General features: G+C 60.8%; 100 protein-coding genes and 2 pseudogenes (2 of these 102 running past the window's edge). 46 read left to right on the top strand and 56 right to left on the bottom strand.

Annotated features, from left to right (window positions below; all coding sequences use genetic code 11):
* The 9 genes in view from PSEBG33_RS24615 to PSEBG33_RS24655 are tightly spaced (at most 33 nt apart) and all read left to right on the top strand, a layout consistent with a single transcriptional unit that may run on beyond the window.
* A protein-coding gene (locus tag PSEBG33_RS24615; protein ID WP_005784074.1) for an MMPL family transporter crosses the window boundary here: on the top strand, positions 1-1,177 show its 3' portion. Its footprint begins 1,154 nt before the window's first position; 1,177 of the gene's 2,331 nt are visible here — the last part of the coding sequence; its start codon lies beyond the left edge, outside the window; it ends in the stop codon at positions 1,175-1,177.
* A gap of 33 nt (positions 1,178-1,210) precedes the next feature.
* Entirely contained in the window at positions 1,211-2,458 is a 1,248-nt protein-coding gene (locus tag PSEBG33_RS24620; protein ID WP_005784072.1) for an NAD(P)/FAD-dependent oxidoreductase, read from the top strand.
* A complete protein-coding gene (locus PSEBG33_RS24625) occupies positions 2,455-3,204 on the top strand; it encodes a class I SAM-dependent methyltransferase (RefSeq protein WP_005784070.1) in 750 nt (249 codons plus the stop codon). Before PSEBG33_RS24620 ends, PSEBG33_RS24625 begins: the two co-directional genes overlap by 4 nt.
* Positions 3,201-3,683 (top strand): DUF3261 domain-containing protein, encoded by a 483-nt coding sequence (locus PSEBG33_RS24630; protein ID WP_005784068.1) that lies wholly within the window; start codon positions 3,201-3,203, stop codon positions 3,681-3,683. The genes PSEBG33_RS24625 and PSEBG33_RS24630 overlap by 4 nt, the downstream gene beginning before the upstream one ends.
* Entirely contained in the window at positions 3,680-4,846 is a 1,167-nt protein-coding gene (locus tag PSEBG33_RS24635; RefSeq protein WP_005784066.1) for a beta-ketoacyl-[acyl-carrier-protein] synthase family protein, read from the top strand. Before PSEBG33_RS24630 ends, PSEBG33_RS24635 begins: the two co-directional genes overlap by 4 nt.
* Positions 4,843-5,304 (top strand): hotdog family protein, encoded by a 462-nt coding sequence (locus tag PSEBG33_RS24640; protein WP_005784064.1) that lies wholly within the window; start codon positions 4,843-4,845, stop codon positions 5,302-5,304. The genes PSEBG33_RS24635 and PSEBG33_RS24640 overlap by 4 nt, the downstream gene beginning before the upstream one ends.
* Complete coding sequence (gene fabG, locus PSEBG33_RS24645) at positions 5,301-6,029, top strand: 3-oxoacyl-ACP reductase FabG (protein WP_005784062.1); 729 nt, start codon at positions 5,301-5,303, stop codon at positions 6,027-6,029. Before PSEBG33_RS24640 ends, fabG begins: the two co-directional genes overlap by 4 nt.
* Positions 6,029-7,255, top strand: coding sequence for a beta-ketoacyl-ACP synthase (locus PSEBG33_RS24650; protein ID WP_005784060.1), 1,227 nt, complete (start codon positions 6,029-6,031; stop codon positions 7,253-7,255). Before fabG ends, PSEBG33_RS24650 begins: the two co-directional genes overlap by 1 nt.
* A gap of 26 nt (positions 7,256-7,281) precedes the next feature.
* Positions 7,282-7,677, top strand: a complete 396-nt coding sequence (locus PSEBG33_RS24655; protein WP_005784058.1) for a hypothetical protein — start codon at positions 7,282-7,284, stop codon at positions 7,675-7,677.
* A gap of 304 nt (positions 7,678-7,981) precedes the next feature.
* Here the strand turns inward: PSEBG33_RS24655 and PSEBG33_RS24660 are convergent, their stop codons facing one another.
* Positions 7,982-8,875 (bottom strand): LysR family transcriptional regulator, encoded by an 894-nt coding sequence (locus PSEBG33_RS24660; protein WP_005784056.1) that lies wholly within the window; start codon positions 8,873-8,875, stop codon positions 7,982-7,984.
* Between the two features lie 124 nt (positions 8,876-8,999).
* On the opposite strand from PSEBG33_RS24660, the gene PSEBG33_RS24665 reads away from it, so the two are divergent.
* Entirely contained in the window at positions 9,000-10,274 is a 1,275-nt protein-coding gene (locus PSEBG33_RS24665; RefSeq protein WP_005784054.1) for an MFS transporter, read from the top strand.
* 115 nt (positions 10,275-10,389) lie between these two features.
* Here the strand turns inward: PSEBG33_RS24665 and hemE are convergent, their stop codons facing one another.
* From hemE to pilM, 10 genes and pseudogenes are all read right to left on the bottom strand, one after another.
* Positions 10,390-11,457, bottom strand: a complete 1,068-nt coding sequence (gene hemE, locus PSEBG33_RS24670) for a uroporphyrinogen decarboxylase (protein WP_005784052.1) — start codon at positions 11,455-11,457, stop codon at positions 10,390-10,392.
* 238 nt (positions 11,458-11,695) lie between these two features.
* Positions 11,696-13,114 (bottom strand): FAD-dependent oxidoreductase, encoded by a 1,419-nt coding sequence (locus PSEBG33_RS24675; RefSeq protein WP_003187920.1) that lies wholly within the window; start codon positions 13,112-13,114, stop codon positions 11,696-11,698.
* A 32-nt stretch (positions 13,115-13,146) separates the two neighbouring features.
* Entirely contained in the window at positions 13,147-17,592 is a 4,446-nt protein-coding gene (gene gltB, locus PSEBG33_RS24680; protein WP_005784049.1) for a glutamate synthase large subunit, read from the bottom strand.
* A gap of 616 nt (positions 17,593-18,208) precedes the next feature.
* On the bottom strand, positions 18,209-19,780 hold the full coding sequence (locus tag PSEBG33_RS24685) for an SPOR domain-containing protein (RefSeq protein ID WP_005784047.1): 1,572 nt from the start codon (positions 19,778-19,780) through the stop codon (positions 18,209-18,211).
* A gap of 10 nt (positions 19,781-19,790) precedes the next feature.
* On the bottom strand, positions 19,791-20,891 hold the full coding sequence (gene aroB / locus PSEBG33_RS24690) for a 3-dehydroquinate synthase (RefSeq protein ID WP_005784045.1): 1,101 nt from the start codon (positions 20,889-20,891) through the stop codon (positions 19,791-19,793).
* A gap of 125 nt (positions 20,892-21,016) precedes the next feature.
* Positions 21,017-21,535: a shikimate kinase AroK gene (aroK, locus tag PSEBG33_RS24695; protein ID WP_005784043.1), complete on the bottom strand. Its 519-nt coding sequence runs from the start codon at positions 21,533-21,535 to the stop codon at positions 21,017-21,019.
* Positions 21,536-21,539: 4 nt separating this feature from the next.
* Positions 21,540-22,796 (bottom strand): annotated as a pseudogene (locus PSEBG33_RS24700) (type IV pilus secretin PilQ); the annotation flags it as partial.
* A gap of 138 nt (positions 22,797-22,934) precedes the next feature.
* A complete protein-coding gene (locus PSEBG33_RS24705) occupies positions 22,935-23,906 on the bottom strand; it encodes a pilus assembly protein PilP (RefSeq protein ID WP_005784039.1) in 972 nt (323 codons plus the stop codon).
* Positions 23,903-24,457: a PilN domain-containing protein gene (locus tag PSEBG33_RS24710; protein ID WP_005784037.1), complete on the bottom strand. Its 555-nt coding sequence runs from the start codon at positions 24,455-24,457 to the stop codon at positions 23,903-23,905. Before PSEBG33_RS24710 ends, PSEBG33_RS24705 begins: the two co-directional genes overlap by 4 nt.
* The gene (gene pilM, locus PSEBG33_RS26815) at positions 24,454-25,110 is read right to left on the bottom strand and encodes a type IV pilus assembly protein PilM (protein WP_032803222.1); all 657 of its coding nucleotides are present in this window, start codon (positions 25,108-25,110) and stop codon (positions 24,454-24,456) included. Before pilM ends, PSEBG33_RS24710 begins: the two co-directional genes overlap by 4 nt.
* Positions 25,111-25,343: 233 nt before the next feature.
* Here pilM and PSEBG33_RS24715 point away from each other — a divergent pair, with 233 nt between their 5' ends.
* Complete coding sequence (locus PSEBG33_RS24715) at positions 25,344-27,806, top strand: penicillin-binding protein 1A (RefSeq protein ID WP_413817842.1); 2,463 nt, start codon at positions 25,344-25,346, stop codon at positions 27,804-27,806.
* A gap of 209 nt (positions 27,807-28,015) precedes the next feature.
* Here the strand turns inward: PSEBG33_RS24715 and PSEBG33_RS24720 are convergent, their stop codons facing one another.
* The 3 genes from PSEBG33_RS24720 to rpmE form a co-directional block, all read right to left on the bottom strand.
* Positions 28,016-29,284: a malic enzyme-like NAD(P)-binding protein gene (locus tag PSEBG33_RS24720; protein ID WP_005784034.1), complete on the bottom strand. Its 1,269-nt coding sequence runs from the start codon at positions 29,282-29,284 to the stop codon at positions 28,016-28,018.
* 182 nt (positions 29,285-29,466) lie between these two features.
* Positions 29,467-30,273: a thermonuclease family protein gene (locus PSEBG33_RS24725; RefSeq protein WP_005784032.1), complete on the bottom strand. Its 807-nt coding sequence runs from the start codon at positions 30,271-30,273 to the stop codon at positions 29,467-29,469.
* A gap of 14 nt (positions 30,274-30,287) precedes the next feature.
* On the bottom strand, positions 30,288-30,521 hold the full coding sequence (gene rpmE / locus PSEBG33_RS24730; protein ID WP_005784030.1) for a 50S ribosomal protein L31: 234 nt from the start codon (positions 30,519-30,521) through the stop codon (positions 30,288-30,290).
* A gap of 215 nt (positions 30,522-30,736) precedes the next feature.
* Between rpmE and PSEBG33_RS24735 the strand changes: the two genes are divergently transcribed.
* From PSEBG33_RS24735 to PSEBG33_RS24780, 10 genes are all read left to right on the top strand, one after another.
* A complete protein-coding gene (locus tag PSEBG33_RS24735) occupies positions 30,737-32,956 on the top strand; it encodes a primosomal protein N' (RefSeq protein WP_005784027.1) in 2,220 nt (739 codons plus the stop codon).
* A 187-nt stretch (positions 32,957-33,143) separates the two neighbouring features.
* Entirely contained in the window at positions 33,144-34,880 is a 1,737-nt protein-coding gene (gene argS / locus PSEBG33_RS24740) for an arginine--tRNA ligase (RefSeq protein ID WP_005784024.1), read from the top strand.
* A 1-nt stretch (position 34,881) separates the two neighbouring features.
* Complete coding sequence (locus tag PSEBG33_RS24745; RefSeq protein WP_005784023.1) at positions 34,882-35,583, top strand: SPOR domain-containing protein; 702 nt, start codon at positions 34,882-34,884, stop codon at positions 35,581-35,583.
* 258 nt (positions 35,584-35,841) lie between these two features.
* Entirely contained in the window at positions 35,842-36,372 is a 531-nt protein-coding gene (hslV, locus tag PSEBG33_RS24750; protein WP_003171209.1) for an ATP-dependent protease subunit HslV, read from the top strand.
* Between the two features lie 37 nt (positions 36,373-36,409).
* The gene (gene hslU, locus PSEBG33_RS24755; RefSeq protein WP_003171208.1) at positions 36,410-37,747 is read left to right on the top strand and encodes an ATP-dependent protease ATPase subunit HslU; all 1,338 of its coding nucleotides are present in this window, start codon (positions 36,410-36,412) and stop codon (positions 37,745-37,747) included.
* 160 nt (positions 37,748-37,907) lie between these two features.
* On the top strand, positions 37,908-38,285 hold the full coding sequence (locus PSEBG33_RS24760; protein ID WP_005784019.1) for a gamma-butyrobetaine hydroxylase-like domain-containing protein: 378 nt from the start codon (positions 37,908-37,910) through the stop codon (positions 38,283-38,285).
* A 249-nt stretch (positions 38,286-38,534) separates the two neighbouring features.
* Positions 38,535-40,214, top strand: coding sequence for a class II poly(R)-hydroxyalkanoic acid synthase (gene phaC, locus PSEBG33_RS24765; protein ID WP_005784017.1), 1,680 nt, complete (start codon positions 38,535-38,537; stop codon positions 40,212-40,214).
* Positions 40,215-40,379: 165 nt separating this feature from the next.
* A complete protein-coding gene (phaZ, locus tag PSEBG33_RS24770; RefSeq protein WP_005784015.1) occupies positions 40,380-41,225 on the top strand; it encodes a poly(3-hydroxyalkanoate) depolymerase in 846 nt (281 codons plus the stop codon).
* A 90-nt stretch (positions 41,226-41,315) separates the two neighbouring features.
* A complete protein-coding gene (phaC, locus tag PSEBG33_RS24775) occupies positions 41,316-42,998 on the top strand; it encodes a class II poly(R)-hydroxyalkanoic acid synthase (protein WP_005784013.1) in 1,683 nt (560 codons plus the stop codon).
* Between the two features lie 27 nt (positions 42,999-43,025).
* A complete protein-coding gene (locus tag PSEBG33_RS24780) occupies positions 43,026-43,646 on the top strand; it encodes a TetR/AcrR family transcriptional regulator (protein ID WP_005784011.1) in 621 nt (206 codons plus the stop codon).
* Positions 43,647-43,819: 173 nt separating this feature from the next.
* Here the strand turns inward: PSEBG33_RS24780 and PSEBG33_RS24785 are convergent, their stop codons facing one another.
* The 3 genes from PSEBG33_RS24785 to PSEBG33_RS24795 all read right to left on the bottom strand — a co-directional run bounded on the left by PSEBG33_RS24785 (position 43,820) and on the right by PSEBG33_RS24795 (position 45,559).
* Positions 43,820-44,755, bottom strand: coding sequence for a phasin family protein (locus tag PSEBG33_RS24785; protein ID WP_005784009.1), 936 nt, complete (start codon positions 44,753-44,755; stop codon positions 43,820-43,822).
* Between the two features lie 12 nt (positions 44,756-44,767).
* Positions 44,768-45,190, bottom strand: coding sequence for a phasin family protein (locus PSEBG33_RS24790; protein ID WP_005784007.1), 423 nt, complete (start codon positions 45,188-45,190; stop codon positions 44,768-44,770).
* A 93-nt stretch (positions 45,191-45,283) separates the two neighbouring features.
* Positions 45,284-45,559 (bottom strand): polyhydroxyalkanoic acid system family protein, encoded by a 276-nt coding sequence (locus PSEBG33_RS24795; RefSeq protein WP_005784005.1) that lies wholly within the window; start codon positions 45,557-45,559, stop codon positions 45,284-45,286.
* 145 nt (positions 45,560-45,704) lie between these two features.
* On the opposite strand from PSEBG33_RS24795, the gene ubiE reads away from it, so the two are divergent.
* From ubiE to PSEBG33_RS24850, 12 genes and pseudogenes are all read left to right on the top strand, one after another.
* Complete coding sequence (ubiE, locus tag PSEBG33_RS24800; protein ID WP_003171186.1) at positions 45,705-46,475, top strand: bifunctional demethylmenaquinone methyltransferase/2-methoxy-6-polyprenyl-1,4-benzoquinol methylase UbiE; 771 nt, start codon at positions 45,705-45,707, stop codon at positions 46,473-46,475.
* A complete protein-coding gene (locus PSEBG33_RS24805) occupies positions 46,475-47,098 on the top strand; it encodes a ubiquinone biosynthesis accessory factor UbiJ (protein ID WP_005784000.1) in 624 nt (207 codons plus the stop codon). The genes ubiE and PSEBG33_RS24805 overlap by 1 nt, the downstream gene beginning before the upstream one ends.
* Complete coding sequence (ubiB, locus tag PSEBG33_RS24810; RefSeq protein ID WP_005783998.1) at positions 47,095-48,699, top strand: ubiquinone biosynthesis regulatory protein kinase UbiB; 1,605 nt, start codon at positions 47,095-47,097, stop codon at positions 48,697-48,699. Before PSEBG33_RS24805 ends, ubiB begins: the two co-directional genes overlap by 4 nt.
* A 41-nt stretch (positions 48,700-48,740) precedes the next feature.
* Positions 48,741-49,133, top strand: a complete 393-nt coding sequence (hisI, locus tag PSEBG33_RS24815; RefSeq protein ID WP_005783996.1) for a phosphoribosyl-AMP cyclohydrolase — start codon at positions 48,741-48,743, stop codon at positions 49,131-49,133.
* 2 nt (positions 49,134-49,135) lie between these two features.
* Positions 49,136-49,468 (top strand): phosphoribosyl-ATP diphosphatase, encoded by a 333-nt coding sequence (locus tag PSEBG33_RS24820; RefSeq protein WP_005783994.1) that lies wholly within the window; start codon positions 49,136-49,138, stop codon positions 49,466-49,468.
* Between the two features lie 26 nt (positions 49,469-49,494).
* On the top strand, positions 49,495-49,773 hold the full coding sequence (locus tag PSEBG33_RS24825; RefSeq protein WP_005783993.1) for a twin-arginine translocase TatA/TatE family subunit: 279 nt from the start codon (positions 49,495-49,497) through the stop codon (positions 49,771-49,773).
* Between the two features lie 10 nt (positions 49,774-49,783).
* A complete protein-coding gene (tatB, locus tag PSEBG33_RS24830; RefSeq protein ID WP_005783991.1) occupies positions 49,784-50,182 on the top strand; it encodes a Sec-independent protein translocase protein TatB in 399 nt (132 codons plus the stop codon).
* A complete protein-coding gene (tatC, locus tag PSEBG33_RS24835) occupies positions 50,179-50,970 on the top strand; it encodes a twin-arginine translocase subunit TatC (protein WP_005783990.1) in 792 nt (263 codons plus the stop codon). Before tatB ends, tatC begins: the two co-directional genes overlap by 4 nt.
* Positions 50,967-51,674 carry a 16S rRNA (uracil(1498)-N(3))-methyltransferase gene (locus PSEBG33_RS24840; RefSeq protein WP_005783988.1) on the top strand — a complete coding sequence of 236 codons (708 nt, stop codon included), beginning with the start codon at positions 50,967-50,969 and terminating at the stop codon, positions 51,672-51,674. The genes tatC and PSEBG33_RS24840 overlap by 4 nt, the downstream gene beginning before the upstream one ends.
* Positions 51,675-52,399: 725 nt before the next feature.
* Positions 52,400-53,410: pseudogene (locus tag PSEBG33_RS30020) on the top strand (methyl-accepting chemotaxis protein); the annotation flags it as partial.
* 33 nt (positions 53,411-53,443) lie between these two features.
* A complete protein-coding gene (locus PSEBG33_RS30015) occupies positions 53,444-54,316 on the top strand; it encodes a methyl-accepting chemotaxis protein (protein WP_372804085.1) in 873 nt (290 codons plus the stop codon).
* 177 nt (positions 54,317-54,493) lie between these two features.
* Positions 54,494-56,401 (top strand): methyl-accepting chemotaxis protein, encoded by a 1,908-nt coding sequence (locus PSEBG33_RS24850; RefSeq protein ID WP_005783984.1) that lies wholly within the window; start codon positions 54,494-54,496, stop codon positions 56,399-56,401.
* Between the two features lie 4 nt (positions 56,402-56,405).
* On the opposite strand, the gene PSEBG33_RS24855 is transcribed toward PSEBG33_RS24850, so the two are convergent.
* From PSEBG33_RS24855 to hutC, 22 genes are all read right to left on the bottom strand, one after another.
* Positions 56,406-57,140 (bottom strand): amino acid ABC transporter ATP-binding protein, encoded by a 735-nt coding sequence (locus tag PSEBG33_RS24855; RefSeq protein ID WP_005783982.1) that lies wholly within the window; start codon positions 57,138-57,140, stop codon positions 56,406-56,408.
* The gene (locus PSEBG33_RS24860) at positions 57,133-58,092 is read right to left on the bottom strand and encodes an amino acid ABC transporter permease (protein ID WP_005783980.1); all 960 of its coding nucleotides are present in this window, start codon (positions 58,090-58,092) and stop codon (positions 57,133-57,135) included. Before PSEBG33_RS24860 ends, PSEBG33_RS24855 begins: the two co-directional genes overlap by 8 nt.
* Before the next feature lie 129 nt (positions 58,093-58,221).
* Positions 58,222-59,019, bottom strand: coding sequence for a transporter substrate-binding domain-containing protein (locus tag PSEBG33_RS24865; RefSeq protein ID WP_005783978.1), 798 nt, complete (start codon positions 59,017-59,019; stop codon positions 58,222-58,224).
* Positions 59,020-59,238: 219 nt separating this feature from the next.
* On the bottom strand, positions 59,239-60,039 hold the full coding sequence (locus tag PSEBG33_RS24870) for a transporter substrate-binding domain-containing protein (RefSeq protein WP_005783976.1): 801 nt from the start codon (positions 60,037-60,039) through the stop codon (positions 59,239-59,241).
* A 187-nt stretch (positions 60,040-60,226) separates the two neighbouring features.
* Positions 60,227-62,797, bottom strand: coding sequence for a glucans biosynthesis glucosyltransferase MdoH (mdoH, locus tag PSEBG33_RS24875; protein ID WP_005783974.1), 2,571 nt, complete (start codon positions 62,795-62,797; stop codon positions 60,227-60,229).
* The gene (locus PSEBG33_RS24880) at positions 62,790-64,526 is read right to left on the bottom strand and encodes a glucan biosynthesis protein G (protein ID WP_005783973.1); all 1,737 of its coding nucleotides are present in this window, start codon (positions 64,524-64,526) and stop codon (positions 62,790-62,792) included. The genes mdoH and PSEBG33_RS24880 overlap by 8 nt, the downstream gene beginning before the upstream one ends.
* 266 nt (positions 64,527-64,792) lie before the next feature.
* The gene (gene dtd, locus PSEBG33_RS24885) at positions 64,793-65,230 is read right to left on the bottom strand and encodes a D-aminoacyl-tRNA deacylase (protein WP_005783971.1); all 438 of its coding nucleotides are present in this window, start codon (positions 65,228-65,230) and stop codon (positions 64,793-64,795) included.
* A complete protein-coding gene (pip, locus tag PSEBG33_RS24890; protein WP_005783969.1) occupies positions 65,227-66,198 on the bottom strand; it encodes a prolyl aminopeptidase in 972 nt (323 codons plus the stop codon). Before pip ends, dtd begins: the two co-directional genes overlap by 4 nt.
* A gap of 103 nt (positions 66,199-66,301) precedes the next feature.
* Positions 66,302-67,231 carry an alpha/beta hydrolase gene (locus tag PSEBG33_RS24895; protein WP_005783968.1) on the bottom strand — a complete coding sequence of 310 codons (930 nt, stop codon included), beginning with the start codon at positions 67,229-67,231 and terminating at the stop codon, positions 66,302-66,304.
* A 35-nt stretch (positions 67,232-67,266) separates the two neighbouring features.
* A complete protein-coding gene (locus tag PSEBG33_RS24900; RefSeq protein ID WP_005783966.1) occupies positions 67,267-68,202 on the bottom strand; it encodes a choline ABC transporter substrate-binding protein in 936 nt (311 codons plus the stop codon).
* 216 nt (positions 68,203-68,418) lie between these two features.
* Positions 68,419-69,219 (bottom strand): N-formylglutamate deformylase, encoded by an 801-nt coding sequence (gene hutG / locus PSEBG33_RS24905; RefSeq protein ID WP_005783965.1) that lies wholly within the window; start codon positions 69,217-69,219, stop codon positions 68,419-68,421.
* A gap of 12 nt (positions 69,220-69,231) precedes the next feature.
* On the bottom strand, positions 69,232-70,437 hold the full coding sequence (gene hutI, locus PSEBG33_RS24910; RefSeq protein WP_005783963.1) for an imidazolonepropionase: 1,206 nt from the start codon (positions 70,435-70,437) through the stop codon (positions 69,232-69,234).
* A 15-nt stretch (positions 70,438-70,452) separates the two neighbouring features.
* A complete protein-coding gene (locus PSEBG33_RS24915) occupies positions 70,453-71,862 on the bottom strand; it encodes an amino acid permease (RefSeq protein WP_005783962.1) in 1,410 nt (469 codons plus the stop codon).
* 158 nt (positions 71,863-72,020) lie between these two features.
* Positions 72,021-73,553: a histidine ammonia-lyase gene (hutH, locus tag PSEBG33_RS24920; RefSeq protein ID WP_005783960.1), complete on the bottom strand. Its 1,533-nt coding sequence runs from the start codon at positions 73,551-73,553 to the stop codon at positions 72,021-72,023.
* A 32-nt stretch (positions 73,554-73,585) separates the two neighbouring features.
* Positions 73,586-75,094 carry a histidine ammonia-lyase gene (gene hutH, locus PSEBG33_RS24925; RefSeq protein WP_005783959.1) on the bottom strand — a complete coding sequence of 503 codons (1,509 nt, stop codon included), beginning with the start codon at positions 75,092-75,094 and terminating at the stop codon, positions 73,586-73,588.
* A 121-nt stretch (positions 75,095-75,215) separates the two neighbouring features.
* Positions 75,216-76,040: a quaternary amine ABC transporter ATP-binding protein gene (locus PSEBG33_RS24930; RefSeq protein WP_005783958.1), complete on the bottom strand. Its 825-nt coding sequence runs from the start codon at positions 76,038-76,040 to the stop codon at positions 75,216-75,218.
* The gene (locus tag PSEBG33_RS24935; protein ID WP_005783957.1) at positions 76,037-76,888 is read right to left on the bottom strand and encodes an ABC transporter permease; all 852 of its coding nucleotides are present in this window, start codon (positions 76,886-76,888) and stop codon (positions 76,037-76,039) included. The genes PSEBG33_RS24930 and PSEBG33_RS24935 overlap by 4 nt, the downstream gene beginning before the upstream one ends.
* A gap of 71 nt (positions 76,889-76,959) precedes the next feature.
* A complete protein-coding gene (locus tag PSEBG33_RS24940; RefSeq protein ID WP_005783956.1) occupies positions 76,960-77,925 on the bottom strand; it encodes an ABC transporter substrate-binding protein in 966 nt (321 codons plus the stop codon).
* A gap of 69 nt (positions 77,926-77,994) precedes the next feature.
* A complete protein-coding gene (locus PSEBG33_RS24945) occupies positions 77,995-79,440 on the bottom strand; it encodes a purine-cytosine permease family protein (protein WP_005783955.1) in 1,446 nt (481 codons plus the stop codon).
* A 78-nt stretch (positions 79,441-79,518) separates the two neighbouring features.
* Positions 79,519-81,189, bottom strand: a complete 1,671-nt coding sequence (gene hutU, locus PSEBG33_RS24950) for a urocanate hydratase (RefSeq protein ID WP_005783954.1) — start codon at positions 81,187-81,189, stop codon at positions 79,519-79,521.
* Positions 81,190-81,595: 406 nt separating this feature from the next.
* Positions 81,596-82,156, bottom strand: coding sequence for a HutD family protein (locus PSEBG33_RS24955; RefSeq protein WP_005783953.1), 561 nt, complete (start codon positions 82,154-82,156; stop codon positions 81,596-81,598).
* Complete coding sequence (hutC, locus tag PSEBG33_RS24960) at positions 82,153-82,863, bottom strand: histidine utilization repressor (protein WP_171905445.1); 711 nt, start codon at positions 82,861-82,863, stop codon at positions 82,153-82,155. Before hutC ends, PSEBG33_RS24955 begins: the two co-directional genes overlap by 4 nt.
* A 147-nt stretch (positions 82,864-83,010) precedes the next feature.
* Here hutC and PSEBG33_RS24965 point away from each other — a divergent pair, with 147 nt between their 5' ends.
* Positions 83,011-84,375 carry a formimidoylglutamate deiminase gene (locus tag PSEBG33_RS24965; RefSeq protein WP_005783951.1) on the top strand — a complete coding sequence of 455 codons (1,365 nt, stop codon included), beginning with the start codon at positions 83,011-83,013 and terminating at the stop codon, positions 84,373-84,375.
* 126 nt (positions 84,376-84,501) lie between these two features.
* On the opposite strand, the gene PSEBG33_RS24970 is transcribed toward PSEBG33_RS24965, so the two are convergent.
* The 4 genes from PSEBG33_RS24970 to PSEBG33_RS24985 form a co-directional block, all read right to left on the bottom strand.
* Complete coding sequence (locus PSEBG33_RS24970; RefSeq protein WP_005783950.1) at positions 84,502-85,071, bottom strand: lipocalin family protein; 570 nt, start codon at positions 85,069-85,071, stop codon at positions 84,502-84,504.
* 30 nt (positions 85,072-85,101) lie between these two features.
* Positions 85,102-85,356 carry a hypothetical protein gene (locus PSEBG33_RS24975; protein ID WP_005783949.1) on the bottom strand — a complete coding sequence of 85 codons (255 nt, stop codon included), beginning with the start codon at positions 85,354-85,356 and terminating at the stop codon, positions 85,102-85,104.
* A 176-nt stretch (positions 85,357-85,532) separates the two neighbouring features.
* Entirely contained in the window at positions 85,533-86,543 is a 1,011-nt protein-coding gene (locus PSEBG33_RS24980; protein ID WP_005783948.1) for a class 1 fructose-bisphosphatase, read from the bottom strand.
* 182 nt (positions 86,544-86,725) lie between these two features.
* Positions 86,726-89,176 (bottom strand): glycogen/starch/alpha-glucan phosphorylase, encoded by a 2,451-nt coding sequence (locus PSEBG33_RS24985; protein WP_005783947.1) that lies wholly within the window; start codon positions 89,174-89,176, stop codon positions 86,726-86,728.
* A gap of 237 nt (positions 89,177-89,413) precedes the next feature.
* Here PSEBG33_RS24985 and PSEBG33_RS24990 point away from each other — a divergent pair, with 237 nt between their 5' ends.
* Positions 89,414-89,848 (top strand): YkgJ family cysteine cluster protein, encoded by a 435-nt coding sequence (locus tag PSEBG33_RS24990; RefSeq protein ID WP_003187815.1) that lies wholly within the window; start codon positions 89,414-89,416, stop codon positions 89,846-89,848.
* Positions 89,849-90,041: 193 nt separating this feature from the next.
* Here the strand turns inward: PSEBG33_RS24990 and typA are convergent, their stop codons facing one another.
* On the bottom strand, positions 90,042-91,862 hold the full coding sequence (gene typA / locus PSEBG33_RS24995; RefSeq protein ID WP_005783945.1) for a translational GTPase TypA: 1,821 nt from the start codon (positions 91,860-91,862) through the stop codon (positions 90,042-90,044).
* 139 nt (positions 91,863-92,001) lie between these two features.
* Positions 92,002-93,456, bottom strand: a complete 1,455-nt coding sequence (gene thiI / locus PSEBG33_RS25000) for a tRNA uracil 4-sulfurtransferase ThiI (protein ID WP_005783943.1) — start codon at positions 93,454-93,456, stop codon at positions 92,002-92,004.
* A 334-nt stretch (positions 93,457-93,790) separates the two neighbouring features.
* Between thiI and glnA the strand changes: the two genes are divergently transcribed.
* The 4 genes from glnA to ntrC all read left to right on the top strand — a co-directional run bounded on the left by glnA (position 93,791) and on the right by ntrC (position 98,780).
* Positions 93,791-95,197, top strand: a complete 1,407-nt coding sequence (glnA, locus tag PSEBG33_RS25005) for a type I glutamate--ammonia ligase (RefSeq protein WP_005783941.1) — start codon at positions 93,791-93,793, stop codon at positions 95,195-95,197.
* A 207-nt stretch (positions 95,198-95,404) separates the two neighbouring features.
* Entirely contained in the window at positions 95,405-95,941 is a 537-nt protein-coding gene (locus PSEBG33_RS25010; protein ID WP_005783939.1) for a chorismate mutase, read from the top strand.
* Positions 95,942-96,261: 320 nt separating this feature from the next.
* Positions 96,262-97,347 (top strand): nitrogen regulation protein NR(II), encoded by a 1,086-nt coding sequence (gene glnL, locus PSEBG33_RS25015; protein ID WP_005783937.1) that lies wholly within the window; start codon positions 96,262-96,264, stop codon positions 97,345-97,347.
* Positions 97,344-98,780 carry a nitrogen regulation protein NR(I) gene (ntrC, locus tag PSEBG33_RS25020; protein ID WP_003187806.1) on the top strand — a complete coding sequence of 479 codons (1,437 nt, stop codon included), beginning with the start codon at positions 97,344-97,346 and terminating at the stop codon, positions 98,778-98,780. Before glnL ends, ntrC begins: the two co-directional genes overlap by 4 nt.
* A 448-nt stretch (positions 98,781-99,228) precedes the next feature.
* On the opposite strand, the gene PSEBG33_RS25025 is transcribed toward ntrC, so the two are convergent.
* Positions 99,229-99,669, bottom strand: coding sequence for a hypothetical protein (locus PSEBG33_RS25025; protein WP_005783934.1), 441 nt, complete (start codon positions 99,667-99,669; stop codon positions 99,229-99,231).
* Between PSEBG33_RS25025 and PSEBG33_RS25030 the strand changes: the two genes are divergently transcribed.
* Positions 99,668-100,123, top strand: a complete 456-nt coding sequence (locus PSEBG33_RS25030) for a tRNA (cytidine(34)-2'-O)-methyltransferase (RefSeq protein WP_003171120.1) — start codon at positions 99,668-99,670, stop codon at positions 100,121-100,123. The genes PSEBG33_RS25025 and PSEBG33_RS25030 overlap by 2 nt on opposite strands.
* Positions 100,124-100,243: 120 nt before the next feature.
* On the opposite strand, the gene secB is transcribed toward PSEBG33_RS25030, so the two are convergent.
* The 3 genes from secB to PSEBG33_RS25045 are packed head-to-tail and all read right to left on the bottom strand — an operon-like array spanning position 100,244 to position 101,435.
* Complete coding sequence (gene secB / locus PSEBG33_RS25035) at positions 100,244-100,723, bottom strand: protein-export chaperone SecB (RefSeq protein ID WP_005783933.1); 480 nt, start codon at positions 100,721-100,723, stop codon at positions 100,244-100,246.
* 42 nt (positions 100,724-100,765) lie between these two features.
* Complete coding sequence (gene grxC / locus PSEBG33_RS25040; protein ID WP_005783931.1) at positions 100,766-101,020, bottom strand: glutaredoxin 3; 255 nt, start codon at positions 101,018-101,020, stop codon at positions 100,766-100,768.
* 1 nt (position 101,021) lies between these two features.
* Positions 101,022-101,435: a rhodanese-like domain-containing protein gene (locus PSEBG33_RS25045; protein WP_003187796.1), complete on the bottom strand. Its 414-nt coding sequence runs from the start codon at positions 101,433-101,435 to the stop codon at positions 101,022-101,024.
* A 151-nt stretch (positions 101,436-101,586) separates the two neighbouring features.
* Between PSEBG33_RS25045 and gpmI the strand changes: the two genes are divergently transcribed.
* From gpmI to PSEBG33_RS25065, 4 genes are all read left to right on the top strand, one after another.
* Positions 101,587-103,113, top strand: coding sequence for a 2,3-bisphosphoglycerate-independent phosphoglycerate mutase (gene gpmI / locus PSEBG33_RS25050; protein WP_005783929.1), 1,527 nt, complete (start codon positions 101,587-101,589; stop codon positions 103,111-103,113).
* A 258-nt stretch (positions 103,114-103,371) separates the two neighbouring features.
* The gene (locus tag PSEBG33_RS25055) at positions 103,372-104,667 is read left to right on the top strand and encodes a murein hydrolase activator EnvC family protein (RefSeq protein ID WP_005783927.1); all 1,296 of its coding nucleotides are present in this window, start codon (positions 103,372-103,374) and stop codon (positions 104,665-104,667) included.
* 30 nt (positions 104,668-104,697) lie between these two features.
* On the top strand, positions 104,698-106,005 hold the full coding sequence (locus PSEBG33_RS25060; protein WP_005783925.1) for a S41 family peptidase: 1,308 nt from the start codon (positions 104,698-104,700) through the stop codon (positions 106,003-106,005).
* Positions 106,006-106,007: 2 nt separating this feature from the next.
* Positions 106,008-106,781 carry a divergent polysaccharide deacetylase family protein gene (locus PSEBG33_RS25065; protein WP_005783923.1) on the top strand — a complete coding sequence of 258 codons (774 nt, stop codon included), beginning with the start codon at positions 106,008-106,010 and terminating at the stop codon, positions 106,779-106,781.
* A 144-nt stretch (positions 106,782-106,925) separates the two neighbouring features.
* Here the strand turns inward: PSEBG33_RS25065 and PSEBG33_RS25070 are convergent, their stop codons facing one another.
* The 7 genes from PSEBG33_RS25070 to PSEBG33_RS25100 all read right to left on the bottom strand — a co-directional run bounded on the left by PSEBG33_RS25070 (position 106,926) and on the right by PSEBG33_RS25100 (position 112,684).
* Positions 106,926-107,681 (bottom strand): substrate-binding periplasmic protein, encoded by a 756-nt coding sequence (locus PSEBG33_RS25070; RefSeq protein WP_005783921.1) that lies wholly within the window; start codon positions 107,679-107,681, stop codon positions 106,926-106,928.
* A 66-nt stretch (positions 107,682-107,747) separates the two neighbouring features.
* On the bottom strand, positions 107,748-108,518 hold the full coding sequence (gene hisF / locus PSEBG33_RS25075; protein ID WP_003171107.1) for an imidazole glycerol phosphate synthase subunit HisF: 771 nt from the start codon (positions 108,516-108,518) through the stop codon (positions 107,748-107,750).
* Positions 108,519-108,527: 9 nt separating this feature from the next.
* Positions 108,528-109,265 carry a 1-(5-phosphoribosyl)-5-[(5-phosphoribosylamino)methylideneamino]imidazole-4-carboxamide isomerase gene (hisA, locus tag PSEBG33_RS25080; protein WP_003187784.1) on the bottom strand — a complete coding sequence of 246 codons (738 nt, stop codon included), beginning with the start codon at positions 109,263-109,265 and terminating at the stop codon, positions 108,528-108,530.
* A 39-nt stretch (positions 109,266-109,304) separates the two neighbouring features.
* Positions 109,305-109,562, bottom strand: a complete 258-nt coding sequence (locus tag PSEBG33_RS25085; RefSeq protein ID WP_005783916.1) for a DUF2164 domain-containing protein — start codon at positions 109,560-109,562, stop codon at positions 109,305-109,307.
* Positions 109,563-110,201 (bottom strand): imidazole glycerol phosphate synthase subunit HisH, encoded by a 639-nt coding sequence (gene hisH / locus PSEBG33_RS25090; protein WP_005783914.1) that lies wholly within the window; start codon positions 110,199-110,201, stop codon positions 109,563-109,565. It abuts the gene before it with no gap.
* Positions 110,201-110,797 carry an imidazoleglycerol-phosphate dehydratase HisB gene (hisB, locus tag PSEBG33_RS25095; RefSeq protein WP_003187781.1) on the bottom strand — a complete coding sequence of 199 codons (597 nt, stop codon included), beginning with the start codon at positions 110,795-110,797 and terminating at the stop codon, positions 110,201-110,203. Before hisB ends, hisH begins: the two co-directional genes overlap by 1 nt.
* Before the next feature lie 225 nt (positions 110,798-111,022).
* Positions 111,023-112,684: an OFA family MFS transporter gene (locus PSEBG33_RS25100; protein ID WP_005783912.1), complete on the bottom strand. Its 1,662-nt coding sequence runs from the start codon at positions 112,682-112,684 to the stop codon at positions 111,023-111,025.
* Positions 112,685-113,009: 325 nt separating this feature from the next.
* Here PSEBG33_RS25100 and PSEBG33_RS25105 point away from each other — a divergent pair, with 325 nt between their 5' ends.
* Together PSEBG33_RS25105 and mutY are read left to right on the top strand one after the other, a co-directional pair.
* Positions 113,010-115,226, top strand: a complete 2,217-nt coding sequence (locus PSEBG33_RS25105) for an AsmA family protein (protein WP_005783909.1) — start codon at positions 113,010-113,012, stop codon at positions 115,224-115,226.
* A protein-coding gene (gene mutY, locus PSEBG33_RS25110; RefSeq protein WP_005783907.1) for an A/G-specific adenine glycosylase crosses the window boundary here: on the top strand, positions 115,223-115,343 show its 5' end (the start). The gene runs 947 nt beyond the window's last position; only the first 121 of its 1,068 coding nucleotides appear in the window; it begins with the start codon at positions 115,223-115,225; its stop codon lies off the right edge, out of view. Before PSEBG33_RS25105 ends, mutY begins: the two co-directional genes overlap by 4 nt.

Here is a 115,343-nt window from a genome sequence, read left to right as displayed (position 1 = left end):
GGGGGCTTATTTGTGTGCGGTGTGCCTGCTGCCTGCGCTGCTCAAGGGCGTGGAGCTGCGTCCGGCGCAATGGCCGCTGCGTGTCGCCCAGGCCCTATGGCAACTGCGTACCGCCTTGATCAAACGCGTGCCCGGTTCAGTGCTGCTGGTGGCGGTGCTGGTGTTCTGCGCCGCCGGCCTGTGGCAGCTCAACAGCAAGAACGATATTCGCCAGTGGATCGGCGCGCCGCCGCAATTGCTCCAGGAAGCACAGGCCGTAGCGCGCATCACCGGGTTCCAGCCCACCAGCCAGTTTTTCCTGGTGCGCGCAGATAATCAGCAGCAGTTGCTGGAACGCCAAGCCGCCTTGGGCAAACGCCTGGATCAGTTGGTGAACATGGACAAGCTCCAGGGTTACCTGGCGCTCAGTCAACTGGTGAACCTGCCCGAGGAGCAGCAACAACTGCGCGATGCGCTGAACACTCTGGCGCAGCACTGGCAACCGCTGCTGGACCTCGGCGTACCCGTCAGTGCCCTGCAGGCTGAAGTCACGCAGTTGCAGGCGCTGCCCACTCAAGACATTGACGCAGCCCTGCAAGGCCCGCTGGCCGAACCCTGGCGCACGCTCTGGCTCGGCCCGGTCGACGGCGGCGTGGCGGCCATGGTCAGCCTGCAAGGCTTGAACAACCCGGCGTTGCTGCGGGTGCAGGCGCTGGATTTGCCCGGCGTGCAACTGGTCGATCGCCTGGGCGACCTGAACCGCGTGTTTGCCGACACGCAAATCAGCGCAGCCGAATTGAAGTTGCTGTCGTGCGTGCTGATCGTGCTGTTGCTGATTGTGCCCTTCGGTTTTGGCGGCGCCTTGCGTATCGTCGCCCTGCCCCTGCTGGCCGCGCTGTGCAGCCTGGCCAGCCTCGGCTGGCTGGGCCAGCCGCTGACCTTGTTCAGCCTGTTTGGCCTGTTGCTGGTCACGGCCATCAGCGTTGACTACGCGATCTTGATGCGCGAGCAGATCGGCGGCCCGGCCGTCAGCCTCTTGGGAACACTGCTGGCGGCGTTGACAACCTGGTTGTCGTTCGGCCTGCTGGCGGTGTCGAGTACACCGGCCGTGAGTAATTTCGGTTTATCGGTCAGCCTGGGCCTGGCATTCAGCTTTATGCTGGCGCCCTGGGCAGCCCAGCAGAAACACACCTTATGAATGCGATTATCGCCCATGCGGCAAGGAGCCCTCGTGCCCACAGTTGAAATGGAACGTCGCCAGGTGGTGGTGATCGGTGCCGGGCCATCCGGTGCCATTGCGGCCGCGCTGCTAAAGCGCAAAGGGCATGATGTATTGATCATCGAACGCGAGCATTTCCCGCGTTTTTCGATTGGCGAAAGCCTGCTGTCGCACTGCATCGACTTCATCGAAGAAGCCGGGATGCTCGACGCTGTGCAAGCGGCGGGCTTCCAGGTAAAAACCGGCGCCGCGTTCGCCTGGGGCGAGCGCTACAGTGCGTTTGACTTTGGCGACACCTTCAGCAACGGCAAGCCCACCACCTTCCAGGTGCAGCGCGGCGAGTTCGACAAGTTGCTGGCCGATCAGGCGGCGCTGCAAGGTGTGGAAATCCGCTATGGCCAAAGCATTGTCGGTGTGGATTTCTCCGGCGAGTGCCGCTACCTGCATGTGCGCCGACAGAACGGCAGCGAGTACCACATCAAAGCCAAGTTCGTGCTCGACGCCAGCGGCTATGGCCGCGTGCTGCCGCGCCTGCTGGACCTTGAGGCGCCCTCGAACTTCCCGCTGCGCCAGGCCGTGTTCACTCACATCGAAGACCGCATCGAACACCCAGGCTTTGATCGCAGCAAAATTCTGGTCACCACCCACCCGACCCAGCGCGACATCTGGTTCTGGACCATCCCGTTCAGCAACGGCCGTTGCTCGGTGGGCGTGGTCGCGGCCAAAGAACATTTCGATGGCCGCGACAGCGACCTTGACGCCTGCCTGCGCAGCTTTGTCGATGAAACGCCAAGCCTGGCCGCCGTGCTGCAAAACGCCGCCTGGGACACCCCGGCACGCAGCATCGGCGGCTATTCGGCCAACGTCAAAAGCCTGCACGGCCCAGGCTTTGCGCTACTGGGCAATGCGGCGGAATTTCTCGATCCGGTGTTCTCGTCCGGCGTGACCATCGCCATGCGGTCGGCCAGCATGGCCGCCGCTGTGCTGCACCGTCAGCTCAACGGCGAGACCGTGGACTGGCAAAGCGAATTCGCCGAACCCTTGAAGCGCGGTGTCGATACCTTCCGCTGCTACGTCGAAGGCTGGTATGCCGGTACGTTCCAGGATGTGATTTTCCATCCCGGCAGCTCGCCGGAGATTCGCCGCATGATCAGTTCGATCCTGGCCGGTTACGCCTGGGATGAGCGCAACCCGTTTGTCAGCGAGCCGAAACGGCGATTGCGGATGTTGTCGGATATTTGTGCGAGTGAAGCGGTATGAGCAGTCCTGCCGTTGAAAAAAACTACCTGAGCAAAAATTACGTCGAGGAAACCAGGTTCGGCTTCTGGTTCCTGCGCAGCCACACCTGGCAGCATCACGTATTGCGCGTGGCGATCAACGACCTGCGCAGCCTGTTCAGCGAGCCGCTGCCGGTGGCACCGGTGTTGCTGGACGCCGGTTGTGGCCAGGGTAAATCCTTCCGGTTGCTGCAGCAGGTGTTTGCGCCTTCACGTCTGATCGGCCTGGATGCCGACCCCCACAGCCTGGAGCTGAGCCGTGAAGAGGCTGCGCGCCAGGGCCTGGCTGTCGAGCTGATCGCCAGTGACTGCGCCACCCTCGATGTACCGGACGCCAGCGTCGATATCGTGTTTTGCCACCAGACCTTTCACCACTTGGTCGAGCAACATCGCGCACTCAAGGAGTTCTATCGGGTACTCAAACCGGGCGGCTATCTGCTGTTTGCCGAATCCACCGAAGCCTATATCGACACCTGGGTGATTCGCTGGTTGTTCCGCCACCCGATGCATGTGCAAAAAAGCGCTGAAGAGTATTTGGAGATGCTGCGCGAGCAAGGCTTTGAATTCGACTCGCAGAATGTCTCGTACCCCTACCTGTGGTGGAGCCGCTCCAGCGACTTCGGCCTGCTGGAGCGCTGGGGTCTGCGCAAGGCGCCGCCGGTGGGCCAGCGCGAGGAAACCCTGGTCAACTGCGTTGCGCGCAAACCTTTGGAGAACGCCGCCTCATGATGCGCCTGCTGTTAATGGGTTGCCTGTTGCTGCTCAGTGCCTGCGCCAGCCAGGCACCGCTGCCGGAAAAAATCCCGGCCCTGGCCTTGCCGATGCAACTGCATGTGCAGCGCCTGGCGGACGGGCAGCGCCAGGACTGGCTGCTGGTGATCCAGCGCGAAGGCCACGCGATTCGCTGGTCGATGATGGACCCCTTGGGCATTCCCCTGGCCCGGCAAAAACTGCTCGATGGGCAGTGGCAGGCCGACGGCTTGCTGCCCCCCAATCCCCAGGCGCGGGAGCTGTTTGCCGCGCTGCTGTTTGCCCTGACCCCGGCCGGTGATGTGCCAGCGCTGTATCCGCACGCCCAGGCCATGGACCTGACGCGCACGCTGCCGGGCCATTGGCAAATCATCTATCAGTCTTCCGAGGTGTTCAGCGTGAACATGGCCGGCCAGCCGTTGAGTTATCGCATCACCCCGCTAGGTATCAGCCGATGACCGCTTACCTCAATGCCCTCGGTGTGATCTGCGCCCTTGGCCGAGGCCAGGCCGAAGTCAGCCGCAACCTGTTTGCCGGTGACTGTTCAGGGATGCGCGCCGAAAGCGGCTGGGTGCCGGAGCGCGTAGTGCCGGTGGCTGCCGTCCAGGGCGAACTGGTGCCTCTGCCGGTGGAACTGGCTCAACAAAGCAGCCGCAATAACCAGTTGTTGCTGGAAGCGGCGTTGCAGATTGAAGATGAGATCCGTCAGGCCATTCAAACCTATGGCCCAGGGCGAGTCGGCGTGGTGCTTGGCACCAGCACCTCGGGCATCGACGAAGCCAGCCGTGGCATTGCTCATTACCTGCGCGACAAGCAGTTCCCTGCCGACTACGACTACCAGCAACAGGAACTCAGCGCCCCGGCAAACTTCCTCGCCGACTGGCTGCAATTGAGCGGCCCGGCCTATGTGATTTCCACCGCCTGCACCTCTAGCGCCCGTGCCTTGATGAGCGCCCAGCGCCTGCTGAACCTGGGGGTGTGCGATGCGGTAATCTGTGGCGGCGTGGACAGCCTGTGCAAGCTGACCCTGAACGGATTTACCTCGCTGGAAGCGGTATCCAGCGAGCGCTGCAACCCGTTCTCGGTGAACCGCAACGGCATCAATATCGGTGAGGCGGCGGTACTGTTCCTGATGAGCCGCGAGCCGGCACCGATCGCCTTGCTGGGCAGCGGTGCCAGTTGCGACGCTCACCATATCTCCGCGCCGGAACCCAGCGGCAAGGGCGCGTTGCAAGCGATGCGCAAGGCCCTGGCCAGCGCAAAGCTGGCTCCCGAGCAGATCGGCTACCTGAACCTGCACGGCACCGCCACCCAACACAACGACGCCATGGAAAGCCAGGCGGTCGCCAGCCTGTTCCCCGGCGGTGTGGCCTGTTCGTCGACCAAGCCCATGACCGGTCACACCCTCGGTGCCGCCGGAGCGCTGGAAGCGGCGTTCTGCTGGCTGAGCCTGGCTCACGGCCAGCTGCCGCCTCACGTGTGGGACGGCCAAGCCGACCCGGCGCTGCCCGCCTTGCAATGGACACGCAGCGGCGACACCTTGAAAAAAACCTGCCTGATGAGCAACTCGTTTGCCTTCGGCGGTAATAACGTCAGCCTGATAATCGCAGAGGCCCCATGATCGATTGGCCACTTGCCGAGCTGCTACCCCACGCGGGCGACATGATCCTGATCGACCAGGTGCTGTCGTTCGATGATGAGCAGATCCGCACCCGCGTCACCGTCAAGCCCGACGGCCTGTTCAACCGCCCTGACGGTAGCCTGCCGGCCTGGGTCGGCCTGGAATTGATGGCGCAAAGCGTCGCCGCCTATGCCGGTTGCCATGCACGCCAGCAAGGCCGCGCGGTGGAACTGGGCTTCCTGTTGGGTACACGCAAGTTCGAGTGCAACGTGGAGCACTTCCCGGCAGGCGCCGAGCTGAATATCCACGGCCTGCGCTCCCTGGAAGACGACAACGGCATGGGTGTGTTCGAATGCCACCTCACCGGTAATGGTATCCAGGCCAGTGCGCGCCTGAACGTATTTCGACCGCCCCAGGCGGCCAACTATTTAGATGAATCGAAGGACCCAACGTCATGACTGAATCCGTACTGGTCACCGGCTCAAGCCGTGGCATCGGCCGCGCCATTGCCCTGCGCCTGGCCCAGGCCGGCCATGACATCGTGCTGCATTGCCGCAATGGCCGCGCCGAAGCCGACACCGTGCAGGTCGAGATCGAGGCCATGGGGCGCAAGGCACGGGTGCTGCAATTCGACGTGTCCGACCGCGCCAGTTGCAAGGCCATCCTTGAAGCCGACGTGGAGCAACATGGCGCCTACTACGGCGTGGTGCTCAATGCCGGCCTGACCCGCGACGGCGCCTTCCCGGCCTTGTCGGAAGACGACTGGGACGTGGTGATGCGCACCAACCTCGATGGTTTCTACAACGTGCTGCACCCGGTGATGATGCCGATGATTCGGCGTCGCGCCGCTGGGCGTATCGTGTGCATCACCTCGGTGTCCGGGTTGATCGGCAACCGCGGCCAGGTCAATTACAGTGCGTCGAAAGCCGGCCTGATCGGCGCGGCCAAGGCGCTGGCGATCGAGCTGGGCAAACGCAAGATCACCGTCAACTGCGTCGCTCCGGGGCTGATCGACACCGCAATGCTGGATGAAAACGTGCCGGTGGAAGAGTTGATGAAGATGATCCCGGCGCAGCGCATGGGCACGCCGGAAGAGGTGGCTGGCGCGGTGAATTTCCTGATGTCGGCCGAAGCCGGCTATATCACGCGCCAGGTGCTGGCCGTGAACGGAGGCTTGTGCTGATGAAGCGCGTCGTTGTCACCGGCATGGCCGGCGTGACGTCCCTGGGCAGCGATTGGGAAACCATCGCCGCCAACTTTCGCGCCAACCGCAGCGGTATCCGGCGCATGGATGAATGGGACCGCTTTACCGAACTGAACACGCGCCTGGCCGGGCCGATTGATGATTTTGTGGTGCCCGCGCACTGGACCCGCAAGCAATTGCGCAGCATGGGCCGTGTCTCGCGCCTGGCGGTGTGGGCAGCGGAGCAGGCACTGCAGGATGCCGGCTTGCTCGGTGATCCGTCGATCAAGGACGGGCGCATGGGCGTGGCCTGTGGCTCGTCCACCGGCAGCACCGATGAGATCAAGGCGTTCGGCAATATGCTGCTCAATTCCGTGGCCGAGGGGCTAAACGCCAACTCCTATGTGCGGATGATGCCGCACACCACCGCGGCGAATATCAGCATTTTCTTTGGCCTCACCGGGCGCTTGATCCCCACGTCCAGCGCCTGCACCAGCGGTAGCCAGGGCATCGGCTATGCCTACGAGGCAATCAAGTTCGGGCGCCTGCCATTGATGCTCGCCGGCGGCGCCGAAGAACTGTGCCCCACCGAAGCCATGGTGTTCGATGCACTCTACGCCACCAGTCTGAAAAACGATGCGCCGCAAACCAGTCCGCGCCCCTACGACAGCGGCCGTGATGGCCTGGTGATTGGTGAAGGCGCCGGCATCCTGGTACTGGAAGAGTTGCAACACGCGTTGGCGCGCGGCGCGCATATTCACGCTGAGCTGGTTGGCTTTGGCAGCAATGCCGACGGCCAGCACACCACCCGCCCGGAACAGAAAACCATGCGCCGTGCCATGGAACTGGCCCTGGAAGACGCCGGGCTTGCGCCTTCTGCCATCGGCTATGTAAACGGCCACGGCACCGCCACCGACCAGGGTGACATCGCCGAAACCCTGGCCACCAGCAGCCTGTTCGGCAGCCGAATGCCGATCAGCTCGCAGAAGAGTTTCCTCGGCCACACCCTGGGTGCCTGCGGCGCGCTGGAGTCGTGGTTCAGCATCGAAATGATGAACCGCGACGAGTACGTGCACACCTTCAACCTGGATTCGGTCGACCCACAATGCGGCGAACTGGACTACCTGCAAGGTGGCTTTCGGCAGATGCACAACGACTACGTGATGAACAACAATTTTGCCTTCGGCGGCGTCAACACCTCGTTGATCTTCCGCCGCTGGGCCTGACTTTTTAATCGATTGGAGAAAACGGAATGTCTTCCCTGCTACGCGCTACCCTGATCACCCTGGCGCTGTTGACCACTGCCGGCTGCACCAGCAAACCAGTGCTCAACACCCAGCACGAACTGCCGGCCACGACCCAGGTCAGCGAAGAAAAAATGAAACAGGTGATCGTCGCCGCCCTGCAAAAACGTGAGTGGACGGTACAACGCCTGAGCCCGCAACTGGTGCAGGCCGAGATCACCGTGCGCGGCCAGTTCTATGCAGCAATCGATATCCGCTACACCCGCAACAGCTACGCCATCACTTACCGCGACAGCCGCGACCTGGGCTACAAGGACGGCAAGATCCATCGCAACTACAACCGTTGGATAAGCATGCTGGATAGGGACATCCTGGCAGGGTTGCGCTCGACCGGGATGCAGTAAGGCCAGAAACGACAAAGGGCGCCTTTCGGCGCCCTCTTCACAAACAGGTTGGCTTGTCATCACCGCTTCCTGCCTGGCTCTGCGATGGCTGGTTACCCAGGATCCTCAGAGTCTCACAAGCCCCTTTCGGGAACTCGGCCAGTATGCCTGAAGCAACCGCACTCGGAAAAGACCGCCGATCAAATGTGGGAGCTGTCGAGCTTTAGCGAGGCTGCGATGCAGGCGCTGCGGTCTTTCAGATACAACGCGGTGATCCTTTCGCAGCCTCGCTAAAGCTCGACAGCTCCCACATCACTCTGCTTCGTTACGTAGATGCCCTGTGCGTCAACAACTCCACAAACCCCTTCGCCATCGGCGTTTGCACGCCCTTGCGCTGCACCAGCCACACCGCCGTCATCGCCTCCGGGTCGAGCAGTGTGCGGTAGACCACGCCATCAATGCGGATACGCTGGTAAGACGCCGGCAACACCGACACGCCCAACCCCGCCGCCACCAGGCCAATGATGGTCATCGCCTCCCCCGCTTCCTGGGCAAAATGCGGGCTGAACCCGGCGTCGCGGGCCAGGCTGAGCAATTGGGCATACAGGCCGCTGCCGTAGGTGCGCGGAAAAAACACAAAGGGCTCCTGCGCCAACTGCGCCAGGTGCAGGCCGCGCTCGCTGCCTTCCACCAACGGATGGCCGGCGCTCAATACTGCAACCAACGGCTCGCGCATCAACTCGACCACGCTCAGCGAATCAGGCAACGGCAAAGGCCGCATCAGCCCGACCTGGATCGACTCATCCACCAATGACTCGGCCACCTGGGTGCTGCTCATCTCCTGCAGATTGAGGTGCACCGCCGGGAAAGCCTGGCGAAACGCGAAGATCGCCTGGGGAATGCTGGAATTGAACGGTGCGGAAGATGTGAAGCCGATCTTCAGTTCGCCGAGCTCTCCCAATTGCGCCCTGCGCGCCACATCCGCCGCCTTGTCGACCTGGGCCAGCACCAGCCGCGCCTCTTGCAGGAACAGGCGCCCGGCCTCGCTCAGCTCGACCCGACGATTGGTACGCTCAAATAGCCGCGCCCCCACCTCTTGCTCCAGTGCCTGGATCTGCTGGCTCAAGGGCGGTTGCGAGATGCCCAGCACCTGCGCGGCGCGGCCAAAGTGCAGTTCTTCAGCGACGGCGATGAAGTACCGCAGGTGACGTAATTCCATGCACACCTCATTAGGTCGTAGAACCTATCAAACAGGTCGAACAATATATTGGAAAGAATCATTAGCCAGCTATATTCTTTTTCGTATTGCCAGTCCTGGCAGACTTTCCTCCCCGAGGTCCCCCGTGAATCCTGCTGTTGCTCCACTTGCCCAACACACCCCGCCCTCAGCCCTCGATGAGGTGGTGGCGCAGCTTAATGACGAGTACATCGAAAAAGGCACGCCGATGTTCATGCGCACGGTGTTGGCGCTGTTCTCCGGCGGGTTTGCCACCTTCGCCCTGCTGTATTGCGTACAGCCGATGATGCCGGCGCTGTCCCACGAATTTTCCATCAATGCGGCGCAAAGCAGCCTGATTCTTTCGGTCGCGACCGCGATGCTCGCCTGCGGCCTGCTGATCACCGGGCCGATATCCGACAGGCTGGGGCGCAAGCCGGTGATGGTCGCCGCGTTGTTCTGTGCGGCGCTGGCCACCATCGCCAGCGGTCTGATGCCGACCTGGGAGGGGATTCTGCTGATGCGGGCGCTGGTGGGCCTGTCCCTGAGCGGCCTGGCTGCCGTGGCGATGACCTACCTCAGCGAAGAGATCCACCCGCAGCACATCGGCCTGGCCATGGGCCTGTACATCGGCGGCAACGCGATTGGCGGCATGAGCGGGCGCCTGATCATCGGCGTGTTGATCGATTTTGTCAGCTGGCACACCGCAATGCTGATCATCGGCGCTCTGGCGTTGATCGCCGCCACGGTGTTCTGGAAGATCCTCCCCGAATCGCGCAACTTCCGCGCCAGCAGCCTCAAACCACGCAGCCTGGTGGATGGCTTTGTCATGCATTTCAAGGATGCGGGCTTGCCGTGGCTGTTCCTGGAAGCCTTCCTGTTGATGGGCGCGTTCGTAACGATGTTCAACTACATCGGTTATCGCCTGCTCGCCTCACCCTATGAGCTGAGCCAGGCCGTGGTCGGCCTGCTGTCGCTGGTGTACCTCTCGGGCATCTACAGTTCGGCCAAGATCGGCTCTCTGGCCGACCGCCTTGGCCGCCGTCGGGTGCTGTGGGCCACCATCGTGCTGATGCTCGCCGGCATGGCCCTGACGCTGTTCACCCCGCTGTGGCTGGTGGTGCCGGGCATGTTGATCTTCACGTTCGGCTTCTTCGGCGCCCACTCGGTGGCCAGCAGCTGGATCGGGCGCCGTGCGGTGAAAGCCAAGGGGCAAGCGTCTTCGCTATACCTGTTCTGCTATTACGTGGGATCGAGTATCGCCGGGACGGCAGGCGGGTTCTTCTGGCATTTTGCCGGGTGGAACGGGATTGGCGGATTCATTATCGCGCTACTGATCGGCGCGTTGCTGGTGGCGTTGAAGCTGGCGAAGTTGCCGCCGTTGGGGCATGTGGAAACCTGAGGCTACTTGCTTTATGTGGGAGCTGGCTTGCCTGCGATGGCGGCGGTGAATTCAACACCGCTATCGCAGCGATGCGGCGACCCGACAAGCCAGCTCCCACATTTTGTTTTGCGTTTTACTCGTGGTATTGCGCCGAGAGTTCGTGGACTGCGCGTAGGAACGCACCCGCATGTTCCGGATTCACTTCCGGCGTGATGCCATGGCCGAGGTTGAACACATGGCCGGTGCCCTTGCCATAGCTAGCGAGGATGCGTCCGACTTCGGCACGGATCGCTTCCGGCTTGGCGTACAGCACAGTGGGGTCCATGTTGCCTTGCAGCGCAACCTGGTTGCCAACGCGACGGCGGGCTTCGCCGATATCGCAGGTCCAGTCCAGGCCCAATGCATCGGCGCCAGCATCGGCGATGCTTTCCAGCCACAGGCCGCCGCCCTTGGTGAACAGGATGACCGGAACCTTGCGACCTTCATGTTCGCGGATCAGCCCGCTGACGATCTTGCGCATGTAGGCCAGGGAGAATTCCTGGTACGCCGCCGCCGACAGGTTGCCGCCCCAGGTATCGAAGATCTGCACCGCTTGCGCACCGGCCATGATCTGGCCGTTGAGGTAGGAGGTCACCGACTGTGCCAGCTTGTCCAGCAACAGGTGCATGGCTTGCGGGTTGTCGTAGAGCATGGCCTTGGTCTTGCGGAAGTCTTTCGACGAACCGCCTTCGACCATATAGGTGGCCAGCGTCCACGGGCTGCCAGAGAAGCCAATCAGCGGCACGCGACCGTTGAGCTCGCGGCGGATGGTGCTGACCGCATCCATCACATAACCGAGGTCTTTGTGCGGATCAGGGATCGGCAAGGCTTCGATATCGGCCAGGGTACTGACGACTTTCCTGAAGCGCGGGCCTTCGCCGGTCTCGAAGTACAGGCCCTGGCCCATGGCGTCGGGGATGGTGAGGATATCGGAGAAGAGAATGGCCGCATCCAGTTGTGGGTAGCGGTCCAGCGGCTGCATCGTGACTTCGCAGGCGAACGCAGGATTCATGCACAGGCTCATGAAGTCACCGGCGTGGGCGCGGCTGGCGCGGTATTCCGGCAGGTAGCGACCGGCTTGACGCATCATCCACACGGGCGTGACGTCTACAGGTTGCTTGAGCAGGGCACGAAGGAAACGGTCGTTCTTGAGGGCAGTCATGTCGGCATCCGCAAAAAAAGTGCGGGCATTTTCTCAGAGCGCGACGCAAAAGGCACGGAATGCGCCTTGCCTTTTGTCTATCGGGTCAATTTGTCGCGGTGTCTTGCGGTATGACAGACACCACCAAACCCTATCTGGAATGGGGTTTGTGTGGGAGCTGGCTTGCCTGCGATGGCGGTGGTGAATTCACTATCGCTATCGCAGGCAAGCCAGCTCCCACAGTTGACCGTGTTTCAAATCAAACTTGAAGGTAATCCAGGATGCCTTCGGCGGCATTGCGGCCTTCGAAGATCGCCGTCACTACCAGGTCGGAACCGCGCACCATATCGCCACCGGCGAAGATTTTCGGGTTGCTGGTCTGATGCTTGTACTGGCCTTGCTCCGGGGCTACGACGCGGCCCTGGCTGTCGGTCTGGATTTCGAACTGCTCGAACCAGGGCGCCGGGCTTGGACGGAAACCGAAAGCGATGACCACGGCATCGGCCGGGATAATCTCTTCGGAACCCGGGATCGGCTCGGGGCTGCGACGGCCTCGGGCATCCGGTTCGCCGAGACGGGTCTCGACCACCTTCACGCCTTCGACGCGGTCTTCACCGACGATCGCAATCGGCTGGCGGTTGTAGAGGAATTTCACGCCTTCTTCCTTGGCGTTCTTCACCTCTTTGCGCGAGCCGGGCATGTTGGCTTCGTCGCGACGATACGCACAGGTGACCGACTTGGCGCCCTGGCGGATCGAGGTACGGTTGCAGTCCATCGCGGTGTCGCCACCGCCCAGCACCACGACCTTCTTGCCTTTCATGTCGACGAAATCTTCCGGCGACTTTTCAAAGCCCAGGTTGCGGTTGACGTTGGCAATCAGGAAGTCGAGCGCGTCATACACGCCCGGCAAGTCTTCACCGGCAAAGCCGCCCTTCATATAGGTGTAGGTGCCCATGCCCATGAACACCGCATCGTATTCGGCGAGCAGTTGCTCCATGGTGATGTCTTTGCCGATTTCGGTATTGAGGCGGAACTCGATACCCATGCCGGTGAACACTTCACGACGGTGACTCAGTACGGTTTTTTCCAGCTTGAACTCGGGAATACCGAAAGTCAGCAGGCCACCGATCTCCGGGTTCTTGTCGAACACCACCGGGGTCACGCCACCACGCACCAACACGTCGGCACACCCCAGGCCCGCCGGGCCCGCGCCGATAATCGCAACACGCTTGCCGGTCGGCTTGACCTTGGACATGTCCGGGCGCCAGCCCATGGCGAACGCGGTGTCGGTGATGTACTTCTCCACCGAACCGATGGTCACCGCGCCGAAGCCATCGTTGAGGGTGCAGGCACCTTCACATAGACGGTCTTGCGGGCACACCCGGCCGCAGACTTCCGGCAGGGTGTTGGTCTGGTGCGACAGCTCGGCGGCGGCGAGGATGTTGCCCTCGGCCACCAGTTTGAGCCAGTTGGGAATGAAGTTGTGCACCGGGCACTTCCATTCGCAATACGGGTTACCGCACCCCAGGCAGCGGTGGGCCTGATCGGCCGAGTGCTGGGGCTTGAAGGGCTCGTAGATTTCCACGAACTCTTTCTTGCGTTGACGCAACAGTTTCTTCTTCGGATCTTTGCGCCCGACATCGATGAACTGGAAGTCGTTATTCAGACGTTCAGCCATGTTAAAACCTCATCAAACTGTTCAGGCGCATATCACTGCGGGTTGGCACGGATGCTGGAAAGCAACGATTTTAGGTTGGCAGCCTTGGGCTTGACCAGCCAGAAACGACGCAGGTAATCATCGAGGTTTTCGGCGAGGTTGCGACCCCATTCACTGCCGGTCTCCTCGACGTACTCATCCAGCACGTGCTGCAAGTGGTTCCGGTAGGATTCCATGGCTTCACCGCTGATCCGCTGGATCTCGACCAACTCGTGGTTGACCTTGTCGACGAAGGTGTTGTCCTGGTCGAGCACGTAGGCGAAACCGCCGGTCATGCCCGAACCGAAGTTGTAACCGGTCTTGCCCAGTACCGCGACAAAGCCTCCGGTCATGTACTCGCAACAGTGATCGCCAGTGCCTTCCACCACGGTGTGGGCACCGGAGTTACGCACGGCGAAGCGCTCACCGGCAGTACCCGCGGCAAACAGCTTGCCACCGGTGGCGCCGTACAAGCAGGTGTTGCCGATGATGGCACTGTCCTGGGTCTTGTATACGCTGCCAGCCGGCGGGACGATGACCAGCTTGCCGCCGGTCATGCCTTTGCCCACGTAGTCGTTGGCATCGCCTTCCAGGTACATGTGCAGGCCACCGGCGTTCCACACACCGAAACTCTGGCCCGCAGTGCCCTTGAAGCGGAAGGTGATCGGCGCTTTCGCCATGCCCTGGTTGCCGTGCTTGCGCGCGATTTCACCGGAGATGCGAGCACCGATGGAACGGTCGCAGTTGCAGATATCCAGGGCGAATTCGCCACCGCTGGCATCGCTGATCGAGGAGCCGGCCATTTCGACCATTTTCTCGGCCAGCAGGCCCTTGTCGAACGGCGGGTTGCGGTCCACCTGGCAGAATTGTGGCTTGTCTGCCGGGATGTGATCGCTGCCCAACAGCGGTGTCAGGTCCAAATGCTGTTGCTTGGCGGTCTGGCCTTCGAGGATGTCCAACAGGTCGGTGCGACCGATCAGCTCTTCCAGCGAACGCACGCCCAGCTTGGCCAGCCACTCACGGGTTTCCTCGGCGACGTAGGTGAAGAAATTCACCACCATGTCGACGGTGCCGATGTAGTGATCCTTGCGCAGTTTTTCGTTCTGAGTCGCCACACCGGTAGCGCAGTTGTTCAGGTGGCAGATGCGCAGGTATTTGCAGCCCAGTGCGATCATGGGCGCGGTGCCGAAGCCGAAACTTTCGGCGCCGAGAATCGCAGCCTTGATCACGTCGAGGCCGGTTTTCAGGCCGCCGTCGGTCTGTACCCGCACCTTGCCGCGCAGGTCGTTGCCGCGCAGGGTCTGGTGGGTTTCGGCCAGGCCGAGCTCCCACGGCGCACCGGCGTACTTGATCGAGGTCAGCGGCGAAGCGCCGGTGCCGCCGTCGTAGCCGGAGATGGTGATCAGGTCGGCATAGGCCTTGGCCACGCCAGCGGCGATGGTGCCGACGCCGGCTTCTGCGACCAGTTTTACCGAGACCAGGGCCTGCGGGTTGACTTGTTTGAGGTCGAAAATCAGCTGCGACAAATCTTCAATCGAGTAGATGTCGTGGTGCGGCGGCGGCGAGATCAGAGTCACGCCCGGCACTGCATAACGCAGCTTGGCGATCAGGCCGTTGACCTTGCCGCCTGGCAATTGCCCGCCCTCTCCCGGTTTGGCGCCCTGGGCAACCTTGATCTGCAGCACTTCGGCGTTGACCAGGTACTCCGGGGTCACACCGAAACGGCCGGTGGCCACCTGCTTGATTTTCGAGCTTTTGAGCGTGCCATAACGCGCCGGGTCTTCGCCGCCTTCGCCGGAGTTGGAACGCGCACCCAGGCGGTTCATGGCTTCGGCCAGGGCTTCGTGAGCCTCAGGTGACAAGGCGCCCAGGGAAATGCCGGCGGAGTCGAAGCGCTTGAGGATCGATTCCAGCGGCTCGACTTCGGCGATGTCCATCGGCGTGTCCAGGGTCTTCACCTTGAACAGATCGCGGATCATCGACACCGGGCGGTTATCCACCAGGCTCGTGTATTCCTTGAACTTGGCGTAGTCGCCCTGCTGCACGGCGGCTTGCAGGGTACTGACCACGTCCGGGTTGTAGGCGTGGTATTCGCCACCGTGCACGAACTTGAGCAGGCCGCCTTGCTGGATCGGCTTGCGCGCGCTCCAGGCTTCGGCGGCCAGGGCTTTCTGCTCGGCTTCGATATCGACGAAACGCGCGCCCTTGATACGGCTCGGCACGCCACGGAAGCTCAGCTCGCAGACTTCTTCTGACAGGCCGATGGCTTCGAACAATTGCGCGCCACGGTAGGAGGTGACGGTGGAGATGCCCATCTTCGACAGGATCTTCAACAGGCCTTTGGTGATGCCCTTGCGGTAGTTCTTGAACACCTCGTAGAGGTCGCCCAACACTTCACCGGTACGGATCAGGTCACCGAGTACTTCATACGCCAGGAACGGGTAAACCGCCGAGGCGCCGAAGCCGATCAGCACCGCGAAGTGGTGCGGGTCACGGGCAGTGGCGGTTTCCACCAGAATGTTGGAGTCGCAGCGCAGGCCTTTTTCGGTCAGGCGGTGGTGCACCGCGCCAGTCGCCAGGGACGCGTGGATCGGCAACTTGCCCGGCGCGATATGGCGGTCGGTCAGTACGATCTGAGTGCGGCCGGCGCGCACAGCTTCTTCAGCCTGGTCGGCGACGTTGCGCACAGCGGCTTCAAGGCCGAGGCTCTCGTCGTAGTTCAGGTCGATGATCTGGCGGTCGAAGCCTGGACGCTCCAGGGTCATCAGCGAGCGCCACTTGGCCGGGGAAACGACCGGCGAGCTGAGGATCACACGGGAGGCGTGCTCAGGCGATTCCTGGAAGATATTGCGTTCGGCACCGAGGCACACTTCCAGCGACATCACGATGGCTTCGCGCAGCGGGTCGATCGGTGGGTTGGTCACCTGGGCGAACTGCTGGCGGAAGTAGTCGTACGGCGTGCGCACGCGCTGGGACAGCACAGCCATCGGCGTATCGTCGCCCATGGAGCCTACGGCTTCGTAGCCTTGCTCGCCGAGCGGGCGCAGCACCTGATCACGTTCTTCGAACGTGACCTGATACATCTTCATGTATTGCTTGAGCTGGTCGATGTCGTAGAAAGCCGAACCGTGGTCGTTGTCTTCCATGGTCGCCTGGATGCGCAGGGCGTTCTTGCGCAGCCATTGCTTGTACGGGTGACGCGACTTCAGACGGTTGTCGATGGCGTCGGTGTCGAGGATCTGCCCGGTTTCGGTGTCCACGGCCAGGATCTGGCCAGGGCCGACACGGCCTTTGGCGATCACGTCTTCAGGCTTGTAGTCCCACACGCCGATTTCCGACGCCAGGGTGATAAAGCCGTTGGTGGTGGTGACCCAGCGCGCCGGGCGCAAGCCGTTACGGTCGAGCAGGCACACCGCGTAGCGGCCGTCGGTCATGACCACGCCGGCCGGGCCGTCCCAGGGCTCCATGTGCATCGAGTTGTATTCGTAGAACGCCCGCAGGTCCGGGTCCATGGTCTCGACGTTCTGCCACGCAGGCGGAATGATCATGCGCACGCCACGGAACAGGTCGATGCCACCGGTGACCATCAGCTCAAGCATGTTGTCCATGCTGGAGGAGTCGGAACCCACGCGGTTGACCAGCGGGCCGAGCTCTTCGAGGTCCATCAAATCGTTGGCGAACTTGGTGCGACGGGCCACGGCCCAGTTGCGGTTGCCGGTGATGGTATTGATCTCGCCGTTGTGGGCGAGGAAACGGAATGGCTGGGCCAGCGGCCATTTCGGCAGGGTGTTGGTGGAGAAGCGCTGGTGGAACACGCAGATTGCGGTTTGCAGGCGCTCATCGCTCAGGTCTGGATAAAAGGCGGTGAGATCCGCCGGCATCATCAGGCCTTTATAAATGATGGTCTTGTGGGAAAAGCTGCAGATGTAATGGTCAGTGTCGGCGGCGTTGAGCACCGACGAACGACGACGGGACGTGAACAGCTTGATCGCCATGTCCTGGTCGCTCAGGCCGTCACCCGCGATGAACACTTGTTCGATCTGCGGCAGGCGCTCCAGGGCCAGGCGGCCGAGTACGCTGGTGTCGATTGGCACTTTGCGCCAGCCCACCAGTTGCAGGCCGGCGGCAGCGATCTCGCGGTTCATGTTCTCGCGAGCGGCTTCGGCTTTTACCGGGTCCTGGTTGAAAAACACCATGCCCACGGCGTACTGCTTGGGCAGGTCGGCCGCAAAATGCTCTTTGGCGACAGCGCGCAGGAACTGGTCGGGCTTTTGAATCAGCAAGCCGCAACCGTCACCGGTCTTGCCGTCGGCGTTGATCCCACCGCGGTGGGTCATGCAGGTCAGGGCCTCGATGGCCGTTTGCAAAAGGGTATGACTGGGCTCGCCCTGCATGTGGGCTATCAGGCCGAAACCGCAGTTATCCTTGAATTCATCGGGTTGGTACAGACCTGCTTTCATAGACACTTTCTCACCAGGCTGCCTCTTATATCGAGGCAAATTTCTTTTCAATTCAACCGGTTACCTTCCACGCCGAACGTACGCCGGCTTAGCGGGGGCAAAAGGGAGGTCATTGTACACACCGACACAGACGCTCACAAATTTAGCGACGAAATGTCGCAAATCTATGTCGCATTTATGAAAGGTTTAAAGCGATATGCTGTGCTAGTCAAAACTTTTTTAATTCTGACCGCTACGACTCAAAAGCTACTGTGGCGCAGACACCACAAAGCGCGCGGCCGGGGGGTGCGTGCTCAGTTATTTTTGCCGCCGCGTTGCGTCTTAAAGCTAGCCAGGCAAGGCGCAGGCCGCTGGGAATGGTGCTCCCTTTCCAAGGCCTGCAACGCAGCATGGCTAGCTTTAAGGCGCAACCCGAAGGGCCGGGCCTGCTGCTGCGCAGGGCTGCGTTGCTCGAAGCTTATTTGGAACGACCAAACCACGCTTCTCGCGCCTTGCCCTGCGCAGCAGCAGACCCGGCGCGGCGGTAAAAATAACTGAACACGCACCCCAGGGCAGCACGCACTTGCGGATTTTTTTGAGGTGCCGGGAGGGCGGCCTGGGTAAGGCCGCCGGATCTTCAGCGAGTTGCTGCCAGTTCTTGTTGAACGCTGGCAACAGTGCGAGGCCAAGGTTTACCAGCCTGAACCTTCGCTGGCAAGGCCTTGATGGCAGAATCGGCTGCGGCGCGGCTTGGGAAACTGCCGTAGGTGATCACGTAGAGAGGCTTGCCGTTGAGCACTTTCTTGAAATAACGGTACTGGCCGCCCTGCTCCTTGACGAACGCCTGGGCGTTGGCTTCGGAGCTGGTGCCAAGGATCTGCACTACGAAATTGCCGGTAGGCTGGCTGCTGTACCAGCTGCTGCCAGCGGCGCCGGCCTTGGCCACGGTAGCGGCAGGTTTCTCAGCAGGCTTGGCCGCGGGTGCCGGTGCCGGCTTGGCAACTGGTGCTGCGGGCTTGGCTGTCGCTACTGTCGGCGCCGGGGTCGGCTTGGCAACTGGCGCAACCGGTGCGGCAGGCGCTACTGGGGTTGCTGGCGTGCCGGCCGGTACGCCCGCTGGTGGCGCGGTGGTGGTCACGGTCGGCGGCGTGGCGCTGGAGCCTTCCACCGGCACGCCGTCGTCGCCTTCGGAGATGCCACCGGCTTCTTCAGCCAGCGGGCCGCGCATTACAGGCTGGCCGACCATCGGCAGGTTGGTCGGTTGGCCGGAGTTGGCGAATTCGACATTTGGCGTGGGCTTGCCCAGTGGCAACTGCGCCTGCTCAGTTGGCGCGCCGGTTGTTGTCGGTGCCTTGTTGCGACCCGGGATCAACCAGGCGGCGGCTACAGCGACCACGACAACGGCGGAAATAGCCAATACGTGCTTCTTAGGCATAGTGAACCCCATCTTTGGACGCTTGACCGCAGAGCGGCTGGCAATCATGGCTTCGATCATCGCATCGCGGGCAACCTGGTTGATGTTTCCAGGCCAGCCATCGGAGCTTTCGTGAATATCAGAGATCTGCGCAGCGGAGAAAAGTTCGATACCTGCCCCTGCACCTTCAAGGCGCTGAGCCAGGTATTCGCGGGTTTCTTCCTCTTCGTACGGCTGCAATTCGATGACGTGGAACAGCTCTTGCTCACCGCTGATCTGCTCCAGATCGGCGATCAACGACGATTCGCCAAACAGGAACACATGCGGGCGGCCTTCCGGCGTGCCCGCGGCCAGTGCCAACAGCGCTTCCAGCGCGGATTCGTCAAGCTGCTCGGCGTCGTCGACCAGCAGGTAGACTTCCTGGCCGGTCAGGCCCAGTTGCACCACCTGTTTGAGAATCGCGTTCGGCTCGGCGTTGGATACGTCCAGGGCCTGTGCAACCTGGCGCAGTACACCCGCTGCGTCACCGGCGCCACGTGCCGATACCACCACGCTCTGCACCGATTGCTTGTTGGTGCTGGCGACCAGCGCCTGGCGCAGCAAGGTCTTGCCACTGCCCAACGGTCCCGTGACCACCAGCAGCAACTGGCTGTAGCGCGCCAGATGATGCAGTTGCCCCAATACCGGCTTGCGCTGGGCAGGGAAGAATTTGAAACCAGGCACCCGTGGAGCAAAAGGGTCATGGCTCAAGTGATAATGGCCGAGGAACGCCTCGTCGGCATGCAAACTAGTCATCGGGATCTTATTAACCTTTAAGCTGGGCCAGGGCGCGGTAATCCGCTCCCAGCGTGGCCTGTAAAATCTCTTTCGGATAATCGTCGGTCACCACCGCCTCGCCCATGTGGCGCAGCAGTACCAGTCGCAGTCGACCGTCGATCACTTTCTTGTCTATTGCCATATGTTCGAGAAAATCTGCCTCGGTCATCTCTGTGGGAGGGATGACCGGTAAGCCGGCGCGCTGGAACAGGCGGATACCGCGATCACGCTCCTGGGCGCTGATCCAGCCCAGGCGTTGCGACATCTCCAACGCCATCACCGTGCCAGCCGCTACGGCTTCCCCATGCAGCCACACACCATAGCCCATGTGCGTTTCGATCGCATGGCCGAAGGTGTGGCCCAGGTTCAGGGTAGCGCGCACGCCGGACTCCCGTTCGTCGGCATTGACCACCAGCGCCTTGGCGGCGCAGGAGCGGGAAATCGCCTCGGTCAAGGCCACCTGGTCGAGTGCGCGCAAGGCATCTACATGTTCTTCAAGCCAGCTCAGGAAGGGCTCGTCACAGATCAGCCCGTACTTGATGACTTCCGCCAGGCCCGCCGACAACTCGCGCGGTGGCAGTGTGTTGAGGGTAGCGGTGTCGATCAGCACGGCCTGTGGCTGGTAGAACGCACCGACCATGTTCTTGCCCAGCGGGTGGTTGATACCGGTCTTGCCGCCCACCGACGAATCGACCTGGGACAGCAGAGTGGTCGGCACCTGGATAAAATCCACGCCGCGCTGGTAGCAGGCTGCAGCAAAACCGGCCATGTCGCCGATCACACCGCCGCCCAGGGCAACCACGGTGGTTCGACGGTCATGGCGCGCAGTCAGCAGGCCATCAAAGATCAGTTGCAGGGTTTCCCAGTTCTTGTGGGCTTCGCCGTCGGGCAACACCACGGAAATCACCGAATACGCCGCAAGGCTGCGGCTCAAACGCTCAAGATACAGGGGCGCAACCGTTTCGTTGGAGATGATCGCCACCTGCCGACCGGCAATATGCGGCGCAAGCAGTTCGGGCTGGTCCAACAGACCTTCGCCAATGTGGATCGGGTAGCTGCGCTCGCCTAGATCGACCTTAAGTGTCTGCATGTTTCCCCGCGTTGAAGATGTATTGACGACCGGCAATGTCGCAATCCGACATCACCTGATGGCTCTACGCCACACCTCACAAGGTTATGGCGCGCCGCCGAGAATAGCGCATTTCGGGCCAGGCTTTAACGGGGTGGCAACCGCTGCAGGCGCTCCAGAATATCGAGCACCACCATCCGAGGGGGTCGCTCATCGGTTTCCACCACCAGATCGGCGATTTCCCGATACAGCGGATCGCGCAGCGCCAGCAGGTCCCGCAGGGTTTTTTCCGGGTTGGCCGTGCGCAGCAACGGGCGATTGCGATCGCGGGCGGTGCGGCCCACCTGCTGCTCGACCGAGGCATGCAAATACACTACCCGACCACCGGCATACAGCGCTCGACGGTTTTCGTCGCGCATGACGGCGCCACCGCCGGTCGCCAATACCACGCCATCGCAGCCACACAGCTCGGCAATCATCGCCTGCTCGCGGTCGCGAAAGCCCAGCTCGCCTTCTTTATCGAAGATCCATGGGATATTGGCACCCGTGCGCAATTCAATTTCCTTGTCGGAATCTTTGAACGGCAGGCGCAGCTCTTTGGCCAGCAAACGGCCGATGGTGCTCTTTCCAGCCCCCATCGGCCCTACAAGAATCAAATTTCGCACAGAATCAACGACTCACAGCAATCGCCTGGTTATTCATGATACGCGGAGTCAGGAATACCAGCAGCTCGGATTTTTTCTCCGCCAGCACATCGCGCCGGAAAAGGCGGCCAAGATACGGCACATCGCCCAAAAATGGCACTTTATCTACCACTTTGCTTTGGGTATTGGAGAAAACCCCACCGATGACGATGGTCTCGCCATCCCTGACCAGCACCTTGGCGTTGACCTCGTTTTTCTTGATCGGCGGTACGTCATTGAGCCTGTTCAAGTAGTCGGGCTCATCCTTGGTGACCTTGACCGCCATGATCACGTGGTCGTCGGGGGTGATTTGCGGCGTGACCTCCAGCGAAAGCGAAGCCTCCTTGAACGATACCGAGGTAGCGCCCTGGGAGGTGGACTCTTGATAGGGAATTTCGGTGCCCTTGAGGATGCGTGCCGTCTCCTTGTCGGACGTGACCACCTTGGGCTGCGAGACGATTTCGCCGTTGCCGGTTTTCTCCATGGCTGTCAGCTCAAGGTCCAGCAGTAGATTGTCGGTGATGTAGGCCACGCCCAGACCCGAGGTACCGGTCAGCGAACCCAAGTCGACAAACGGGGAGCCGGGCGGGTTTTGCGGCGGTTCGGCGCCGTCTGCCACGGGCTTGGAAATACCTGCGACACTTCCCCTGCCATGACTGAGCCGCCCACCCCAGCGCACGCCCAGGCTTTTGTCGTAGTCGACATTGGCCTCGACAATTCGCGCCTCGATCATCACTTGGCGTACGGGAATATCCAGTTGCGCCACGATACGCCGCAGCTCTTCGAGCCGTTCGCCGGTCTGGTAGACGATGATGTTGTTGGTGCGATCATCCACCGCCACCGAGCCGCGCTCATCCGTGGCGCCTTCAAAACCTGTGACCGACTGAAACAGCTTGGCCAGGTCCGCCGCCTTGGCATAGTTGACCTGCAGCAGCTCCCGACGCAGCGGTGCGAGTTCCGCCATCTGCTTGCGCGACTCCAGCGCCAGCAGTTCGCGAGCGGCCAACTCATCCGCAGGTGCCACCAGCAACACACCGGCTTTCACGCGCTTATCCAGACCTTTGGTTTGCAGCACCAGATCCAGCGCCTGATCCCAAGGCACATCCTTGAGCCGCAGGGTAATTGAGCCCTGCACTTCATCACTGGTCACCAGGTTGAGCCCGGCGACATCGGCGATTTGCTGCAAGACCGCCCGCAGGTCGATGTCCTGGAAATTCAGATTCAGCCGGGTGCCTGTATAGCTGACCGACGCTGCACTGTCGGGCGGCGGCAGGTGGATCAGGTCCAGGCGATTGGGCACAGCAGCAGCCATCGGTGCCGTGAACGCTATCCATAGCGCCACACCGAAGGACGAGAAAGTCCTTTTCATTGTTTGATTCCGTTATGAGTTGACGTTCAACACAAGGGTTCGCGGGCGTTCGAGCCAGCCGCCCTGTTCATCGGGAAACCGTTCGACCAAGTGGATAGACCCCTCTTGAATGGCCGTGACCTGGCCATGATCCGGCCCCAGGTAATCACCAATCGTCAGCCGGTGCACCCTGGATCCGGCACGCAGCAGGGCAAAAGCCTGCGCCCCCAACGACAGCGTGCCGACCATTTCGAACTGATCGATGTTCATGCCTTCCAGCAGCCCCCGTGGCCGAGCGAGATCCGGCGCAAGGGCCGGTCGCCCCGGCACGCGAGTTACTTGCAAACCGGGCGGCTGAAACGGGTCGCGCACAAACGATGGGGTGTAGACCAATGGCTGAGCCGGGTCGAACGCTTCGCGGGCCTTGGCGCTTTGCGTGGTACGCCGATAGGTCTTTGCCAGCATGTTCAGACGCAGCAAGGCGCCGTCATGCCCCAGTGCAACATCCTGCACGGTGACGACGCGCGGCAACCCACCCAGGGCACCGATGAATGCCGCCAGGTCGTGATACGCCCCGGTGGCGCCGATTTGCATGGGTTGCTCGATATAGAGCTGACGAGGCTCTTCATCCAACACCGTGATGCCCTCGACCCATACTCCATTGGCAACCGCCAATCGGGCGATGTCTTCAAGCAAGGCCGGCACCTCTGACTGGCCGGGCAATTGACGTAGAAGGCCTGTGACCTTGTCCTCCATTGCCCTGAACTGATCGGTGCGCGCCTCAAGGCTGGAGGCCAGTTCAGTTTTTTCCGCCAACTGCTGCTGTAGCGTTTGCTCCCGCGCCTCAAACCCGTGCAATCGCTCACGTGACGAGCTCAGGTAGGCAACCTCTCCTATCAGCAGCACCAGACCGGCCAGCCCACAGCCAAGCAGGACCTTGCCAGACAAGGGCCATTTAGCAGCGTTGTAGAAGAGCGTGGGAAAATCGAGCCTGGGCAGGCTCATGGTTGCGCCTCGCTGGATTCTCCCTGGCGCACCATCAGCTGAAATTCACTTTCGCCGCGTGCTCCATCGGCCTGCACACGCTGCAGACGAGTCGAGCTGGAGCCTTGGGATGACTGCTTGAGCTGCTGCATCAACCGGGCGATATCCTGGTTGCTTTCAGCCGTGCCGCGAATGCTGATGGTGTCACCGTTTGCGACCACCTCATGCAGATGGACACCTTCAGGCATTGCACGAGCCAATTGCTCGAACAGTCGGGCGCCGGAAGAGCGGGCGTCGTGCAGATCCTGCACCACCTTCATGCGTTCGGCCAGTTGCTGGCTTCGCTCCTGCAGGTCGTCGATGGTCCTGATCCGCGAATCCTGGGTAGCCACCTCCTCACCCAAGCGGCTATTGCGGCTCACTTGCCGATCTATCGCCTGGTCGATCACCTGGTCAGCCAGCCACACGGCCGCCAGCGCCAGGCAGGCAAATGCCAGCAATAGCACCATGAAATACCTGCGCTTGCGCTCTGCCAGCGCCTGACGCCAAGGCAAAAGATTGATTCGTGTCATCCAGCGAAACTCCTCAGGGCCAACCCGCAAGCCACTCCCATCCCTTGGGCATCCACGGCCCATTGTGCACCATCGACTCGATGACCCGGCGTGAAGCTGGCAAAATCCTGACGGCAAGCGCGCTCCAATGCAAACCCTTCGACATCGACCACCCGCGGCACCAGCCCCGCCAGGGCTAAAACCGCCACTCGCGCCTGGACCTGCTCGCGCAGACAGGCCGCCAACATGACTTCAACCCACTGCGGCCCTTGGGCCGATGGGCCCTGGATCTGAAAGTCGATCGCAACCTCATCCAATGGATAAGGAATGAACTGGTCAGCTTCCATCTGGATCTTCCAGGCCATTTCTTCGTCGCGCAGGCCCGCATCCATCTCGATCAACCGCGTGATCACCGAAGGGCCCGCCACTGCCACAGCGGCGTGTCGAGCCGAAGTGCGCAGGCAGGATAACGCTTGTTGCAAGGCTCGCCCCACGCCCTCGACTTCCAGCAACGCGCCATCGACGACCGCATGGGCGGGCAGCGCCTGGGTGGCATAGCCCTGGACACTGAAACCACCCGATGAACGGCTCAGTTCGATCAGCTTGATACCGCTGTCATTGATGTCGACACCCAAGATGATGTCGGCTTTTCGCCTGAAAAATCCCTTTCCCATAAAACTCCCCAAAACTTTCCCTGTCATACCGGCTGTCATCTCGCTTGATTGCCGCCAGGCACCCTGCATTCGGTCGGCTTGTTCGAGGCACGCGAATGACGCCCCAAGCTGAAAAATGCTTTAATGCCCAGCGTTTTTTCCCGCTTTTTTATCTGCTGCCCGGGTCGATCCATCGTTTGCCATGCATCCCCGACGCGTAACTCATTCTTTTCTCTGGAAATCCAAAAGCCTTGATTCGTCTGCTGAAGTTTTTCGGGTACTCCATAGTCGCGATCGTCTGCGGGCTGCTGCTCGTACTCAGCGGGGCCTACCTCTACCTTAGTCCGGGTTTGCCCTCCGTAGAGGCCCTCAGAAGTATCCAGTTGCAGATTCCTTTGCGGGTCTACAGCAGCGACGAAAAACTGATCGCGGAGTTCGGCGAAATGCGCCGCACACCGATCCGTTTCGCCGACATTCCACCCAATTTCATCAGTGCATTGCTGTCGGCAGAAGATGACAATTTCGCCAACCACTACGGTGTCGACCCCAGCAGCCTGGTGCGTGCGGCCACTCAGTTGGTAAAGAGCGGACACATTCAATCCGGCGGCAGCACCATCACCATGCAGGTGGCGAAGAACTTCTTCCTCACCAGCGAGCGCAGCTTTTCGCGCAAAGCCACCGAGATCCTGCTGGCGCTACAGATTGAACGCCAACTGACCAAGGACGAAATCCTCGAGCTGTACGTCAACAAGATCTACCTGGGCAACCGCGCCTACGGCATTGAGGCCGCCTCCCAGGTCTACTATGGCAAATCGATTCGTGACGCCAGCCTGGCGCAGATGGCCATGATCGCCGGCCTGCCCAAGGCGCCGTCGCGCTTTAACCCACTGGCCAACCCGGCGCGCAGTAAAGAACGTCGCGACTGGATCCTGGGGCGCATGTACAAGCTGGGCAAGATCGACCAGGCCGCTTATGAAAGCGCCGTGGCCGAGCCCCTGAACGCCAGCTATCACGTGCCGACGCCGGAAGTGAATGCACCGTACATCGCCGAAATGGCCCGCGCCGAAATGGTTGGCCGTTATGGCAGCGATGCCTACACCGAAGGCTTTCGCGTGACCACGACGGTTCCGAGCAACTTGCAGGAAATCGCCAACAACTCCGTACACGAAGGCTTGATCACCTATGATCAGCGTCACGGCTACCGCGGCCCCGAGTCGCGCCTGCCGGGCAAGACCCTGAGTGCCTGGACCACCGAACTGGGCAAACAGCGCTCGATCAGCGGCCTGGAGCCGGCCATCGTCACCGAGGTGACCAAAGACGGCATTCAAGTGCTGACCCGCGCCGGTGAAGCCCACGTGGCGTGGGACAGCATGAAATGGGCGCGCCCGTTCCTGAACACCAACAGCATGGGGCCGATGCCCAAGCAGCCGTCCGACGTGGCCAAGGTGGGTGATTTGATCCGCGTGCAACGCCAGAAGGATGACAGCCTCAAGTTCAGCCAGGTGCCGGTCGCCCAAGGCGCCCTGGTATCCCTTGATCCGCAGAACGGCGCAATCCGCGCGCTGGTCGGCGGTTTCGCCTTTGAGCAGAGCAACTACAACCGTGCGATACAGGCCAAGCGCCAGCCGGGTTCAAGTTTCAAGCCATTCGTCTACAGCGCCGCACTGGACAACGGCTACACCGCCGCCAGCCTGGTAAACGACGCACCGATCGTGTTTGTCGATGAATACCTGGACAAGGTCTGGCGGCCGAAGAACGACACCAACACCTTCCTCGGCCCGATCCGCATTCGCGAGGCGTTGTACAAGTCTCGCAACCTGGTGTCGATCCGCCTGCTGCAGGCCATGGGCGTGGGCAAGACCATCGACTACATGACGCGCTTCGGCTTCGCCAAGTCGGACTTGCCGCCCAACCTGTCCCTGGCGCTGGGTACCGCAACCCTTACGCCGATGGAAATCGCCACCGGCTGGAGCACCTTTGCCAACGGCGGCTACAAGATCGCGCCGTACCTGATCGACAAGATCGAAAGCCGCAATGGCGACACCCTGTTCACCGCCAACCCGCCACGGGTGCCCGGTGATGTGGTCAATGGTGTGGCGGCAACCGATGGTCTCGCAGCACCGGGTAATGGCGGCATTACCATCGAGCCCACGCCAGGCACAGCGCCTGCGGCAACCGCCCCCGCGACCACCGAACCGCAAGCCCCGGCAGTTGCCGAGCGCATCGTGGATGGCCGTACCACCTATATTCTCAACAGCATCCTGCAGGACGTGATCAAGAAGGGCACCGGCCGCCGCGCACTGGCCCTGGGCCGCGCAGATATTGCCGGCAAGACCGGTACTACCAACGAATCCAAGGACGCCTGGTTCTCTGGCTATAACGGCGACTACGTGACCACTGTGTGGACCGGCTACGACCAGCCTGAAAGTCTGGGCCGCCGCGAGTTTGGCGGCACCGTCGCCCTGCCGATCTGGATGAGCTACATGGGCGCGGCCTTGAAGGACAAGCCTTTGCACACCCAACCGGAACCGGAAGGCATCCTCAGCCTGCGCATCGATCCGATCAGTGGACGTGCGGCTTCGCCGAGTACGCCGAATGCTTACTTCGAGCTGTTCAAGAGCGAGGACACGCCGCCGTCGGTCAACGAGCTGGGCAACGGGGTTGTACCAGGCAGCCCGCTGCCGGCGGACGAAGGCGCGCCGATCGATTTGTTCTGACCCGATCCAAGACGCAACATAGATCCAAATGTGGGAGGGGGCTTGCTCCCGATGGCGGTGTATCAGTCAACTATTCATTGGCTGACAGCCCGTCATCGGGAGCAAGCCCCCTCCCACATTTGGCCTTCACAAATCTTTAGATAATTGTCACGCAGCAAAAAGCCCCGACTCGCGAGAGACGGGGCTTTTTGTTGGTGCGCTATAACGGCTTAGCCGTTGAACACATCATCCACGCTTTGCAGCGGGTAGTTCTTTGGATACGGCAGGGTTGCTACACCGGTCTCGATCGCGGCCTTGGCCACGGCATCGGAGATCAGGGTGATCAGGCGCTTATCCATTGGTTTTGGAATGATGTACTCACGACCAAATTCCAGCTTGGCACCACCGTAGGCGTCGCACACATCCTGAGGCACCGGCAGCTTGGCCAGTTCACGCAGGGCGTTGGCAGCCGCTACTTTCATTTCTTCGTTGATGCGCTTGGCGCGAACGTCCAGGGCACCACGGAAGATGAACGGGAAGCCCAGTACGTTGTTGACCTGGTTCGGGTAGTCCGAACGGCCGGTAGCCATGATCACGTCGCTGCGAGTGGCGTGAGCCAGCTCAGGCGAGATTTCCGGATCCGGGTTGGAACAGGCGAACACGATCGGGTTCGGCGCCATGGATTTCAGGCCTTCGGCGCTCAGCAGGTTCGGGCCGGACAGGCCGACGAACACGTCGGCACCATCGAGGGCGTCAGCCAGGGTGCGCTTGGAGGACGGGTGGGCGAACATCGCCTTGTACTGGTTCAGGTCGGTACGCTCGGACTGGATCACGCCCTTGCTGTCGACCATGTAGATGTTTTCCAGCTTGGCGCCCATGCTGATGATCAGCTTCATGCAGGAAATGGCCGCAGCACCGGCGCCCAGGCAGACGATCTTCGCCTCACCCAGGGTTTTGCCGGCGATTTCCAGGGCGTTGATCATGCCCGCCGCAGTAACGATCGCGGTGCCGTGCTGGTCATCGTGGAATACCGGGATGTCGCACTGTTCGATCAGGGCCTTTTCGATCTCGAAGCACTCAGGTGCCTTGATGTCTTCCAGGTTGATGCCACCGAAGGTGATGGAAATGCGCTTGACCGTGTCGATGAAAGCCTGCGGGCTCTCGGAATCGACTTCGATGTCGAAAACGTCGATGCCGGCAAAGCGCTTGAACAGCACGCCTTTACCTTCCATGACTGGCTTGGAAGCCAATGGGCCGAGGTTACCCAGGCCAAGGATCGCGGTGCCATCGGAAATCACTGCAACCAGGTTGCCCTTGCCGGTGTACTTGTACGCCAGTTCTGGGTCACGGGCGATTTCACGTACGGGCTCGGCAACACCAGGGCTGTAGGCCAGCGACAGGTCGCGAGCAGTGGCAGTGGCTTTGGTGAGCTCTACACTCAGCTTTCCTGGACGAGGATGGGCATGGTATTCGAGAGCGGCAGTTTTCAAATCAGACATATCGGCATTCCGCTTTTACTGTTGGTCGACGGACCGCCGAGGATACGCGTGTCGCAAAGTCCCTACAAGACTGGGCAGTCACAGGTGTCAAGGGCCCTGGGCTACGACTTTTGGCCAAGAGCCACGGGATACAAGGGCTCAACTGTTCACAATCGAAATAAAAAATGTCTACAATTTTTTATTCAATGCGTCGATTTCAGCATGCCTGGGTCGGTTATTGGCAGAAGCCAGCGTAATTGACCTCTTTTCAAACCCCCACGGCGGGAGCGATCCTGCACCCAGCCGCGCGCTTCAATAGTGCGACCTTGCAGACCATTGAGCATGGCCGGATCGAACTGACTGATCAGTTCGGGGGCAATACGTAATACCAGTGACCCCTGGATTTCAATCCAGATGCCACCGCGATTGCGCTCGATCTTGCTGACCCGGCCAGTTACCAGCGCAAACCCGGAGCGCTTGAGTTGCGCCACCGTTTGCACCGGCGATTGGCGCCACAGCCCCAGGCGCGCCTGGCGGGCGCTGTTTTCCGCCGCCTGCTGGCAGGTGGCGAGGTCTACATTCGGCGCCACCCCCACCTGGAAGCCCAAGCCCTCGGCGAGCAATTGCGCTTCCAGGTTCTCGCCATTGGCGCCGTAGAGGTGGGCCAGGGTGCGGCCGTAATGATCCTTGCCCTCGCGGCCAGACACCAAACCGACACGCCCATCACTGGCCTGCACCAATGCTTGTAGACGCTGGCGGGCGGCGACGGCAAACGGCTCGTCAGTACGGCCCTTCTTGCCGGTTTCCGGCGCATTGAGGCCGATCATCCGCACGCTGCGGCCATCCTTGAGGCGTACGGTGTCGCCGTCCACCACGCGCTGCACTTCTACCCGCGCCACGGAAGCGGGTGCCGGGCAGAACACCGCGGCCTGGGCGGTTGCCAGCCAAATCCCGGGCACAAAAAAGGCGCCCGCAAGGGACGCCTTTTTCAACAGCTGGCAAAAGCCCATAAGGCTTTTGAGCCTTACTCTGCTGGAGTAGCAGCAGGCTTCTTGCCGAAAGCACCAAAGCGATCTGCGAAGCGCTGTACACGGCCGCCGGTGTCCAGAGTTTTCTGCTTACCGGTGTAGAACGGGTGGCACTCGTTGCATACGTCAGTACCCAGTGGCTTGCACAGGTTCGAACGAGTTTCGAACTTGTTGCCGCAGCTGCAGGTAACTTCGATGGTTTCGTACGCTGGATGGATATCGGCTTTCATGGCACTTCCTCGGGCTAGCGTGCCGCCACTCGACACTATTGTCGAATACCGCACGTAATTAGGCCGCGGATTCTACCAGACCTTTTTAAACGCGCAAGCGGCGCTACTGGCCAAAAACCTCCTTTCATCAGAAAACCGTGGCATACCCAAGCCCTCCCCGCTCTGCTAGGCTCGCGCCCCTGCCCCACTGCCTGCCTTTATATGAGATGCCCCGCGTGCCCGACGCCATTTTGCGCCTAGCCCTGCCCTCCCCCCTGCGCCGCCTGTTCGATTACCGGGCCCCGGCCGGCGTGCTGCGGGCGCAGTTGCAGCCAGGGATGCGCGTGCGTGTGCCGTTTGGGCGCAGGGAAATGATCGGCATCCTGGTGGAGGTCGCGGATCACAGCGAGGTCCCGGCGGAAAAGCTCAAGCCGGCCCTGGCCATCCTCGACGCCACACCGCCACTGCCGCCGGCACTGTTCAAGCTGTGCCTGTGGACTGCGCAGTATTACCAGCACAGCCTGGGCGATACCTTGAGCTGGGCGCTGCCGGTGCTGCTGCGCCAGGGCGAACTGGCCGAAGCGCGCCAGGAACGTTTCTGGTCGATGGCGCCCGGTGCGCGCCTCGACGACCCGCGCATCGCCCGCGCCCCGCGCCAGCGCGAAGCCCTGGCCACACTGGCCCAGCATCCCCATGGCGTCGCCCATCAGCTGTTAAGCAAGCTGATGCTGAGCAAAGACAGCCTCGACCTGCTGTTGGCCAAGGGACTGGTGCAGGTGGAAATCCGCAAGCACGCCCCGGACCCACGCCACGAACACTGGCTGGCCCAACCGGAATTGCCGCTCAACCCCGAGCAACGCGCCGCGTATGAGGCGATTCGCGCAGGGTTCGACAGTTTCCATGCGTTCCTGCTGGCCGGCGTCACCGGCAGCGGCAAGACCGAAGTGTATTTGCAACTGATCCGCGAAACCCTGCAGGCCGGCAAGCAGGCACTGGTGCTGATCCCGGAGATCAACCTGGGCCCACAGACCCTGGCGCGTTTCGAGCAGCGCTTCAACGCGCGCATCGCCCTGGTGCACTCGGCGGTCAATGACCGTGAGCGCCTGGAGTCGTGGCTGGCAGCGCGGGACGGCGAGGCAGACATCATTATCGGCACCCGTTCGGCGCTGTTCACCCCGATGAAAAACCCCGGGCTGATCATCATCGACGAGGAGCATGACGGCTCCTATAAACAGCAGGAAGGCCTGCGTTACCACGCCCGCGACCTGGCGCTGGTACGCGCACGCCAGGAAGACATCCCGATCGTGCTGGGTTCGGCCACGCCGTCCCTGGAAAGCCTGCATAACGCCTACACCGGCCGTTATGGCCTGCTACGCATGAACGAGCGCGCCGGCGGCGCCAAACAACCGCGCTTCCTGCGCCTGGACGTGAAAAGCCGCCCGCTGGACAGCGGTATTTCCGGTCCGATGCAACAGGCCATCGGCCAGACCCTCGCCGCGGGCCAGCAAGTATTGGTGTTTCTTAACCGTCGCGGCTTTGCCCCGACACTGCTGTGCCATGACTGCGGCTGGATGTCCGAGTGCGAGCGCTGCGATGCGCGCATGACCGTGCACCAGCGCCACGGCGAATTGCGTTGCCATCACTGCGGCCATGTAGAGCGGGTGCCACGCCATTGCCCGCAGTGCGGCAAGGTCGACCTGCGCCCGGTGGGGGCCGGCACCGAGCGCGCCGAAGAGCGCCTGGGCATTCTGTTCCCGGATTACCCGGTGCTGCGGGTCGACCGCGACAGCACGTCGCGCAAAGATGCAATGAACCAGTTGTTCGCCACCATTCAGAAAGGTCAACCCTGCATTCTGATCGGCACGCAGATGCTCGCCAAAGGGCACCACTTCCCACGGGTGACCCTGGTGTCGATCCTGGATGCCGACGGAGGTTTGTTCTCCGGGGATTTCCGCGCCAGCGAACGCATGGCGCAGTTGATCGTGCAGGTGGCAGGGCGCGCAGGACGGGCCGAAGAGCCGGGCAAGGTGATTATCCAGACGCACCTGGCCGACCACCCGCTGCTGATTCAACTGACGGAACAAGGCTATTTTGCCTTCGCCGAGCAGGCATTGAGCGAACGTCGCGCTGCCGGCTTGCCACCCTTTGCGCACTTGGCGTTGCTGCGTGCCGAAGCCCACAAACCCGGCCAGGCCGAAGGTTTCCTCGATCAAGCCTGCAGCGTGGCCGAACGTTTGCTGGGCGAGTTGGGCCTGACCGGCATCGAATTGCTCGGCCCTGTGCCTGCGCCCATGGAGAGGCGTGCCGGGCGTTATCGGGCTCAGTTACTCTTGCAGGCAACCTCCCGCGCACCGCTGCATCGACTGTTAAGTAGCTGGATGCTTGAGCTGGAGCAAATACCCAGCGGCCGACAAGTGCGATGGTCACTGGATGTAGACCCGGTAGATTTGTATTGACAGGCAAGCCACCATCCACATTTTGAAATGTGAACACCTTCAAATGTGGGAGGGGGCTTGCCCGCGATGAGGCCCGCAGGTCCGCCATCTAGTCTGAACGGTTGGCAAGCCCGCCCTCGCCACGGATAATGCCCAGTTTTTCCACCTGCGCATCGCGCGCCGCCGCTTGCGGTCGAAAGAGAACACCATGAAAGACACCATTCGCCAGCTGATCCAACAAGCCCTCACCCAACTCGTCAACGAAGGTGTGTTGCCTGAAGGCCTGTCGCCGGCGATCCAGGTGGAGAACACCCGCGACAAGACCCACGGCGACTTCGCCAGCAACATCGCGATGATGCTGTCCAAGCCGGCCGGCATGAAACCGCGCGACCTGGCGGAAAAAATCATCGCTGCACTGCCGGCTGACGCCAGTGTCACCAAGGCCGAAATCGCAGGCCCGGGCTTTATCAACTTCTTCCAGAACACCCAGGCCTTGGCTTCGCGCCTGGACGCAGCCCTGGCCGATGCCAAAATCGGCGCACACAAGGCTGGCGACACCCAACGCGTGGTCATCGACCTGTCGGCGCCGAACCTGGCCAAAGAGATGCACGTCGGTCACCTGCGCTCCACCATCATCGGCGACGGTGTGGCGCGGGTGCTGGAGTTCCTCGGCGACACCGTGATCCGCCAGAACCACGTCGGCGACTGGGGTACCCAGTTCGGCATGTTGATGGCCTACCTGCAGGAAAACCCGATCACCAGCAACGAGCTGGCCGACCTGGAAAACTTCTACCGCGCCGCCAAGAAACGCTTCGACGAATCCGAAGAGTTTGCCGACCGCGCCCGTGGCCTGGTGGTCAAACTGCAAGCCGGCGACCAGGAATGCCTGGCGCTGTGGAACCGCTTCCGTGAGATTTCCCTGTCCCACTGCCAGGAAATCTACGAACTGCTCAACGTGAAGTTGACCATGGCCGACGTGATGGGCGAAAGCGCCTACAACGACGACCTGATCAACGTGGTCAACGACCTCAAGGCCAAGGGCCTGCTGGTCGAGAGCAACGGCGCGCAGTGCGTGTTCCTCGAAGAATTCAAGACCGCCGACGGCGAGCCGCTGCCGGTGATCATCGTCAAGGCCGATGGCGGCTATCTCTACGCCACCACCGACCTGGCTGCTGTGCGCTATCGCAGCGGCGTGCTCAAGGCCGACCGGGCGCTGTACTTCGTCGACCAACGCCAGGCCCTTCACTTCCAGCAAGTGTTTGAAGTGGCCCGTCGTGCCGGCTTCGTCACCCACCCGATGCACATGGAACACATGGGTTTCGGCACCATGAACGGCGCCGATGGCCGCCCGTTCAAGACCCGTGACGGTGGCACCGTGAAGCTGATCGACCTGCTGACCGAAGCCCAGGAGCGTGCCTACAACCTGGTGAAGGAAAAGAACCCGGAGCTGGCCGAGGCCGACCTGCGCAACATCGCCCGCGTGGTGGGCATTGGCGCAGTGAAATACGCCGACCTGTCCAAGCACCGCACCAGCGACTACAGCTTCAACTTCGACCTGATGCTCAACTTCGAAGGCAACACCGCGCCGTACCTGCTGTACGCCTACACCCGCGTGGCCGGCGTGTTCCGCAAGCTGGGCAAGGACTTCAGCGAAGTCGAAGGCCAGATCGTGCTGGACGCCGCCCATGAACAGGAACTGGCGGCCAAGCTCGCGCAATTTAGCGAAGTGCTCAACAGCGTTGGCGAAAAAGGCACGCCGCACATCCTGTGCACCTATTTGTACGAAGTGGCCGGCCTGTTCTCCAGCTTCTACGAGAACTGCCCGATCCTGACCGCCGACGACGAAGCCCAGAAACAAAGTCGCCTGCGCCTTGCCGCATTGGCTGGACGCACCCTCAAGCAAGGCCTGGAACTCTTGGGCCTGGAAACTCTGGAGCGTATGTAAGTTGGCTGCCAAGAAAAAACCTGCACCCAAACGCGGCGCCAGCCGTTATCAGGCCCCGGCGAAGCAGCCGATCCCGGGCTGGCTGTGGATGGCCATCGGCCTGACGGTCGGTGCCTTCGTTGTGTTTCTGATGAAGCTGGAGCCTGGCCAGGGCGATGACGTCAAGCGCGTCAAACAGGAGCAGCAGAAGGCCACGAAAATTGCCGAGGCCAACAAGACTGCGCCAAGCCCGACCGCACCGGTGAAGCCGAAATACGACTTCTACACGCTGCTGCCGGAATCGGAAGTGATCGTGCCGCCCGACGCCGTGCCGGAGAAAACCCTGCCGACCCCGCAAGTGCCGACCACGCCAGTAACCCCAGCGGAAGCGGCGAAAATCGACACGGCTCGCGCCCAGGCTGCACTGGCCGGCATCACTCCGCCGCCAGCACCGCCAGTGGCAGCGACCAAGGCCGCGCCTGTGACCAAGTTCTTCCTGCAGGCCGGCTCGTTCCCGAAACAGGCGGATGCCGATCGTGTGCGTGCGCAGATCATTCTGTTGGGCCAATCGGTATCGGTTGAGTCCGGCACGGTGAAGGACGCGACCTGGTATCGCGTATTGGTAGGGCCGTTCAGCAACCGCGAACAACTGACCGTGGCGCAGAAACAATTGGCCGGGGCCGGGTTTAGCAACCTGTTGTTACAACAACGCCAGAGCCGCTGATTTCGAAGACATAGCAGAGCTAATGTGGGAGGGGGCTTGCCCCCGATGGCGGTATATCAGTCAATATATTCAGCGACTGACACACCGCGATCGGGAGCAAGCCCCCTCCCACATTTGGTTTTGCGGTGTTCTTGAATAGGTGTCGGATCAATAAACACCACTCGTCCGCGCACCCGTCCTACGGTTGAAATCCCCCCCGCCACCCCCATATGAGTTCTCATCAGGGCATTTTCGCCCCGCTGCGTGGAGACTCTCCCCTTGACCACCATCGTTTCAGTACGTCGCCACGGCAAAGTCGTCATGGGCGGCGACGGCCAGGTTTCCCTGGGCAACACCGTGATGAAAGGCAACGCGAAAAAAGTGCGTCGCCTGTACCACGGCCAGGTACTTGCCGGTTTCGCAGGCGCTACCGCCGACGCCTTTACCCTCTTCGAACGCTTCGAAGGCCAGCTTGAGAAACATCAGGGCCACCTGGTGCGCGCCGCTGTCGAACTTGCCAAAGAATGGCGCACCGACCGCTCCCTCAGCCGCCTGGAAGCCATGCTCGCTGTCGCGAACAAAGATGCTTCGCTGATCATCACCGGTAACGGCGACGTGGTTGAACCCGAACATGGCCTGATCGCCATGGGTTCCGGCGGTGGCTATGCCCAGGCGGCAGCCAGCGCGCTGCTGAAGAAAACCGACCTGTCGGCCCGTGAGATCGTCGAGACCGCTCTGGGTATCGCCGGCGATATCTGCGTGTTCACCAACCACAACCAGACCATTGAGGAGCAGGACCTCGCCGAGTAAGCCGTAGGCTTATTCCCGCTTGAGGCCGCCAGACACTATGTCCATGACCCCCCGCGAAATCGTCCATGAACTCAATCGCCATATCATCGGCCAGGACGATGCCAAGCGCGCCGTTGCCATTGCGCTGCGTAACCGCTGGCGCCGGATGCAACTGCCCGAAGAACTGCGTGTTGAAGTAACCCCCAAGAACATCCTGATGATCGGCCCGACCGGTGTCGGTAAAACCGAAATCGCCCGGCGCCTGGCCAAATTGGCGAACGCCCCGTTCATCAAGGTCGAAGCTACCAAGTTCACCGAAGTTGGCTACGTGGGCCGTGATGTCGAGTCGATCATCCGCGACCTGGCCGATGCCGCCCTGAAGATGCTGCGCGAACAGGAAGTGACCAAGGTCAGCCACCGTGCTGAAGACGCAGCGGAAGAGCGCATCCTCGACGCCCTGCTGCCACCGGCCCGCATGGGTTTCAACGAAGACGCCGCACCGTCGTCGGATTCCAATACTCGCCAGCTGTTCCGCAAGCGCCTGCGTGAAGGCCAGCTGGATGACAAGGAAATCGAGATCGAAGTGGCTGAAGTGTCCGGCGTGGATATTTCTGCCCCGCCTGGCATGGAAGAAATGACCAGCCAGTTGCAGAACCTGTTCGCCAACATGGGCAAGGGCAAGAAGAAAAGCCGCAAGCTCAAGGTGAAAGAAGCACTGAAGCTGGTGCGCGACGAAGAAGCCGGGCGCCTGGTCAATGAGGAAGAACTCAAGGCCAAGGCCCTGGAAGCGGTCGAGCAGCACGGCATCGTGTTTATCGATGAGATCGACAAAGTGGCCAAGCGTGGCAACTCCGGTGGCGTCGATGTATCCCGCGAAGGTGTGCAGCGTGACCTGTTGCCGCTGATCGAAGGCTGCACAGTCAACACCAAGCTGGGCATGGTCAAGACTGACCACATTCTGTTTATCGCTTCCGGTGCGTTCCACCTGAGCAAGCCAAGCGACCTGGTGCCCGAGCTGCAAGGCCGCCTGCCGATTCGCGTGGAACTCAAGGCACTGACCCCTGGCGACTTCGAGCGCATCCTCAGCGAACCCCACGCCTCGCTCACCGAGCAGTACCGTGAGTTGCTGAAAACCGAGGGCCTGGGTATCGAGTTCCAGGCGGACGGTATCAAGCGTTTGGCGGAAATCGCCTGGCAGGTCAACGAGAAGACCGAGAACATCGGTGCCCGACGCCTGCATACCTTGCTTGAGCGCTTGCTTGAGGAAGTGTCGTTCAGTGCCGGCGACATGGCGGGTGCGCAGAATGGTGAAGCGATCAAGATCGATGCTGACTACGTCAACAGCCACTTGGGCGAATTGGCGCAGAACGAAGACTTGTCTCGTTATATCCTGTAAGCCTCACTCAATGTGGGAGTGGCTTGTGTGGGAGCTGGCTTGCCTGCGATAGCATCACCTCAGTGTTCCTGAAACACCGAGGTGCCTGCATCGCGGGCAAGCCCGGCTCCCACATTGGTCCCTCCCACATTTTGGGCCGGTTCCTTCAGGGTTATCTCCAATGTCGAAATTTCCTACCGCAGTAAACCTGCACAAAACCTCCAATACCCTTGGCCTGACTTACGGGCCGGGTGAAACCTACCAACTGCCCGCCGAATTCCTGCGGGTTCACTCGCCTTCGGCCGAGGTCCAGGGCCACGGCAAGCCCATCCTGCAATTCGGCAAGCTCAATGTCAGGTTGACCCAGGTCGAACCGGCCGGCCAGTACGCACTGAAATTGACCTTCGATGACGGCCATGACAGCGGACTGTTCACTTGGGACTACCTCTACCAGTTGGCCGTACGTCAGGACGCGCTATGGGCCGACTACCTGGCCGAGCTCAAAGCGGCCGGAAAAACCCGCGACCCGAGTGAGTCGGTCGTGCGGCTGATGCTCTAGCACAGGCATCTTGGTCTTTAGAGCGCATTTTCTAATTTCATCTGCTTGAATGCCCTGTCGCGTGGCCAATGATCGGCCCGCTTGCGAAAAAAAATAAACTCGGGTAACCAATGGAGCTGGCAAGTTCCCTGCATTTGACGATGCGGTATCAACGGTCACCCGGGTCGCAGTACCAGGCTGGTGTCGTGTATCGAAATTGGGTGCGCAGCAATCGCCGGTACTCGTCTTTCGGACAATGGAGCGTCGTAGATGAGTAACAAGAATAACGATGACTTGAAACGCCAGGCCTCGGAAAACACCCTGGGGCTGAACCCGATCATCGCGTTACGCAAAAAGGATTTATTGGCCTCGGCCAAGATGGTGCTGACCCAAGCCATCAAGCAGCCGTTGCACAGCGTCAAGCACGTCGCCCACTTTGGCGTCGAGTTGAAGAATGTGATGTTCGGCAAATCCCAACTGGTGCCTGAAGGCGATGACCGTCGCTTCAACGACCCGGCCTGGAGCCAGAACCCGCTCTACAAACGTTATTTGCAGACTTACCTGGCGTGGCGCAAGGAACTCCACGACTGGATCGACGACAGCAACCTGCCGGCACAAGACATCAGCCGTGGCCACTTCGTGATCAACCTGATGACCGAAGCCATGGCCCCCACCAACAGTGCGGCCAACCCGGCGGCGGTCAAGCGCTTCTTTGAAACCGGCGGCAAAAGCCTGCTCGACGGTTTGTCCCACCTGGCCAAGGACATGGTGCACAACGGCGGTATGCCGAGCCAGGTCAACATGGGCGCTTTTGAGGTCGGCAAGACCCTGGGCACCAGCGAAGGCGCGGTGGTGTTTCGCAACGATGTGCTGGAGCTGATCCAGTACAAGCCCATCACCGAGCAGGTACACGAGCGCCCACTGCTGGTGGTGCCGCCGCAGATCAACAAATTCTACGTATTCGACCTGTGCCCGGAAAAAAGCCTGGCGCGTTTCTGCCTGCGCAATGGGCAACAGACCTTTATCGTCAGTTGGCGCAACCCCACCAAGGCCCAGCGCGAGTGGGGGCTCTCTACTTATATCGAGGCGCTCAAGGAAGCGGTCGATGTGGTCACGGCAATTACCGGCAGCAAGGACGTGAATATGCTCGGTGCCTGCTCCGGTGGCATCACCTGCACCGCACTGCTGGGCCACTACGCGGCGCTGGGCGAGAAGAAGGTCAACGCCCTGACCCTGTTGGTGAGCGTGCTGGACACCACCCTGGACACCCAAGTGGCGCTGTTTGTCGACGAGCAAACCCTGGAAGCAGCCAAGCGCCATTCCTATCAGGCCGGCGTGCTGGAAGGCCGCGACATGGCCAAGGTGTTTGCATGGATGCGTCCCAACGACCTGATCTGGAACTACTGGGTCAATAACTACCTGCTGGGCAACGAACCGCCGGTGTTCGACATCCTGTTCTGGAACAACGACACCACCCGCTTGCCGGCCGCTTTCCATGGCGACCTGATCGAACTGTTCAAGAACAACCCACTGGTACGCGCCAACGCCCTGGAAGTGTGCGGCACGCCCATTGACCTCAAGCAGGTCACTGCCGACATCTACTCCCTGGCCGGCACCAACGACCACATCACGCCGTGGCAGTCGTGCTACAAGTCGGCGCAGTTGTTCGGCGGCAAGGTCGAGTTCGTGCTCTCCAGCAGTGGGCACATCCAGAGCATCCTCAACCCGCCGGGCAACCCCAAGGCGCGCTACCAGACCAGCGAGGGCTTGTCGGGCAGTGCGTTGCAGTGGCAGGAGAACGCCACCAAGCACACCGATTCGTGGTGGCTGCACTGGCAGGTGTGGCAGGCGGAGCGGGCGGGGAAGTTGAAGAAAGCACCGGCGACATTAGGCAGTAAAACCTATGCCGCCGCCGAAGCGGCGCCAGGTACCTATGTACATGAACGCTAGGCATTCTTGTGATTGAAATGAGATCAGATGTGGGAGCTGGCTTGCCTGCGATAGCGATGGGCCTGCTCACTAATCGCTGCCTGAAAGAATGCCATCGCAGGCAAGCCAGCTCCCACACTGACCGGGTTCCTACAGACCAATAGCACCACTTCACAGGGCTTGAGCATGGCGCAACCGTTCATCTTCCGTACCATCGACCTGGATGGCCAGACCATCCGCACGGCGGTACGCCCGGGCAAGCCGCACTTGACCCCGCTGCTGATCTTCAACGGCATCGGCGCCAACCTTGAGCTGGTGTTCCCGTTCGTCCAGGCCCTGGACCCGGACCTGGAAGTGATTGCGTTCGATGTGCCCGGTGTCGGTGGCTCATCGACGCCGAAGCGGCCCTATCGCTTCCCCGGCCTGGCCAGGCTCACCGCGCGTATGCTCGATTACCTCGACTACGGCCAGGTGAACGCCGTGGGTGTGTCCTGGGGCGGGGCACTGGCGCAGCAGTTCGCCTATGACTACCCGGAACGCTGCAAGAAGCTGATCCTGGCGGCCACAGCTGCCGGGGCCTTTATGGTGCCGGGCAAACCCAAAGTGCTGTGGCTGATGGCCAGCCCCCGGCGTTATATCCAACCCTCCCATGTGGTGCGCATCGCGCCGATGATTTATGGCGGCTCGTTCCGCCGCGATTCGAACCTGGCCGCCGAACATGCCAGCAAAGTACGCTCGGCTGGCAAGCTGGGTTACTACTGGCAATTGTTCGCCGGGCTGGGCTGGACCAGCATTCATTGGCTGCACAAGATTCGCCAGCCCACCCTGGTGCTGGCCGGGGACGATGACCCGCTGATCCCGCTGGTCAACATGCGCATGCTCGCCTGGCGCATCCCCAATGCGCAGTTGCACATCATCGATGACGGCCACCTGTTCCTGATCACCCGGGCTGAAGCGGTGGCGCCGATCATCATGAAGTTTCTCGAAGAGGAGCGCTTGCGTGCAGTGATACATCCGCGACCGGCGGTGTGAAGGACCACACCACCGCGCAAGTTGCCAGGAACCGACTATGGTTCTGGATTGGCGTGCCTGCTTGATGTCTTGACGAAGGAGTGTTGGCTCATGCGAGAAAGACCCGTGACGAACCCGGCGCCCACCCCCGCAGCGTTCATCAACGCACAAAATGCGATCACCGGCCTGCGCGGCCGCGACCTGCTGTCAACCCTGCGCACCGTCGCCGCGCACGGGCTGCGCAACCCGGTGCACACCGCCCGCCACGCCCTGGCCCTGGGCGGCCAACTGGGCCGTGTGCTGCTGGGTGAGACCGTGCACGAGCCCAACCCAAGGGACAATCGCTTCAGCGACCCCACCTGGACGCTCAACCCGCTGTACCGGCGCAGCTTGCAAGCCTATCTGAGCTGGCAGAAACAGACGCGGCAGTGGATCGATGACAGCACCCTCAGTGACGATGATCGCGCGCGCGCGCAGTTCGCCTTCGCCCTGCTCAACGACGCCGTCTCCCCTTCCAACACCCTGCTCAACCCGCTGGCGATCAAGGAGTTGCTCAACTCCGGCGGCAACAGCGTGGTGCGCGGCGTGAGTAACCTGTTCGAAGACCTGCTGCACAACAACGGTTTGCCCCGCCAGGTCAGCAAACACGCCTTCGAAGTCGGCAAGACGGTGGCGACCACGCCCGGTTCGGTAGTGTTTCGCAACGAACTGCTGGAGCTGATCCAGTACAAGCCCATGAGCGAAAAACAGTACGCCAAGCCGCTGCTGGTGGTGCCGCCGCAAATCAACAAGTACTACATCTTCGACCTCAGCCCGGCCAACAGCTTTGTGCAATATGCCCTTAAAAATGGCCTGCAAACCTTCATGATCAGTTGGCGCAACCCGGACGTGCGCCATCGCGAATGGGGCCTGTCCACCTACGTGGCGGCGATGGAGCAGGCAGTGAATGTCTGCCGGGCCATCACCGGCGCCCGCGAGGTCAACCTGATGGGCGCCTGCGCCGGTGGCCTGACCATCGCCGCCCTGCAAGGCCACCTGCAAGCCAAGCGTCAGCTGCGGCGCATCTCCAGCGCCAGTTACCTGGTGAGCCTGCTCGACAGCCAGATCGACAGCCCCGCAACCTTGTTCGCTGACGAACAAACCCTGGAAGCCGCCAAGCGCCGCTCCTACCAGCAGGGCGTGCTGGACGGCCGTGACATGGCCAAGGTGTTTGCCTGGATGCGCCCCAACGACCTGATCTGGAACTACTGGATCAACAATTACCTGCTGGGCAAGGAGCCGCCGGCCTTCGACATCCTGTACTGGAACAACGACAACACGCGCCTGCCCGCCGCCTTGCACGGCGACCTGCTGGACTTCTTCAAGCACAACCCCCTGAGCCATCCTGGCGGCCTGGAGGTGTGCGGCACGCCCATCGACTTGCGCAAGGTCACGGTGGACAGCTTCAGCGTGGCCGGGATCAACGACCACATCACACCGTGGGACGCGGTGTATCGCTCCACCCAACTGCTGGGCGGCGAGCGGCGCTTTGTGCTGTCCAACAGCGGGCATATCCAGAGCATCCTCAATCCGCCGGGCAACCCCAAGGCCAACTACGTCGAGAACCTCAAGCTGAGCAGTGACCCGCGTGCCTGGTACTACGACGCCCGGCATGTCGAAGGCAGCTGGTGGCCGCAGTGGCTGGAATGGATACAACAACGCTCCGGGGTACAACGCGAAACGCTTACCGCCCTGGGCAACCAGAACTACCCACCGATGGAAGCAGCGCCAGGCACTTATGTGCGGGTGCGTTGAGCTCAACGATCACATTAAGAAGACTGGATGAAGACCCGCGACCGTATCCTTGAATGTGCCTTGCAGTTGTTCAACCACAAGGGCGAACCGAACGTCTCGACCATGGAGGTGGCCAATGAAATGGGGATCAGCCCCGGCAACCTCTACTACCACTTCCACGGCAAGGAGCCGTTGGTGCTGGGGCTGTTCGAGCGCTTTCAATGCGAGTTGGCACCATTGCTCGATCCTCCCGCCAATGCGCAACTGGAGGCCGAGGATTACTGGCTGTTCCTGCACCTGATTGTCGAGCGCATGGCCCACTACCGCTTCCTGTTCCAGGACCTGTCGAACCTGGCCGGGCGCCTGCCGAAGCTGGCCAAGGGCATTCGCAACCTGCTCACGGCGCTCAAGCGCACCCTGGCCTCATTGTTAGCGCGGTTGAAAGCCGCGGGGCAACTGGTCAGTGACACCCAGGCACTGGGACAGCTGGTGGAACAGATCACCCTGACCCTGCTGTTTTCCCTGGATTACCAACGGATTCTAGACCGTGAGGGTGAGGTGCGAGTGGTGGTGTACCAGATCATGATGCTGGTGGCCCCCCATCTGTTACCGACGGCGCGGAAGGCGACTGAGAAGTTCGCCTTGAAATATCTGGATGACACTGATTAAACATGTGGGAGCGGGCTTGCCCGCGATAGCGTTGGATCAGCCAATGCCTGTATGACTGACACTCCGCCATCGCGGGCAAGCCCGCTCCCACATTGGAAATGCAGCGTTTTTTAGGCTTGCATAAAAAACGCCCGGTCTTCGCAGACCGGGCGTTTTTTTGTGTCCCGGAAAAATCAGGACTGACTGGATGGCGTCGGGGTGACCGGCGTTGCAGTCGGGGTAGCAGCCGTATGCGTCGGTGCGGACACCGAGTTGGCGGTAGAAGCGGCCGGTGCTGGCGCCGCTGCCGGCTTGGCCGCTGCGGCAGGCTTTGCTGCTGCCGGTTTTTTCGCTACCGCAGGCTTTTTGGCCGCTGCAGGTTTGGCCGCAGGCTTGGCTGCTGGTTTCGCAGCAGCGGGCTTGGCAGCAGCGGTTTTAGCCGCAGGTTTGGCAGCCGGTTTAGCCGCAGGTTTCGCGGCGGCTTTAGCGGCCACTGGCTTAGCGGCAGGCTTGGTGGCCGGTTTGGCGGCAGCGGTTTTAGCCGCTGGCTTGGCCGCAGGTTTCGCAGCGGCTTTGGCTGGTGCCTTGGCAGCGGGTTTTGCAGCCGGCTTGGCGGCGGCTTTAACCAGAGGCTTGGCGGCAGTTTTCGCGGCGGGTTTTGCAGCGGCTGTTTTAGCCGCAGGTTTGGCAGCCGGTTTTGCTGCAGGCTTGGCCGCGGCGGTCTTGGCAGGAGCCGCTTTGGCGCCGGTCAGTTTTTCAATTTGCTTGGTCAAGGTATCGACCTTGCTGTGCAGCGTCTTCAATTCAGCCTTGCTGGGTACGCCCAGTCGCGAAATTGCACTATTGAGGCGCTTGTCGAAGGTTTCTTCCAACTTGCCCCAAGTGTCAGAAATGCTCGACTTGGCGGAACCGGCAGTTGCCTTGGCCGCGTCCACCTTTTTACCGACTGTGCTCTTGGTCAACTTCTCGGCCTTCTCGCCGTCCTTGACCAGAGTCTCGAAGTATTTACCGCCGTCACTGCTAACCTTCGAGTACACGCCTAAACCAGCAAGCCAGATTTTGCGGGAATATTTTTCAACTTCCCCGACCCACGAGCTGCCTTCTTTCTGAGTAGTCTTTTTAACAGCCATCCCGATGTCTCCTTAGTGTTTACGCGCGACACGTTCGAGCAATGCCGTCAGCTCTTCGAGCTTAGCAGAGAGTGTCTCCACGTCATGTTTAGACGCAATGCCGATTCGATTCAAGGCACTTGCAACACGCGTGTCAAAAGCTTTTTCAACTTTATCCAGCTGAACTTCAACCAAGCCCCTGACGCCGGAGACGTTACTCTTTACTTGATCAATCTGACTGTTGGCGGCATCAAGTTGTTCAACTACAACTTTTTTACCTTTGCTTTCAACGCGTTGGCCGCTCTTGACCAGCTCTTTGAAGTATTCGCCGCCCTCGTTGCCGACCTTTGCATAGGCACCAAGGCCCGCCAGCCAGATCTTGCGGGCATAGCTTTTAACCTCACTCAGGGGGGTGGTTTGAACGTCGATTTTTTTCTTAAAAATAACTTTGGCCATGGTGCACCTCACGCAAAAAGGGTGGAGGACGGCCCGCAGGAGTTGAGGGCTTGGGCACAAAGTAGGGGTTAAAATTAGAATCGGCACCCTAAGTCAGGCCAACGCCTTATCCAAGGCTTTTTCGATTTCGGACTTGATCGTGCCACTCATGGCCGACATCAACAGGCCGAGTTCTACCTCGATGCGCAGCGAGTCATCGGCCACCGCGACCGTGCCCTTAACCCCGGAACGTTTCAGCTTCAGGGTATCGCCGGCCCATGAAGACTCCACACCATATTTATCCTCGAGTTTGCGCGCCAATTGCTCAGCCTTGGCCCGCGCCTGTTCTTTTCCCAGGGTATGTTCACGCTCAACGGTAATACGGGCCATTGCAATGACTCCTCTTTATAACGACTCGGAACACCCGCCATGCGGCAAATGGCCTCGGTGAGCCTCTATCTTACCTGCAGCCTTGCCAAGACAAAGTAGGCCTTGGGGATTATCATGTCCCGCATTCTCTTTTGGTGACAGCGATATGACTGATCAGCGCAAAGGCAGCGATGCCGAACCCACCACTCACTTCGGCTTCAAGAACGTCCCGGAAAGCCAAAAGGCGGAAAAAGTCGCTGAGGTGTTTCACTCCGTGGCGGCCAAGTACGACCTGATGAACGACGTGCTTTCCGGCGGCATGCACCGTCTGTGGAAGCGCTTCACTATCGAGTTGTCGGGCGTACGCACCGGCAACCGGGTACTGGATATCGCCGGCGGCACGGGCGACCTGGCCGCCAAGTTCTCCAAACTGGTCGGCCCCACCGGTCAGGTGGTTTTGGCCGATATCAACGGTTCGATGCTCAAGGTCGGCCGCGATCGCCTGCTCGACAAAGGTGTGGCCGGCAATATCGAGTTCGTCCAGGCCGACGCCGAGAAGCTGCCGTTCCCCGACAACCATTTCGACTGCGTGACCATCGCCTTCGGTCTGCGCAACGTCACTCACAAGGAGGACGCGATCCGCTCGATGCTGCGTGTCCTCAAGCCGGGTGGCCGCCTGCTGGTGCTGGAATTCTCCAAACCGACCAACGCGCTGATGTCCAAGGTCTACGACACTTACTCGTTCGCCTTCATGCCGCTGATGGGCAAGTTGATCACCAATGACGCCGAGAGCTACCGCTACCTGGCCGAATCCATCCGCATGCACCCCGACCAGGAGACCCTGAAGTCAATGATGGTGGAGGCCGGTTTCGACCGCGTGACCTATCACAACATGACCTCCGGCATCGTTGCCTTGCACCGAGGTATCAAACCCTGATGCTGCTCGCAGGCCTTCTCGCAAGCGTCGAACATGGCCTCAACCGTGTTCTGCGCCTGGACAGCACCGCCCTGGCACGGCTCGCGCACTTGAACGGCAAAGTCATTGCCGTCGACTGCCGCAGCCCCGCTGTGCAGCTGTTTATCCTGCCCAGCGATGAAGGCTTGCTGCTCGCCACTCAATGGGCCGCCGACGCCGACTGCACCTTGCGTGCACCGGCCTCCAGCCTGTTGCACCTGGCCCTGAGCCGCAACAAGACCGCCATCCTGCACAGCCCCGAGGTGGAGCTGGAAGGCGACAGTGCGGTGCTGATGGACCTGGCCGCCGTGCTGCAGGACCTGGAGCTGGATTGGGAATACGAACTCTCGCGCTGGATCGGCCCGGTCGCCACCCAGTTGCTCAGCGGGCACCTGCGCAGCCGCTCGCGCTGGTACCAGCAAGGGTTCGCCAGCCTGAACCAGAACCTCGCCGAATACCTGAGCGAAGAATCGCGCACCCTGGTTGGGCAACGGGAAGCGCAAGCGCGCTTTCGTGAGCTCGACAAGGCCAAAATCGACCTGGAACGCCTCGAGGCCCGCTTCGAACGCCTGAGCCGCTCCCTTGATCCAAGCGATAACGCATGAAGCTGCTCGCCGTCCGCCGTTTGTTTCGTATCCAGCGCGTCGTAATCCGTTACCGCCTCGATGACCTGCTGTTTGCCCTGCCCCTGCCCTGGTTCCTGCTGGCGGTGCGTTATGTGCTGCCGTGGCGCTGGTTCCCGCGCAAACAGCTGGAGCTCAGCCGAGGCGCGTGCCTGCGCCTGGCGTTGCAGGACCTGGGGCCGATCTTTATCAAGTTCGGGCAGATCCTCTCCACCCGCCGCGACCTGCTGCCTGAAGACATCGCCGACGAACTGATGCTGTTGCAGGACCGTGTGCCGCCTTTCGATTCGCAGCAGTCGATGGCGCTGATCGAAGAACAACTGGGCCAGAAGATCAGCGAGGTGTTCAGCCGCTTCGATGTCGAGCCCCTGGCCTCGGCCTCGGTCGCGCAGGTCCACGCCGCACAGCTCAAGACCGGCGAAGAGGTGGTGGTAAAAGTCATTCGCCCGGGCCTCAAGCCAATCATCGGCCAGGACCTGGCGTGGCTGTTTATCCTGGCTCGGGCGGCCGAACGTTTTTCTGCCGACGCGCGCCTGCTGCACCCGGTGGATGTGGTCGCCGACTACGAAAAAACCATCTACGACGAGCTCGACCTGCTGCGCGAAGCAGCCAACGCCAGCCAATTGCGACGCAACTTCGAAGGCTCGCAACTGCTGTACGTGCCACAAGTGTATTGGGACTGGTGCCGGCCGAAAGTGCTGGTGATGGAGCGCATCTACGGCGTGCAGGTCACCGACCTGGCCACCCTCGCCGACCAGCGCACCGACATGAAGATGCTCGCCGAACGCGGGGTGGAGATCTTCTTTACCCAAGTATTTCGCGACAGTTTCTTCCATGCCGACATGCACCCCGGCAACATCTTCGTCAGCACCGTCAATCCGTGGAGCCCGCAGTACATCGCGATCGACTGTGGCATCGTTGGCAGCCTGACCCCGGAAGACCAGGACTACCTGGCGCGCAACCTGTTTGCGTTCTTCAAGCGCGACTACCGCCGCGTGGCGCAGTTGCACATCGATTCGGGTTGGGTGCCGGCGGAAACCAAGCTCAACGAATTCGAAGCGGCGATCCGTACCGTATGCGAACCGATCTTTGAAAAACCGTTAAAAGATATTTCCTTCGGTCAGGTGCTGATGCGCCTGTTCCAGACGGCGCGGCGCTTCAATATGGAAGTACAACCGCAGTTGGTGCTGCTGCAAAAAACCTTGCTCAACATCGAAGGCCTGGGCCGCCAGTTGTATCCGGACCTTGATCTATGGAACACCGCGCAACCGTTCCTGGAGCGCTGGATGCGTGAGCGGATGAGCCCGAAGACCATGTTGGGCAACCTGCACAGCCAGTTCGAACAACTGCCGCACCTGGCCAACATGACCCGCGACCTACTGGAGCGCATGTCCCAGCCCCACGCCAAAGACCCCGAGCCGCCTTGGCGCAAGCGCAAGGACGACTGGTTCCTGCGCCTGCTCGGCGCCGCGCACCTGGTGGGCGGTGTGATGCTGGTGATCGGCGGGCCGCTGAATCAACTGGGTCACTGGCCAGCCGGAATCATGGTGGCGGTGGGTGTTTATCTGATCGTGCGTCGATAGCCAATCCGGTTATACACTGTCGCAAATTGCCGGAGCCGAACATGAAAAACTGGCTGGACGAGATCAAGTGGGACAGTGACGGCCTGGTGCCGGCCATTGCCCAGGACTACAAGACCGGGCGCGTATTGATGATGGCCTGGATGAACCGCGAAGCGCTGAGCCTTACCGCCACTGAGCAGCGCGCCATCTACTGGTCACGTTCGCGTGGCAGACTGTGGCGCAAGGGCGAAGAATCCGGGCACGTGCAGGTGCTGCATGAAATGCGCCTGGACTGCGACGCTGACGTGGTGATCCTGATGGTCGACCAGATCGGCGACATCGCCTGCCATACCGGGCGCCACAGCTGTTTCTATCGCGTGTTCGAAGACGGCGAATGGAAGACGGTGGACCCAGTGCTTAAAGACCCGCACGCTATTTATTCGGCAGGACACTGAACATGAGCGATACCCTGAACCGTGTGGCCCAGGTGCTGGAAGACCGCAAAGGCGCGGATGCCGACAGTTCCTACGTCGCCAGCCTGTACCACAAGGGTCTGAACAAGATTCTGGAAAAACTCGGCGAAGAATCCGTCGAGACCATCATTGCGGCCAAGGACGCGCAAATCAGCGGTGATTACAGTGATGTAATCTATGAGACCGCCGACTTGTGGTTCCATAGCTTGGTCATGCTTGCCCAACTGGGGCAGCATCCACAGGCCGTGCTGGATGAACTGGACCGTCGCTTCGGCTTGTCCGGGCATGTCGAAAAGGCTTCGCGCCCGTCCGCCTGATTAACCAAGACTTGAGGATTTGCAGCATGGGCATTTTTGACTGGAAACACTGGATCGTCATTCTGGTGGTGGTTGTTCTGGTGTTCGGCACCAAGAAACTGAAAAACCTCGGCACCGACGTCGGCGAGTCGATCAAGGGCTTTCGTAAAGCCATGAACGACGACGAGAAACCCGCCGAGCCAAGCGCAAACCCGGTGCCACCGGCCCAGCCTGTGCACCCGCAGGCCGCCCAGCCGATCACCGAGCGTCGTACCTTCGACGTGCAGGCTGAAAAAGTCCAAGAGCCGACCCGCAAAGACTCGTGAGCACTGACTAATGTTTGGTATCAGCTTCTCTGAACTGCTGCTCGTCGGCCTGGTGGCCCTGCTGGTACTGGGGCCCGAACGCCTGCCCGGTGCCGCACGCACCGCCGGCCTGTGGATCGGGCGCCTGAAACGCAGTTTCAACGCGATCAAACAGGAAGTTGAACGGGAAATCGGTGCCGACGAGATCCGCCGGCAATTGCACAACGAACATATCCTGTCGTTGGAGCAGGAGGCGCGCAAGATTCTTTCCCCGGTGCAGGAGCCGGCCAAGCCGGTCACTCCGGTGGCCGAGCAGAGCATCGCGCCGGTCCCCGCTGCAGAACCCGTGCCCGCCCCCACAGAGCCCGCGCCGACACCCGTTACGTCGCCCGCGCCCCATGACCCTACATTGCCGCCGCGAGCCCCATGAGCGCTGATAAACCGGAAAACGACCAGCACATGCCGCTGGTCTCGCACCTCACCGAGTTGCGTACCCGCCTGCTGCGTTGCGTAGCGGCCATCTTCATCATCTTTGCCGGGCTGTTTGCCTTCACCCAGCAGATCTACACCTTCGTTTCCACACCGTTGCGCCAGTACCTGCCTGTCGGCGCGACGATGATTGCCACCGACGTGTCGTCGCCGTTCCTGACGCCATTGAAGCTGACCATGATGGTTTCGCTGTTCCTGGCGATCCCGGTGATCCTGCATCAGATCTGGGGCTTTATTGCGCCGGGCCTGTACAAGCACGAGAAGCGCATCGCAGTGCCGTTGCTGGTGTCGAGCATCCTGCTGTTCTATACCGGCATGGCCTTCGCCTACTTCCTGGTGTTCCCGCTGATCTTCAAGTTCTTCGCCGCCGCCACCCCGGCCGGCGTGGAGATGATGACCGATATCACCAGCTACCTCGACTTCGTGATGACGCTGTTCTTCGCCTTTGGCGTGGCCTTCGAAATCCCGGTGGCGGTGGTGTTGCTGGTGTGGATCGGAGTGGTCGACGTCAAGTACCTGAAGAAGATCCGCCCGTACGTGATCATCGGCTGCTTCGTGGTCGGCATGATCCTCACGCCGCCGGACATCTTCTCCCAGACCTTGCTGGCCGTGCCGATGTGGATGCTGTTTGAAGTGGGCATCCTGTTCAGCGGCTTGATCAGCAAGCGCGGCGAACACCCGGACGACCAGCCTGCCGACGACGACCAGCCGCCAGCGACCCAGCCGTGAACCTGCTGCTGCTGGAAGACGCCGACTTCATCGCGGCCGACCGCGTGGTGCTGCGTGATCGGCGCCTGGTGCATATGCAGGAAGTCCACCGCGCCGCTGTAGGCGACAACCTGCGCGTGGGCCGCATTGGCGGGCTGATGGGCAATGCCCAACTGCTGCGCCTGGACGCAGGCGAAGCCGAGCTGCAAGTCAGCTTCGACCAACCGCCGCCGCCAAAGCTGCCCCTGACACTGCTGCTGGCCCTGCCCCGCCCGAAGATGCTGCGCCGGGTGCTGCAAACCGTGGCGGCCATGGGCGTGCCCAAGGTCGTGCTGGTCAACAGCTACCGCGTGGAAAAAAGCTTCTGGCAGACCCCATTCCTGGAGCCCGAGGCGGTTCGCGAGCAACTGATCCTCGGCCTGGAACAGGCGCGGGACACGGTGCTGCCCGAGATCATTATCGAAAAGCGCTTCAAGCCGTTTGTCGAAGATCGCCTGCCGGCCATGACTGCCGGCACCCTGGGCCTGATCGGTCATCCCGGTGATTACCCTGCGTGCCCTCGGGGGCTGGATGAGCCGGTAACACTGGCAATTGGCCCGGAAGGCGGCTGGATTCCCTATGAAGTCGAGCTGCTGACCAAGGCCGGTTTGCAACCGGTGCAGCTTGGTGCGCGCATCCTACGGGTTGAAACCGCCGTGACGGCCCTGCTCGCCCGACTGTTCTGATATCAAATCCAAAAACACCGCAACCTAAATGTGGGAGGGGGCTTGCCCCCGATAGCGGTGTATGAATCACTGAATGTGGTGGCTGACACTCTGCCATCGAGGCATAGGTATCTACACAACTTTGGGCATTGCGCCGAACCTGTGGCGAGGTAGCTTGCTCCCGTGGTGACGGACAGCCGACGCTTATCTACCTGACATCCTACGATCAAACTGTGAGTGCTGGCTTGCTCGCGAAGGCGGCCTGACAGCCGACACAGTTATACCGAGTACATATCCATTCCTGCGGTAACGGCCACTTGGGGTTCCGCCCTGACGGCGGCTCACTTTTGAAAAGCGCAAAAGTAAGCAAAACGCTCTTGCCCCACCACTCGGCACCTCGCCCAGGCTCGGTGTGCCCGTAATCCGCCAGTGATTTGGGGGGCCGCCGCCACGCGCCATCCATGGCGCGGGGCGGCTAAACCGGCATCCCTGCCGGTTTACCCCCCAAATCCCTGTCGAATTCCGGCCAGCGTGGTTTGACGGGGCGCCTGAGATCAAAAGCAGATCAAGATCAAGAGCGGCTCGCTTCGCATCGTGGTTACCATTGGCGACTACAAAGTTGTGTAGATACCTATGGCCATCGGGGCAAGCCCCCTCTCACATTGGATCTGTGGCGCTACAGAATCCTATGCCCATGCCGATAGCCTCTGAATAAGTCCAAGCCTTGTTCCAGGGGAGTTCGCAGCATGTATCGTTGGTTAGCCGAGAAACTGGGGAATGTAAGCGTCAACCGAAAGCTGAGCGTCGGCTTTGGCCTGGTGTTGATCCTGACGCTGTTGATCACCTTTACCGGCTGGACCGGCCTGGGCGACGTGATCAATCGCGGCGATAAGCTGGGTTTTATCTCCAGCCTCAATGGCCTGACCAAAGACCTGCGCCTGGCGCGCCTGGACTTTGATATGCGCCGCGGCGAACAAGGCACCGACGCGGTCACCGGCCTGATTACTCAGTTGGACAATGGCCTTGAAACCGCCGCGCAGTTAATCGAACAGCCCAATGACAAGGCCCTCGTCGAACAACAACAGGAAGCGTTGAGCCAATACAAAAAAGCCTTCGCGGCCATGGTCCAGGCGGGCCTCAAGCGTGAGGGCGCGCGTAGCAAGCTCGGCGACACCGCCGACAATGCCGTGGCCAAAACCAACGAGATTGAAAAAAGCCTCCTGCAAGGCGACAGCGTCACCCAGTTCAACAGCGTGGTTGACCTGAGCAAGCTGATCCAGCAAGCGCGCTTCCAGGTACGCGGCTACACCTACAGCGGCAAAGTCGAGGCCGAGCAACCGGCCCTTGATGCCATCGACAATGCCCTGAAGAAAATCACCGAACTGCAAAGCCAACTGCCAGCGCCCTACCAGGCCAACCTGCAAGAGGCTGGTGTCTCACTGCAAGCCTATCGCGCCGCCGTCAGCCAATATCGCGACTCCCAGGTGGCCAGTGCCGCCGCACTTAAAATCATGAGCGCCCAGGGCGATATTCTGCTGGGCCATAGCGAGAAACTCACCACGTCGCAAACCGCAGTGCGCGACCACGATGTGGCCCAGGCCAAGTATCTGTTGCTGCTCGCCACCGTACTGGCAATGGTCTTCGGCCTGTTCGCAGCCTGGGCCATCACCCGCCAGATCGTCATCCCGCTGAACCAGACCCTCAAGGTCGCCGAGCGCGTGGCCTCCGGCGACCTGAGCCACAACCTGGACTCTGGCCGCCAGGACGAGCTGGGCCAGTTGCAACGCGCCATGCAGAGCATGACCGTGGGCCTGCGCGCGTTGATCGGTGGTATCAGCGACGGCGTCACCCAGATCGCCAGCGCGGCCGAGCAGTTGTCGGCCGTGACTGAACAGACCAGCGCGGGAGTCAACAGCCAAAAGGTCGAGACCGATCAGGTCGCCACCGCCATGAACGAAATGGCCGCCACCGTGCAGGAAGTTGCACGCAATGCCGAGCAAGCCTCGGAAGCTGCTGTGGCCGCCGACCAACAGGCCCGTGAAGGTGACAAGGTGGTCGGCGAAGCCATCGCCCAGATCGAACGTCTGGCGACCGAAGTCGGCAACTCCACCCTCGCCATGGGCGACCTGAAGCGCGAAAGCGACAAGATCGGCAGCGTGCTTGACGTGATCAAATCCGTCGCCCAGCAAACCAACCTGCTGGCGCTGAATGCGGCCATTGAAGCGGCGCGTGCCGGGGAGGCCGGGCGTGGCTTCGCGGTGGTGGCCGATGAAGTGCGCAGCCTGGCCCAGCGCACACAGAAGTCCACCGAAGAGATTGAAGAGCTGATCGTCGGCCTGCAAAACGGTACCCAGCAGGTGGCCTCCATCATGGACAACAGCCGTGGGCTGACCGACAGCAGCGTTGAACTGACTCGTCGCGCCGGCAGCGCATTGGCGAATATCACCCGCACGGTTTCAACCATCCAGGCGATGAACTCACAAATCGCCACCGCCGCCGAGCAACAGAGCGCCGTAGCCGAAGAGATCAACCGCAGCGTGTTGAATGTGCGTGACGTATCCGAACAGACGTCCTCGGCCAGCGAAGAAACCGCTGCGTCGAGTGCAGAACTGGCGCGCCTGGGCATTCATCTGCAAGCATTGGTCGGCCGCTTCAGGGTCTGACACGCTCACACCAGGGAGTGGCCCTGCTGGGTGCTCCCTGCAACTTGTGAAATTTCCTACACGTCTTTCAGGTCAACACTTACGCGCCCCGTGCCGAAAAGATTTAGCGTTCCCACTCCTCCTGACCTGCGTCAGTCGGACTGCGAGACGCTTTCTCTTTGCTGATGGAGGTGCATCATGTTTCGACCACTGACCCGCGTATTGGGCAATACCAGCGTCACCCTCAAGCTTATCCTTGGCTTCGGCCTAGTGCTGGCACTGTGCATTGCTGTCGCCCTGACGGGATGGCAGGCACTGAACGACTCGCTCTTTCGTGCACAAACCTTGACCACCCTTTCTCGATTGGCCGTGACCGGTGAAGAACTACGCGCCGAACGGATTGTGTACCGCACCCTCAATGAACCGACGAACTTCGACAAGATCGGCCGGCACATGGAAAAAATCGACGGTTACCTGGTCGAGTTGGCGGATCGCCTGAAAATCCAGGCACATCTGCAGCAAGTCCAAGACTCCAGTCGCCTCAGCGCGCGCTTCAAGACCGCACTGGGCGGGCTACCCACCTTGATGCAACAACGTGAGCAAGCGCAGAAGGGGCTCACCAGCAGTTCTGTGGCGGCAAGCGACACCCTTGGACAATTTTCCAGTGACTTGCCCGACCAGAACGATGAGAAAGCCTTGGATAGCGTGGAAAACCTGCGCCTGGCCTTGGAAAAAGCCGAAGACCGCGCCAAGACACCGGCATGGGCCGCAGACACACTGCAGATTTACACCCAAGGCGTGGACGACGCGCTCAAGGCCCTCGACGGTGCTCAGTCTGCCGTGACGGCTTTAGCGGTCGACAGCACCGCTCTGAACAGCGCCCTGCTCGACTATCGCGCCCAACTCAACCGCGTCAAGGACGCGCAGGTCACTGTTGAAAACACCCAGAATCAACTGGAGCAGTGGCTGGACCAGTTACTCTCGCAAAGCGACCGCCTGAGCGAGGAACAGACCCTGCAACGCGACAAAGAAGCAGACTTGGCTCGCCTGATGTTGCTCTACGTGACAGGCGCAGCGCTGCTGCTCGGGGCCCTCGCCGCCTGGCTGATCGCCGGCCAGATCGTGCGGCCGTTGCGCCAGGCGCTGCTGACAGCCAACCGCATCGCCGAGGGCGACCTGAGTCACGATATCACTACCTCGCGGCGCGACGAACTGGGCCAATTGCAACGCAGCATCGGCCAGATGACGCTCAACCTGCGCGCCCTGATCGGCGGTATCAACGACAGCGCCCGCCAGATCGCAAGCGCCGCCGAGCAACTGTCCGCCGTCACCGAGCAAACCCGCGCCGGGGTCAATGGCCAGAAACTGGAAACCGAGCAAGTCGCCACCGCTATGAACGAAATGCTCGCTACCTCCCAAGAGGTCGCTCGTCATGCAGAGCAAGCCTCGATTGCCGCCACTGAGGCTGATCAACAAGCGGGGGTGGGCGACCAGGTGGTGGGCGAAGCGATTACCCATATCGAACATCTGGCCGAGCAGATGAACCGCTCGAGCCTGGCGATGCAAGGCTTGCAACAGGAAAGCCAGAAGATCGGCAGCGTGCTGGAGGTGATCAAATCGGTGTCCGAGCAAACCAACCTGCTGGCCCTTAACGCCGCTATCGAAGCGGCACGCGCGGGTGAGGCAGGTCGTGGTTTCGCCGTAGTGGCCGACGAAGTACGCACCCTGGCCCAGCGCACCCAGCAATCAGCCGAGGAAATCGAGGTATTGATCGAGGGTTTGCAGCGTGGCACGCAACACACCGCCGATATCCTGGACAACAGCCTCAGCCTGACCGACAACAGCGTGGAGCTGACGCGCCGCGCAGGCGCAGCCCTTGCCAACATCACCCGTACGGTATCGGTGATTCAGGAGATGAACCCGCAGATTGCCGCAGCAGCCGAGGAGCAAAGCGCGGTAGCCGAAGAGATCAACCGCAGCGTACTGAAGGTCAAGGATGCGTCGGAACAAACTTCGACCGCCAGTGAGCAGACGGCGGCGGCCAGCATTGAGCTAGCGCGCCTGGGCACAGACCTGGCGCGCTCGGTAGGCCGGTTCAAGGTCTGAGCAGTTACAACACCTGGCGCAGGAAGGCTTGGGCGCGCGGGTCTTTCGGCGCTGCGAAGAATTCGGCGGGTGCTGCGTCCTCCAACAGTTTGCCATGGTCGAAGAACAGCACCCGGTCCGCCACTTCGCGAGCAAAGCCCATCTCGTGGGTCACGCAGACCATGGTCATGCCTTCCAGGGCCAGGGTCTTCATGACGTCGAGGACTTCGCCAACCATTTCCGGGTCGAGCGCCGAGGTGGGCTCGTCAAACAGCATCACCTTGGGCTCCATGGCCAGCGCCCGGGCAATCGCAACCCGCTGCTGTTGGCCGCCAGACAGGCGCGATGGAAACTCATGGGCCTTCTGCGCGATGCCCACCTTTTCCAACAGAGCCAGCGCCTTGGCCTCGCGCTCTTGCTTGCCGCGCTTACGCACGACCTTTTGCGCCAGGCACAGGTTTTCCAGCACGGTCATGTGGGGGAACAGGTTGAAATGCTGAAACACCATGCCGACTTCACGGCGATAGGCGTTCACATCGGTTTTAGGATCGGCCAATTGCAGGCCATCAATGCTCACCGAGCCCGAGTCGAACGCCTCCAACCCATTGAGGCAGCGCAGGAAGGTGGACTTGCCGGAACCGGACGGGCCAATGACCACCAGCACTTCGCCCTTGGCCACCTGGGTAGTGACGTGATCCACCGCGCGTACCACATGCCCACGGGTGTCGAAGACTTTTACCAGATCGCGCACTTCAATCACTTTGGGCGAGCCTCCGCTCAAGCCGGCTGGCCATTTTCGACAGCGGCAGGTTGATCAGCAGGTACAGGCCTGCCACACAGAACAGGATCTCGAATGGCGAAAACGAGGTGGTGATCACTTCGCGGCCACTCTTGAGCAATTCGGTAATCGCAATCACCGACACCAGGGACGTGTCCTTGACCAGGCTGATAAATTGCCCGGCCAGGGGTGGCAGCACGCGCTTGAAGGCTTGCGGCAACACCACATGGCGCATCGACTGGCTGGCACTCAAGCCCAAGGAACGCGCCGCTTCATCCTGGCCACGGGTGATGGACTGCACGCCGGCGCGGACGATTTCGGCCACGTAGGCGCCGGTGAACAACGATAGCGCGGCGATCCCGGCAAACTCCCGGGACAGGTTGAGCACCGTGCCGATGAAGAAATAGAAAATGAAAATCTGCACCAGCAGCGGCGTACCGCGCACCAGTTCGACGTAGATCGTCGACAAATCCCGCAGGGTCGGGTTTTTGGAGAGCCGGCACAAACCGGTCGCCAAACCTATCGCCAAGCCCAGGATGCCGGACACCACCGACAGCCACAACGTGGTCCACAAGCCCCACATCAACGGCCCCAGCGCCCACTGGCGGGTCACGCCGACCACATCGCCTTCAGCCACATCATCACCGCGCGCCACTTGCAGGCTGTTGTCGGCAACTGTGAGCTTTTGCTCGGCCCCCGCGTCGTTGCGCAGGGTGACTTCGGCCACATCGCCTTTGCGCACCAACTCGACCACGGTGGAAATATCCGCGGCGCGCTGGGAGGTTTCGGCTTGATAGGCGAAGTATTGCGGTACGCGGTTCCAGCGCCATTCGTAGGACATCAACGAGGTGGCGTAGTACAAGGCGCCAGCCAGGCCGACCAGCACGACCACCGTCAGCAGGTGCCAGGGCCATTGGGCTTTTTTCTGTTTCATTTCACTTTCCGGATATGTGTTGCCTGATAGGCCGCCATCGGGGGCAAGCCCCCTCCCACATTTGATGTGTAAATACAGTCAAATGTGGGAGCTGGCGTGCCTGCGATGCAGGCAACTCGGTGTCAGGCCTTATTCCATGTCCTTGAGCCACTCGGAGCTCTTGAACCACTTGTCATGGATGCGATCGTAGGTGCCGTCGTTACGGATCTGGTGCAGGAAGTTGTTGATGAAGTTGATGCTGTCGTAATCGCCTTTCTTCAAACCGAACGCCAGGGGTTCAAAGGTGAAGGGTTCTTCCAGGAACACCAGCTTGCCGTTGCCGACTTTCTTCTCGGCTACTACGTTGTACGGCGCGTCATACACAAAGGCATCAGCCTTGCCGTTGACCACATCCAGCACGCCTTCCTGCTCGTTGTCGTAGCCGTGGTACTTGGCCTTGGAAATCAGCTTTTTGGCGACCATCTCACCGGTGGTGCCGAGCTTGGAGGTCAGACGGTATTTCTCATCGTTCAGGTCTTTGTAGGACTTGATGGTGCCTTCCAGGTCCTTGCGGATCAGCAGGGTCTGGCCGACCACGATGAAGGGTTCGCTGAAGTTCAGGCGCAGGTTGCGCTCCTGGGTCAGGGTCATGCCGCTGCCGATCATGTCGAACTTGCCGGTCAGGAAGGCCGGGATGATGCCGTCATAACCGGTGGACACCAGCTCCAGCTTGACCCCCATGGACTTGGCCATGGCCTTGAGGATGTCGACTTCGAAGCCGATGATTTCACCGCGCTTGTCAGTCATTTCGAACGGCATGTAGGTCGGGTCCATGCCGACTTTCAACGTGCCGCGCTTGACCGCATCGTCGATGGCACCAGCCTGGGCCGCAGTGGCAGCGACCATCGCGGTGACGCCGAGCATCAGCATCGAAAGATACTTTTTCATCATCAAGACCCCTGAACGATTCTTATAAGGTCGGCGCACAAAAGGGCTGCGCCATTTCGGGATGCGATCCTAACCCACTCGTTGTCCGTCACAAAGGTTTCACCGGTAAATGTTGTCGGCGTATGTCGTAAAAGTCCTACGGCGGTGCAGTCAAGCGCAGGGGTAGACGCGTTTACGTAGCCCCTCGACAATTGATTGATGTGTAAGTAGTTATGACGATCACTCAATCTCTGCCATCCAGGCCGTGTCCCTGAACCACTTGTCATGCAGGCGATCGTAGGAGCCATCCTGAGCGATCTGATTGAGAAAGTGATTGATCCAGTTGAGGCTGTCGTAATCACCCTTTTTCAAACCAAACGCCAGGGGCTCAAAGGTGAAGGGTTGTTCCAGTGTCAACAAGGCGCTGTTCTGCGGCCGGCTCATCGCGATCAGGTTGTAGGGCGCATCATGGATAAACGCATCGAACTTGCCTTCCACGACCTGCCGCACACCGTCTTCCGGGGTCGTCACCGTGCCCAGTTGAGCAGCCCCCAGAAAACGCTGGGCTGCTGCCTCTCCGGTCGTGCCCTGGATAGTCACCACCCGGTAGCTGGCGTCGTCCAGCTCTTCGATGCTGGAAACGATGCCGGCCAGGCGGGGGTGCAGCAGCACGGTCTGACCCACCACAATGAAAGAGTCGCTGAAGTTGAGCTTCAGGTTGCGCTCTTGGGTGACGGTCATGCCACTGCCAATCAGGTCGAATTTCTTCGCCATCAACCCCGGGACCAAATCCGTATACGGCACTGCAATCAGCTCAAGCTCCACGCCTAGCGCACGGCTCATGGCGCGCAGCAAGTCAATTTCAAAACCGACGATGCGCCCCTGCTTATCGAGCATCTCGAAGGGCACGTAATTGGGCGTGGTCCCCACTTTCAATACGCCGCGACGAACAGCATCGTCCAGGGCGCCCGCACTCAGCAGACCCGCGTAAGCCCATAGGAAAACGCTAACCAGCAATAACGAACAATACCTTTTGATCATGAATGCCCCCGTGGCGAGTCAAATTTTGGGGGGCGATGCTAACCCAGCGACAGGCACCACAATACGCCTCGATCAAAGGTCTTTTGTTTCGAAATAACAAGGAGTTAGGGATAAAAGGAAGCGACTGTAAACGCTGTAGGACCAGCGTCTGCAGCGCCCCCGAGGCGAACCCTCGGGGGCGTCTGAATCAGGCCGGTTGGGCCTGCGGCGACTGCGGTTGCAGAGGCAGCAATGGCGCGTGCGGATCAGCCTTGATCGAAGCACGCCAGGCACCGAGCCACTCGGCATGACCTTCGTTCCAGACCTGCTCATGCAGGCGAGCCAGGGCTACCGGGTCGCTGAGCAGGGCCAGGCGTTCGCTGTTGTTGAGGCCGGCAGGGCCGACTTTCAACGCATGGCGAACGCGCTCCATGCGCAGGTACTCGATCGGCTCGGCCTCACGGTGACGCGAGGTCGCCAAGGCACAGGCCAGGGCGTTCTGCTGCGGGTCGACCACCGAACGCACGAAGCCGTCATTGAGGGCGTGCCAACGGTTTTCGTGGGTGTACTTCTCGGTCGACAGCAGCGCTTGCGGCGGATTGTATTCCTCGGGGATCAGGAACAGGCTCTCGTCACGGGACTTGAGGCCCAGCTTGACCCGGCTGGAAATCACCGACACCGGAATCGACAGCATCAGCGAGCCGACAATCGGCACCAGCCACCACAGGAAACTTGGGTTCAACCACACCACCAACAGCGCCCACAGGAAGCCGAGAATGGTTTGCGGGCCGTGACGCTTGACCGCTTCGCTCCAGGGCGTGGAGTCGTCGTCACGCTGCGGCGAGTTCCAGGTGGCGGCCCAACCGAGGAAGGCGGCGAGGACGAAACGGGTGTGGAAAATCATCCGCACCGGCGCCAGCAGCATGGAGAACAACATCTCCAGCAGCATCGACAAGGTCACCTTGAACTTGCCGCCGAACTCCTTGGCACCCTTGGCCCAGATCAGAATGATGCTGAGCAGCTTGGGCAGGAACAACAGCACGATGGTGGTGGAGAACAGCGCCACCGCCTTGTCCGGGTGCCATTGTGGCCACAGCGGGTACAACTGGCGCGGCGCCATGAAGTACTGCGGCTCCATCAGGGTGTTCACCGCCAGCAACGCCGTGGACAACACCAGGAAGAAGAACCACAACGGCGCCGACAGGTAGGACATCACGCCGGTCAGGAACACCGCACGGTGCACCGGGTGCATGCCTTTAACCAGGAACAGGCGGAAGTTCATCAGGTTACCGTGGCACCAGCGACGGTCACGCTTGAGTTCGTCCAGCAGGTTCGGCGGCAGTTCTTCGTAACTGCCCGGCAAGTCGTAGGCAATCCACACGCCCCAGCCGGCACGGCGCATCAGCGCGGCTTCAACGAAGTCGTGGGAGAGGATTGCACCGGCGAATGCGCCCTTACCTGGCAACGGCGCCAGGGCGCAGTGCTCGATAAACGGCTTCATGCGGATAATGGCGTTGTGACCCCAGTAGTGGGATTCACCCAACTGCCAGAAGTGCAGGCCGGCGGTAAACAATGGGCCGTATACGCGGGTAGCGAACTGCTGCATACGCGCATACAGGGTGTCCATGCCCGACGCCCGCGGCGCGGTCTGGATAATCCCCGCATCCGGCGTGGCTTCCATCAGGCGTACCAGGCTGGTCAGGCATTCGCCGCTCATCACGGAGTCAGCGTCGAGAACGACCATGTATTTGTAGTCACCACCCCAGCGACGGCAGAAGTCGTCGAGGTTGCCGCTCTTGCGCTTTACACGACGGCGGCGGCGGCGATAGAAGATCTTGCCAAAGCCGCCAGCTTCGCGGCACACGTCGAGCCAGGCTTGCTGTTCGGCGATGCAGATGTCGGCGTCATTACTGTCGCTGAGCACAAAGAAATCGAAGCGATCCAGGTCACCGGTGGCGGCTACCGATTCGAACGTGGCACGCAAACCTGCAAATACCCGCGGCACGTCTTCGTTGCAGATCGGCATCACCAGTGCAGTGCGCGCATCCTTCGGAATTGGCTCGTTACCGGCACTTTTACCGGAGATGCGGTATTTATCGTGACCGGTCAGCAGTTCCAGGAAGCCCATGAGTGCGGTCCAGAAACCGGCCGAGACCCAGCAGAACAGAATCCCGAACATGATCAGGATGCTGGTTTGCAGCGCGTAAGGCATTACCTGAGTGGCGGTTTGCAGCAGGGTCTGGTTGCGGATCTCATCGAAGTCGACCAGCGACCAGCCCTGGTACGGCATGATGCCTTTCATGTACCAGCCGGCGACAATGGTCTGGCCCAGCATCAACACCAACAGGATATAGCGACGGATCGAACCCACGGTACGCCAGCGGGCAGCGGGCAGTACGCGCTCATCCTTGGGTGGCTTGGGCGGGTTGGTGCGACCCGTCATCCGGCGCCAGCCGCGCACCAGGATGTTGGTGCGCCAAGGCTCGGGCACCACTTTGGTCCGGCGGATCGGCGGCGTGGCTTTAAGGCACACGCGACCGCTGGCGTCGAGCGCCAGCATCTCGGCGTCTTGCAGCTCTTCGGCGCTGTTGAGGGTCAAGCGACGGCCGACCGAAGCCTGGGCGGCCTCAGTCGGTGCGTCGAAAGTCGACGACGACAAGCGTTCGTGCAATTCGCTGAACGAGTTGCAGCCCGCCAGCTCGGCGCGCTGCTCAGCGGTCAACGGGAGGTGCGCCAGATACTCGCTCAGAGTCTCTGGCCGGACATTTGAATTACTCATCGGCAGGCAACTGATAGCTCCAGGTTTCGGTCAGGACTTGTTCGGTCTTGGCCGGCTCCGGTGTGGCTGGGGCAGCTTCTGGCTGCGGGTCTTGCTTGTCTTTTGCGTCTTTCCTGGCCTGTTTCTCGTGCTGCTTGGCCAGGACTTTGTCAGCCTTCAACACGTGATTGGAAACCGGCTCAGGCGCTGGTTGCACCACATCCTGCACCAGTGCCGCACGCATTTCGGTCGGTTTGCCTGCGTCCTTGATCTTCATGCGCAGGGTCAGGCGCCAGCCTTTGGTGTGTTCGTTGTAGCGCACACTGTTTTCAACCAGTTCGGCGTTGTCGCCCACGCTCACCTGGCTGCGCACCGGGGCGTCCGGCAGCAGTTTCTTCAGGGCCGGGCCCTCGAAGTCCACCAGGTAGGCCACGCTGCCATCGGGCTGACGGATCAGGTTGGATTGCTTCACGTCACCGGTAGAACGCAGGGTCTGCTTGACCCAGGCGCTGTCCGGCGAATGGAATGCAGCGTCGTCCAGGGTCCAGTGCAGACGGTAGGCGATGTCCAGCGGCTTGCCGACTTCCGGCAGTTCGGCCGGGCTCCAGAACGCCACGATGTTGTCGTTGGTTTCATCGGCAGTCGGGATCTCTACCAGGTCAACGGAGCCTTTGCCCCAATCGCCTTCAGGTTCGATCCAGGCGCTTGGGCGCTTGTCGTAGTTGTCGTCCAGGTCTTCGTAGTGGCTGAAGTTGCGGCCACGTTGCAGCAGGCCGAACCCACGCGGGTTCTCGACGCTGAAGTTGCTGACCGACAGGTGTTTAGGGTTGTTCAACGGGCGCCAGATCCATTCGCCATTGCCGGCGTGGATCGACAGGCCGCTGGAATCGTGGAGCTCGCGACGGTAGTTAAGCACCTTGGAAGGCTGGTTGGCGCCGAACAGGAACATCGAGGTCAACGGGGCAACCCCCAGCTTGCTGACCTTGTCGCGCAGAAACATCTGGGACTTCACATCGACCACGGTGTCAGTGCCGGGCCGCAGGATCAGACGATAGGCACCGGTAGCGCGCGGCGAGTCCAGCAGGGCGAAGATCACCAGGTGCTTGTCGCCCGGCTTTGGACGCTCGATCCAGAACTCGGTGAACCGCGGGAACTCTTCACCGGACGGCAGCGCGGTATCGATAGCCATGCCACGGGCAGACAGGCCATACACCTGGTCCTTGCCGACGACGCGGAAATAGCTCGCGCCGAGCATGGTCATGATTTCGTCTTGCTTGTCGGCCTTGTTGATCGGGAAAAGCACACGGAAACCGGCATAACCCAGTTGCTCGGTGGCTTTGGGATCAAATTTCACGTCACCGAAATCGAAGCGAGTCGGGTCGTACTTGATTTCATGCACGCTGTCAGCGGTGACTTCATTGATTTTCACCGGCGTATCGAAATGCATACCCTGGTGATAGAAGGACAGCTTGAACGGGGTGTTCTGATCGGCCCACTCGGCTTTTTCGTTGCGGAAACGAATCTTCTGGTAGTCAGCGAATTTCATTTCGCGGAATTCGTTCGGCAGATTGCTGCGCGGAGCTTCGTATTTCTGCCCGGCCAGCTCTTTTGCCTTGGCCGACACATCATCCAGACTGAATGCCCACAGTTGACCCGCGCCGAACAGGCAAAACAGGGCAGAGCCCGTTACCAGTGCGTTTCGTAACCGTTTGGCAGACAATTTTGGTGCATTACAGGGACTAACAATCACGAGCAACCCTCGCCGAAAACAGATCAAAAAACCAACGGCCAGCTATCTATATGCCAGGTTGGCGAGCAATGTTCCGACTCCCCCAAGGCAAAATGATTCCCCAAAGGCTATCGGACAAGGCTCTACCTAAGTCAAAAATGGACCAAACAACGCTGATCCCCGTAGCGCGCGATTATCTAGTAGCCCGCGAGACAACGCATCAGGGACAGCGAAGTATTTGTAGCGAAAACCTGCGTTTTTAGGCATTAAAGTCGTTTTTCATACATTCATGTCTGTAAGAGAAAGGTCACAGGGCCATCATTGACCAAATGCACCTGCATATCAGCGCCAAAACGCCCTGACGCCACCTTGCCATGCAATTGTTGCGCTTGTAACAACAAGTGCTCAAAAAGCGCCGCTCCCAAGGCCGGAGGGGCAGCGGTGGAGAAACTTGGCCGCAGCCCGCTCTTTGTGTCCGCCGCCAGGGTGAACTGCGACACCAGCAGCAACCCGCCGCCGATATCCTTGAGCGAGAGGTTCATCTTGCCCTCGGCGTCACTGAACACCCGGTAGTTAAGCAGCTTGTGCAACAGTTTGTCGGCGCTCTCGGGCGTATCTGTAGGTTCTACGGCGACCAGCACCAGCAAACCTTGGTCAATCGCCCCCACGACCTCACCGGCTACTTCGACGCGGGCGCCACGCACCCGCTGCAACAGGCCCTTCATGCTTCTTCAGGCGGCAGATCAAGCAGGCGCCGTGCCATCTCGCCGGTGGCGCGCACCAGCGCGTCGGTGATGCCCGGCTCGGACGCGGCGTGACCCGCCTCGCGAATCACCTGCAATTCACTGTTGGGCCAGGCCTGATGCAGCTCCCAGGCGTTATCCAGCGGGCAGATCATGTCGTAGCGACCATGGATGATGATGCCCGGCAGATGGGCGATCTTGTGCATATCGCGAATCAGCTGGTTGGGCTCCAGGAAGGAGTTGTTGGTGAAGTAATGGCACTCGATGCGCGCAATGGACAGTGCGCGTTGCGGCTCGGAAAAACGCTCCACATGCTGGGGGCTCGGGCACAGCCCCAACATGCGCCCTTCCCAACCGGACCAAGCCTTGGCCGCATGCATCTGGGCGATCTGGTCGTTGCCGGTCAGGCGCTTATGGTAGGCGGCGATCATGTCGTGGCGCTCTTCCACCGGGATCGGCGCCAGGTAGTCCTGCCAGTAATCCGGGAACAGGCGGCTCGCGCCCTCTTGGTAGAACCAGTGAATATCCTGCGGGCGGGCCAGGAAGATGCCGCGCACGATCAGGCCAAGCACACGCTCTGGATGGGTTTGTGCGTAGGCCAGGGCCAGGGTTGAACCCCAGGAGCCGCCGAACAGCACCCATTTGTCGATGCCCAGGTGCTCGCGGATGCGCTCAAGGTCGGCGACCAGATCCCAGGTGGTGTTGTTCTCAAGGTTGGCGCGGGGGGTGGAGCGCCCGCAGCCACGCTGGTCGAAGGTGACGATGTGGTAGAGGTTCGGATCGAAGTAGCAGCGGCTCTGGGCGTCGCAACCGGCACCTGGCCCCCCGTGGATGAACACGACGGGCAAGCCCTCGGGAGAGCCACTTTCATCGACATACAGCGTGTGGGTGTCATCGACTGCCAGATCATGCCGGGCGTAGGGTTTGATCTGCGGGTACCAAGTCTGCATTGCGCGCTCCGTAGGGTGTCGGGTTCATCCCTGGGGGGACGTCTATTATTTTGCCGTCTCGCATCATAAACCCGAATTGTGCAATGAGCATGTCATTGAGCGCTTAGACCTGTGTCAGCAGTTCGCGCCTCAGGTAACCGAGCAGATAGTCATACAGCCGATCCACCTCCGGCACCTGGCCGCGTGCACGCAAACAACCGTGGACCAGCCCTTTGCCGGGATACAGCACGGTTTCCACGCCTGCAGCTTGCAGGCGCTCGGCGTACAGCCGGCCGTCATCGCGCAGCGGGTCGAACTGGGCTACGGCGATCAGCGCCTTGGGTAGCCCGTCGAACGCCTCGGCCAGCAGTGGCATGGCGTAGGGCGAGGGTATGCGCGTGTCACCCAGGTACAACGCCAAGTAGTCCTCAGTGTCGGCACGGCTGAGCAACGGTGCATCCCAGCAATCAGCCCGCGAGGGCAAGTCGGCGGGGCCACCCAAGCCTGGGTAAACCAGCACCTGGGCGCGGGGCATTGCTTGCCGGTCATCGCGCAGCCCCAGGCACAACGCCGCCGCCAGGTTGCCACCGGCGCTGTCGCCCATCACCACCAGCCGTTCGAGGTTGATGGCAGGCAGCCCCTCGCCTGCCTGGATCGCCTGCCATACCGCCCGGCAATCGTTGTAGGCCGCGGGGTAAGGATGCTCAGGGGCCAAGCGGTAGTCGATGGCGATCACCAACACTTGCAGCGTGGCGGCCAGTTCAAAGCAGATGAAATCGTGGGAGTCCAGCCCGCCAACGACCCAACCGCCACCGTGCATATAGAGGAGGCAGGGCCAGCCTTCTGCTGGATCAGGCGCCTCGGGCCGATAGCTGCGCACGCTGACACTTCCTACAGAAAAATCTGCGATGTGCAGCCCCGCGGGTACGGGCGGGGTAAATGCCTGGCACATGCGGTTGTAGGTTTGGCGCAGGCCAGCCAGCGATGAGTCATCGCTGGTAAAAGCTTCGGTCTTCGCGACAAAGGCGCGCATCTGCGAAGAAATAGGGTACATGTGCACACCTTATTCACACTGGTCCGATGGTGTCTCTAGGGTTTAAGGCTGGCCTGGACGGCAGCAACACCATCGCTACCATCAAAGGCTGCCACCCCGGCCAACCAGCGCTGTAGATCCTCGGGATGCTCGCGCAGCCATTTTTTCGCCACTTCCTGGGGCGACTGGCGCGCCATGATCGGCACCATCCACTGGCTTTCCTGGGCGGCGGTGAAGGTCAGGTTGGTGAGCAGCCGGTTGGCGTTCGGGCAGCGCTCGGCAAAATCCGGCGCTGTCACCGTAGACACCGTGGCGCGACCTTCGTTGGGGCCGAACACATCTTCACTGCCGGTGAGGTAGGCCATTTGCATGTTCAGGTTCATCGGGTGCGGAGTCCAGCCGACGAACACCACGAACTCTTTGCGATTCACCGCACGTTGCACCGCAGCGAGCATCCCCGCTTCACCGGACGCGACCAGCTTGAAGCCGCCCAGGCCAAAGCGGTTGGTGTCGATCATCTTCTGGATATCGGTATTGGCACCGCTGCCCGGCTCGATGCCGTAGATCTTGCCGCCGAGTTTGTCCTTGAAGCGGGCAATGTCGGCAAAGGTCTTCAAGCCGGCATCGGCCACGTATTGCGGCACCGCCAGGGTGGCCTGGGCATCGGCCAGGCTCGGCGTGTCGAGCACCTTGACCTGCCCGGCCGCCAGGAACGGGGCGATGTTGTTGTCCATCGCCGGTTTCCAGTAACCGAGGAAGATATCCAGGCGCTTGTCACGGATACCGGCAAAGATGATCTGCTGCACGGCGCTGGTCTGTTTGCTGTCGTAGCCCAGGCCACTGAGCAGCACGTCCGCCATGCCAGAGGTGGCAACCACATCGGTCCAACTGACCACGCCCATGCGGATGGTTTTGCAGGAAGCCGGTTCGGCGGCCATGGCATGGCTGCTCACATATCCACTGAGCATGAGGGTCAACAACAGTCGTTTCATGGAAGTGGTCTCACTCGGCAGTTTTTTATTGTGGGGATGGCGTCTGATGCGCCCTACTCACAACCTTACCCAGCAAAACCCTGATGAACTCGACCTGTGGCGACCGGCAGTTGCACAGGGGCGACTGTTGGGCCGTCATCGCAGGCAAGCCAGCTCCCACATGTTGATCTGTGAACCCATTCAAGTGTGGGAGCTGGCTTGCCTGCGATAGCGACTTCAGCCGTAGCGCTTTTGTCCCCAGGCCAACAGCCCTTCCAGCAACTGCCTCAACACCACCCGAGTCGGCTCGGCCAAATCCTGGCGATAACGGAACGGTTCGAACTCCTCCATATAGGTGCTCTGGCACAACTCCAGCTGCACCGCGTGGATATCCTGCGCCGGGTTGCCATAGTGACGGGTGATATGGCCGCCTTTGAAGCGCCCATTCAACACATGGGTGTACTGCGGGTGCTGGGCGCAAATCGCTTCCAGTTGGCTGGCCAGCTGCGGGTCGCACGCAGCGCCGTTGAAAGTACCCAGGTTGAAGTCCGGCAATTTGCCGTCGAACAGGTGCGCGATTACCGAGCGGATCGAGTGCGCATCGAACAGCAACGCATAGCCGAACTCGGCCTTGAGGCGTGCCAGTTCTTCTTGCAGTTGGCGGTGGTACGGCCCCCAGATTTTTTGCAGGTAGCTGACGCGCTCCTCCTCGGAGGGCGTTTGCCCTTCACGGAACAACGGCACGCCATCGAACAGCGTCTCGGGGTACAGGCCAGTGGTAGCTCCGGCATACAGCGGCGTGTTGTCGGAGGGCCGGTTGAGGTCGATGACAAACCGCGAGTACTCCGCAGCCAGGGTGCTGGCGCCCAGTTCTTCAGCAAAGTCATACAACAGGGGGATATGCCAGTCGGTATCCGGCAGGCTTTGCGCCTCGGGGATCAACCCAGCCTCCACCGCAGGGGTGAGGCGCAGGCCGGCGTGGGGCATGCTGATCAGCAGCGGTACGCGGCCTTGTTTGAATGTCAGAACCTTATCCACAACTGCATCCTCTCAAACAGTGACGTCGACGCCGTGGCGCACGACGCGTTTATCCAGTTCGCCACCCAGCCAGTAGGCCAGGTCGGCGGGGCGATCGATCTGCCAGGCGACAAAGTCAGCGACCTTGCCCGCTTCCAGTGAGCCATGGGTGTCGCCCATGCCCAACGCGGTGGCGGCGTGTTGCGTGGCACCGGCCAAGGCTTCTTCGGGCGTCATGCGGAACAGGGTGCAGGCCATGTTCAGCATCAGGCGCACCGACAACGCCGGGGAAGTGCCGGGGTTGAGGTCGCTGGCGATGGCGATCTTCACGCCGTGCTTGCGCAGGGCCTCCATCGGCGGCAACTGGGTTTCGCGCAGGAAGTAGAAAGCGCCCGGCAGCAACACGGCGACCGTGCCGGCAGCAGCCATGGCGATGGCGTCTTCTTCGGTCATGAACTCAAGATGGTCGGCCGACAACGCGTGATAGCGCGCCGCCAGGCTGGAACCGTGCAGCGATGAGAGTTGCTCGGCGTGCAGCTTTACCGGCAAGCCGAGTTGCTGGGCAACCTTGAACACGCGCTCGACCTGTTCGGGGGAAAACGCCAGGTATTCACAGAAGGCATCCACCGCATCCACCAGGCCTTCTGCGGCCAGCGCCGGCAGCATCTCATTGCAGATGTGCTCAATGTAATCATCGGCGCGGTCCTTGTACTCCGGCGGCAGCGCGTGAGCGGCCAGGCATGTGGCGCGCACGCTGACCGGCAGCGTTTCACCCAGGCGCCGGGCCACGCGCAGCATCTTGCGCTCGTTGGGCAGATCCAGGCCGTAGCCGGACTTGATCTCCACGGTAGTCACGCCGTCACGCAAAAGGCTGCGCAGACGTTTTTCAGCGCTCAGGAACAATTGATCTTCCGTGGCTGCACGCGTGGCACGCACGGTACTGGCAATACCGCCGCCCTTGGCCGCGATGTCGGCGTAGCTGACGCCTTCGAGGCGCTGCTCGAATTCGCCGCTGCGATTGCCACCAAACACGGTATGGGTGTGGCAGTCGATCAGCCCGGGGGTGACCCACGCGCCTTGCAGGTCATGCACCTGGGCGTAATCGGCCGTAGGTGCCTGGCTGCGCGGGCCGATCCACTCGATCAGCGAGCCCGCTGTCACCATGGCGGCATCCTCGATAATCGAGTATTTGCCTTGGGCCATGGTTGCGACGTGGCAGTGTTGCCAAAGGGTTTTCATCAACGCCTCCCTAAGTTATCGATGAGACAAAGCCTGTTCGTAATGGACCTTGGCCGCTTGCCCGGCGGCGGGCTTGACCCACAGCAGGTACGCGACGATCAGCAGCACGATCCACACAGCGCCGACCATCAAGGCCGCCTGGGTGTCCGGGAAGTAACCGAGCACGCCAAACACAAACAGCATGAACACAATGGCCGCTGCCGGCGCATAGGGCCAGAACGGCACCGGGAATTTCAGTTCGGCGACCTGTTCCTTGGTCATCGAGCGACGCATGGCGACCTGGGTAAACAGGATCATCAGCCAGACCCAGACGGTGGCGAAGGTGGCGATCGAAGCGATCAGCAGGAAGACGTTTTCCGGGATCAGGTAGTTGAGCACCACGCCGCCGAGCAACGCGGCGCCCATCACCACCACGGTCATCCACGGCACGCCTTGTTTGGACAACTGCGCAAAGCCCTTGGGCGCCTGCCCTTGCTGGGCCAGGCCGTACATCATGCGACCGGCGCCGAAAATGTCGCTGTTGATAGCCGAGACCGCCGCCGAGATCACCACGATATTGAGAATGGTCGCCGCCGAGCCTATCCCCAGGTTACTGAAGATCTGCACGAACGGGCTGCCCTGGCTGCCAATTTGCGGCCACGGATAGATCGCCATCAGCACGAACAGGGTCAGCACGTAGAACAACAGGATACGCAGCGGCACCGCGTTGATCGCCTTGGGGATCACGCGCTGCGGGTCCTTGGCTTCACCGGCAGTGATGCCGATGATTTCGATACCGCCGAAGGCAAACATCACCACCGCAAACGAGGCGATCAAGCCGCCAATGCCGTTGGGCATGAAGCCGCCGTGCGCCCACAGGTTGCTCAGGCCGCTAGCCTGGGTTTCACCCGCCGAGTGAATGCCGAACAGCATGATGCCGAAACCGCCGAGGATCATCGCCACGATGGCGCCGACCTTGAGCAACGACAGCCAGAACTCCATTTCGCCAAAGACCTTGACGTTGCACAGGTTCAGGCCGCCGATCAAAAACACGATGCCCAGCACCCAGACCCAACGGGCTACCTCGGGAAACCAGAAGCCCATGTAGATGCCGAACGCGGTAACGTCGGCCAGGCAGACGATGATCATTTCAAAGGCGTAGGTCCAGCCGAGGATAAACCCCGCCATGGGCCCCAGGTAAGTGCTGGCGTAGTGGCCGAACGAGCCGGACACCGGGTTGTGCACGGCCATTTCACCGAGGGCGCGCATCACCATGAACACGGCGGCGCCGCCGATGAGGTAAGCCAGCAGCACGGCGGGGCCGGCCATCTGGATAGCGGAGGCCGAACCATAGAACAGCCCGGTGCCGATCGCGGAACCGAGTGCCATGAAGCGAATATGTCGGGCGTTGAGCCCGCGTTTCAAACCTTTTTCTGGCTGGTGCATTTCTCTTCCCTATTATTCTTATCCCGAGAAAATCTGAATCTGGCGAAAATCAATGTGGGAGCTGGCTTGCCTGCGATGGCGGACTTCCAGCCAGCCCATCTGGCGCAGACACACCGCTATCGCAGGCAAGCCAGCTCCCACATTGGGTACCGGTGAGCTTAAAGGCTCGGCAGCAACTTGGCCGGTACCAGCTCATTCAGGCAGCGGGTAGCGAGCAGTTCGCTGGCAGCGTTGATGTCCGGGGCGAAGAAGCGATCCTTGTCATAGAACGCCACCTTATCGCGCAGGATGCCGCGGGCTTTTTCAAGTTTCGGCGAGGTCTTCAGGCCGTCGCGCAAATCCAGGCCCTGGCACGCTGCCAGCCATTCCACCGCGAGGATGCCACGGGTGTTCTCGGCCATTTCCCACAGGCGCTTGCCCGCAGCCGGGGCCATGGACACGTGGTCTTCCTGGTTGGCCGAAGTCGGCAGGCTGTCGACGCTATGGGGATGGGCCAGTGCCTTGTTCTCACTGGCGAGCGCAGCGGCAGTGACCTGGGCGATCATAAAACCGGAGTTCACCCCACCATTGCCTACCAGGAACGGCGGCAGTTGCGACATGTGCTTGTCCATCATCAGCGAGATGCGCCGCTCGCTCAGGGAGCCTATTTCGGCAATCGCCAGGGCCATGTTGTCAGCGGCCATGGCCACCGGTTCGGCGTGGAAGTTGCCACCGGAAATCACATCGCCTTCGGCGGCAAATACCAGTGGGTTATCCGACACCGCGTTGGCTTCCACCACCAGCACTTCGGCAGCCTGGCGGAACTGGGTCAGGCAGGCGCCCATGACCTGTGGCTGGCAACGCAGGGAGTAAGGGTCTTGCACCTTGTCGCAGTTCTGGTGCGACTGCGAGACCTGGCTGCTTTCCCCCAGCAGGTCACGATAGGCCGCAGCCGCATCGATCTGCCCACGCTGGCCACGCGCGGCATGAATACGCGCATCGAACGGCGAGCGCGAACCCAGTACGGCTTCTACGGTGAGGCCGCCGCAGGCAAGGGCACCGGCGAACAGGTCTTCGCCTTCGAACAGGCCGCGCAACGCATAAGCGGTGGACACCTGGGTACCGTTGAGCAGGGCCAGGCCCTCTTTGGCGGCCAGGGTCAGCGGTGTGAGGCCAGCCACTTTCAGCGCTGCGGTCGCGTCCAGCCATTCGCCTTTGTAGCGCGCCTTGCCTTCGCCGAGCAGCACCAGGGACATATGCGCCAACGGCGCCAGGTCACCGGACGCACCGACCGAACCCTTGAGCGGAATGTGCGGGTACACCTGGGCGTTGATCAGCGCGATCAGCGCGTCGATCACCTGGCGACGGATCCCGGAGAAACCACGGCTCAGGCTGTTGACTTTGAGCACCATGACCAGCCGCACCAGCGCATCGCTGATCGGCTCACCGACGCCGGCAGCATGAGACAGCACCAGTGAACGCTGGAGGTTTTCCAGGTCTTCACTGGCGATACGGGTCGAGGCCAGCAGGCCAAAACCGGTGTTGATGCCATAAGCGGTGCGGTTCTCGGCGAGGATCTGCTCCACGCAGGCAACGCTGGCTTCGATCTGGGCCGAGGCGCTGTCATCCAGGCTGAGGGTTACCGGCTGCTGGTAGATGGCACGCAGTTGGGCGAGGCTCAGTTGGCCTGGAATCAGGTTTAGCGCAGTCACATTCGTTCTCCTTGTGAATTATTCTTAAGTGTTCAGTGCAAATTCGGTAACGCAGTGTCTTTAAGCAACTGGGCAGCGGCGGCAATATCCGGCGCCAGCCAGCGGTCCTGCTCGTAAGCGGGGACCACTTCGCGCAGCAAGCGCCAGGCGTGGTCGGTACCGGCGCCGAAGCGCTGGTCCTTGAGGAACTCGAACGCCTGGGCCGCCAGCAAGTATTCGATGGCAAGAATCTGGGTGACGTTGGCCAATACCTGGTGCAGCTTGAGCGCGGCGTTGGTGCCCATGCTCAGGTGGTCTTCCTGCAGGCCCGAGGTGACGAAGTTGTCGAGCACCGCCGGTTGCGCCAACTGGCGGTTTTGCCCGCACAAGGACGCGGCGACGTACTGCACGATCATCATCCCGGAGTTGACCCCGGGGTTGCTGACCAGAAAGGCCGGCAAGCCGCTGACGTGCGGATTGATCAGGCGATCCAGGCGGCGCTCGGCCACCGAGCCGATTTCGGCCATGGCGATGGCGAGCATGTCGGCCGCCAGCGCCACGGACTGGCCGTGGGGGTTGGCCTGGGACACCACGCGGTAGCTGACCGGCGTGCCGAGCACCAAAGGGTTGTCGGTGGCGCTGTTGAGTTCGGTCTCGATCTGGCGCGTGGCGTGCTCCACCTGATCGCGGGCCGCGCCGTGGATCTGCGGGATCGAGCGAATGCTCAAGGCGTCCTGGGTGCGGATACCTTTGCTGCTGGCGATCACCTCACTGCCGTCGAGCAACGCACGCAGGTTGCTGCCCACTTGCTGCATACCCGGGTGCGGCTTGAGGGCGATGATTTCTTCGTCGAAGGCATCGATCTGGCCGCGCTGGGCTTCGAAACTCATGGCGCCGATCACGTCGGCCCATTGCAACAGGTGGTGCGCGTCGGCCAGGGCCAGGCAACTCAGGCCGGTCATGCACGGCGTGCCGTTGACCAGGCACAGGCCATCCTTGGCACCGAGTACCACGGGCTGCAAGCCTTCAGCCTGCAACGCGTATTGCGCCGTGACGATCCGGCCGCGGTAGCTCACATTGCCGATGCCGAGCAAGGCCACGCCGACATGGGCCATGTGGGTCAAATACCCCACCGAACCCTGGGATGGCACTTGCGGCGTGATGTCGTGATTGAGCAGCGCCAGCAACGCGTGCACCACCTGCGGGTGCAGGCCGGATTTACCGTGGCTGTAGTTGATGATTGCCGCGCACATGATCGCGCGAGTCTGCTCGTCGCTGAGCACCGGGCCGACGCCGCAGGCATGGCTGAGCAGCGTATTGCGCGACAGTTGGCTCAGTTGCTCGCCCTCAAGCGACACATTGCACAACGCGCCCAGGCCGGTGTTCACACCATAGGCGCGCTCGCCGCTGGCGACGATGCGCTGCACGATGGCCTGGGCATTGTCGATGCGCGCCCAGGCGTGACCCGAGAGTTCGAGCACTGCGCCGTGGCGAGCAACGGCGGCGACGTCCTGCCAGCGCATCGGGGCGTCGGCGATGATGATTTTGGTTGCCTGGGACATCGTTGACCTCTTCATATTCTCTAAACCTTTGGCGGCCTCATCGCGGGCAAGCCCGGCTCCCACATTTGAACTGTGTGAACCCAATCAAATGTGGGGGCTGGCTTGCCTGCGATGGCGTCCGTCAGACCACCGCCGCCCGGCGCTGAACAAACCGATCCACATACTCGTCCGCCGGCGAATGCAAAATCTCCCGGGGCGTGCCGACCTGAATCAACTTGCCGTCCTTGAGGATCGCAATGCGATTACCAATGCGTACGGCTTCGTCGAGGTCATGGGTGATAAACACGATGGTCTTGTGCAGGGTCTTTTGCAGTTCGAGCAACTGGTCCTGCATTTCGGCGCGGATCAGCGGGTCGAGGGCGCTGAAGGCTTCGTCCATCAGGATGATGTCGGTGTCTGCGGCCAAGGCGCGGGCCAGGCCCACACGCTGGCGCATACCGCCGGAAAGCTGGTGTGGGTATTTGTTTTCGTAGCCCTTGAGCCCCACGGTTTCGATCCAGTGCAGGGCGCGCTCAGCGCATACCTGCTTGGTTTCGCCGCGCACTTTGAGGCCGTAGGCGACGTTGTCGAGCACGCTCTTGTGGGGCAACAGGCCGAAGCTCTGGAACACCATGCTGATCTTGTGGCGACGGAATTGGCGCAGGGCTTCCATGTCCAGTTGCAGGATGTCTTCGCCGTCCACCAGGATCGCGCCGCTGGTGGGATCGATCAGGCGATTGAAGTGGCGCACCAAAGTGGATTTGCCGGAGCCCGACAGGCCCATGATCACGAAGATCTCACCCGTGCCGATGCTCAAGGACAGATCGTTCACGCCGACCACGCAGCCGGTCTCGGCCAGTACCTGATCCTTGGTCTTGCCCTGGCCGACCATCGCCAGGGCGTCCTTGGAACGGGCGCCGAAGATCTTGAAGACGTTTTTGACTTCGATTTTGCTGACAGTCGTCATTTGCTCGCCTCATGCCGTGGGCGGCCATAAGCCTGGGTAATGCGGTCGATGACCACTGCGAGAATCACGATCGCCAGCCCGGCTTCCAGGCCACGGCCGACGTTGAGGGTCTGGATGCCGACGAGCACGTCTTCACCCAAGCCACGGGCGCCGATCATCGAGGCGATCACCACCATCGACAGCGCCATCATGGTGGTCTGGTTGATCCCGGCCATGATGCTCGGCAGCGCCAGCGGCAATTGCACGCCGAACAGTTGCTGCCAGCGGTTGGCGCCAAAGGCGTTGACGGCTTCCATGACTTCGCCATCGACCTGGCGAATGCCCAGGTCCGTCAGGCGAATCAGCGGCGGCGCGGCGTAGATCACCGTGGCGAAAATCGCCGGCACCTTGCCCAGGCCGAACAACATCAGCACCGGGATCAGGTACACGAAGCTGGGCATGGTCTGCATGATGTCCAGCAGCGGCATCAGCACCGAACGCAGGCGATTGCTGCGCGCCGACAGGATGCCCAGGGGAATGCCGATCAGCACCGAGATCACCGTGGCGACCATCATCAGTGCCAGGGTTTGCATCAGCTTGTCCCACAGGCCAACGGCACCCACCAGGAACAGCAAACCGACGATCACCGCCGTGGTCACCAGCTTGCGCGTGGCGTGCCAGGCGATGCCCCCGACAATGGCCAGCATCAGCCACCAGGGCGCCATGCGCAGCAGGCCTTCCAGGTTGACGATGGCCCATAGCAGGGTGTCGGAAATGTGCCGGAACACATCGCCGTAGTTGGTAACCAGCGAGTCCACCCAACCGTTGACCCGGTCGGCGATGGAAAACGTAAAACTCTCAGGAAACATATCGTGCTCTCGATCCAGTGGGTTGTGGCCAGCCGCCCGGCCACCCCTGAGGGTAGCCGTGCACACTTGACCTACAAGGCCGCTTCGATTTTCTTGGCTGCGTCGTCGCTCACCCAGGCGTGCCAGACTTCAGGATGTTCCTTGAGGAAAATTTTCGCCAGTTTTGGCGACTCGATGCGCTCCTTGGCCATGCGGCCGAGGTTCTGGTTGAGTAGGTCGATGGGCAGGTTGACCTTTTCCAGCACGGCCACCAGTTCTGGCGCTTGTTCGTGAAAGGTCTTGGACAGGCCGACCTTGATGGTCACGCTTTTATCCACACCGGGCTTTTCTTCCAGCTTGACCAGGTCGACCTGGCCCATCAGCGGTGTCGGTGACCAGTAGTAGAACAGGATCGGCTCGCCGCGCTTGTAGCTCGACAGCACCGCCGCATCCAGCGCCGGGCCGGTGCCTGGGCGGAAGTTGGTGTAGGTGCTTTCCAGGCCGTAGCTCTTGAGCATTTCGCTGTTGTCCAGCTCACAGGTCCAGCCGGCCGGGCAGTTGTAGAAACGGCCCTTGGAGGGCTCTTCCTGGTCCTTGAACACCGAGGCGTATTTGGCCAGGTCGGCGATGTTTCTCAGGTCCGGGGCCTTGGCTTCCAGCTTGCGCTTGGCGTCGCCCTCGATCACATAACGCGGCACGTACCAGCCTTCCACCGCGCCGACCACCGGGGCACCTACACCGACGACTTTGCCGGCCTTCTCGGCCTTGTTCCAGACTTCGCTGCGGCCTACCCACTCTTCGGCGAAGACCTGGATGTCGTTGCTACCCAAGGCGTTTTCCATGGTGATGGAGTTGCCTGGCAGGCTGTCGGTTTTGCAGTCGTAGCCTTTTTCCAGCACGGCTTGCAGGATGTCGGTGAGCAACATGCCGCTTTCCCAGTTCAGGCCGGCGAATTTCACCGGCTTGCCGGACTCGCACCAGCCGGCCGCCTGGGCGCCGGCGCTTGCCAGCAAGCCCGCTGAGAACAAGGTAGCCAGCAAGGTCTTATTCATAGTCATTGTTGTGACGCTCCCAATCATGAAATGGATTACGGCAGTCAGTAGGCGTCCTGCCCTGTCCACGTCCCATCAGGCTTGTGCAGCCAGCCCGTTTGTTGTGGGTAAAGCGCCCTGCTCTGTCGGCAGGATCAGGTGATCGGGTACCGTGCCGTGCCATTTTTTCGCACACACGTAATACAGGGCCGCCGGCAGTACCAGGCCGATGATCCAGGAAATGTCCACGTTACCCAGCGCGGCTACCAAAGGGCCGGTGTAGAACTTGGTCGAGATGAACGGCAACTGCACCAGCACGCCGAAGACATAGACACTGATACCCAAAAGGTTCCAGCGGCCATAGCGACCGTTCGGGTCGGCCAGTGCCGGCACGTCATAGCGCTCGCGGGTGATGCAGTAGTAATCCACCAGGTTGATCGCGCTCCAGGGCGTGAAAAACGCCAGCAGGAACAGGATGAACGACTTGAACGCACCGAGGAACGAGTGCTGGCCGAGCAAGGCGATCAGGGTTGCCGTACCGACGATGGCGAGCACGAACACCAGGCGCTGCATACGCGTGACCTCCAGGCGACCACGAAAGCCGCTGATGATGGTGGCAATGCACATAAAGCTGCCGTAGGAGTTGAGCGTGGAAATGGTGACCTTGCCGAACGCGATGCTGAAGTACAGCAATGCAGCAGTGGCCCCCGTGCCGCTCAAGCCAACGATGTAGGCCACTTCATGCCCGGCAAATTGGCCATTGGACATGGCCGCGGCGAACACGCCGAGCACCATTGCCACCTGCGCGCCGATGACCGAACCCGCGCCAGCGGCGAGAAAGGTTTTCACCGACGACGTGTTGCTCGGCAGGTAACGCGAATAGTCCGCCACATAGGGGCCGAAAGCGATCTGCCAGGAGGCCGCAAGCGACACGGCCAACAGAAAACTGCTCCAGCTGAAGTGGCGAATTTGCAGGAGCGCGCCAACGTCGGTCTGGCTCATCAGGCGACTGAACAGGTACACAAAGGCAATCACGCCAATGACGCTGGCGACACGGCCGATGAAATGGATCACCCGATAACCCAGCACGGTGACCAGCACAATGACACTGGCGAAAATCAGGATACCGACGCTGTCGCTGACCCCGAACAACTGGCCCAGCGCCTGCCCCGACAGCACGGTGCCGGTCGCGGTGAAACCCAGGTACATCAAGCACACCAGCACGATCGGGATGGCCGCGCCATACACGCCGAACTGCACACGGCTGGAGATCATCTGCGGCAAACCAAGCTTGGGGCCTTGCGCCGCATGCAGCGCCATGACCCCGCCACCGATTAGTTGACCGACCAGCAGGCCGATCAACGACCAGAACACATCACCACCCAGCACCACGGCCAGGGCCCCGGTGACAATCGCGGTGATCTGCAGGTTGGCACCCATCCATAGGGTGAACTGGCTCAATAGACGACCGTGTCTTTCCGCTTCCGGGATGTAGTCGATCGAACGCCTTTCGATCAACGGGGTGGTGTCGTTTGCAGCCATGTTGTTCAACCTCTGATGGATTGTCTTGGGGTTGCCGCCGATCCAATGTGGGAGGGGGCTTGCCCCCTCCCACATGGGTCACTTGATCATCGGCAGGTTGAGGCCCTGCTCTTTGGCGCAATCGATAGCAATCTGATAACCGGCATCGGCATGACGCATCACCCCGGTCGCCGGGTCGTTATGCAGCACCCGCGCAATCCGCTCGGCCGCTTCATCGGTACCGTCGCAGACGATCACCATGCCTGAATGCTGAGAGAAGCCCATGCCCACACCGCCACCGTGGTGCAGCGAGACCCAGGTCGCGCCGCTCGCGGTATTAAGCAAGGCATTGAGCAATGGCCAGTCGGACACGGCGTCGGAACCATCCTGCATGGCTTCGGTTTCGCGGTTAGGGCTGGCGACAGAGCCCGAGTCCAGGTGGTCACGACCGATCACCACAGGGGCGGACAGCTCGCCGCTGCGTACCATTTCGTTGAAGGCCAGGCCGAGTTTGGCGCGCTGGCCCAGGCCGACCCAGCAGATACGTGCCGGCAGGCCCTGGAAGCTGATGCGCTCGCGGGCCATGTCCAGCCAGTTGTGCAGGTGGGCGTCGTCCGGGATCAGCTCTTTGACTTTGGCGTCGGTCTTGTAGATGTCTTGCGGGTCGCCAGACAGCGCCGCCCAGCGGAACGGGCCGATGCCACGGCAGAACAGCGGGCGGATGTAGGCCGGTACGAAACCCGGGAAGTCGAAGGCATTTTCCACGCCCTCTTCCTGGGCCATCTGGCGGATGTTGTTGCCGTAGTCAAAGGTCGGGATGCCCTGCTTCTGGAATTCCAGCATGGCTTTGACGTGCACAGCCATCGACTGCTTGGCCGCCTTGATCACGGCAGCCGGCTCGGTTTTGGCGCGGGCGCGGTATTCGTCCCAGGTCCAGCCGGCCGGCAGGTAGCCGTTGAGCGGGTCGTGGGCGCTGGTCTGGTCGGTGACCATATCCGGGCGCACGCCACGCTTGACCAGCTCTGGCAGAATTTCGGCGGCGTTGCCCAGCAGGGCGATGGAAATGGCCTTGCCTTCCTTGGTGTACTTGGCGATGCGCGCCAGGGCGTCATCGAGGTCGGTGGCTTGTTCGTCGACATAGCGGCTGGCCAGACGGAAGTCGATGCTGACCTGTTGGCACTCGATATTCAGCGAGCAGGCGCCGGCCAGGGTCGCGGCCAACGGTTGCGCGCCGCCCATGCCGCCGAGACCAGCAGTGAGGACCCAACGGCCCTGAAGATTTGAATCGTAGTGCTGACGGCCAGCTTCGACGAAGGTTTCATAGGTGCCCTGGACGATGCCTTGGCTACCGATGTAGATCCAGCTGCCGGCGGTCATCTGGCCGTACATGGCCAGGCCCTTGGCATCCAGTTCGTTGAAGTGCTCCCAACTGGCCCAGTGCGGTACCAGGTTGGAGTTGGCGATCAGTACGCGCGGGGCGTTGCTGTGGGTCTTGAACACGCCGACCGGCTTGCCGGACTGCACCAGCAGGGTTTCGTCGTCATTCAGGTTGGTGAGGCTCTCGACGATCTGGTCGTAACATTCCCAGTTACGCGCCGCACGGCCAATACCGCCGTAAACCACGAGTTCCTTGGGGTTCTCGGCCACTTGTGGGTCGAGGTTGTTCATCAACATGCGCAGCGGCGCTTCGGTCAGCCAGCTTTTGGCGGTGAGCTTGTTACCGCGGGCGGCGCGGATTTCGACGTCACGGTATTTTGTAGACTTGGTCACTGCTAGGACTCCTCGGCGATCGATGCGCGAACATGGATGGTGCGAAGAAAGCTCTTACGCACACATCTTTACTTGTATGTACAAGCATATGCAATCGAGCGGCCAACTTTCTGGGTGAGCCCTGCAGATTTTTTTCGAAGATGAGCAAAAGCCTTGAAAATAAAGGCCTGGAAGCTTGATGAAATTTCTTACAGAGATGTTTTGCGGACAGGAGGATGGGGCACGTCGGCGCAGCTTTGCGTCACGCTGGGGCATTCGGTAACAAATTGGTGCGCGGGCTGGAAACAGATTTTGCGAACAATGCAAAAACAAATGTGGGAGCTGGCTTGCCTGCGATAGCAGTGTGTCAGTCAGCACATCCTAGGCTGATACACCGCTATCGCAGGCAAGCCAGCTCCCACAGTTTTTAACCGAGTGCGGTCAGTTCGATCAGGCAGCAGCGGCCTGTGACCGATATTTCCAGCAAGCCAGTGTTACCGTCCACTTGCAGGCAATCGTGATGGCCGAGCTTCTCGCCCAGCACCTTCACTTCATCCGCCACGCTGAACACCAACACCGTCTGGGCCGTGCTGAAAAACTGCTGCACACCATCCACCCACTGCAAGCGCGCCTGGTAACGCTCGGGCGAGTAGATCAGGTTGAAGTCGCGGATCGGCCCGGTGATCAAGCGACAGGAAACCTGGCTTTCACCCTGGAACGCGAACGGCTGCAACGGTAACAAGCCGCGCTGTTCCTCGCCGTCCACGGTCAACACCATGCCCGCGCCCTTGATCACCGTGATCACGCGCTGGTAACCGGCGAAGGTGGAAAAACCACCCGACTCGGCGATATCGGCAATCGACAAACGCCAGCCAAATCCATCCAGGCCCGTGCCGGCGTCGCGGCTGATTTCTTCGGTGCTGCCACCACCGTTTTTCCACGGCATGCGCACGTAGTCGGCGGCGCGCCAGACCTTCACTGTACTCATTTGCTGAAACGTCCTTCCAGGCTGTGACGGGAACCGGGGTGGATCAATCGCGCAGCGGTAACCGGCTGGCGACCCGACCAGGTGCGACGGCGAATCAACAGGCACGGCTCACTCGGCTCGATCTGCAACAGCTTGCACTCGGCTGCGTCGGCAAGGATCGCTTCGACCACATGCTCACCCTCGGTCAACGGCGCGACCTGGTTCAGATAGGCATAGGGGGTTTGCTGGGTGAAGTCCTGCTGCAAATATTGCGGCGCAACCAGGGCGTTGACGAAACGATCTTCGATTTGCACGGGAATATCGTTCTCGTAATGCACGATCAACGAGTGGAACACTCGCCCACCTTCACGCATTTCCAGGGCGACGGCGCGTTCGGAACCCGCGGCCTCTTCGCCCAGGGTGATGACCTGGCACGTGTGCCGATGCCCGCGGGAAGCGATTTCATCGGCAATGTTGTGCACTTCAAACAGCGCCGACTGGCTCTTCGGCTCGGCCACGAACGTACCCACGCCTTGCATGCGCACCAGCAGCCCTTCGGCGGTGAGCTCGCGCAGGGCGCGGTTAATGGTCATGCGGCTGAAACCCAGCTGGCTGACCAGTTCGCTTTCCGACGGCACGCGGTAATGGGGCGGCCAGTTGCCGTTGAGGATCTGCTGGCTGATCATCTGTTTGACGCGGGCATACAAGGGCGCCGGACTTTCGTCCATGTGGGCAGCCAGCGAAGACTTGGCAGGCGGAGTCGGCACGAGGAATCCTTGCAGGGGAAAAAGATGCATAGATTGCCGGAGTTTACCGAGCAGGCAAACGTCTGTATATGTATATACAAATAAACACACGACCGGGGTGCCTTGATCATGTCCGCTTTCTTTGCCGAACGCGCGCTGCTGCCTAATGGATGGGCCAACGATGTACGTCTTGAAGTCAGCGCTGATGGCCTGCTGACAAAGGTTGCGGCCAATGCCAGCGCAGACGGCGCCGAACGGCTCGGCGGCCCAGTATTGGCGGGTATGCCGAACCTGCACTCCCATGCGTTCCAACGTGCCATGGCGGGGTTGGCCGAAGTGGCCGGCAACCCCAATGACAGCTTCTGGACCTGGCGCGATTTGATGTACCGCATGGTCGGCAAGATCAACCCCGAGCAGTTACAGGTCATCGCCCGCCAGCTGTATATCGAAATGCTCAAGGCTGGGTACACCTCGGTGGCCGAGTTTCATTATGTGCATCACGATACCAATGGCCAGCCTTATGCCGACCGTACGGAACTGTCACGCCAGATCAGCCTGGCAGCCGCCAGCAGCGGGATCGGCCTGACCTTGCTGCCGGTGCTCTATACCCACGCAGGTTTCGGTGGCCAGGCGCCGAATGAAGGGCAGCGCCGGTTTATCAACAGCACCGAGCACTACCTGGACCTGCAAGCGCGTTTGCAGCCGATCCTGGCGGCACAACCTGCGCAGCAACTGGGCCTGTGTTTTCACTCCCTGCGTGCGGTCACCCCCGAACAGATCCAGCAAGTGCTGGCGGCCAGTGACAAGACCTGCCCGGTGCATATCCATATCGCCGAGCAGCAAAAAGAAGTCGACGATTGCTTGGCCTGGAGCGGCAAACGCCCGCTGCAATGGCTGTATGACAACGTTGAAGTGGACGAGCGCTGGTGCCTGGTGCACGCCACCCATGCCGATGCTGACGAAGTGACGCGCATGGCCAACAGCCGAGCCATTGCCGGTTTGTGCCTGACCACCGAAGCCAACCTGGGCGATGGGATTTTCCCGGCGGTGGATTTCCTTGCCCAGGGCGGACGCATGGGTATCGGCTCCGACAGCCATGTTTCACTGAGCGTGGTGGAGGAATTACGTTGGCTGGAATACGGCCAGCGTCTTCGCGATCAACGGCGTAATCGCCTGTATCGCAGTGATCAGCCAATGGTTGGCCGCACGCTGTTCGATGCTGCGCTGGACGGTGGCGCACAGGCGCTTGGCCAGCCGATTGGACGCCTGGAAGTCGGTAAGCGGGCGGATTGGATCGTGCTGGACGGCAACGATCCGTACCTGGCGACCGCCAGTGAGGATGGGATTCTCAATCGCTGGCTGTTTGCAGGTGGCGATCGCCAAGTGCGCGATGTGCTGGTCAATGGCAAGTGGGTGGTGCGGGAGGGGCATCATGCCGGCGAAGAAGACAGCAACCGGGCATTCACCCAGGTCTTGAAAGACTTGCTGGACTAACGGCCAACCCATAACAAATGTGGGAGCTGGCTTGCCTGCGATACAGACACCTCGGTGCATCAGTTACACCGGGTTGATGCTATCGCAGGCAAGCCAGCTCCCACATTTGATTGGGGGTGCTGCGAATTATTGGGACGTCTTCGCCATCTGCTTGTCCGACGTACGCCAGATCAACCGCGTAGTGTCATACCCCTGCTGTCGCGCCCTGCTCAACAGGTCTTCACGCGTCTCGGCACTCACCGTCGGCGTGCGCGACAGGATCCACATATAGCGCCGGCTCGGGCTGCCGACGATGGCGGTCTTGTAGTCATCGCTGACATACAGCACCCAGTAATCGCCCTTGGCAACGCCCGGCAACAGTGACGTAAACCAGTTATTGAATTCCACCCAGAGCTTGTCGGTTTTACCAGGCACCTGCGGCGTGGCTGTGCCTTTGGCTTCTTGCCACTTCCATTCAGGCGTCAGGCAGCGGTTGAACACCGACATGTCGCCATCCGGCAGCAAGGTGTAACGCGCCTCGGACTGCGCGCAGTTGCGCTGGAAGTACATCGGCAATCGGGCCAACTCATACCAGGTGCCCTGGTAACGCTTGAGGTTGACGTTGGTTGCCGTCTTGGGTTGCAGATCATCGCCAGAATGGCTGGCGCAGCCCGCCAAAAACAGGCTGGCGCAAAGGAACAAAACAAAACGCATCATTCTTCTTCTCCCGCAGGCTCGCGCCCCGGTTTACTTCAGGCCTTGCCCGGAAAACATCAGAACTTTGTCACCGGCGTACTGCACGCTGATAAAGCTGTTTTTATCGCCCCAGGTGCAGCTGGACATGCCCAGCGCACCGGAACAATCGGTCGGCTTACCCAGCAACGACTCCACCTCGGCCTTGGCCATGCCAGCCGACAGTTTCTGGTAGTTTTCTTGAGTGACCTTGCTGCAAGCGGCTAACAGCACGCAAAAAGTCAGCAGGGCGAGACGGCGTAAAGACATGGAAAAGCTCCTGGAGAGACAAAGCAGCTGGGGTATCTGCCAGAAGCTTAGAAGGGAAAAGGGGTGTCTGGTTCCCGACGAGCGAAAACAAAAAAGCCCCGAAAACGCTGAAACGTTTCGGGGCTTCTTCAAGGGTGAACGGCCTCACAACACAGTGGATAACTTATCGCCGTGTATTACTTCTTGTGGTAGCTGGTCACACGCTCAACTTCTTCCTTGGACCCCAGGAACACCGCCACACGCTGGTGCAAACCTTCAGGCTGGATATCGAGGATGCGCTGGTGGCCATCGGTGGACGCACCACCTGCCTGCTCAACCAGGAACGACATCGGGTTGGCTTCGTACATCAGGCGCAGTTTGCCCGGCTTGGACGGCTCGCGGCCGTCGCGTGGGTACATGAACAAGCCACCACGGGTCAGGATGCGGTGCACATCGGCAACCATCGCAGCGACCCAGCGCATGTTGAAGTTCTTTTTCAACGGGCCTTCTTCGCCTTCCATCAACTCGTTGACGTAGCGTTTCACCGGTTCTTCCCAGTGACGCTGGTTAGACATGTTGATGGCAAATTCCTGGGTAGAAGCAGGAATCGAAATGTCTTCGTGGGTCAGCACGAAGCTGCCCATTTCGCGGTCCAGGGTGAAGCCTTTGACGCCATCGCCCAGGGTCAGCACCAGCATGGTCTGTGGACCGTAGATGGCATAACCGGCAGCGACCTGCTCGGTGCCCGGCTGCAGGAAGGCCTTTTCGTTCAGGGCTTCGTTCTGGCTCAGGTATTCATTCGGGCAACGCAGTACCGAGAAGATGGTGCCGACCGGTGCGTTGATGTCGATGTTGGACGAACCGTCCAGTGGGTCGAATACCAGCAGGTAAGCGCCTTTCGGGTACTTTCCAGGGATCTGGTAGGCATTGTCCATTTCTTCGGACGCCATGCCGGCCAGGTGACCGCCCCACTCGTTGGCTTCAAGCAGGATTTCGTTGGAGAGTACGTCGAGCTTCTTCTGCACTTCGCCTTGGACGTTTTCAGTGCCCATGCTGCCCAGGACACCGCCCAGTGCGCCTTTGGAAACGGCGTGGCTGATTTCCTTGCAAGCACGCGCCACCACTTCGATAAGGAAGCGCAGATCGGCAGGCGTGTTGTTGCTGCGGGTCTGCTCGATCAAATAGCGACTCAGGGTAACGCGGGACATGGAAGGCTCCGGAGAATGGGGGGCTGAAAACCCGCGCAGTTTAACGCGAGTCGAGGGTTATTTCCTCTAATCAGAGGATTTAACGCCAATAGAGTTCACGACCTGGCACCACGACCCTCTCCAACATCCCAGAACCCATGTAGGAAGGGGCTTGCCCCTCCCACATTTTTTAACCGCGATGGTTAGTCGAGGGCTTTCCAGATCTCGGTGGCGTACTCGCGGATGGTCCGGTCCGAGCTGAACCAGCCCATGCGCGCGGTATTGAGCACCGCCGAACGCCACCATTCCTTGGAATCGTGCCAGTGGGCTTCGACCCGCGCCTGGGCGTCCCAGTAAGAGTCAAAGTCGGCACACACCAGGAAACGGTCGTAGTCGATCAGCCCATCGATCAAGCCCACATAGCGCCCCGGATCATCCGGCGAGAACACCCCGCCACGGATCGCTTGCAACACGTCGTTCAAGCGATGGGACGCGGCGATGTCCGGCCCGGCGCTGAACTCACCGGCGTGCTTGCGGGCTTCCACCTGCTGGGCACTGAGGCCGAAGATAAACATGTGCTCGGCGCCGACCCGCTCGTGCATCTCCACGTTGGCGCCGTCCATGGTGCCGATGGTCAGCGCGCCGTTGAGGCCGAACTTCATGTTGCTGGTACCCGAGGCCTCGAAGCCGGCAGTGGAAATCTGCTCCGACAAGTCCGCCGCCGGAATGATGCTCTCCGCCAGGCTGACGTTGTAGTTGGGCAGGAACACCACTTTGAGCAAACCGCGCACGGTCGGGTCGTTGTTGACGGTGCGGGCGATGTCGTTGGTCAACTTGATGATCAGCTTGGCCTGGTGGTAGCTGGCTGCAGCCTTGCCGGCGAAGATTTTCACCCGCGGCACCCAGTCGGTGCCCGGCTCGGCGCGGATCGCCTGGTACAGCGCCACGGTGTGCAGCAGGTTGAGCAGTTGGCGCTTGTATTCGTGGATGCGCTTGACCTGCACATCGAACATTGCCGCCGGGTTGATCGCGATACCCAGGCGCTCATGAATGATCTGGGCCAGTGCTCGCTTGCTGTGCAGGCGCTGTTCAGCGAAAGACTTGCGGAAAGCCTGCTTCTCGGCGAACGGCTCCAATTCGATCAAACGCTGCTCGGGCTGGTCGAGAATATCCGGCCCCAGGGCTTCCACCAGCATATCGGTCAGCTTGGGGTTGGCCTGGTACAACCAGCGGCGGAAGGTGATGCCGTTGGTTTTGTTGTTGATGCGTTCGGGATACAGCTTGTGCAGCTCGGAGAACACCGTGCTGCGCATCAGCTGAGTATGCAGGCCCGATACACCGTTGACGCTATGGGAGCCGAGGAATGCCAGGTTGCCCATGCGCACGCGGCGGCCGTTGTCTTCTTCGATCAGCGAGACGGCGCGCAGTACGTCGAAGTCGTGGATGCCCTTGGCGCGCAACGAGTCGATGTGCTGGGCGTTGATCAGGTAGATGATCTGCATGTGCCGGGGCAACATGCGCTCCATCAGACCTACGGGCCAGGTTTCCAGCGCCTCGGGCAGCAGGGTGTGGTTGGTGTACGACAGGGTTTCGACGGTGACATCCCACGCGGCTTCCCACGGCACATCATGCAGGTCGACCAGTTGGCGCATCAGCTCGGCCACGGCGATGGACGGATGGGTGTCGTTGAGCTGGATCGCGGCGTGTTCGCCCAGGCTCAGTACCGAACCGTGCATGTTCTTGTGGCGGCGCAGCAAATCCTGCAAGGACGCCGAAACGAAGAAGTACTCCTGGCGCAGGCGCAGTTCCTGCCCCGCTTCGGTGCTGTCGGCCGGGTAAAGCACGCGAGAGATGCTTTCGGCACGGGCTACTTCGGCGACGGCGCCCAAGTGGTCACCGGCATTGAAGCGCTCCAGGTGCAAGTCTTCCACTGCCCGTGCACGCCAAAGGCGCAGGGTGTTGACGCTCGCGCCACGCCAGCCGACTACCGGGGTGTCATAGGCAACAGCCCTGACAGTTTCGTTGGGCGACCACACCTGGATCATCTTGCCGGAGGCGTCCGCCAGGGTTTCGACGCTGCCGCCAAAGCCGATCGGGTAAATCACTTCAGCGCGTTCGAACTCCCAAGGGTTACCAAAATCCAGCCAGCGTTCGGTCTGCTCCTGCTGCCAGCCATCAACGATGGCCTGGCGGAACAAGCCGTGCTCATAGCGAATGCCATAGCCATGGCCGGCAATCCCCAGGGTCGACATGCTTTCCATAAAGCACGCCGCCAGACGGCCCAGGCCACCATTGCCGAGAGCCGCGTCGGGCTCCAGCAGGCGGATGCGCTCCAGATCGACTCCCAACTCCGACAGCGCTTCACGGGCGATCTCCAACACGCCCAGATTGCTCAGGCTGTCGTACAACAGACGGCCAATGAGAAATTCCAGCGAGAGGTAATAAACGCGCTTCTGGCCTTTGCGATAAATACGCCGCGTGTGGTCCATCCAGTGATCGACCATCTGGTCGCGGGCGGCCAGGGCAATGGCTTCGAACCAGTCATGGTCAAAGGCGTGATCCGGGTCTTTGCCCACCGCGTAGGTGAGTTTGGTCAAGACAGCATCGCGGAATGCGGCTACCTCTGCTTCTCGTGCAAGCGGTTCCTGAGACATCGGTGCGACCTCGGGCGAGATTGAAGGAGTTGCTAGAGCCTAGTCGGTCTGACAGACGGTAGACGTGCTGGTTCGGCAGTTTTTTAACTCATTCACCATTGGCTGAATTTGATGCAGGGGTCGTGCCCGATCAGCCCGCGGCGAAGCCTTTGAGCTGAAACCTGCAAAATATTGTTCAAAAAACCACCAATCCCGGTATGATCCCGCGCCCGTATACCGCCCCACCCTGGAACCCTGATGAAGCCTCAACTGATCGCCGCCGCGGAACTCGACCGTCTAGAGACCTGGCAGAAATATTCCGCCCACATGTGCGGCGGCTGCGTGTCCAGCTGTTGCACCCTGCCGGTTGAGGTGAAGATCAAGGACCTGATCCGCATTGGCATCGTCGACGAGTTCGAGCGTGGCGACCCGCCGAAGAACATCGCCAAGCGTTTGCAGAAAGAAGGCATCGTCGAGCGCTACAACAACAAATCCGAGATTTTTACCCTACAGCGCATGAGCAACAACGACTGCCTGTATCTAGATCGTAAGACGCGCTTCTGCACTATTTATGACAAGCGCCCGGATACCTGCCGCAACCACCCGAAAATCGGGCCGCGGCCGGGGTACTGTGCCTACAAGCCCAAGGAAGTGGTGCGCGAGACCAACTTCAAGACTCTCGATAAATTCTGACTCGGGTTTTGTAGTGTTCTGAAGGGCCTCATCGGGGGCAAGCCCCCTCCCACACTTTGATTTGGGAACACATTCAACTGTGGGAGCTGGCTTGCCTGCGATGGGGCCAGTAAAGACAACACACAAACAGCAGGCACAAAAAAACGCCCCCGGCCTTTCGACCGGGGGCGTTTTTCATTCAGCCTGAGTTAACTCAGTTCTTGGCTTTCTTGGCAGCGCGGGTACGCTCGCCTTCGTCCAGGATCTTCTTACGCAGGCGGATCGACTTAGGCGTGACTTCGCACAGCTCGTCGTCCTGGATGAATTCCAGGGCCTGTTCCAGGGTGAAGCGAACAGGTGGAACCAGAGCGATGGTTTCGTCTTTGCCCGAAGCACGCATGTTGTCGAGCTTCTTGCCTTTGGTTGGGTTGACGCCCATGTCGTTGTCACGGCTGTTCAGACCAACGATCTGGCCGTTGTAGATCTCTTGACCGTGTTCAACGAACAGCTTGCCACGCGCCTGGAGGGTTTCCAGGGAGTAGGTCAGCGCCTTGCCGGTTTCTACCGATACCAGAACACCGTTCTGACGGCCGGACATGTCGCCGGACTTCATGGTGTCGTAGCGATCGAAGATCGAGGTCAGGATGCCAGCACCGTTGGTCAGGGTCAGGAACTGGTTACGGAAACCGATCAGACCGCGAGCAGGGATGTTGTATTCCAGACGTACACGGCCTTTGCCATCCGGCACCATGTTGGTCAGGTCGCCCTTACGCAGACCCATCTCTTCCATGACCTTGCCCTGGGATTCTTCAGGGGTGTCGATGGTGACGTTTTCGAACGGTTCCTGCTTCACGCCGTCAACAGTACGGATGATCACTTCCGGACGACCAACACCCATTTCGAAGCCTTCGCGACGCATGGTTTCGATCAGTACCGAGAGGTGCAGCTCACCACGGCCGGAGACCTTGAACTTGTCAGCCGAGTCGCCTTCTTCAACGCGCAGAGCAACGTTGTACAGCAGCTCCTTGTCCAGACGCTCCTTGATGTTACGGGAGGTCACGAACTTGCCTTCTTTACCGCAGAACGGCGAGTCGTTTACCTGGAAGGTCATGGAAACGGTTGGCTCGTCAACGGTCAGAGGCTTCATCGCCTCAACGTTGTCCGGCTGGCACAGGGTGTCGGAGATGAACAGCGAGTCCATGCCGCTTACGCATACGATGTCGCCAGCGAAAGCTTCTTCAACGTCGATACGGTGCAGACCGTGGTGACCCATCAGCTTCAGGATACGACCGTTACGCTTCTTGCCGTCGGCGCCGATAGCCACAACCGGGGTGTTCGGCTTGACGCTACCACGAGCGATACGGCCAACGCCGATAACACCCAGGAAGCTGTTGTAGTCCAGTGCCGAGATTTGCATCTGGAACGGGCCGTCACGGTCAACTTTCGGCGCGGGTACGTTGTCGACGATCGACTGGTACAGCGGGGTCATGTCTTCAGCCATGTCGGTGTGGTCAAGACCAGCAATACCGTTCAGGGCCGAGGCGTAGATGACCTGGAAGTCCAGCTGTTCTTCGGTAGCACCCAGGTTGTCGAACAGGTCGAAGATCTGGTCCAGAACCCAGTCCGGACGCGCGCCTGGACGGTCAACCTTGTTGATGCACACGATCGGACGCAGGCCGGCTTCGAAAGCCTTCTTGGTCACGAAACGAGTTTGCGGCATAGGGCCGTCTTGAGCGTCAACCAGCAGCAGAACGGAGTCAACCATCGACATTACGCGTTCTACTTCGCCGCCGAAGTCGGCGTGGCCCGGGGTATCCACGATGTTGATGTGGTAGCCGTTCCAGTTGATGGCGGTGTTTTTTGCCAGGATGGTAATACCGCGCTCTTTTTCCTGGTCGTTGGAGTCCATCACGCGCTCGTCGTTGAGCTCGTTGCGCTCCAGGGTGCCGGATTGACGCAGGAGTTTGTCTACCAGGGTGGTTTTACCATGGTCAACGTGAGCAATGATGGCGATGTTACGTAGATTTTCGATCACTTGTGTATCTCGATCAGAGGATTCGGTGTGCTGACAGGTCGTGGCAGCGATTAACAGTAGAGTCAGGCCTTGCCGTTACAGCTTGACGGCAGAGTCGGGGGGCCGGTGACGCAGGCCACAGGCAAACAGCCCCGGGCTCTTAGCTCGGTCGATAAACGCGCACATTGGCATGCCCCTCACTGAGCAAATGGTGGGCATGCAGGCGACTCATCACGCCTTTGTCGCAATACAACAGGTACTGACGGCTGTTATCCAGTTCCTTGAAACGCGCGTTCAGTGCGTAGAACGGCAGCGTTTGCACGTCGATGCCGGCGATTTCCAGCGGCTCATCCTCAGCGGCATCCGGGTGACGGATGTCGATGACGATCTGGCCGGCCAGGGCTTCGCTGACTTCTTCGATTTTTACATCCTGACCCAACTCGTCGATCACCCGATCGATTGGGACCAGCTTGGCGTTCTCGAGCGCACGCTCCAGAATCGCCATGTCGAATTCTTTCTCTTCATGCTCCACGCGGTGACGCTTGGCGTGGGTCTTTGGGTTCACCGAAATGACCCCGCAGTACTCGGGCATGTGCTTGGCAAAGTCGGCGGTGCCAATTTGCTCTGCCAGGTCGATGATGTCCTGCTTGTGGCTGGCGATCAGCGGGCGCAACACCAGCTTCTCGGTGACGCAGTCGATGATCGACAGGTTCGGCAGCGTCTGGCTGGACACCTGGGAAATCGCCTCGCCGGTCACCAGCGCGTCAATCTGCAATTGATCGGCGATTCGGGAAGCGGCGCGCAACATCATACGCTTCAATACCACGCCCATATGACTGTTATCGACTTTGCCGAGAATTTCGCCCAGCACTTCCTCGAACGGCACGCTTACAAATAGCACGCGCTGGGAGCTGCCGTACTTCTTCCAGATAAAGTGCGCAACTTCCATCACGCCCAATTCATGGGCACGCCCGCCCAGGTTAAAGAAGCAGAAGTGGCTCATCAGGCCGCGGCGCATGATCTGGTAGGCCGCCACCGTGGAATCGAAACCGCCGGACATCAATACCAGGGTCTGTTCCAGGGCGCCCAGCGGGTAGCCGCCGATGCTGTTGTGCTGGCTGTGGATCACAAACAACCGTTGGTCGCGAATTTCCATGCGCACTTCAATTTGCGGCGCTTTAAGGGAAATTCCAGCGGCGCCGCACTCGCGACGCAGCTTGCTGCCGACGTATTTCTCGACATCCATGGAGCTGAAGGTGTGCTTGCCGGCACGCTTGCAGCGCACCGAAAAAATCTTCCCTTCAAGCGCACTGCCGTAGTGCTGCTTGCACTTTTCGGTGATGTCATCGAAGTCGCCCAGCGGGTACTCATCCACCTGCAGGAAATGCGCGATGCCCGGCATGCAGCTCAGGCGCTCGGTCATGTCCTTCAAGGCTTTGGCGTCGGTAATGCGGGTTTCCAGCTCGAGGTTGTCCCACACGCCGTTCACCACCACAGCCGGGTCCAGGTCACGGAGCACGGCACGGATGTTCTTGGCCAACTGACGGATGAAACGCGTCCGTACCGGTCGGCTTTTGATGGTGATCTCGGGGAAGACTTTAACGATTAATTTCATGGAAACAGCGCGCGCCGGGCCTGCTGAAAAAGGGGGGCGCGGATTATAGCGGAAATCGCTCAAGGTTTAACCAGTTAATATGCATCGAACGTGCAACGCACCAAAACGGGTCATTTACACAAATAAACGCTACATTGCAGTGCGCTATTTCTCGCGCTTTGGCCTATTGCACCGCTATAGGGGCCATTTTGAGGCAAAAAGACCATGTTGGCGCACTGGCATGTAATTTGCTCTCTTGTGAGGCAGGTTGCCTTGGCGGAGTATCCGCGCCGGCATCACCCACATTCTAAGGGCTAACTCCACTACCCAAGCCCGAAGCCACCCGGAGGACACCATGTCGAAGTCGGTTCAACTCATCAAAGATCATGACGTTAAATGGATTGATCTGCGCTTCACGGACACAAAAGGCACTCAGCACCACGTGACCATGCCGGCTCGCGACGCGCTGGATGATGCTTTCTTCGAAGAAGGCAAAATGTTCGACGGTTCCTCCATCGCCGGCTGGAAAGGCATTGAAGCTTCCGACATGATCCTGATGCCGGACGACAGCACTGCCGTGCTGGACCCGTTCACCGAAGAGCCGACCCTGATCCTGGTCTGCGACGTGATCGAGCCGTCGACCATGCAAGGCTACGACCGCGACCCACGTGCGATCGCCAAGCGTGCCGAGGAATACCTGAAGTCCACCGGTATTGGTGACACTGTATTCGTGGGCCCGGAGCCAGAGTTCTTCATCTTCGACCAGGTTAAGTTCAAGTCCGACATCTCTGGCTCCATGTTCAAGATCTACTCCGAACAAGGTTCGTGGATGTCCGACCAGGACGTGGAAGGCGGCAACCATGGCCACCGTCCAGGCATCAAAGGCGGCTACTTCCCGGTTCCACCGTTCGACCACGACCACGAAATCCGTACCTCCATGTGCAACGCCATGGAAGACATGGGCCTGGTCATCGAAGTGCATCACCACGAAGTGGCGACTGCCGGCCAGAACGAAATCGGTGTGAAGTTCAACACCCTGGTGGCCAAGGCTGACGAAGTTCAGACCCTGAAGTACTGCGTACACAACACTGCCGTCGCTTACGGCCGTACCGCTACCTTCATGCCCAAGCCTCTGTACGGCGATAACGGTTCGGGTATGCACGTTCACCTGTCCATCGCCAAAGAAGGCAAGAACACCTTCGCAGGTGAAGGTTATGCCGGCCTGTCCGACACCGCCCTGTACTTCATCGGCGGCATCATCAAGCACGGTAAGGCCCTTAACGGCTTCACCAACCCGTCGACCAACTCCTACAAGCGTCTGGTCCCAGGTTTCGAAGCGCCGGTAATGCTGGCCTACTCGGCGCGTAACCGCTCTGCCTCGATCCGTATTCCTTACGTGTCCAGCCCGCGCGCTCGCCGTATCGAAGCTCGCTTCCCGGACCCGGCTGCCAACCCATACCTGGCCTTCGCTGCGCTGGTCATGGCCGGCCTGGACGGTATCCAGAACAAGATCCACCCTGGCGACGCCGCCGACAAGAACTTGTACGACCTGCCGCCTGAAGAGGCCAAAGAGATCCCACAAGTGTGCGGCAGCCTGAAAGAAGCCCTGGAAGAGCTGGATAAGGGCCGTGCGTTCCTGACCAAAGGCGGCGTGTTCAGCGACGACTTCATCGACGCTTACATCGCCCTGAAAAGCGAAGAAGAAATCAAGGTGCGCACCTTCGTACACCCACTGGAATACGAGCTGTACTACAGCTGCTGATCCGGTAGCGCGGCTTCTTAAGAGCGGCGTGACGAAAAAGACCTCCCCCGGGAGGTCTTTTTTTGCCTGGGCGTTACGCTACGCCAGCTCTGCAAACCCAATCAAAGTGTGGGAGCTGGCTTGCCTGCGATAGCGCACTACCGGCCACCTGCTGTATCACTGACATACCGCCATCGCGGGCAAGCCCGCTCCCACAGGAGATCACCTTTGAGGCATCGACTTGTATTTGCCCTGCTGTTCATCAGTGCCAGTGCGAGCGCTGCGCCGCCTACGCTCGAACCCCTGCTCAACAGCATCGCCGAACGCCTGGAGATTGCCGACCAGGTGGCCTTGAGCAAATGGGACAGCCACAAGCCCGTCGAAGACAAAAAACGCGAGCAGGAAGTGATCGCCAGCGTCGTCGCTCAGGCCCCGAGCTACAAGCTTGAGCCCGCCGCCGCCGAGCAGTTTTTCTCGGCGCAGATCGAGGCGAACAAACTGGTGCAATACACCCACCTGTCCGACTGGCAGTTCCAGGGCAAGGCCCCCGACGAGCCTCGCCCGGACCTGATCAAGCAGATTCGCCCGCAGCTGGATGAGCTGCAAAAACGCCTGCTGCAACAACTGGCCGACTTCACCCCACAGCGTGCCGACCCGCAGTGCCCCCAATGGCTGGCCACCGCCGTGCATGAGCCGCTGAATGATCCGCTGCGCCAACTGGCAATGATCCGCGCCACCGCCGAACTCTGCATCTACAAAGGCTAATGACTGCAAACCCGGTAAAAATGTGGGAGCAAGCCCCCTCCCACATTTGGGCTGCATGCACTCAGGGCCATCTCTGGCAGCTTCCTGAACAACCTTCACAAAATCGCACTATATTGGTGCGATAGGTTGCACCCTCACTCCAGCCACAGCCCATTTTGGTTCGAATCTTCCCGTTCAAGCTGGCAGAACGCCACAGTTTCGCGCCACAAACGCCTATTTCAGGGCTTTAACGCTTCTTTTCGGAGCCTTGGTTTGGTTTTTGCATTTTCCTTTTATCAGCGTGTGCCTCAAGCCTGCGCCTTGCTCCAAAAGAGGTCCCGATGACCATCAGTGATGCACTGCACCGTTTGTTACTCGACAACCTGACCACCGCGACCATCCTGCTCAATGCCGACCTGCGCCTTGAGTACATGAACCCGGCGGCGGAGATGCTCCTGGCCATCAGCGGCCAGCGCAGCCATGGGCAGTTCATCAGCGAGCTGTTCACGGAGTCGGCCGAAGCCTTGAGCTCGTTGCGCCAGGCCGTGGAGCAGGCACATCCGTTCACCAAGCGCGAAGCGATGCTCACCGCCCTCACCGGCCAGACACTAACGGTCGATTACGCGGTAACCCCCATTCTGAGCAATGGCGCCACGCTGCTATTGCTCGAAGTACACCCCCGCGACCGCCTGCTGCGCATCACCAAGGAAGAGGCGCAGCTGTCCAAGCAGGAAACCAGCAAGATGCTGGTGCGCGGCCTGGCTCACGAGATCAAGAACCCGCTCGGCGGGATTCGCGGCGCCGCGCAGCTGCTGGCCCGCGAGCTGCCCGAGGAGCATCTCAAGGACTACACCAACGTCATCATCGAAGAAGCCGACCGCCTGCGTAACCTGGTAGACCGGATGCTCGGCTCCAACAAGTTGCCGTCATTGGCGATGACCAACGTGCATGAGGTGCTGGAGCGCGTCTGCCAACTGGTCGAGGCCGAAAGCCAGGGCTGCATCACCCTGGTACGCGACTATGACCCGAGCATTCCCGACGTATTGATCGACCGCGAGCAAATGATCCAGGCGGTGCTCAATATCGTGCGCAACGCCATGCAGGCCATCAGCAGCCAGAACGAGCTGCGCCTGGGCCGCATCAGCCTGCGCACCCGCGCCCTGCGCCAGTTCACCATCGGCCATGTACGCCATCGCCTGGTGACCAAGGTCGAGATCATCGACAACGGCCCCGGCATTCCCGCCGAACTGCAGGAAACCATCTTCTTCCCCATGGTCAGTGGCCGCCCGGACGGTACCGGGCTGGGCCTGGCCATTACCCAGAACATCATCAGCCAGCACCAGGGCCTGATCGAATGTGAGAGCCATCCCGGCCACACCACGTTCTCGATCTTCCTGCCATTGGAACAAGGAGCCCCCACGACATGAGCCGTAGTGAAACTGTCTGGATCGTCGATGACGACCGTTCTATCCGTTGGGTCCTGGAAAAAGCCTTGCAACAGGAAGGCATGACCACCCAAAGCTTCGACAGCGCCGACGGGGTGATGAGCCGCCTGGCACGCCAGCAGCCGGACGTGATCATCTCCGACATTCGTATGCCCGGCGCAAGCGGCCTGGACTTGCTGGCGCGCATCCGCGAGCAGCACCCGCGCTTGCCGGTGATCATCATGACTGCGCACTCGGACCTGGACAGCGCTGTCGCGTCCTACCAGGGCGGCGCCTTTGAATACCTGCCCAAGCCATTCGACGTGGATGAGGCGGTGGCGCTGGTCAAGCGCGCCAACCAGCACGCCCAGGAACAACAGAACCAGGAAGCCCCGCCAACTCTGACCCGCACCCCGGAAATCATCGGTGAAGCGCCAGCGATGCAGGAAGTGTTTCGCGCCATCGGGCGCTTGAGCCACTCCAACATCACTGTGCTGATCAATGGCGAGTCGGGCACCGGTAAAGAGCTGGTGGCCCATGCCCTGCACCGTCACAGCCCGCGTGCGGCCTCGCCGTTTATCGCACTGAACATGGCGGCGATCCCCAAGGACCTGATGGAGTCCGAGCTGTTCGGCCATGAGAAAGGCGCGTTCACCGGCGCGGCCAACCTGCGTCGCGGGCGCTTTGAACAGGCCGACGGCGGCACGCTGTTTCTCGATGAGATCGGCGACATGCCGGCCGATACCCAGACCCGCTTGCTACGGGTGTTGGCGGACGGTGAGTTCTATCGTGTCGGCGGGCACACACCGGTCAAGGTTGATGTGCGCATCATTGCGGCCACCCACCAGAACCTCGAAACCCTGGTACACGCGGGCAAGTTCCGTGAGGACTTGTTCCACCGCCTCAATGTGATCCGCATCCATATCCCGCGCATGTCGGACCGCCGCGAAGACATTCCGACTCTCGCCCGCCACTTCCTCAGCCGCGCCGCCCTGGAGCTGGCGGTGGAGCCCAAGCTGCTCAAAAGCGAGACCGAGGAATACCTCAAGAACCTGCCGTGGCCCGGCAACGTGCGCCAGCTGGAGAACACCTGCCGCTGGATCACCGTAATGGCCTCCGGGCGTGAAGTGCATATCAGCGACCTGCCGCCTGAGCTGCTGAGCCTGCCGCAAGATTCGGCACCGGTAACCAACTGGGAACAAGCGCTGCGCCAATGGGCCGACCAGGCGTTGGCGCGCGGCCAGTCGAACCTGCTGGACAGCGCCGTGCCGGCATTCGAGCGGATCATGATTGAGACCGCGTTGAAGCATACAGCCGGCCGCCGTCGCGATGCGGCCGTGCTGCTGGGTTGGGGGCGCAATACCCTGACGCGCAAGATCAAGGAATTGGGGATGAAGGTAGATGGTGGGGATGATGATGAGGGTGATGAGGCCTGATCACACCTCCCAGATCCACTGAAAGTCTTATGTGGGAGGGGGCTTGCTCCCGATAGCAGTAGTTCAGTCACCACATCTGTGTCTGACCCACCGCTATCGGGAGCAAGCCCCCTCCCACATTTGGATCTCTGCAATTCCACGACTGTGCACCGCTTCAATGCACCATGAACCGGCATCGGGCACGGGCCGGATACGTGGAAGACCGTTATCGCGGAACAACTCTCGCAAGCTGAAACCACCAAAGCCCCGGATTACGGGGCTTTGCGCTTTTTGGAAAAATTTTATGGGTGAAATTGCAAACTCTGGCACGCGCCCTGCAATAACCCTCGTACAACCCAGTTTCGGGGACCTTGGTACAGGCAGGCCGAGAATCCCCTCTTTAACACCGAAGCCCTTGGCTTCACCCGTTTTGGGAGCCCTGGTACAGGCAGGCCGGGAACTCCCTCTTTTATTGCTCTTGGAGATGGACCTCCAGCCGCCAGCGGTCATCGACCTGCTCGCCTTTCCACTCCCCACGCAACGGTCGCGCCGCCACCAGGTTCAGCAGCAAACCACCATCGGTCTTGCGCACACGCCAGTTCACGTCCTTGTCATTGACCTTGAGCTGCCCGCTGGCCGCCTTGCCCTGGGCGTCAAACAGCAGCGCCACGGTGCCGTCGATATGCTCGCCGTGCAGCTTGGGTTCACGGTTGAACCACACCGCTACACCGTCGACAGCCGGCACCACCTCCAGTAACTGGGCTGGGTCTGGCGTGGTCAGGCGACCGATCATCAAACCCACCATCAAGCCGACAATCGCCAACGAGCCCAAAACCCTCGGCAATAGCTTCGGCCTCGGGTCTTCTTCAGGGGTAGAATGCAGCGCATCTTTGCCTTCGGAGCCGTGCATGTTTCACGTCATCCTTTTTCAACCAGAAATTCCGCCGAATACCGGCAACGTTATCAGGCTGTGCGCCAACAGTGGCTGCCACCTGCATTTGATCGAGCCGTTGGGCTTCGACATGGACGACAAGCGCCTGCGCCGCGCCGGGCTGGACTACCACGAGTACGCCACCCTCAAGCGTCACGCCGACCTGGCCAGTTGCCTGGAAAGCCTGGGCCATCCGCGCCTGTTCGCGTTCACCACCAAGGGTTCGCGCCCGTTTCACGATGCCAGCTTTGCCGAGGGCGATGCCTTCCTGTTCGGCCCGGAAAGCCGTGGCCTGCCGGCCGAGGTGCTCGACGCATTGCCCGATGGCCACCGCCTGCGTTTGCCGATGCGCGAGGGCTGCCGCAGCCTGAACCTGTCCAACACCGTCGCAGTGGCCGTCTACGAAGGCTGGCGCCAGCTTGGCTTTAAGTAACACCGCATAACAAATGTGGGAGGGGGCTTGCCCCCGATGGCGGCGTGTCAGTCAACATTTATGTGACTGGTCCACCGCTATCGGGAGCAAGCCCCCTCCCACATTTTTTACGGCGTCGACTTATTGAACCGTCGGCGCGCCTTCCTGTTGCATGCGCTGCAGCTCTTGGGCGTACAGGGCATCGAAGTTCACCGGAGCCAGCATCAACGCCGGGAACGAGCCACGGGTGACCAGGCTGTCCAGGGTCTCACGGGCATACGGGAACAGGATGTTCGGGCAGAACGCGCCCAGGGTGTGGCTCATGGACGCTTCGTCCAGGCCCTGGATCAGGAAGATGCCGGCCTGTTGCACTTCAGCGATGAAGGCCACTTCTTCGCCGTTCTTGACGGTCACCGACAGGGTCAGCACCACTTCGTGGAAGTCGCCTTCCAGGGCTTTCTGACGGGTGTTCAGGTCCAGCGCAACGCTTGGGGTCCATTCCTGACGGAAGATCGCCGGGCTTTTCGGTGCTTCGAACGACAGGTCACGCACGTAGATGCGCTGCAGCGAAAATTGTGGGCCTTGGTCTTGCGCTGCTTCGGTGTTCTGTTGATCAGTCATCGCAGATCCTTCTTTATCTTGGGGTTCTTAAGGGGTTAGCAGTCAGACGGACAGCAGCGCATCAAGTTTACCGGCGCGCTCCAGAGCGAACAGGTCATCGCAACCACCGATGTGCTTGGCGCCGATCCAGATCTGCGGGACCGACGTGCGGCCGGCCTTCTGGGCCATTTCGGCACGCACCTGGGGCTTGCCATCGACCTTGATCTCTTCGAAGGCAACACCCTTTTTCTCAAGCAGGGCCTTGGCCCGCATGCAGTAAGGGCACCAATCGCTGGAATACACGACAACCTGGCTCATATCACTTCACCAACGGCAGGTTATCGCCACGCCAGCTGCTGATACCACCCGACAGCTTGGCGGCGGTGAAGCCGGTCTTGAGCATCTCGCGGGCGTGGGTGCCGGAGTGCTGGCCTTGGGCGTCGACCAGGATGATGGTCTTGGCCTTGTATTTTTCCAGCTCGGCCAAGCGTGCGATCAGCTTGTCCTGGGGAATGTTCAGGGCGCCAACGATATGGCCGGCGGCATAATCCTTGGCCGGGCGAATATCGACGACAACGGCCTCATCCTTGTTGACCAGCGCGGTCAGCTCCGACGTGCTCAGGCTGCGACCACCGCGGCTCAGTTCATGTGCGATCAGCAACGCCAGCAGGATGACGAAGGCACCCACGAGCAGGTAGTGGGCAGTGGCAAATGCAATCAGGTGATCAACCATCAAGGAGGTTCCAGGGCGTTAAAATGGCGGTAAGTATACACAGCCGCCAAGGAGGGCCAACCCCCGTAAAGCGGTGACGCGCTCGGAACTTCGCTTTAAACTGCCACTCCCTTTTCCATTGTCTTCCTTTATTACCGCCGCGAGAGGATCTATGACTACCACGCCTAAACCTTTGGTCCTGATAATTCTCGATGGCTTCGGACACAGTGAAAGCCACCACGACAACGCCGTGTACTCGGCCAACAAGCCCGTGCTGGACCGCCTGAGCGCTACCGTCCCCAACGGATTGATCTCCGGTTCCGGCATGGACGTGGGCCTGCCGGATGGCCAGATGGGCAACTCGGAAGTCGGCCACATGAACCTCGGCGCCGGACGAGTGGTATACCAGGACTTCACCCGCGTCACCAAAGCGATCCGCGATGGCGAGTTCTTCGAGAACCCGACCATCTGCGCCGCGGTCGATAAAGCCGTGGCCGCCGGCAAGGCCGTGCATTTCATGGGCCTGCTGTCGGACGGCGGCGTACACAGCCATCAGGACCATCTGGTGGCAATGGCCGAACTGGCCTTCAAGCGCGGCGCCGACAAGATCTACCTGCACGCCTTCCTCGACGGCCGCGACACCCCGCCGAAAAGCGCGCAATCGTCCATCGAACTGCTCGACACCACCTTCGCCGCCCTCGGCAAGGGCCGCATCGCCAGCCTGGTGGGCCGTTACTTTGCCATGGACCGCGACAACCGCTGGGACCGCGTGTCCCAGGCCTACAACCTGATCGTCGACGGCCAGGCCGAATTCAATGCCGCCACTGCCCAGGAAGGCCTGGAAGCGGCCTACGCCCGTGGCGAGAGCGATGAGTTCGTCAAAGCCACCACCATCGGCGAGCCGGTGAAGGTCGAAGACGGCGACGCCGTAGTATTCATGAACTTCCGCGCCGACCGTGCCCGCGAGTTGAGCCATGTGTTCGTCGATGAAGGTTTCAAGGACTTCGAGCGCGCACGCCAGCCGAAAGTCGAGTTCGTCATGCTCACCCAATACGCCGCCAACATCCCGGCCCCGTCGGCGTTCGCCCCGGGCAGCCTGGAAAACGTGCTGGGTGATTACTTGGCGAAAAACGGCAAGACCCAGCTGCGCATCGCCGAGACCGAGAAGTACGCCCACGTGACGTTCTTCTTCTCCGGCGGCCGCGAAGAACCGTTCCCGGGCGAAGAGCGCATCCTGATCCCATCGCCAAAAGTCGCCACCTACGACCTGCAGCCGGAAATGAGTGCGCCGGAAGTGACCGATAAGATCGTCGATGCCATCGACAACCAGCGTTACGACGTGATCGTCGTCAACTACGCCAACGGCGACATGGTCGGCCATAGTGGCAACCTGGAAGCGGCGGTAAAGGCCGTTGAATGCCTGGACCTGTGCGTTGGCCGCATTGTCGACGCCCTGGAAAAAGTCGGCGGCGAAGCGCTGATCACCGCAGACCATGGCAACTGCGAGCAGATGTCCGACGAGTCCACCGGTCAGGCGCATACCGCCCACACCACCGAGCCGGTGCCGTTCATCTACGTTGGCAAGCGCGACTTCAAAGTGCGTAATGGAGGCGTACTGGCGGATGTGGCGCCGACCATGCTGATGCTGATGGGGCTGGAGCAACCGAAGGAGATGACCGGGACCTCCATCCTGGTCTGATCCAAAGTACGCCACAAAACAGTGTGGGAGCGGGCTTGCCCGCGATAGCGGCTAATCAGTCGACATCTATGTCGCTGCCCCACCGCAATCGCGGGCAAGCCCGCTCCCACATTGGTTTTGTGGCGTTTGGTAGATATCTTTTTGCCATACCACCGCCACTCGGCACCTATCTTGCCCGCAAGCCCCAATTGGGCGTTTTTTTTGCAGCGCTTGGCGGGCATACTAGGCCGTCCTTTTCCCCTGGTGTCGCCCGCCTCTATGCTTCGCGCCTTGATAACCCTTGCTCTTGTCTGCCTGCTCCAACCGGCGTTTGCCGATGAGCGCGCACAAACCCAACAACAGTTGGACGCTACGCGTCAGGACATTACCGAGCTGAAAAAGCTGCTCGGCAAGCTCCAGGAAGAAAAATCCGGGGTGCAAAAAGACCTGCGCGGCACGGAAACCGAAATGGGCAAGCTTGAGAAGCAGGTCCAGGAGTTGCAAAAAGAACTAAAGAAGAGCGAGTCGGAACTGGAGCGACTCGACGCTGAGAAAAAAAAACTCCAGAGCGCACGCGTTGAACAGCAACGCCTGATCGCGATCCAGGCCCGCGCCGCCTACCAGAGCGGCCGCCAGGAATACCTCAAGCTGCTGCTCAACCAGCAGAACCCGGAAAAATTCGCCCGCACCCTCACCTATTACGATTACCTGAGCCAGGCGCGCCTGGCGCAATTGAAGGGTTTCAATGAAACCCTGCGCCAATTGGCCAATGTCGAGCAGGAAATTGCCGACCAGCAGTCGCAACTGCTCGACCAGAAAAGCGCCCTCGACGTTCAGCGCGACCAGTTGGACAAGGTACGCAAGGAGCGCCAGCAGGCCCTGGCCAAGCTCAACAGCGATGTAAAAGCCCGCGACGCCAAGCTCCAGGCCCGCGAGCAGGATCAGGCCGACCTGGCCAAAGTGCTCAAGACCATCGAAGAAACCCTGGCCCGCCAGGCACGCGAGGCCGAAGAAGCGCGGCAAAAAGCGCTGATCGCCCAGCAGGAAGCGGAAAAAAAGCGTCAGCGTGAGGCCGAACTGGCTGCCACCAGCGACGCGCCGGCACCGCGCAAACCCGCGCGCGCCAGCCCCGGCCCGCTGGTTTCCAGCAGCGGCGAGTCGTTCGGCGGCCCTTTTGCTTCAGCGCGGGGCAAACTTCCATGGCCGGTTGATGGTCGACTATTGGCACGCTTTGGGGAAACCCGTGGCGATGACACCCGCGCCAAGTGGGATGGGGTGATGATCAGCGCCTCAGCCGGCAGCCAGGTCCATGCCGTTCACGGTGGGCGCGTGGTGTTTGCCGATTGGCTGCGGGGCGCCGGTTTACTGGTGATTCTCGACCATGGAAATGGCTATTTGAGCCTTTACGGCCACAATCAGACATTACTCAAGTCGGCAGGTGATGTTGTAAAAGCCGGTGAATCCATCTCCACTGTCGGTAACAGTGGCGGCCAGGACACCCCGGCGCTGTACTTCGCTATTCGTCAGCAGGGTCGCCCGAGCGATCCCGCACAATGGTGCCGTTCCCAAGGATAGGGCCGCATCTACATTAGGAGTTCGTTCGACATGCTGCATTTGTCCCGCCTCACTTCGCTGGCCCTGACGATCGCCCTGGTGATCGGCGCGCCTCTGGCTTTTGCCGACCAGGCTGCACCCGCTGCAATGGCCGCGACCACCAAGGCGCCGTTGCCGCTGGATGAGCTGCGCACCTTTGCCGAGGTCATGGACCGGATCAAGGCAGCGTATGTCGAACCCGTAGACGACAAGGCCCTGCTGGAAAATGCCATCAAGGGCATGCTCAGCAACCTCGACCCGCACTCCGCCTACCTGGGCCCTGAAGATTTCGCCGAGCTGCAGGAAAGCACCAGCGGCGAGTTCGGTGGCCTGGGCATCGAAGTGGGCTCCGAAGACGGCCAGATCAAAGTGGTCTCGCCCATCGACGATACCCCTGCATCCAAGGCCGGTATCCAGGCCGGCGACCTGATCGTGAAGATCAACGGCCAGCCGACCCGTGGCCAGAGCATGACCGAGGCCGTCGACAAGATGCGCGGCAAGCTCGGCCAGAAAATCACCCTGACCCTGGTACGCGACGGCGGCAACCCGTTTGACGTGACCCTGGCCCGCGCGACCATCACGGTCAAGAGCGTGAAGAGCCAGTTGCTGGAGTCGGGCTACGGCTACATCCGTATCACCCAGTTCCAGGTCAAGACCGGCGACGAAGTGGCCAAGGCCCTGGCCAAGCTGCGCAAAGACAATGGCAAGAAACTCAACGGCATCGTGCTCGACCTGCGCAACAACCCCGGCGGCGTGTTGCAGTCGGCAGTTGAGGTGGTCGACCACTTTGTCACCAAGGGCCTGATCGTTTATACCAAAGGCCGTATCGCCAACTCCGAACTGCGCTTCTCGGCCACCGGCAACGACCTGAGCGAAAACGTGCCATTGGCGGTGCTGATCAACGGTGGCAGTGCATCGGCGTCGGAAATCGTCGCCGGCGCGCTGCAAGACCTCAAGCGCGGCGTGCTGATGGGCACCACCAGTTTTGGCAAAGGTTCGGTGCAGACGGTGTTGCCGTTGAACAACGAACGCGCATTGAAAATCACCACAGCGCTGTATTACACACCGAACGGCCGCTCCATCCAGGCCCAAGGCATCGTGCCGGACATCGAAGTGCGCAGGGCCAAGATCACCAACGAGATCGACGGCGAGTACTACAAGGAGGCCGACCTGCAAGGTCACCTGGGCAATGGCAACGGCGGTGCCGACCAGCCTACCGGTAGCGGCGCCAAGGCCAAACCGATGCCGCAGGACGATGACTACCAACTGGCCCAGGCGCTGAGCCTGCTCAAGGGCCTGAGCATCACGCGCAGCCGTTGATCATGCGTTTTGCCCTGATCATCGCTGTGCTGTGCAGCCTGGCAGGTGTCGCTCACGCGGCCCCTGCCGGCGAACCCCACAAAGCCTACCTGACCCTCATCATCGACGACCTGGGGCAAAACCTGCCGCGCGATCGCCGTGTACTTGCGCTGCCCGGCCCGGTGACCGCCGCGATCATGCCCGACACGCCCCATGCCGCCGAATTCGCCCGCGAGGCGCACAAGGCCGGCAAGATCGTGATCCTGCACATGCCCATGGACCCGGCCACCGGCCCCTTCGCCTGGCACCCCGAGCTGCCGGTGGAAGAACTCGGCAAGCGCCTGGACGCCGCGTTCCAGGCTGTGCCCTATACCGCCGGCATCAACAACCATATGGGCAGCCGCATGACCGCGCAGCCGCAGGCGATGGCGTGGTTGATGGCCGAGCTGCAACGGCGCCACAAGTTCTTTGTGGACAGCCGCACCAGCGCGCAGACCGTCGCCGCCGCCGAGGCGCAGAAGATCGGCTTGGCGCATGTTTCGCGGGATGTGTTCCTCGATGACGAACGCACCGAGGCGGCGATTACCACCCAACTGCAAACCGCAATCAAGCTGGCGCATAAGCAGGGTTCGGCGGTGATGATCGGGCACCCTTACCCACAGACCCTGGCGGTGCTGGAGCGCGAGCTGCCCAAGCTCAAGGCCCAGGGTATCGACTGGATCGATATCAAGTTGATGATCAGCGTGCGCAGCAATCGAGCCATGAGTGCCCACGGCAAAAACGGCATTTACCGCTAAATGAAGGCAGCGAAGATCCAATGTGGGAGGGGGCTTGCCCCCGATGGCGGTGTGTCAGCTGAAAATGTATTGGCTGATCTACCGCTATCGGGGGTAAGCCCCCTCCCACATTTTGACCGCGTTTATTCTGCGCAACTGCCAACTTCAGAGGTAACGCGCCATGATTTCGTCTGCACGACCGCTCTTGCGTAACTCATCCAGCGCCGCCTGGAGCTTGGCGACCACCTCATCAGGCACTTCCCTGTTCAACGCCAAATAAAGCTGCGCACTGTTGAACCGCAACACCGTCTTGAGCCCGCTCACACCCACCTGGCGCGCTAGATAACGCCCGGCGGGATCGCCAGTGGCCCACAGGTCGATCTGGCCGTCCATGAGCTTTTGCGCATTGTCCTGATCGCGCAGAGCGACAATCGGATTGAGCCCCTGTTTTCCCAAGGTTTCGGCAATCGCGTCGCCCTTGTAAGCGCCGATCCTGTAGCGGCGGGCGTGCTCAAGATCGTCGAGCTGGATATTGCTGTCAGCCTTGGCCAGCAGCACCCAATCGTCCGGGCCGATGGGGCCGACCCATTTGAACAAGGCTTCACGGTCCGGCAGCCGCGCCATCACAAATACACCGTAGCCAGGCTTTTCCAGGGCGAGTTTGTAGATTCGCTCCCAAGGAAAACGCAACGTAAGGTTGTAGGAAATGCCGGCGCGCTGGAAGGTTTCGCGCACAATGTCCACGGCGATGCCTTCGATGTTCTCGTCCTTGGCGAAGTTCTTGCCGTTTTTCGCCATGTTGTAGGGCGGGAAATTTTCCGTCAGCAGCACCAGGGAGGCGTCAGACGGCTCTTCGGCTTGGGCCGTACCGCCCATGAGCATGGAGGTACTGGCGAGGGCGAGCAGCAGGTGTTTGAACATGAAGGCTACCGGAATCCATGGCAAGCGCAGAGAGTGCCGCGAGCCTGCCATGGTGTCCAGCAGCGTTTAGCGGACGACGATACCGCGCGCTGCCATGTAGGCCTTGGCCTCAGGTACGGTGTATTCACCAAAGTGGAAAATACTCGCCGCCAGCACTGCGCTGGCATGGCCTTCGATAACACCGTCGGCCAAATGCTGCAGGTTACCGACGCCACCGGAGGCGATCACCGGGATACCCAGTGCATCGCTGATAGCGCGGGTCACGCCCAGGTCGAAGCCGTTTTTCATGCCGTCCTGGTCCATGCTGGTCAGCAGGATTTCACCGGCGCCCAAGCCTTCCATCTTCATCGCCCACTCCACCGCGTCCAGCCCGGTAGGTTTGCGCCCGCCGTGGGTGAAGATCTCCCAGCGCGGGGTTTCGCCCGGGCCGGAGACCTTCTTGGCATCGATCGCGACCACGATGCACTGCGAGCCGAAGTGCTGCGCGGCTTCGCCGACGAACTCGGGGTTGAAAACGGCGGCGGTGTTGATCGAGACCTTGTCCGCGCCGGCATTGAGCAGGTTGCGGATGTCTTGCACAGTGCGCACGCCACCGCCCACGGTCAACGGGATGAACACCTGGCTGGCCATGCGCTCGACGGTATGCAATGTGGTGTCGCGGCCATCGACGCTGGCGGTGATGTCGAGAAAGGTAATCTCGTCGGCACCCTGCTCATCGTAACGACGGGCGATTTCCACCGGGTCGCCGGCATCGCGGATATTCTCGAACTTGACGCCCTTGACCACCCGACCGTTGTCGACGTCCAGGCAAGGGATGATGCGTTTGGCCAGCGCCATGGTCAGTCCTCAGCCGTTGTAGGCGTCGCAGTAAGCCTGGGCTTCGGCAACGTCCAGGGTACCTTCGTAAATCGCACGGCCAGTGATGGCGCCGATGATGCCAGGCGCCTTGGCGTCCAGCAGCGACTTGATATCGCCCAGGTTGTGAATGCCGCCGGAAGCGATCACCGGAATCTTCGTGGCCGCTGCCAAGGCTGCGGTGAACGGCACATTGCAGCCCTGCATCATGCCGTCTTTGGCGATATCGGTATAAACGATGGCGGACACGCCGTCGGCTTCGAACTGCTTGGCCAGGTCGATCACCTGCACGGTGCTGATCTCAGCCCAGCCGTCGGTAGCCACGAAGCCGTCTTTGGCATCCAGTCCGACGATGACCTTGCCTGGGAACGCACGGCAGGCTTCGGCGACGAAGGCCGGGTCTTTCACGGCCTTGGTGCCGATGATCACGTAGCTCACGCCAGCTTTGACGTAATGCTCGATGGTTTCCAGGGAGCGAATGCCGCCGCCGATCTGGATCGGCAGGTTCGGGTAGCGCTTGGCAATCGCGGTGACCACCTCACCATTGACCGGCTGGCCTTCGAAGGCACCGTTCAAGTCCACCAGATGCAAACGACGGCAGCCACCTTCCACCCATTTGGCGGCCATGCTCACCGGGTCGTCGGAGAACACCGTGGAATCTTCCATGCGGCCCTGGCGCAGGCGTACACAAGCGCCGTCCTTGAGATCGATAGCGGGGATAATCAGCATCTGGCAAACCTTATTCGATATTCAGCAATGCTTGGGAAATCAGGGTTTCTCAAGCGACCACAAGTCGCTTTCGATGCTTTCGAACCTTTCCTTAAGGAGCGTCTGCGTGTCGAAAATCGCCCTGTTGTAATAGTGCGGTGCCACTTCGGTGGTGAACAGCTCAAGAATCTCGGCGACCTCGAACGAGCCCAGCTTGAGCTCGAAGCGGTCTTCCATGAAACGCTTGATCTTGTCGGTTGCCTCACGCTCTTGCTCGGGCGTGAGGTTCAAGATCGGCGGCTTCGGTTTCTTGGCCATTTACCAGCGACCATCCCACGCGGCGAAGTTCTGCAGCAATTGCAGGCCATGGGTATGGCTCTTTTCCGGGTGGAATTGCACGGCAAAACGCGAACCTTCGGCCAGCGCTGCGGCGAAGTCGACACCGTAGTGCCCACCACCCACCACCTGGCGCGGGTTACCGGCAGCGATGTAGTAACTGTGCACGAAGTAGAAACGCGCCATGTCCGGGATTTCGTGCCACAGCGGGTGGTCGACAGTGCGGCGCACCTCGTTCCAGCCCATGTGCGGGACCTTCAAATGCTCGCCGTCTTCATGCAAGTCTTTGCCGAAGAACTTCACCTGGCCGGGAAACATACCGATGCAATCGACGCCGCCGTTCTCCTCACTGCTGTCGAGCAAGGCTTGCATGCCGACGCAGATACCGAGGAATGGACGATCCTGGCTGACCTCGCGCACCAGGCTGTCAAAGCCCAGGCGGCGGATTTCGGCCATGCAATCACGAATCGCACCGACGCCTGGGAACACCACTCTGTCGGCTTCGCGAATCACGTTGGCATCGCTGGTGATCAGCACCTTGCCGGCGCCTACGTGTTCGAGGGCCTTGGCCACCGAGTGCAGGTTGCCCATGCCGTAGTCGATAACCGCGACCGTCTGCATTACAGGACGCCCTTGGTCGACGGCATTTGCCCGCCCATGCGCTCATCGACTTCCACAGCCATGCGCAGTGCGCGGCCGAAAGCCTTGAACACGGTTTCGATCTGGTGGTGGGTGTTGGTGCCGCGCAGGTTGTCGATATGCAGGCTGACCAGTGCGTGGTTGACGAAGCCCTGGAAGAATTCCTGGAACAGGTCCACATCAAAGCCACGGCCCACGTTGGCGCGGGTGTAGGGCACGTGCATCTGCAGGCCTGGGCGGCCGGAGAAGTCGATCACCACACGCGACAGCGCTTCATCCAGCGGAACATAGGCATGACCGTAGCGACGGATGCCTTTCTTGTCGCCGATAGCCTTGGCAAATGCCTGGCCGAGGGTGATGCCCACGTCTTCCACCATGTGGTGGTCGTCGATGTGCAGGTCGCCCTTGCCGACGATATCCAGGTCGATCAGCCCATGACGGGCGATCTGGTCCAGCATGTGCTCAAGAAAAGGGACACCGATATCAAATCGGGCCTTTCCGGTGCCATCCAGGTTGATCGAGGCTTTGATCTGGGTTTCCAGAGTGTCGCGCTCGACAGACGCCTTACGTTCGGCCATCACCAGCTCCGCAAAATCATTGGGCGAAAAAGGCAGCCATTATAGGGGCGCGGGCGCCAAACAGAAACATCGAAGGGGATAAGACTGACGGCGTGTCGGAGATAGACATGTGCGTACATGCATAACCAATGTGGGAGGGGGCTTGCTCCCGATAGCGGTAGATCAGTCAACAATGCACTGACTGATGCGCCGCCATCGGGAGCAAGCCCTCTCCCACACTTGGTATCAGTGGAACAGTACTGCGGTTTTCTGCAGGGTCACCCACACACCCCACGCCAACGGAATACCTACCACCAGCCAGGCAGCGATCGCCAACGGCTTGCTGGCGGCGGAGGCCTTCCACTCCAGCACGGTGGACGCATCGGCCCCCTTGTCATGCCCGAGCGCCTGTTCGGCGGCCAGTTCGGCATCGGTCATGAAGTACTTGTCGGCCACCGGGCGCACCAGCAGGTTGCAGATGAAACCCAGCACCAGCAGGCCGGCAAGGATGTACAACGTGATGTCATACGCCGCGGCGCGTTCAACGCCGATGCTCAACTGGTACTCACGCAGGTAGTTCACCAGTACCGGCCCCAACACGCCCGCAGCAGCCCAGGCGGTCAGCAGGCGACCGTGAATAGCACCGACCATCTGGGTACCGAACAAGTCGGCCAGGTAAGCCGGGACCGTCGCAAAACCACCGCCGTACATCGACAGGATGATGCAGAACGCCGCCACGAACAGCGCCACGTTGCCCAGATGCCCCAGGTTCGGGATCAGCGCGTACAGGGCAAAGCCCAAGGCGAAGAACACGAAGTAGGTATTCTTACGTCCCAGATAGTCGGAGAACGACGCCCAGAAGAACCGGCCACCAATGTTGAACAGGCTCAACAGGCCGGTAAAACCAGCGGCAATGGCTGCAATGGAGGCAAGCTGACCCGCATCCAGCTGGCCAAATGGCACATCAACACCCAGCAACTTGCCGCCGAACACTTCCTGCAACAGTGGCGAGGCCATGCCGAGGATGCCGATACCGGCCGATACGTTCAGGCACAACACCAGCCATACCAGGCGGAATTGCGGGGTTTTCCACGCGACATTCACATGCACGTGGCGGTGAGTGATCATCGCGTTGCTGGCTTTTTTCGCCGGCGCGGTCCAGCCCTCAGGCTTCCAGCCGGTCGGCGGCACGCGATACAGCAGTGCGCCACCGATCATGAACACGAAGTAAATCGCCGCCATGACCACAAAGCTCTGCCATACACCCACGCTGGTCGGCGAAGAGAAATGCCCCATCAGTGCCGCAGCCAGGGGCGCACCCACCATCGCGCCGCCGCCGAAGCCCATGATCGCCATGCCGGTAGCCATGCCGCGCTTGTCCGGGAACCACTTGATCAAGGTCGAAACGGGCGAGATATAGCCCAGACCCAGGCCGATACCGCCAATGACCCCGGAGCCGATCCACATCAGCCAGATCTGGTGGGTATAGATGCCCAGCGCCGAGATCAGCAGGCCACCGCACCAGCACAACGCCGAGACGACACCGGCCTTGCGTGGCCCGGCATGTTCCAGCCAGCCGCCCCAGATCGCGGCCGAGCAGCCCAAGAAGATGAAGAACAGGGTGTAGATCCAGCCCAGCATGGAGATGGGCCAGTCGCATTGGGACGAGAAGACTTGGGCGATAAAGCTCATGTCTGGCGCGCAGGCGACCGGTGCGGTGATACCCAGCGCTTTGGACAACGGCAGCCAAAACACCGAGAAGCCGTAGGCCATGCCGATGCACAGGTGGATGGCCAGGGCGGCCGGTGGAACCAGCCAGCGGTTGAACCCGGGCTTGGCGATAATGCGCTCCTTGGACAGGAACGCAGGCTGTGCGGCGGCGGTGCCGGCCACAGTGCTAGTGCTCATTGGTGTTTCCCCCAGTTATTGGTATGCGTCCGTCAGGCGCTCTCCTCCTCGGCCTTGCACGCAAAGCGTGGCCGTTTTTTTGAGTGAAGCTCCATTTAGGCGCGACGTTAAGTCGCAGAAGGCGGACGAACGTGCAGAGATTAGCACCAGTGGATGACAGAAAAATCAAACTGCCACTACCTTTTTAGGATTATCTGTACTTTTTTGACGTCAAAATCTCATTTCGGCCCCCGTGGATACAATGTAACGATCCGTGAACTGACGCAGGCCGTCGGGCGTTATACTCTTCGGCTAAATTTTGAAATCGACATACAAGGACTCGCCCATGAAAGCGTTCGGCAAAATCCTGGGTCTGGTACTTCTCGGGCTGTTGCTGATCATTGTGGCGCTCGGCTTTGCCCTGACCCACCTCTTCGATCCCAACGACTACAAAGAAGAAATTCGCCAGATAGCCCGCGACAAGGCCCACATCGAGCTGACGCTCAATGGCGATATCGGCTGGAGCCTGTTCCCCTGGCTGGGCCTGGAGTTGCACGAGGCCAGCGTCGCGACCCTGACCGCACCGACTCAACCTTTCGCCGACTTGCAGATGCTCGGCCTGTCGGTACGCGTACTGCCGCTGCTGCGCCGTGAAGTGCAGATGAGCGATGTACGTGTCGAGGGCCTGAACCTGCGCCTGAACCGCGACAAGCAGGGCCATGGCAACTGGGAAGACATCGGCAAGAACCTGCCCGACGAAACCACGGACGCCCCCGCGCCGGCCCCCGTCGAAACGGTGGCTGAAACCAAGCCGGAAAAACCCCCGCAGCCGATCCGCCTGGACATCGACAGCCTGACCATCAACAACGCTCGCGTTGAATACACCGATGAACAGACCGGCAAGCAATTGAGTGCCGAGAGCATCCAGTTGAGCGCCGGGGCCATCCACGAGGGCGCCAGCATTCCGCTCAAACTCACCGCGTTCCTGGGCAGCAACCAGCCACTGATGCGCGTCAAGACCGAGCTGAACGGCAACTTGCGCATCCAGCGTGCCCTCAAGCGCTACCAGTTCGAAGACATGCGCCTGAGCGGCGAAGCCACCGGCGAACCGCTGCAAGGCAAGACCGTCAGCTTCTCCACCCAGGGCCAATTGTTGGTGGATCTGGCGGCCAACGTCGCCGAATGGACCAACCTGAAACTGTCGGCCAACCAGTTGCGCGCCTTGGGCGAACTGAAGGTCAACGACCTGGACAAGACCCCGCAGGTCAGTGGTGCGTTGTCTGTGGCCCAGTTCGATCTGGCCAAGTTCCTTGAGAGCGTTGGCCACCCGCTGCCGGCCATGGCCCCAGGTAGCCTGAGCAAGGTCGAGCTGGTGAGCCGTCTCAAGGGCACGCCTACCAGCGTCGCCCTGGAAAACCTGAACCTGAAACTCGACGAAAGCACCTTCAGCGGCCGTGTCGCTGTCGATGATTTCGCCAAGCAGTCCCTGCGCGTACAGCTCAAGGCCGATATCTTCAATGCCGACAACTACTTGCCGGCCAAATCAGAAGCAGCCAAAGGCGCAACCGCCGCTCGCCAGGCCGAAGTGCAGAACAGCGAGGCTGGTGCGATGGCAGCCGGCGGCAACACGCCACTGCCGGACGCCCCGACCAAAGGCGCCTGGAGTACCGACAAGCTGCTGCCGCTGACCCGCCTGCGCAGCCTGGATATCGACGCCGACCTTGCGTTCGGCCAATTGACCCTGAGCCAGCTGCCGATCCAGAACGCGGCGTTGAAAGCCTCGGGTATCGACGGCCAGCTCAAGCTCGACAGCCTGAGTGGCGGGCTCTACAACGGCACCTTCCAGGCCAACGGCACGCTCGATGTGCGCCAGGACCTTCCACTGCTCGCACTGCAAACCCAAATCAAGCAAGTACCGGTGGAAAAGATCCTGCAAGCCCAGGGGAAAAACCCGCCAGTGAAAGGCCAGGTCACCCTGGACAGCACCCTGACCGGGCGTGGCAACAGCCAGAAGGCCCTGATCGACAGCCTCAACGGTACCGCCAGCTTCGTGATCAATAATGGCGTGCTGCTCAACGCCAACATCGAGCAACAGGTCTGCACCGGTATCGCCCTGCTCAACCGCAAGACCTTGAGCAGCACGCCACCAGGCAAAGACACTCCGTTCCAGGAACTGCGCGGTAACCTGACGTTCCGTAACGGCGTGGCCAACAACCCCGACCTGAAAGTGCGCATCCCTGGGTTGACGGTCAATGGCAATGGCGATGTCGACTTGCGCGTACTGGGCATGGATTACCGCGTCGGCATCATCGTCGAAGGCGACAAGCGCGAGGTGCCGGACCCGGCCTGCCAGGTCGGCGCCAACTTCCAGGGCATTGAGGTGCCATTGCGCTGCCGTGGCCCGCTGGAGCTGGGCGCCAAGGCCTGCCGCCTGGACAAGGACGGCCTGGGCCAGGTCGCCCTCAAGGCTGCCGGCAATCGCCTGAACGAGAAGCTGGAAGAGAAGCTCGACAAGGTTAATCCCAAGCTCAAAGACGCATTGAAAGGCCTGTTCAACCGATGAGAAACGAGCAGTTTTCAGAGGCGGTGCTGGATTGGTACGACCGTCACGGCCGCCATGACCTGCCCTGGCAACATGGCATCACCCCGTACCGGGTGTGGGTGTCGGAGATCATGCTGC

This window comes from Pseudomonas synxantha BG33R, assembly GCF_000263715.2.
GTDB lineage: Bacteria > Pseudomonadota > Gammaproteobacteria > Pseudomonadales > Pseudomonadaceae > Aquipseudomonas > Aquipseudomonas synxantha_A.
The sequence above is the reverse complement of the archived record's forward strand: the minus strand, read 5'-3'. Positions and strand labels throughout refer to the sequence as shown.

Bases quoted from the DNA above. Each gene is read 5' to 3' on its own strand.
- PSEBG33_RS24625 (WP_005784070.1), top strand. From the start codon at position 2,455: ATGAGCAGTCCTGCCGTTGAAAAAAACTACCTGAGCAAAAATTACGTC.
- PSEBG33_RS24630 (WP_005784068.1), top strand. From the start codon at position 3,201: ATGATGCGCCTGCTGTTAATGGGTTGCCTGTTGCTGCTCAGTGCCTGC.
- PSEBG33_RS24635 (WP_005784066.1), top strand. From the start codon at position 3,680: ATGACCGCTTACCTCAATGCCCTCGGTGTGATCTGCGCCCTTGGCCGA.
- PSEBG33_RS24640 (WP_005784064.1), top strand. From the start codon at position 4,843: ATGATCGATTGGCCACTTGCCGAGCTGCTACCCCACGCGGGCGACATG.
- fabG (WP_005784062.1), top strand. From the start codon at position 5,301: ATGACTGAATCCGTACTGGTCACCGGCTCAAGCCGTGGCATCGGCCGC.
- PSEBG33_RS24650 (WP_005784060.1), top strand. From the start codon at position 6,029: ATGAAGCGCGTCGTTGTCACCGGCATGGCCGGCGTGACGTCCCTGGGC.
- PSEBG33_RS24655 (WP_005784058.1), top strand. From the start codon at position 7,282: ATGTCTTCCCTGCTACGCGCTACCCTGATCACCCTGGCGCTGTTGACC.
- PSEBG33_RS24660 (WP_005784056.1), bottom strand. From the start codon at position 8,875: ATGGAATTACGTCACCTGCGGTACTTCATCGCCGTCGCTGAAGAACTG.
- hemE (WP_005784052.1), bottom strand. From the start codon at position 11,457: ATGACTGCCCTCAAGAACGACCGTTTCCTTCGTGCCCTGCTCAAGCAA.
- PSEBG33_RS24675 (WP_003187920.1), bottom strand. From the start codon at position 13,114: ATGGCTGAACGTCTGAATAACGACTTCCAGTTCATCGATGTCGGGCGC.
- gltB (WP_005784049.1), bottom strand. From the start codon at position 17,592: ATGAAAGCAGGTCTGTACCAACCCGATGAATTCAAGGATAACTGCGGT.
- PSEBG33_RS24685 (WP_005784047.1), bottom strand. From the start codon at position 19,780: ATGACTAGTTTGCATGCCGACGAGGCGTTCCTCGGCCATTATCACTTG.
- aroB (WP_005784045.1), bottom strand. From the start codon at position 20,891: ATGCAGACACTTAAGGTCGATCTAGGCGAGCGCAGCTACCCGATCCAC.
- PSEBG33_RS24705 (WP_005784039.1), bottom strand. From the start codon at position 23,906: ATGAGCCTGCCCAGGCTCGATTTTCCCACGCTCTTCTACAACGCTGCT.
- PSEBG33_RS24710 (WP_005784037.1), bottom strand. From the start codon at position 24,457: ATGACACGAATCAATCTTTTGCCTTGGCGTCAGGCGCTGGCAGAGCGC.
- pilM (WP_032803222.1), bottom strand. From the start codon at position 25,110: ATGGGAAAGGGATTTTTCAGGCGAAAAGCCGACATCATCTTGGGTGTC.
- PSEBG33_RS24720 (WP_005784034.1), bottom strand. From the start codon at position 29,284: ATGTCTGATTTGAAAACTGCCGCTCTCGAATACCATGCCCATCCTCGT.
- PSEBG33_RS24725 (WP_005784032.1), bottom strand. From the start codon at position 30,273: ATGGGCTTTTGCCAGCTGTTGAAAAAGGCGTCCCTTGCGGGCGCCTTT.
- rpmE (WP_005784030.1), bottom strand. From the start codon at position 30,521: ATGAAAGCCGATATCCATCCAGCGTACGAAACCATCGAAGTTACCTGC.
- argS (WP_005784024.1), top strand. From the start codon at position 33,144: ATGAAAGACACCATTCGCCAGCTGATCCAACAAGCCCTCACCCAACTC.
- hslU (WP_003171208.1), top strand. From the start codon at position 36,410: ATGTCCATGACCCCCCGCGAAATCGTCCATGAACTCAATCGCCATATC.
- PSEBG33_RS24760 (WP_005784019.1), top strand. From the start codon at position 37,908: ATGTCGAAATTTCCTACCGCAGTAAACCTGCACAAAACCTCCAATACC.
- phaC (WP_005784017.1), top strand. From the start codon at position 38,535: ATGAGTAACAAGAATAACGATGACTTGAAACGCCAGGCCTCGGAAAAC.
- phaZ (WP_005784015.1), top strand. From the start codon at position 40,380: ATGGCGCAACCGTTCATCTTCCGTACCATCGACCTGGATGGCCAGACC.
- phaC (WP_005784013.1), top strand. From the start codon at position 41,316: ATGCGAGAAAGACCCGTGACGAACCCGGCGCCCACCCCCGCAGCGTTC.
- PSEBG33_RS24780 (WP_005784011.1), top strand. From the start codon at position 43,026: ATGAAGACCCGCGACCGTATCCTTGAATGTGCCTTGCAGTTGTTCAAC.
- PSEBG33_RS24785 (WP_005784009.1), bottom strand. From the start codon at position 44,755: ATGGCTGTTAAAAAGACTACTCAGAAAGAAGGCAGCTCGTGGGTCGGG.
- PSEBG33_RS24790 (WP_005784007.1), bottom strand. From the start codon at position 45,190: ATGGCCAAAGTTATTTTTAAGAAAAAAATCGACGTTCAAACCACCCCC.
- PSEBG33_RS24795 (WP_005784005.1), bottom strand. From the start codon at position 45,559: ATGGCCCGTATTACCGTTGAGCGTGAACATACCCTGGGAAAAGAACAG.
- ubiE (WP_003171186.1), top strand. From the start codon at position 45,705: ATGACTGATCAGCGCAAAGGCAGCGATGCCGAACCCACCACTCACTTC.
- PSEBG33_RS24805 (WP_005784000.1), top strand. From the start codon at position 46,475: ATGCTGCTCGCAGGCCTTCTCGCAAGCGTCGAACATGGCCTCAACCGT.
- ubiB (WP_005783998.1), top strand. From the start codon at position 47,095: ATGAAGCTGCTCGCCGTCCGCCGTTTGTTTCGTATCCAGCGCGTCGTA.
- hisI (WP_005783996.1), top strand. From the start codon at position 48,741: ATGAAAAACTGGCTGGACGAGATCAAGTGGGACAGTGACGGCCTGGTG.
- PSEBG33_RS24820 (WP_005783994.1), top strand. From the start codon at position 49,136: ATGAGCGATACCCTGAACCGTGTGGCCCAGGTGCTGGAAGACCGCAAA.
- PSEBG33_RS24825 (WP_005783993.1), top strand. From the start codon at position 49,495: ATGGGCATTTTTGACTGGAAACACTGGATCGTCATTCTGGTGGTGGTT.
- tatB (WP_005783991.1), top strand. From the start codon at position 49,784: ATGTTTGGTATCAGCTTCTCTGAACTGCTGCTCGTCGGCCTGGTGGCC.
- tatC (WP_005783990.1), top strand. From the start codon at position 50,179: ATGAGCGCTGATAAACCGGAAAACGACCAGCACATGCCGCTGGTCTCG.
- PSEBG33_RS30015 (WP_372804085.1), top strand. From the start codon at position 53,444: ATGCAGAGCATGACCGTGGGCCTGCGCGCGTTGATCGGTGGTATCAGC.
- PSEBG33_RS24850 (WP_005783984.1), top strand. From the start codon at position 54,494: ATGTTTCGACCACTGACCCGCGTATTGGGCAATACCAGCGTCACCCTC.
- PSEBG33_RS24860 (WP_005783980.1), bottom strand. From the start codon at position 58,092: ATGAAACAGAAAAAAGCCCAATGGCCCTGGCACCTGCTGACGGTGGTC.
- PSEBG33_RS24865 (WP_005783978.1), bottom strand. From the start codon at position 59,019: ATGAAAAAGTATCTTTCGATGCTGATGCTCGGCGTCACCGCGATGGTC.
- PSEBG33_RS24870 (WP_005783976.1), bottom strand. From the start codon at position 60,039: ATGATCAAAAGGTATTGTTCGTTATTGCTGGTTAGCGTTTTCCTATGG.
- mdoH (WP_005783974.1), bottom strand. From the start codon at position 62,797: ATGAGTAATTCAAATGTCCGGCCAGAGACTCTGAGCGAGTATCTGGCG.
- dtd (WP_005783971.1), bottom strand. From the start codon at position 65,230: ATGAAGGGCCTGTTGCAGCGGGTGCGTGGCGCCCGCGTCGAAGTAGCC.
- pip (WP_005783969.1), bottom strand. From the start codon at position 66,198: ATGCAGACTTGGTACCCGCAGATCAAACCCTACGCCCGGCATGATCTG.
- PSEBG33_RS24895 (WP_005783968.1), bottom strand. From the start codon at position 67,231: ATGTACCCTATTTCTTCGCAGATGCGCGCCTTTGTCGCGAAGACCGAA.
- PSEBG33_RS24900 (WP_005783966.1), bottom strand. From the start codon at position 68,202: ATGAAACGACTGTTGTTGACCCTCATGCTCAGTGGATATGTGAGCAGC.
- hutI (WP_005783963.1), bottom strand. From the start codon at position 70,437: ATGAAAACCCTTTGGCAACACTGCCACGTCGCAACCATGGCCCAAGGC.
- PSEBG33_RS24915 (WP_005783962.1), bottom strand. From the start codon at position 71,862: ATGCACCAGCCAGAAAAAGGTTTGAAACGCGGGCTCAACGCCCGACAT.
- hutH (WP_005783959.1), bottom strand. From the start codon at position 75,094: ATGTCCCAGGCAACCAAAATCATCATCGCCGACGCCCCGATGCGCTGG.
- PSEBG33_RS24930 (WP_005783958.1), bottom strand. From the start codon at position 76,040: ATGACGACTGTCAGCAAAATCGAAGTCAAAAACGTCTTCAAGATCTTC.
- PSEBG33_RS24935 (WP_005783957.1), bottom strand. From the start codon at position 76,888: ATGTTTCCTGAGAGTTTTACGTTTTCCATCGCCGACCGGGTCAACGGT.
- PSEBG33_RS24940 (WP_005783956.1), bottom strand. From the start codon at position 77,925: ATGACTATGAATAAGACCTTGCTGGCTACCTTGTTCTCAGCGGGCTTG.
- PSEBG33_RS24945 (WP_005783955.1), bottom strand. From the start codon at position 79,440: ATGGCTGCAAACGACACCACCCCGTTGATCGAAAGGCGTTCGATCGAC.
- PSEBG33_RS24955 (WP_005783953.1), bottom strand. From the start codon at position 82,156: ATGAGTACAGTGAAGGTCTGGCGCGCCGCCGACTACGTGCGCATGCCG.
- hutC (WP_171905445.1), bottom strand. From the start codon at position 82,863: ATGGACGAAAGTCCGGCGCCCTTGTATGCCCGCGTCAAACAGATGATC.
- PSEBG33_RS24965 (WP_005783951.1), top strand. From the start codon at position 83,011: ATGTCCGCTTTCTTTGCCGAACGCGCGCTGCTGCCTAATGGATGGGCC.
- PSEBG33_RS24970 (WP_005783950.1), bottom strand. From the start codon at position 85,071: ATGATGCGTTTTGTTTTGTTCCTTTGCGCCAGCCTGTTTTTGGCGGGC.
- PSEBG33_RS24975 (WP_005783949.1), bottom strand. From the start codon at position 85,356: ATGTCTTTACGCCGTCTCGCCCTGCTGACTTTTTGCGTGCTGTTAGCC.
- PSEBG33_RS24980 (WP_005783948.1), bottom strand. From the start codon at position 86,543: ATGTCCCGCGTTACCCTGAGTCGCTATTTGATCGAGCAGACCCGCAGC.
- PSEBG33_RS24985 (WP_005783947.1), bottom strand. From the start codon at position 89,176: ATGTCTCAGGAACCGCTTGCACGAGAAGCAGAGGTAGCCGCATTCCGC.
- PSEBG33_RS24990 (WP_003187815.1), top strand. From the start codon at position 89,414: ATGAAGCCTCAACTGATCGCCGCCGCGGAACTCGACCGTCTAGAGACC.
- thiI (WP_005783943.1), bottom strand. From the start codon at position 93,456: ATGAAATTAATCGTTAAAGTCTTCCCCGAGATCACCATCAAAAGCCGA.
- glnA (WP_005783941.1), top strand. From the start codon at position 93,791: ATGTCGAAGTCGGTTCAACTCATCAAAGATCATGACGTTAAATGGATT.
- glnL (WP_005783937.1), top strand. From the start codon at position 96,262: ATGACCATCAGTGATGCACTGCACCGTTTGTTACTCGACAACCTGACC.
- ntrC (WP_003187806.1), top strand. From the start codon at position 97,344: ATGAGCCGTAGTGAAACTGTCTGGATCGTCGATGACGACCGTTCTATC.
- PSEBG33_RS25030 (WP_003171120.1), top strand. From the start codon at position 99,668: ATGTTTCACGTCATCCTTTTTCAACCAGAAATTCCGCCGAATACCGGC.
- PSEBG33_RS25025 (WP_005783934.1), bottom strand. From the start codon at position 99,669: ATGCACGGCTCCGAAGGCAAAGATGCGCTGCATTCTACCCCTGAAGAA.
- secB (WP_005783933.1), bottom strand. From the start codon at position 100,723: ATGACTGATCAACAGAACACCGAAGCAGCGCAAGACCAAGGCCCACAA.
- grxC (WP_005783931.1), bottom strand. From the start codon at position 101,020: ATGAGCCAGGTTGTCGTGTATTCCAGCGATTGGTGCCCTTACTGCATG.
- PSEBG33_RS25045 (WP_003187796.1), bottom strand. From the start codon at position 101,435: ATGGTTGATCACCTGATTGCATTTGCCACTGCCCACTACCTGCTCGTG.
- gpmI (WP_005783929.1), top strand. From the start codon at position 101,587: ATGACTACCACGCCTAAACCTTTGGTCCTGATAATTCTCGATGGCTTC.
- PSEBG33_RS25055 (WP_005783927.1), top strand. From the start codon at position 103,372: ATGCTTCGCGCCTTGATAACCCTTGCTCTTGTCTGCCTGCTCCAACCG.
- PSEBG33_RS25060 (WP_005783925.1), top strand. From the start codon at position 104,698: ATGCTGCATTTGTCCCGCCTCACTTCGCTGGCCCTGACGATCGCCCTG.
- PSEBG33_RS25065 (WP_005783923.1), top strand. From the start codon at position 106,008: ATGCGTTTTGCCCTGATCATCGCTGTGCTGTGCAGCCTGGCAGGTGTC.
- PSEBG33_RS25070 (WP_005783921.1), bottom strand. From the start codon at position 107,681: ATGTTCAAACACCTGCTGCTCGCCCTCGCCAGTACCTCCATGCTCATG.
- hisF (WP_003171107.1), bottom strand. From the start codon at position 108,518: ATGGCGCTGGCCAAACGCATCATCCCTTGCCTGGACGTCGACAACGGT.
- hisA (WP_003187784.1), bottom strand. From the start codon at position 109,265: ATGCTGATTATCCCCGCTATCGATCTCAAGGACGGCGCTTGTGTACGC.
- PSEBG33_RS25085 (WP_005783916.1), bottom strand. From the start codon at position 109,562: ATGGCCAAGAAACCGAAGCCGCCGATCTTGAACCTCACGCCCGAGCAA.
- hisH (WP_005783914.1), bottom strand. From the start codon at position 110,201: ATGCAGACGGTCGCGGTTATCGACTACGGCATGGGCAACCTGCACTCG.
- hisB (WP_003187781.1), bottom strand. From the start codon at position 110,797: ATGGCCGAACGTAAGGCGTCTGTCGAGCGCGACACTCTGGAAACCCAG.
- PSEBG33_RS25100 (WP_005783912.1), bottom strand. From the start codon at position 112,684: ATGAGCACTAGCACTGTGGCCGGCACCGCCGCCGCACAGCCTGCGTTC.
- PSEBG33_RS25105 (WP_005783909.1), top strand. From the start codon at position 113,010: ATGAAAGCGTTCGGCAAAATCCTGGGTCTGGTACTTCTCGGGCTGTTG.